This is a genomic window from Sanguibacter sp. Z1732, assembly GCF_051020515.1.
Lineage (GTDB): Bacteria > Actinomycetota > Actinomycetes > Actinomycetales > Beutenbergiaceae > CALKWS01.
Map to the genome: position 1 here is coordinate 3,494,613 of NZ_CP194857.1, position 114,573 is coordinate 3,609,185.

96 protein-coding genes, 1 tRNA gene and 17 pseudogenes (2 of these 114 running past the window's edge) are annotated in these 114,573 nt (G+C 68.4%); 67 read left to right on the top strand and 47 right to left on the bottom strand.

What is annotated here, in order from left to right:
- A protein-coding gene (locus tag ACRRRO_RS18235; protein ID WP_424796246.1) for a sulfate permease crosses the window boundary here: on the bottom strand, window positions 1–112 show its 5' portion. 242 nt of this gene lie to the left of the window's left edge; the window shows 112 of its 354 coding nt (coding positions 1–112); its start codon is at window positions 110–112; its stop codon lies beyond the left edge, outside the window.
- A gap of 157 nt (window positions 113–269) precedes the next feature.
- Window positions 270–3,817, bottom strand: a pseudogene (gene mobF / locus ACRRRO_RS18240) (MobF family relaxase).
- A gap of 74 nt (window positions 3,818–3,891) precedes the next feature.
- Here mobF and ACRRRO_RS18245 point away from each other — a divergent pair.
- Window positions 3,892–4,773, top strand: a complete 882-nt coding sequence (locus ACRRRO_RS18245; RefSeq protein ID WP_424796248.1) for a hypothetical protein — start codon at window positions 3,892–3,894, stop codon at window positions 4,771–4,773.
- A 184-nt stretch (window positions 4,774–4,957) separates the two neighbouring features.
- Here ACRRRO_RS18245 and ACRRRO_RS18250 read toward each other — a convergent pair whose 3' ends face one another.
- Window positions 4,958–5,806: a hypothetical protein gene (locus tag ACRRRO_RS18250; protein ID WP_424796249.1), complete on the bottom strand. Its 849-nt coding sequence runs from the start codon at window positions 5,804–5,806 to the stop codon at window positions 4,958–4,960.
- A 225-nt stretch (window positions 5,807–6,031) separates the two neighbouring features.
- Between ACRRRO_RS18250 and ACRRRO_RS18255 the strand changes: the two are divergent.
- The 4 genes and pseudogenes from ACRRRO_RS18255 to ACRRRO_RS18270 all read left to right on the top strand — a co-directional run.
- Window positions 6,032–6,172 (top strand): annotated as a pseudogene (locus tag ACRRRO_RS18255) (DNA cytosine methyltransferase); the annotation flags it as partial.
- A gap of 127 nt (window positions 6,173–6,299) precedes the next feature.
- A pseudogene (locus ACRRRO_RS18260) lies at window positions 6,300–6,359 on the top strand (hypothetical protein); the annotation flags it as partial.
- Between the two features lie 91 nt (window positions 6,360–6,450).
- On the top strand, window positions 6,451–6,906 hold the full coding sequence (locus tag ACRRRO_RS18265; RefSeq protein WP_434081626.1) for a hypothetical protein: 456 nt from the start codon (window positions 6,451–6,453) through the stop codon (window positions 6,904–6,906).
- 698 nt (window positions 6,907–7,604) lie between these two features.
- The gene (locus ACRRRO_RS18270) at window positions 7,605–8,150 is read left to right on the top strand and encodes a DUF6611 family protein (protein ID WP_424796251.1); all 546 of its coding nucleotides are present in this window, start codon (window positions 7,605–7,607) and stop codon (window positions 8,148–8,150) included.
- A gap of 27 nt (window positions 8,151–8,177) precedes the next feature.
- On the opposite strand, the gene ACRRRO_RS18275 is transcribed toward ACRRRO_RS18270, so the two are convergent.
- Window positions 8,178–8,531 carry a hypothetical protein gene (locus ACRRRO_RS18275; protein WP_329864301.1) on the bottom strand — a complete coding sequence of 118 codons (354 nt, stop codon included), beginning with the start codon at window positions 8,529–8,531 and terminating at the stop codon, window positions 8,178–8,180.
- Between the two features lie 777 nt (window positions 8,532–9,308).
- Complete coding sequence (locus tag ACRRRO_RS18280; RefSeq protein ID WP_424796252.1) at window positions 9,309–9,869, bottom strand: hypothetical protein; 561 nt, start codon at window positions 9,867–9,869, stop codon at window positions 9,309–9,311.
- A 370-nt stretch (window positions 9,870–10,239) separates the two neighbouring features.
- Here ACRRRO_RS18280 and ACRRRO_RS18285 point away from each other — a divergent pair, with 370 nt between their 5' ends.
- The 16 genes and pseudogenes from ACRRRO_RS18285 (at window position 10,240) to ACRRRO_RS18360 (ending at window position 26,571) form a co-directional block, all read left to right on the top strand.
- Window positions 10,240–10,329, top strand: a complete 90-nt coding sequence (locus ACRRRO_RS18285) for a potassium-transporting ATPase subunit F (RefSeq protein WP_425714132.1) — start codon at window positions 10,240–10,242, stop codon at window positions 10,327–10,329.
- Window positions 10,329–11,999 (top strand): potassium-transporting ATPase subunit KdpA, encoded by a 1,671-nt coding sequence (gene kdpA, locus ACRRRO_RS18290; RefSeq protein WP_329864183.1) that lies wholly within the window; start codon window positions 10,329–10,331, stop codon window positions 11,997–11,999. The genes ACRRRO_RS18285 and kdpA overlap by 1 nt, the downstream gene beginning before the upstream one ends.
- Window positions 12,000–12,001: 2 nt before the next feature.
- Window positions 12,002–14,158: a potassium-transporting ATPase subunit KdpB gene (gene kdpB / locus ACRRRO_RS18295; RefSeq protein ID WP_424796253.1), complete on the top strand. Its 2,157-nt coding sequence runs from the start codon at window positions 12,002–12,004 to the stop codon at window positions 14,156–14,158.
- Window positions 14,159–14,250: 92 nt separating this feature from the next.
- Window positions 14,251–14,805, top strand: a complete 555-nt coding sequence (gene kdpC, locus ACRRRO_RS18300) for a potassium-transporting ATPase subunit KdpC (RefSeq protein ID WP_434080688.1) — start codon at window positions 14,251–14,253, stop codon at window positions 14,803–14,805.
- A gap of 2 nt (window positions 14,806–14,807) precedes the next feature.
- Window positions 14,808–17,319: pseudogene (locus tag ACRRRO_RS18305) on the top strand (ATP-binding protein).
- Window positions 17,316–18,008 (top strand): response regulator transcription factor, encoded by a 693-nt coding sequence (locus ACRRRO_RS18310; protein WP_424796255.1) that lies wholly within the window; start codon window positions 17,316–17,318, stop codon window positions 18,006–18,008. Before ACRRRO_RS18305 ends, ACRRRO_RS18310 begins: the two are co-directional and overlap by 4 nt.
- Window positions 18,009–18,062: 54 nt before the next feature.
- Window positions 18,063–18,971, top strand: coding sequence for a helix-turn-helix transcriptional regulator (locus tag ACRRRO_RS18315; protein WP_424796256.1), 909 nt, complete (start codon window positions 18,063–18,065; stop codon window positions 18,969–18,971).
- A gap of 262 nt (window positions 18,972–19,233) precedes the next feature.
- Window positions 19,234–20,322: an ArdC-like ssDNA-binding domain-containing protein gene (locus ACRRRO_RS18320; protein ID WP_424796339.1), complete on the top strand. Its 1,089-nt coding sequence runs from the start codon at window positions 19,234–19,236 to the stop codon at window positions 20,320–20,322.
- Window positions 20,322–21,215 carry a bifunctional DNA primase/polymerase gene (locus tag ACRRRO_RS18325; RefSeq protein WP_424796257.1) on the top strand — a complete coding sequence of 298 codons (894 nt, stop codon included), beginning with the start codon at window positions 20,322–20,324 and terminating at the stop codon, window positions 21,213–21,215. Before ACRRRO_RS18320 ends, ACRRRO_RS18325 begins: the two co-directional genes overlap by 1 nt.
- A 35-nt stretch (window positions 21,216–21,250) precedes the next feature.
- Window positions 21,251–21,860, top strand: a pseudogene (locus ACRRRO_RS18330) (DUF2637 domain-containing protein).
- Window positions 21,857–22,309, top strand: coding sequence for a hypothetical protein (locus tag ACRRRO_RS18335; protein WP_329863762.1), 453 nt, complete (start codon window positions 21,857–21,859; stop codon window positions 22,307–22,309). The pseudogene ACRRRO_RS18330 and the gene ACRRRO_RS18335 overlap by 4 nt, the downstream one beginning before the upstream one ends.
- 83 nt (window positions 22,310–22,392) lie before the next feature.
- Complete coding sequence (locus ACRRRO_RS18340; RefSeq protein ID WP_424796258.1) at window positions 22,393–23,262, top strand: hypothetical protein; 870 nt, start codon at window positions 22,393–22,395, stop codon at window positions 23,260–23,262.
- A complete protein-coding gene (locus ACRRRO_RS18345; RefSeq protein ID WP_329863766.1) occupies window positions 23,259–24,347 on the top strand; it encodes a ParB N-terminal domain-containing protein in 1,089 nt (362 codons plus the stop codon). The genes ACRRRO_RS18340 and ACRRRO_RS18345 overlap by 4 nt, the downstream gene beginning before the upstream one ends.
- A gap of 71 nt (window positions 24,348–24,418) precedes the next feature.
- Window positions 24,419–25,117 carry a hypothetical protein gene (locus tag ACRRRO_RS18350; RefSeq protein ID WP_329863768.1) on the top strand — a complete coding sequence of 233 codons (699 nt, stop codon included), beginning with the start codon at window positions 24,419–24,421 and terminating at the stop codon, window positions 25,115–25,117.
- A 15-nt stretch (window positions 25,118–25,132) separates the two neighbouring features.
- Window positions 25,133–26,305 (top strand): M23 family metallopeptidase, encoded by a 1,173-nt coding sequence (locus ACRRRO_RS18355; RefSeq protein WP_424796259.1) that lies wholly within the window; start codon window positions 25,133–25,135, stop codon window positions 26,303–26,305.
- Window positions 26,305–26,571, top strand: coding sequence for a DUF6112 family protein (locus tag ACRRRO_RS18360; RefSeq protein ID WP_329863771.1), 267 nt, complete (start codon window positions 26,305–26,307; stop codon window positions 26,569–26,571). Before ACRRRO_RS18355 ends, ACRRRO_RS18360 begins: the two co-directional genes overlap by 1 nt.
- Window positions 26,572–26,581: 10 nt before the next feature.
- Here ACRRRO_RS18360 and ACRRRO_RS18365 read toward each other — a convergent pair whose 3' ends face one another.
- Window positions 26,582–26,977, bottom strand: a complete 396-nt coding sequence (locus ACRRRO_RS18365; protein WP_329863773.1) for an NUDIX domain-containing protein — start codon at window positions 26,975–26,977, stop codon at window positions 26,582–26,584.
- Between the two features lie 85 nt (window positions 26,978–27,062).
- Here ACRRRO_RS18365 and ACRRRO_RS18370 point away from each other — a divergent pair.
- From ACRRRO_RS18370 to ACRRRO_RS18420, 11 genes and pseudogenes are all read left to right on the top strand, one after another.
- Window positions 27,063–27,331: pseudogene (locus tag ACRRRO_RS18370) on the top strand (DUF6112 family protein).
- A 40-nt stretch (window positions 27,332–27,371) separates the two neighbouring features.
- Window positions 27,372–28,814, top strand: a complete 1,443-nt coding sequence (locus ACRRRO_RS18375; RefSeq protein ID WP_424796260.1) for a conjugal transfer protein TrbL — start codon at window positions 27,372–27,374, stop codon at window positions 28,812–28,814.
- 4 nt (window positions 28,815–28,818) lie between these two features.
- Window positions 28,819–30,276 (top strand): SCO6880 family protein, encoded by a 1,458-nt coding sequence (locus tag ACRRRO_RS18380; protein ID WP_424796261.1) that lies wholly within the window; start codon window positions 28,819–28,821, stop codon window positions 30,274–30,276.
- Between the two features lie 42 nt (window positions 30,277–30,318).
- The gene (locus tag ACRRRO_RS18385; RefSeq protein ID WP_424796262.1) at window positions 30,319–31,488 is read left to right on the top strand and encodes a hypothetical protein; all 1,170 of its coding nucleotides are present in this window, start codon (window positions 30,319–30,321) and stop codon (window positions 31,486–31,488) included.
- The gene (locus tag ACRRRO_RS18390; protein WP_424796263.1) at window positions 31,485–33,032 is read left to right on the top strand and encodes an ATP-binding protein; all 1,548 of its coding nucleotides are present in this window, start codon (window positions 31,485–31,487) and stop codon (window positions 33,030–33,032) included. The genes ACRRRO_RS18385 and ACRRRO_RS18390 overlap by 4 nt, the downstream gene beginning before the upstream one ends.
- A complete protein-coding gene (locus ACRRRO_RS18395) occupies window positions 33,032–33,574 on the top strand; it encodes a hypothetical protein (protein ID WP_329863782.1) in 543 nt (180 codons plus the stop codon). The genes ACRRRO_RS18390 and ACRRRO_RS18395 overlap by 1 nt, the downstream gene beginning before the upstream one ends.
- Window positions 33,571–35,367 carry a type IV secretory system conjugative DNA transfer family protein gene (locus ACRRRO_RS18400; protein WP_424796264.1) on the top strand — a complete coding sequence of 599 codons (1,797 nt, stop codon included), beginning with the start codon at window positions 33,571–33,573 and terminating at the stop codon, window positions 35,365–35,367. The genes ACRRRO_RS18395 and ACRRRO_RS18400 overlap by 4 nt, the downstream gene beginning before the upstream one ends.
- A gap of 51 nt (window positions 35,368–35,418) precedes the next feature.
- The gene (locus ACRRRO_RS18405; protein WP_329863786.1) at window positions 35,419–35,892 is read left to right on the top strand and encodes a single-stranded DNA-binding protein; all 474 of its coding nucleotides are present in this window, start codon (window positions 35,419–35,421) and stop codon (window positions 35,890–35,892) included.
- Between the two features lie 14 nt (window positions 35,893–35,906).
- Window positions 35,907–36,527 (top strand): hypothetical protein, encoded by a 621-nt coding sequence (locus ACRRRO_RS18410; RefSeq protein ID WP_424796265.1) that lies wholly within the window; start codon window positions 35,907–35,909, stop codon window positions 36,525–36,527.
- Window positions 36,508–36,723, top strand: a complete 216-nt coding sequence (locus ACRRRO_RS18415; protein ID WP_329863790.1) for a helix-turn-helix domain-containing protein — start codon at window positions 36,508–36,510, stop codon at window positions 36,721–36,723. Before ACRRRO_RS18410 ends, ACRRRO_RS18415 begins: the two co-directional genes overlap by 20 nt.
- Before the next feature lie 29 nt (window positions 36,724–36,752).
- Complete coding sequence (locus ACRRRO_RS18420) at window positions 36,753–38,078, top strand: tyrosine-type recombinase/integrase (RefSeq protein WP_434080689.1); 1,326 nt, start codon at window positions 36,753–36,755, stop codon at window positions 38,076–38,078.
- A gap of 56 nt (window positions 38,079–38,134) precedes the next feature.
- Here the strand turns inward: ACRRRO_RS18420 and ACRRRO_RS18425 are convergent.
- Window positions 38,135–38,208 (bottom strand) — tRNA-Pro (locus ACRRRO_RS18425).
- 217 nt (window positions 38,209–38,425) lie between these two features.
- A complete protein-coding gene (locus tag ACRRRO_RS18430) occupies window positions 38,426–39,034 on the bottom strand; it encodes a C40 family peptidase (RefSeq protein WP_424796267.1) in 609 nt (202 codons plus the stop codon).
- A 118-nt stretch (window positions 39,035–39,152) separates the two neighbouring features.
- On the opposite strand from ACRRRO_RS18430, the gene ACRRRO_RS18435 reads away from it, so the two are divergent.
- The 4 genes from ACRRRO_RS18435 (at window position 39,153) to ACRRRO_RS18450 (ending at window position 42,605) form a co-directional block, all read left to right on the top strand.
- Window positions 39,153–40,064, top strand: a complete 912-nt coding sequence (locus tag ACRRRO_RS18435; protein ID WP_424796268.1) for an oxygenase MpaB family protein — start codon at window positions 39,153–39,155, stop codon at window positions 40,062–40,064.
- Between the two features lie 53 nt (window positions 40,065–40,117).
- Window positions 40,118–40,951 carry a lysostaphin resistance A-like protein gene (locus ACRRRO_RS18440; RefSeq protein ID WP_424796269.1) on the top strand — a complete coding sequence of 278 codons (834 nt, stop codon included), beginning with the start codon at window positions 40,118–40,120 and terminating at the stop codon, window positions 40,949–40,951.
- A 245-nt stretch (window positions 40,952–41,196) separates the two neighbouring features.
- Window positions 41,197–42,297: a Na/Pi cotransporter family protein gene (locus ACRRRO_RS18445; protein WP_424796270.1), complete on the top strand. Its 1,101-nt coding sequence runs from the start codon at window positions 41,197–41,199 to the stop codon at window positions 42,295–42,297.
- Window positions 42,297–42,605 (top strand): hypothetical protein, encoded by a 309-nt coding sequence (locus ACRRRO_RS18450; RefSeq protein ID WP_424796271.1) that lies wholly within the window; start codon window positions 42,297–42,299, stop codon window positions 42,603–42,605. The genes ACRRRO_RS18445 and ACRRRO_RS18450 overlap by 1 nt, the downstream gene beginning before the upstream one ends.
- Window positions 42,606–42,739: 134 nt before the next feature.
- Here the strand turns inward: ACRRRO_RS18450 and der are convergent.
- The 9 genes and pseudogenes from der to ACRRRO_RS18495 all read right to left on the bottom strand — a co-directional run bounded on the left by der (window position 42,740) and on the right by ACRRRO_RS18495 (window position 50,133).
- A pseudogene (gene der / locus ACRRRO_RS18455) lies at window positions 42,740–44,238 on the bottom strand (ribosome biogenesis GTPase Der).
- An 83-nt stretch (window positions 44,239–44,321) separates the two neighbouring features.
- Window positions 44,322–44,723 (bottom strand): lysophospholipid acyltransferase family protein, encoded by a 402-nt coding sequence (locus tag ACRRRO_RS18460; protein ID WP_434080690.1) that lies wholly within the window; start codon window positions 44,721–44,723, stop codon window positions 44,322–44,324.
- Entirely contained in the window at window positions 44,681–45,070 is a 390-nt protein-coding gene (locus ACRRRO_RS18465) for a lysophospholipid acyltransferase family protein (RefSeq protein WP_434080691.1), read from the bottom strand. The genes ACRRRO_RS18460 and ACRRRO_RS18465 overlap by 43 nt, the downstream gene beginning before the upstream one ends.
- Window positions 45,067–45,771, bottom strand: coding sequence for a (d)CMP kinase (cmk, locus tag ACRRRO_RS18470; RefSeq protein ID WP_424796273.1), 705 nt, complete (start codon window positions 45,769–45,771; stop codon window positions 45,067–45,069). The genes ACRRRO_RS18465 and cmk overlap by 4 nt, the downstream gene beginning before the upstream one ends.
- Window positions 45,768–46,892: a prephenate dehydrogenase gene (locus ACRRRO_RS18475; protein ID WP_424796274.1), complete on the bottom strand. Its 1,125-nt coding sequence runs from the start codon at window positions 46,890–46,892 to the stop codon at window positions 45,768–45,770. Before ACRRRO_RS18475 ends, cmk begins: the two co-directional genes overlap by 4 nt.
- A gap of 36 nt (window positions 46,893–46,928) precedes the next feature.
- Window positions 46,929–47,675 (bottom strand): pseudouridine synthase, encoded by a 747-nt coding sequence (locus tag ACRRRO_RS18480; protein WP_424796275.1) that lies wholly within the window; start codon window positions 47,673–47,675, stop codon window positions 46,929–46,931.
- A 16-nt stretch (window positions 47,676–47,691) separates the two neighbouring features.
- Window positions 47,692–48,378, bottom strand: coding sequence for an SMC-Scp complex subunit ScpB (scpB, locus tag ACRRRO_RS18485; RefSeq protein WP_424785870.1), 687 nt, complete (start codon window positions 48,376–48,378; stop codon window positions 47,692–47,694).
- Complete coding sequence (locus tag ACRRRO_RS18490) at window positions 48,375–49,307, bottom strand: segregation and condensation protein A (protein WP_424796276.1); 933 nt, start codon at window positions 49,305–49,307, stop codon at window positions 48,375–48,377. Before ACRRRO_RS18490 ends, scpB begins: the two co-directional genes overlap by 4 nt.
- Complete coding sequence (locus ACRRRO_RS18495; RefSeq protein WP_424785868.1) at window positions 49,291–50,133, bottom strand: ParA family protein; 843 nt, start codon at window positions 50,131–50,133, stop codon at window positions 49,291–49,293. Before ACRRRO_RS18495 ends, ACRRRO_RS18490 begins: the two co-directional genes overlap by 17 nt.
- 96 nt (window positions 50,134–50,229) lie before the next feature.
- Between ACRRRO_RS18495 and ACRRRO_RS18500 the strand changes: the two genes are divergently transcribed.
- Both ACRRRO_RS18500 and ACRRRO_RS18505 read left to right on the top strand, forming a co-directional pair.
- Window positions 50,230–50,778, top strand: a complete 549-nt coding sequence (locus ACRRRO_RS18500) for a GNAT family N-acetyltransferase (protein ID WP_434080692.1) — start codon at window positions 50,230–50,232, stop codon at window positions 50,776–50,778.
- A 26-nt stretch (window positions 50,779–50,804) separates the two neighbouring features.
- Window positions 50,805–51,437: a hypothetical protein gene (locus ACRRRO_RS18505; RefSeq protein ID WP_434080693.1), complete on the top strand. Its 633-nt coding sequence runs from the start codon at window positions 50,805–50,807 to the stop codon at window positions 51,435–51,437.
- 128 nt (window positions 51,438–51,565) lie between these two features.
- On the opposite strand, the gene ACRRRO_RS18510 is transcribed toward ACRRRO_RS18505, so the two are convergent.
- A complete protein-coding gene (locus ACRRRO_RS18510) occupies window positions 51,566–52,543 on the bottom strand; it encodes a site-specific tyrosine recombinase XerD (RefSeq protein WP_424796278.1) in 978 nt (325 codons plus the stop codon).
- A 4-nt stretch (window positions 52,544–52,547) separates the two neighbouring features.
- Window positions 52,548–53,543, bottom strand: a complete 996-nt coding sequence (locus tag ACRRRO_RS18515) for a heme o synthase (RefSeq protein ID WP_434080694.1) — start codon at window positions 53,541–53,543, stop codon at window positions 52,548–52,550.
- A 376-nt stretch (window positions 53,544–53,919) separates the two neighbouring features.
- Between ACRRRO_RS18515 and tkt the strand changes: the two genes are divergently transcribed.
- The 6 genes from tkt to ACRRRO_RS18545 are packed head-to-tail and all read left to right on the top strand — an operon-like array spanning window position 53,920 to window position 60,314.
- Complete coding sequence (tkt, locus tag ACRRRO_RS18520; protein ID WP_424796280.1) at window positions 53,920–56,031, top strand: transketolase; 2,112 nt, start codon at window positions 53,920–53,922, stop codon at window positions 56,029–56,031.
- A gap of 16 nt (window positions 56,032–56,047) precedes the next feature.
- Window positions 56,048–56,701, top strand: coding sequence for a transaldolase (gene tal / locus ACRRRO_RS18525; RefSeq protein ID WP_434080695.1), 654 nt, complete (start codon window positions 56,048–56,050; stop codon window positions 56,699–56,701).
- Window positions 56,655–57,188 carry a transaldolase family protein gene (locus ACRRRO_RS18530; RefSeq protein ID WP_434080696.1) on the top strand — a complete coding sequence of 178 codons (534 nt, stop codon included), beginning with the start codon at window positions 56,655–56,657 and terminating at the stop codon, window positions 57,186–57,188. Before tal ends, ACRRRO_RS18530 begins: the two co-directional genes overlap by 47 nt.
- Window positions 57,185–58,729 (top strand): glucose-6-phosphate dehydrogenase, encoded by a 1,545-nt coding sequence (zwf, locus tag ACRRRO_RS18535; protein WP_424796282.1) that lies wholly within the window; start codon window positions 57,185–57,187, stop codon window positions 58,727–58,729. The genes ACRRRO_RS18530 and zwf overlap by 4 nt, the downstream gene beginning before the upstream one ends.
- On the top strand, window positions 58,726–59,649 hold the full coding sequence (locus ACRRRO_RS18540) for a glucose-6-phosphate dehydrogenase assembly protein OpcA (protein WP_424796283.1): 924 nt from the start codon (window positions 58,726–58,728) through the stop codon (window positions 59,647–59,649). The genes zwf and ACRRRO_RS18540 overlap by 4 nt, the downstream gene beginning before the upstream one ends.
- Window positions 59,646–60,314, top strand: a complete 669-nt coding sequence (locus ACRRRO_RS18545) for an O-methyltransferase (protein ID WP_424796284.1) — start codon at window positions 59,646–59,648, stop codon at window positions 60,312–60,314. Before ACRRRO_RS18540 ends, ACRRRO_RS18545 begins: the two co-directional genes overlap by 4 nt.
- Before the next feature lie 82 nt (window positions 60,315–60,396).
- Here ACRRRO_RS18545 and ACRRRO_RS18550 read toward each other — a convergent pair whose 3' ends face one another.
- From ACRRRO_RS18550 to uvrA, 10 genes and pseudogenes are all read right to left on the bottom strand, one after another.
- Window positions 60,397–60,744: an RNA polymerase-binding protein RbpA gene (locus ACRRRO_RS18550; protein ID WP_424796285.1), complete on the bottom strand. Its 348-nt coding sequence runs from the start codon at window positions 60,742–60,744 to the stop codon at window positions 60,397–60,399.
- 10 nt (window positions 60,745–60,754) lie between these two features.
- The gene (gene secG, locus ACRRRO_RS18555) at window positions 60,755–61,000 is read right to left on the bottom strand and encodes a preprotein translocase subunit SecG (protein WP_424796286.1); all 246 of its coding nucleotides are present in this window, start codon (window positions 60,998–61,000) and stop codon (window positions 60,755–60,757) included.
- A 101-nt stretch (window positions 61,001–61,101) separates the two neighbouring features.
- Window positions 61,102–61,899, bottom strand: a complete 798-nt coding sequence (tpiA, locus tag ACRRRO_RS18560; protein ID WP_424796287.1) for a triose-phosphate isomerase — start codon at window positions 61,897–61,899, stop codon at window positions 61,102–61,104.
- A gap of 83 nt (window positions 61,900–61,982) precedes the next feature.
- Window positions 61,983–63,182 carry a phosphoglycerate kinase gene (locus tag ACRRRO_RS18565; RefSeq protein ID WP_424796288.1) on the bottom strand — a complete coding sequence of 400 codons (1,200 nt, stop codon included), beginning with the start codon at window positions 63,180–63,182 and terminating at the stop codon, window positions 61,983–61,985.
- A 111-nt stretch (window positions 63,183–63,293) separates the two neighbouring features.
- Window positions 63,294–64,302 (bottom strand): annotated as a pseudogene (gene gap / locus ACRRRO_RS18570) (type I glyceraldehyde-3-phosphate dehydrogenase).
- Window positions 64,303–64,473: 171 nt separating this feature from the next.
- Window positions 64,474–65,454 (bottom strand): DNA-binding protein WhiA, encoded by a 981-nt coding sequence (gene whiA / locus ACRRRO_RS18575; RefSeq protein WP_424785855.1) that lies wholly within the window; start codon window positions 65,452–65,454, stop codon window positions 64,474–64,476.
- Between the two features lie 17 nt (window positions 65,455–65,471).
- A complete protein-coding gene (locus ACRRRO_RS18580; protein WP_424785854.1) occupies window positions 65,472–66,467 on the bottom strand; it encodes a gluconeogenesis factor YvcK family protein in 996 nt (331 codons plus the stop codon).
- Entirely contained in the window at window positions 66,464–67,414 is a 951-nt protein-coding gene (gene rapZ, locus ACRRRO_RS18585) for an RNase adapter RapZ (protein ID WP_424796290.1), read from the bottom strand. Before rapZ ends, ACRRRO_RS18580 begins: the two co-directional genes overlap by 4 nt.
- Before the next feature lie 4 nt (window positions 67,415–67,418).
- Window positions 67,419–69,622, bottom strand: a pseudogene (gene uvrC / locus ACRRRO_RS18590) (excinuclease ABC subunit UvrC).
- Window positions 69,623–69,673: 51 nt separating this feature from the next.
- Window positions 69,674–72,655 (bottom strand): annotated as a pseudogene (gene uvrA / locus ACRRRO_RS18595) (excinuclease ABC subunit UvrA).
- An 86-nt stretch (window positions 72,656–72,741) separates the two neighbouring features.
- On the opposite strand from uvrA, the gene ACRRRO_RS18600 reads away from it, so the two are divergent.
- Both ACRRRO_RS18600 and ACRRRO_RS18605 read left to right on the top strand, forming a co-directional pair.
- Window positions 72,742–73,425: an MBL fold metallo-hydrolase gene (locus tag ACRRRO_RS18600; RefSeq protein ID WP_424796293.1), complete on the top strand. Its 684-nt coding sequence runs from the start codon at window positions 72,742–72,744 to the stop codon at window positions 73,423–73,425.
- A 23-nt stretch (window positions 73,426–73,448) separates the two neighbouring features.
- Complete coding sequence (locus tag ACRRRO_RS18605; protein ID WP_424796294.1) at window positions 73,449–73,742, top strand: YciI family protein; 294 nt, start codon at window positions 73,449–73,451, stop codon at window positions 73,740–73,742.
- 7 nt (window positions 73,743–73,749) lie between these two features.
- Here ACRRRO_RS18605 and ACRRRO_RS18610 read toward each other — a convergent pair whose 3' ends face one another.
- Entirely contained in the window at window positions 73,750–74,763 is a 1,014-nt protein-coding gene (locus tag ACRRRO_RS18610) for a TerC family protein (protein ID WP_424785848.1), read from the bottom strand.
- A gap of 304 nt (window positions 74,764–75,067) precedes the next feature.
- Between ACRRRO_RS18610 and ACRRRO_RS18615 the strand changes: the two genes are divergently transcribed.
- Both ACRRRO_RS18615 and ACRRRO_RS18620 read left to right on the top strand, forming a co-directional pair.
- Window positions 75,068–75,943, top strand: coding sequence for a MurR/RpiR family transcriptional regulator (locus ACRRRO_RS18615; protein WP_424785847.1), 876 nt, complete (start codon window positions 75,068–75,070; stop codon window positions 75,941–75,943).
- Window positions 75,943–77,073 (top strand): serine hydrolase domain-containing protein, encoded by a 1,131-nt coding sequence (locus ACRRRO_RS18620; RefSeq protein WP_434080697.1) that lies wholly within the window; start codon window positions 75,943–75,945, stop codon window positions 77,071–77,073. Before ACRRRO_RS18615 ends, ACRRRO_RS18620 begins: the two co-directional genes overlap by 1 nt.
- On the opposite strand, the gene murQ is transcribed toward ACRRRO_RS18620, so the two are convergent.
- From murQ to uvrB, 6 genes and pseudogenes are all read right to left on the bottom strand, one after another.
- Window positions 77,074–78,027 (bottom strand): N-acetylmuramic acid 6-phosphate etherase, encoded by a 954-nt coding sequence (murQ, locus tag ACRRRO_RS18625; protein WP_434080698.1) that lies wholly within the window; start codon window positions 78,025–78,027, stop codon window positions 77,074–77,076. It abuts the gene before it with no gap.
- A 95-nt stretch (window positions 78,028–78,122) separates the two neighbouring features.
- Entirely contained in the window at window positions 78,123–79,019 is an 897-nt protein-coding gene (locus ACRRRO_RS18630; RefSeq protein WP_424796297.1) for a carbohydrate ABC transporter permease, read from the bottom strand.
- Window positions 79,019–80,044, bottom strand: coding sequence for a carbohydrate ABC transporter permease (locus ACRRRO_RS18635; RefSeq protein ID WP_424796298.1), 1,026 nt, complete (start codon window positions 80,042–80,044; stop codon window positions 79,019–79,021). Before ACRRRO_RS18635 ends, ACRRRO_RS18630 begins: the two co-directional genes overlap by 1 nt.
- Before the next feature lie 130 nt (window positions 80,045–80,174).
- Window positions 80,175–81,464: an N-acetylglucosamine/diacetylchitobiose ABC transporter substrate-binding protein gene (ngcE, locus tag ACRRRO_RS18640; protein WP_434080699.1), complete on the bottom strand. Its 1,290-nt coding sequence runs from the start codon at window positions 81,462–81,464 to the stop codon at window positions 80,175–80,177.
- Between the two features lie 103 nt (window positions 81,465–81,567).
- Window positions 81,568–82,485 carry a MurR/RpiR family transcriptional regulator gene (locus tag ACRRRO_RS18645; protein WP_434080700.1) on the bottom strand — a complete coding sequence of 306 codons (918 nt, stop codon included), beginning with the start codon at window positions 82,483–82,485 and terminating at the stop codon, window positions 81,568–81,570.
- 230 nt (window positions 82,486–82,715) lie between these two features.
- Window positions 82,716–84,810, bottom strand: a pseudogene (gene uvrB, locus ACRRRO_RS18650) (excinuclease ABC subunit UvrB).
- 166 nt (window positions 84,811–84,976) lie between these two features.
- On the opposite strand from uvrB, the gene ACRRRO_RS18655 reads away from it, so the two are divergent.
- The 6 genes and pseudogenes from ACRRRO_RS18655 to ACRRRO_RS18680 all read left to right on the top strand — a co-directional run bounded on the left by ACRRRO_RS18655 (window position 84,977) and on the right by ACRRRO_RS18680 (window position 89,605).
- On the top strand, window positions 84,977–85,669 hold the full coding sequence (locus tag ACRRRO_RS18655; protein ID WP_434080701.1) for an alpha/beta hydrolase: 693 nt from the start codon (window positions 84,977–84,979) through the stop codon (window positions 85,667–85,669).
- Window positions 85,670–85,756: 87 nt separating this feature from the next.
- Entirely contained in the window at window positions 85,757–86,437 is a 681-nt protein-coding gene (locus ACRRRO_RS18660; RefSeq protein WP_424796303.1) for a TetR/AcrR family transcriptional regulator, read from the top strand.
- Entirely contained in the window at window positions 86,434–87,357 is a 924-nt protein-coding gene (locus tag ACRRRO_RS18665; protein ID WP_424796304.1) for an ATP-binding cassette domain-containing protein, read from the top strand. Before ACRRRO_RS18660 ends, ACRRRO_RS18665 begins: the two co-directional genes overlap by 4 nt.
- Window positions 87,354–88,361 (top strand): ABC transporter permease, encoded by a 1,008-nt coding sequence (locus ACRRRO_RS18670; RefSeq protein ID WP_434080702.1) that lies wholly within the window; start codon window positions 87,354–87,356, stop codon window positions 88,359–88,361. Before ACRRRO_RS18665 ends, ACRRRO_RS18670 begins: the two co-directional genes overlap by 4 nt.
- The gene (locus ACRRRO_RS18675; protein WP_434080703.1) at window positions 88,361–89,005 is read left to right on the top strand and encodes a hypothetical protein; all 645 of its coding nucleotides are present in this window, start codon (window positions 88,361–88,363) and stop codon (window positions 89,003–89,005) included. Before ACRRRO_RS18670 ends, ACRRRO_RS18675 begins: the two co-directional genes overlap by 1 nt.
- A 173-nt stretch (window positions 89,006–89,178) precedes the next feature.
- Window positions 89,179–89,605: pseudogene (locus ACRRRO_RS18680) on the top strand (OsmC family peroxiredoxin).
- A gap of 20 nt (window positions 89,606–89,625) precedes the next feature.
- Here ACRRRO_RS18680 and ACRRRO_RS18685 read toward each other — a convergent pair.
- The 4 genes and pseudogenes from ACRRRO_RS18685 to rpsA all read right to left on the bottom strand — a co-directional run bounded on the left by ACRRRO_RS18685 (window position 89,626) and on the right by rpsA (window position 93,154).
- Window positions 89,626–90,228, bottom strand: coding sequence for a GrpB family protein (locus ACRRRO_RS18685; RefSeq protein WP_434080704.1), 603 nt, complete (start codon window positions 90,226–90,228; stop codon window positions 89,626–89,628).
- Between the two features lie 55 nt (window positions 90,229–90,283).
- Window positions 90,284–90,922: pseudogene (gene coaE, locus ACRRRO_RS18690) on the bottom strand (dephospho-CoA kinase); the annotation flags it as partial.
- An 11-nt stretch (window positions 90,923–90,933) separates the two neighbouring features.
- Complete coding sequence (locus tag ACRRRO_RS18695) at window positions 90,934–91,563, bottom strand: pyroglutamyl-peptidase I (RefSeq protein WP_424796307.1); 630 nt, start codon at window positions 91,561–91,563, stop codon at window positions 90,934–90,936.
- 98 nt (window positions 91,564–91,661) lie between these two features.
- A pseudogene (gene rpsA / locus ACRRRO_RS18700) lies at window positions 91,662–93,154 on the bottom strand (30S ribosomal protein S1).
- Window positions 93,155–93,427: 273 nt separating this feature from the next.
- On the opposite strand from rpsA, the gene ACRRRO_RS18705 reads away from it, so the two are divergent.
- From ACRRRO_RS18705 to moaA, 3 genes are read left to right on the top strand one after another with little or no spacing between them, the layout of a single operon-like run.
- Complete coding sequence (locus ACRRRO_RS18705; RefSeq protein ID WP_424796308.1) at window positions 93,428–93,916, top strand: MogA/MoaB family molybdenum cofactor biosynthesis protein; 489 nt, start codon at window positions 93,428–93,430, stop codon at window positions 93,914–93,916.
- Complete coding sequence (locus ACRRRO_RS18710) at window positions 93,916–94,359, top strand: molybdenum cofactor biosynthesis protein MoaE (RefSeq protein ID WP_424796309.1); 444 nt, start codon at window positions 93,916–93,918, stop codon at window positions 94,357–94,359. The genes ACRRRO_RS18705 and ACRRRO_RS18710 overlap by 1 nt, the downstream gene beginning before the upstream one ends.
- The gene (gene moaA / locus ACRRRO_RS18715) at window positions 94,356–95,447 is read left to right on the top strand and encodes a GTP 3',8-cyclase MoaA (protein ID WP_424796310.1); all 1,092 of its coding nucleotides are present in this window, start codon (window positions 94,356–94,358) and stop codon (window positions 95,445–95,447) included. The genes ACRRRO_RS18710 and moaA overlap by 4 nt, the downstream gene beginning before the upstream one ends.
- A gap of 33 nt (window positions 95,448–95,480) precedes the next feature.
- Here moaA and ACRRRO_RS18720 read toward each other — a convergent pair whose 3' ends face one another.
- From ACRRRO_RS18720 to ACRRRO_RS18750, 7 genes and pseudogenes are all read right to left on the bottom strand, one after another.
- Window positions 95,481–95,723 carry a MoaD/ThiS family protein gene (locus ACRRRO_RS18720; RefSeq protein ID WP_424796311.1) on the bottom strand — a complete coding sequence of 81 codons (243 nt, stop codon included), beginning with the start codon at window positions 95,721–95,723 and terminating at the stop codon, window positions 95,481–95,483.
- An 80-nt stretch (window positions 95,724–95,803) separates the two neighbouring features.
- Window positions 95,804–96,271, bottom strand: a pseudogene (moaC, locus tag ACRRRO_RS18725) (cyclic pyranopterin monophosphate synthase MoaC); the annotation flags it as partial.
- Entirely contained in the window at window positions 96,268–97,527 is a 1,260-nt protein-coding gene (locus ACRRRO_RS18730) for a molybdenum cofactor synthesis domain-containing protein (protein ID WP_424796312.1), read from the bottom strand. The gene ACRRRO_RS18730 and the pseudogene moaC, both read right to left, overlap by 4 nt.
- On the bottom strand, window positions 97,524–98,750 hold the full coding sequence (locus tag ACRRRO_RS18735) for a ThiF family adenylyltransferase (RefSeq protein ID WP_424796313.1): 1,227 nt from the start codon (window positions 98,748–98,750) through the stop codon (window positions 97,524–97,526). The genes ACRRRO_RS18730 and ACRRRO_RS18735 overlap by 4 nt, the downstream gene beginning before the upstream one ends.
- 39 nt (window positions 98,751–98,789) lie before the next feature.
- Window positions 98,790–101,567, bottom strand: coding sequence for a multicopper oxidase domain-containing protein (locus ACRRRO_RS18740; protein WP_424796314.1), 2,778 nt, complete (start codon window positions 101,565–101,567; stop codon window positions 98,790–98,792).
- Window positions 101,564–102,601: a hypothetical protein gene (locus ACRRRO_RS18745; RefSeq protein WP_434080705.1), complete on the bottom strand. Its 1,038-nt coding sequence runs from the start codon at window positions 102,599–102,601 to the stop codon at window positions 101,564–101,566. The genes ACRRRO_RS18740 and ACRRRO_RS18745 overlap by 4 nt, the downstream gene beginning before the upstream one ends.
- A 109-nt stretch (window positions 102,602–102,710) precedes the next feature.
- Window positions 102,711–103,007, bottom strand: a complete 297-nt coding sequence (locus tag ACRRRO_RS18750; RefSeq protein WP_424796316.1) for a DUF2249 domain-containing protein — start codon at window positions 103,005–103,007, stop codon at window positions 102,711–102,713.
- 395 nt (window positions 103,008–103,402) lie between these two features.
- On the opposite strand from ACRRRO_RS18750, the gene ACRRRO_RS18755 reads away from it, so the two are divergent.
- The 10 genes and pseudogenes from ACRRRO_RS18755 to cydD form a co-directional block, all read left to right on the top strand.
- Window positions 103,403–104,131 (top strand): helix-turn-helix transcriptional regulator, encoded by a 729-nt coding sequence (locus ACRRRO_RS18755; protein WP_434080706.1) that lies wholly within the window; start codon window positions 103,403–103,405, stop codon window positions 104,129–104,131.
- Window positions 104,128–107,839, top strand: a pseudogene (locus ACRRRO_RS18760) (nitrate reductase subunit alpha). The gene ACRRRO_RS18755 and the pseudogene ACRRRO_RS18760 overlap by 4 nt, the downstream one beginning before the upstream one ends.
- Before the next feature lie 71 nt (window positions 107,840–107,910).
- Window positions 107,911–109,590: a nitrate reductase subunit beta gene (gene narH, locus ACRRRO_RS18765; RefSeq protein ID WP_434080707.1), complete on the top strand. Its 1,680-nt coding sequence runs from the start codon at window positions 107,911–107,913 to the stop codon at window positions 109,588–109,590.
- The gene (narJ, locus tag ACRRRO_RS18770; protein WP_424796320.1) at window positions 109,587–110,351 is read left to right on the top strand and encodes a nitrate reductase molybdenum cofactor assembly chaperone; all 765 of its coding nucleotides are present in this window, start codon (window positions 109,587–109,589) and stop codon (window positions 110,349–110,351) included. Before narH ends, narJ begins: the two co-directional genes overlap by 4 nt.
- Window positions 110,348–111,091, top strand: a complete 744-nt coding sequence (narI, locus tag ACRRRO_RS18775) for a respiratory nitrate reductase subunit gamma (protein ID WP_424790904.1) — start codon at window positions 110,348–110,350, stop codon at window positions 111,089–111,091. The genes narJ and narI overlap by 4 nt, the downstream gene beginning before the upstream one ends.
- Window positions 111,092–111,150: 59 nt before the next feature.
- Window positions 111,151–111,689 (top strand): annotated as a pseudogene (gene mobA / locus ACRRRO_RS18780) (molybdenum cofactor guanylyltransferase).
- Window positions 111,690–111,762: 73 nt separating this feature from the next.
- Window positions 111,763–112,788, top strand: coding sequence for a cytochrome ubiquinol oxidase subunit I (locus ACRRRO_RS18785; RefSeq protein ID WP_434080708.1), 1,026 nt, complete (start codon window positions 111,763–111,765; stop codon window positions 112,786–112,788).
- Window positions 112,785–113,231, top strand: coding sequence for a cytochrome ubiquinol oxidase subunit I (locus tag ACRRRO_RS18790; RefSeq protein ID WP_434080709.1), 447 nt, complete (start codon window positions 112,785–112,787; stop codon window positions 113,229–113,231). The genes ACRRRO_RS18785 and ACRRRO_RS18790 overlap by 4 nt, the downstream gene beginning before the upstream one ends.
- Window positions 113,232–113,257: 26 nt before the next feature.
- Window positions 113,258–114,340 (top strand): cytochrome d ubiquinol oxidase subunit II, encoded by a 1,083-nt coding sequence (gene cydB, locus ACRRRO_RS18795; RefSeq protein WP_424796322.1) that lies wholly within the window; start codon window positions 113,258–113,260, stop codon window positions 114,338–114,340.
- Window positions 114,337–114,573: the 5' end (the start) of a thiol reductant ABC exporter subunit CydD gene (gene cydD / locus ACRRRO_RS18800; RefSeq protein ID WP_424796323.1), read on the top strand. It continues 3,144 nt past the right edge of the window; the window shows 237 of its 3,381 coding nt (coding positions 1–237); its start codon is at window positions 114,337–114,339; the stop codon falls past the right edge of the window. The genes cydB and cydD overlap by 4 nt, the downstream gene beginning before the upstream one ends.

Here is a 114,573-nt window from a genome sequence, read left to right on the forward strand (position 1 = left end):
TGCCCCAGCGCAGGCCGCGGCGAGTGCGGGTCGCGGCGATCAGGAGGTTGGTGGGCGCGTAGCTGAGGATGGTGTGGGTGCGGACGCCGGCCGCCCAGATGAGCCGGAACATGGGCATAGTCCTCTCAGGGGTTCGGCGACAAGAACCTGAAAGGACCGCCCGCTGTTGCGGGTTGGTCATGCTGTAGCGGGGAGCGACAGCGCCAATATAGAGGCCGCCTCGTCATCCATCGTACGACGCGGCCCTGACATCGGGAAGGGCATGCGTGTCATAGCGAGCGGCGCACGGGCTCTTGTCCGGGCCGCCGCTGCGGCTCCTCCCCCGGCCCTCGCGCGAGGTCGCGTGCGCGGTCGAGGGCGGCGCTCGCGCGGGCCGCGTCGATCTTCTGCGCGTCGTTCTCGGCGGGAGCGCCGAGCGGCGTGGGATCGGTGATGCCGTAGCGGTCGCGGTACGCGGCGACCGTACGAGCCAGGCCGCGCCAGGTCGCGGCGGTCTTGGCGTCCTTCGGCGGGGCGCCGAGCGCCTTCGCCCACCCCTTGCCTTCGATGAGCGCGGCGTCGAGAAGGGCGTCGGCGCGGGTCTCGATGAGGTCGCGGCGTTCGGTGAGCGCCTGCCGGAGCTCGCCGCTCATGGTGCCGGTGGCTTCGGGGATGAGGCCGGCGATCAGCCGGGGCGTCTTGCGGGCGCGGCCGGAGCCGGCGGGGCGGGCGGTGGCGCGAGTCACGCGGTAGTGGAGGACGGCGGCGATGTCGTCGACATCGGAGAAGCCCCGTGCCCGCACGAGCCGTGGCAGCAGGGCCTCGATGTCGTGGTGGTTGGCTTCGGCACGGCGAAGCTCGGCAGTCAATGCGCCGAACGCTGGGGAGCTGATCGCGGCGCCCGCATCGTCGTCGGTGAGTCCGGATGCGCGCACGAGGTTCGCCCACCTGTCGCGTTGGGCGGCGGCGGCGATCGTCTCGTACTCCGCAGCGAGCTGACCGATGTTCCTCCAAGCGTCCTGCTCGGCGGCGATGGTCTCGTGGGCGGAGAGCTCGGCGCCGACGTGCTGGAGCACCCCGAACAGCACGCTCTTGGCGGTGGCGTCGGTGTTGTCGCCGGGGTGAGGTCCCTGGTGGGAGTCGTCGGGCTTGTCGATGGTGACGTAGGCGAGGTTCGCGTCTCGGCCGCGGGTGAGCGCGACGTACAGGTTCTCCCTCGTCATGGATGAGTCGACAAGGACGTGCGAGGTGTCCACGGTGATGCCCTGTGCCCGGTAGGAGGTCACCGCGTAGCCGAGGTCCAGGTGCTCGGCCGCATAGTCCGCCGGGAGCACAACCGATCCGCCCCGTCTGTGCTCGACGCGGCGGAGGGTGACTGAGCCGTCGTTGCGGATGTCGGTGACGGTCCACCGGTCGCCGTTGCGAACCCAGGACCGGCCGGCACGCAGGCGGCGGTCGTTGCGGCGGGTGATGACCGTGTCCCCGGCTGCGGCGCGGGTGCCATCGTGCAACTCGGCCTCGCGGGTGCCGTGGACGGTGCCGTCGAGGATCAGGTCCGTACGGGCGCGTTGGTTGAGCGCGAGGACGGATTCGTTGGAGTCGGTGACCAGCACCGTCGCACGGCCCGCTTGCCGGTCGGCTCGCCATGCGGTGTAGGCGGCGTCGATCATCGCCTCCGTCTCCCCGCCCTGGATGCGGTCGTGGTCGAGGTAGGTGTCGATGACCTCAGTGCGCCCGTGCCGAAGGCCGAGGGAGGCGGTCTTCTCCCACGAGTTCGTGAACCTGTGGATATCGGCCAACTCGGGCGCATCGTACCGATCGTGGACCAGCAGAGAGAATGCGCCACCGGCGTCGACGGACTGGAGCTGCGCATAGTCCCCGACCAGCAGCACCTTCGCCCCCGCCCCGGCCGCCAGCGCGGTGATCCGGTCCAGGGACAGCGTGCCGGCGAGGGACGCTTCGTCCACGATCACGAGCTGACCCGTGCGGAACGACTGGCCGGTGCGTTGATGGATCTCCCACCACTTCGCAGTGTTCTCCGTCGCGATCCCGAGGTCGTCGGCGAGGACCTGCGCGGCGACCGCAGACGGCGCAAGCCCGACCACGCTGCCGGGTCCGTGCTCGGCCTCCCATGCCCGCCGCGACGCGGACATCGCCGTGGTCTTGCCCGCTCCGGCCGGGCCGACCAGGACATCGACAACGCGGCCGGACACGGCGACCGACACCAACGCGGCGGCTTGATCGTCGCCGAGCACCCGCCCTTCCCGGTCGGGCCTGGTAGCGATCCGCTCCACCGTGGAAAGTGGCACGGTCGGGCCGGTCGTCATGCGGGCGCGCTTGAGGAGGCGGTCTTCGGCTGCCAGCAGGAGCTCGGAGGAGAACACCGTCGAGTGCTTCGGCCGGAACACCGAAGTGCCATCCGGCCGGCGGAACGCCACCGGGCTCGTCGCGAGCTCGGGCGGGGTGAGCCGCAGCGACGCGGCCTCGGCGGCATCCACGACCAGTCCGACGACCGCTTCCCGATCCACGGTGGAGGCGAACCGGTAACCCATCGTCTGCCGGGCCGCCTCGGCGGTGAGATTCCACCGACGCCAGGTGGAGCGCTTCTCGCCCACCACCTCCACGACCGACTGGCCATGGGACGCGATCACGTCCAAGGGGATGTCGTCGGCGCGAAGCAGCAGCGGTGCGTCGTTCGCTGCGACTATCCGCGCCCATGAGGTCGCATCCGTGCCGAGGATACGGCCGGCGCGGTGCCGCCATTCGGCGGTCAGGTCAGCCAGCGACCGGACCTGCTTCTCTGGGCGGGTGGTGAGGGTGGCTTGGGCGCGGAGCTTGATGATCGTTGCAGTCGAGGGCTGACGGCCGTGCTTGTCGACGTACTCGGCGATGAGCCGGTTCTTCTCGGCCTCAATGTGCCGGGATCGGGAGGAGAACTCGGCCACCAGCTCCTCCGGCACGGCCGCCACCGCCCACGCCGGATTGCGGTCCCGGCCCATCTCGCGGGACTCCCAGAAGACGCCAAACGACCTCGTGAGGTGGTCGGCGAACACGGCCTCGTGCAGCTCGGAGAGCGCGACCGTCGCGGCGTGCATGGGCCGGCCGTCGAGGGAGCGCCACTTGCCGTCCAGGACGGTCTGCACCTTGTTCGAGATGACGACATGAGTGTGCAGGTGCGGATCTCCAGCCCGGGAGTCGTAGTGGTCAAACGCCGTGGCGATCAGGCCACGGACATCTACCTGTGCAACGGCTCCACCGCGTGCGGTTGCGCCGGTGCGGGTGGCTGCAACCTCCCGCTCCATGAACGCAACCACCTCCGCAACCGCCGCATGATGCGCCTCGGCAATGAGCGCCTGCGTGCCCGCGTCCGCGACTGCCCACAGCACTGATGCGGACTTCGGGATTGAGAACGTGAAGTCGTACCCAGCGACCGCGCGCCGCGTCCCCCGCCCCGCTTCTTCGGCTTCGATCTGCGCACCCGCCTCGGCACGCGAGGCCGGCCCGAGGCCGGGATCGAGCGCCGCGGCGCGCTCCTCGATGCGATCCGCCGCGGTCTTGTACGCGGGATACGCCAGTCCGAGCGGGTCGCCGGTGACAGGGTGCCGGCCCATCCCGACAAGAAGCTGGAGTTGGGATTCGGAGACCTGATCGCCTTCCACGATCACCCCGCCCAGCGCTGCGACGCCCGCGCCGAGCCAGCGACCCGGCGGGCTGCCCGCCTCGGCGTAGTACCTCGTCAGCGGGGTCGAGAGTGAGCGGTCACCTCGCCTGCGGCGACGGTGCGGAGCAGGTACTTGTAGCCGTCGCCGGCGCTCATCACGCGCATCGAAACGGTCATACACGTAGGTGTTCGCGGTACAACTGACGTAAGCATCACAGTGGCCGCAGGTCGCCGCCGATAAAGTTGGGAAGGTGAAGAACCCGGCCGCACGCATCGTCTTGTCGGTTGCTGCTGTTGTAGTGGTTGCGTTCGGGCTGTTCTCTGCCAGCGTCGCGATATGGGGCTCGTGGTGGCGGTTCCCCAACATGCCGACCGCCGAAGAATGGTCTGCCATATTCGGAGCGTCAGCTCTGGTTGCGTTGGGGTTCGCTTGGTATCAGATTCGTCAGGTGGATCAGTCGAACAAGGCGCTGATCGCATCGAACGAACTGGCGCGCCAGGTCAACGTCGAAGCCGTCCGACCGAGGGTCCAGGTCGCCCTGGAACCCACTCGTTTCGTTCGAAAGAACCGCGGTGCACCGGCAGAGGGCACGCTTCATATCGCCGTACGAAACATCGGGGTGAGTCCGGCCCACGAGGTGCGGTTGCGCGTGAGCCCGCCGTTCACTTCCCTGGAGAAATTCTTCAAACCTGGAATGATGAACGCACATTTCGCTGAGGTCAACGAGACGTTCAGCGGCAACGTGAGCTTTCGTACGCTCAATCCGGGCAACACATACATCTGGTTCCTGGGTCAAGTACCTGAGTTGTTTGACGACGCGTCGGGAATCCCGCGCCGCTGGGAAGTCGAAGCCGAGTACACCGGAACGGCATCTCCAGAACCGTTCCACGAAACGTTTGTACTCGACCTCGACGTCGAGAAGCGCATCGAGTTGCCTATCGATCCACTCGTGCGTATTGGCAAGGACATCGAGGCCGTCGGAAGCAAGCTCGAAGCAATCAAGGGCGTTGTTCCGAAGAAGCTCACGCTCAGCGACGATTCCTTCGAGGCACTTGGGAGGCGCAGCCGCGGGATACGATCTTCGGCGGTCGGTGCACGGCGAGCGCCATCTTGGCTGCGAAGACCCCGTTGACATCGAGGTGGTTGCGCGCGTAGCTCCTCAGGGACCTGTTCGGGTTGCAGACACAGGCTGAGGGTAGCGCCAAATGAGCCTCCAGTTGCGGCGGCAATCCGCGAGGTATTGCGCCCGCGGCCGCGTCCGGCTCCAAGTCGCTGGTCAACACGATCACCCTCCACGCCTTCGGTGGCCGAGCCGCTCAGCTACGGGTATGCGTTACGCGCCGGAGGTCATACAGCCGGAATGCTTCGCTCAGGGTCATGGTCGCCGCTGCGATAGCAGGGCCGACATCGTTGTCGAGGTCTCCGCGTAGCCGCACGATCGAACCGCCCGACTCCTCGCGTACGACCTCATTTCGGTCGAGTCGCATGACGCCGAAATGATATTGCGCGTGGGCAGCCGCGCTGCCTGATCGCCAGATTGCCTGCGTCGCACCGATGAGCAGGTCGTCATCGACGCCGTGCATGTGCTGTGCGACCCAGTCGATCGCCCCGGTCTGATGGAACCGAATCTTCGTGACGTCCTCTCGCAGGCCGAGCGCAGTCGCGACCTTCTGCAAGCTGGCTTGCCGCTCGCGCAGTTGCTCCAGGAGGCCCGTACGAACCTCCTCAGGTTTGCCTTCCGGGATCTGCATATCGCGGCAGGATGTGACCTGAACACGAAGGTCGTCGGCGCGGAGCCTGAGCGCCCGCTCGCGACGTTCTTGCCGCGTTGGCGGTGCGAGGACCCACACCGCGTTCACCGCCGCGACGAACGCGGTCCGCGCAACGGTCATGTAGGCCGTCGGGTACATCGTGCTTGTTGCCCGCATGGCATCGATCGCGAAATCCAAGTGCTCGGAGGAGATGCACATCGAGTACCAGACGGGGTTCTCGACACTCAATCCGTCGACGGAGTCAGCTGCGAGCGAGCTTCCAGGCTCGGGCGACATCGGATTCTCTGCACGCTTACGCCAGGCATCGACCGCTTCCGAGATGCGGTCCAGACGCCTAAGCCACTCATTGTTCTCGGGCGGTGGAGGCTGCCGCCCGGGTCGCCGCTTCGTCATAGCCGCACCATATCTCCGTTCCCACGCGCACCTTCGCGACCCGCTCTACCGCGACCTGCAAGACGCGTGGTAACTCCGAGGGGCGGTCGGAACGACCTGCATGAGCGGTGACGGTTCGACCGGCTCAGGATGGTCGATGGGGGGCGAGCACCTGGCAGGTGACCAGCCTGGTGTCGAGTTCGCGAGTGGACCACGGCCAGGGATCACGAACCTGTCGGAGTCCTGATGCGCCAGCCGAACAACGATCACCGTCTGCGGGTCGGGTCACTGTTCTCCGGGTATGGCGGTCTCGACCTCGCCGTCGAGGAAGTCTTCGACGCCCGCACGATCTGGTTCTCCGAAATCAACGAACCTGTTGCCCGTGTCTTCGCCCACCATTGGCCCGACGCTCCGAACCTCGGCGACATCACCACGATCGACTGGCAGACCGTCGAGCCTCGTCGATGTGCTCTGCGGCGGGTTCCCTTGTCAGGACGTCTCCACGGTTGGCAAGATGGCCGGCCTTGCCCCCGGTACCCGATCCGGTCTCTGGGCACACATGGCGACCGCGATCGAGAAGCTGCAACCAGAGTGGGTCGTCATCGAGAACGTACGCGGCCTGCTTACCGCAACCGCGTCCCGCCCGGCCCCGGAAGGAGACGACGATGGACGACGCAACCCCGAACCTGAAACCCCCGCAGGTGCAACCCTTCGCGGTGTGGAGCCCGACCCGTGGGGTCTGGGAGACCAGCCAGCCCGACCTCTACGGGCACTTGGCGCCGTACTCGGAGACCTGGCCGACCTCCGGTATGATGCGAGATGGATCGGCCTACCCGCGTCCGCAATCGGCGCACCACACCCCCGGTTCCGCATCTTCATCCTCGCGAACCGTACTGTTCCGAACGCCGCTCGCCTCCGACTCCGCCAGGGGCGGGGAGACTCTGGATCTGGTGAAGGCCAGGCGTGGCACGATCGCCCTAAGCCATCAGGTGATAGACCTCGCGACCAGGCGCAGTCGTCGGTCGTCGGAGGCAACCTTCGCGCTGATCGCCGAGTTTTTCGGCAGTGGGGACGATACGGCCCAGCCATCTTCCGATGGGAACGAATCATGGGACGAGTAGCGCCGGCGCCGACAGTACTGAACGACAGAACCGGACCACGCCCCGCCCCAGCGTTTGTGGAGTGGATCATGGGCCTGGACGCTGGTTGGGTGACCGACCCCGCGCTTGCGCTCACGCAATCGCAGCAACTTGCGGCGTTAGGTAATGGCGTCTTGCCAAAGCAGGCCGAAGCTGCCCTCCGAGCGCTGATCGGATGACAGCAGGGCGAATTGTCAAAGCAGCATGTATGCCTTGGTCGGAAATGGCGCGACGATGGGTCGGCGGTAGGTGGCGACGATCACAGTCTGGGACCATACAACGACAAGTTCCGAGCGGTGGTGGGCGGGCCTCGACTGCGGTCATTCGGAGCGCGTGGTGGCCTGTCGTCGCAGCAGTGACCCACACGGCAATCGGTGGGGTTGTTTCGCGATTCGTCGTGGCGATCGTCGTTACCGCCATCGTTGCGGCGTTGCTCGTTGCGCTTCGCGCGCAAGCCTCCGACACTGCCTCTCAAGTAGCCGAGAAGTGGGCTGAGTTGTGCTCCATTGACCGACTCGCGGATCTGTGAAGCGAGACTTGATCGACGACTGCCATCAGCGCCACAGAGACACCTAATGGTGTCAGCAGCGCGTGTGGAAAACCGCCGATCAGGCGGGAGGCTTGTATGAGTTCCGTTTGGAGTGCTATACCGCGGCGAAAGCCTCAGCGACGATCACCGTGTGACTCCTGCAGATTCCTCCGCTCCTCCTCGTCCCTTTCATACCTCAAGGGCCGTTGACAAGGTTCCTCGCTGGGGATATGTGTCGCACGCGGTCGGCCGGTACGGTGCATCGTACTCGCGGCTGGTGGTTTATCCACCGAATGCGGACGAACGAACGCGACGGTTCGCGGAGGCTTGTCGTCTTTTCGTGCCGATTGCCGCTGGCGGCGGCCTGGTGGTGGGGCTTCTGCTGGCAGGAGTAGGCGCCCCCTTGGGGGCTAGTGCGTTGCTAATCGCAGGTGTCCTGCTCCCAGTGGGCGGCTATCTCGCTCTTCGTTCAGCTCCGGTGCGCCGATGCTCCGTCATGCTCTGGTCCTCGTGCTTTGCTTTTCACCCTGACGCGCGGGACGCGGAACGAGAAGAGGGTCTGTTGCTTTTTTCGCGGGTGCTCGAGGGCGCATCGCGATCGTTACGCCGTGGCGAGATGTCATCGGCGTCTTTCTACCGCGTATGGCAGGCGATCTACGATGAAGTAGCCGAGATGAACGCTTCCCGGATCGAGTAGGCCGAAGAAGCACGCGCATGGATACGTTTAGCTGAGAGCTTCGGATACGACGTCGCGGATCGAGCTTTGCACGATCTCTGACCACTTCAGAAGGAAGCTTCCCTCGATTGGGTTGTCGCGGAGTCTTTCGCAGATGCGATCTCGCAGCACAGTGGGGTCTGCTGTCCTATCGAGGACGATCGCGGTGACGCACACTGACCGGCCCGCGGTCATCTCGATGTCTGCGTGGATGCGGGTGATCGCAGATGACGCCAGCCTGGCCAGGCGTTGGGTGTGCTGGGGTGCGCCCGTGTCGAGGACGAAGAGCAGGTGGCTCAGACGGGGGAGCTGCTCGCCGAGGATGCGCGCGAGGTTCCGCTCATCCTTGAGCCGGCTGCGCATCTTCGCTGGAGATGCCGTGTCCGCCGTGGGGAGGTGGATGCATCCGACTACACCGCGTATCCGTTCGGGTACGAAGTTCGCTTGCGATGCGGGTGGGTGATTGAGCGTGCCGGTGGTCGCGATGAGGTCGTGCAGAGCAGGGTGCTCGTCGCCGCGGACGAGTATCGTCGGTACCGATCGAGCACTCTCAGCCGTGTTGGCGTCGGCCTCGTGTGCCTGTCACATGGGGGCCGTGTTATTTCATGCACCGCGCGCCCCATGTGGTGTCGTCGACATCTCCGGTTCGGGCCGTCGAGGTGTGCGGTCGCACTTGACTCAAAGCGACTGTCGACGCGCATCGGAACGCGATCACGGCCCCGGGTTCCGTGCCGGCTGGGATCCGAACATCAATGGATACCTGGTCTGCGCCGGTGACAGTGACGGTTCGCGTCTTCTTCGGTGGACGGGCGCCCACGATGTGGGTCTGCGTGATCACGGAGGCGATCTCCTGGAGGCTCGCGTCGATGGTGATCTCCCGGCGATGTCCGTGTGGTTCGCCGGAAACGGCCGTGACGCGCGTGAGTACCCATGTGAAGTGAGTATCGCGCTGTCTGATGTCCACGGCGGACGTGACGAGCACGCTGGGGGTTCCACGCGATGACGCCAGTTGTGCCAACGACCGGCCGGTGACCACCACATCATCTGCAGTGACGACGGCTCTCCTGTCTCGGCGGTGGATGTCTCGCGCTTGCGCTGCGTGGCGAAGTGCGCGAGCACTCAGGATGCTGTGAAGGAGGCTCATGAAAGCTCTTCTCCAGTCTCCGAGACGGTGCCGCTGCTTCGAAGCTCTGTTGCGTGGCTGGGGCGGAGCTGGGCGAGGGAGATCGAGCTGCGGGATGGGACGGCGAGGAGGTCACCGGCATGGAGGTCGCTCGGCAGTGCAGCAACCGGGTAGGGCAACGCCGGCGCGCCGAGCTCTCCCGGGATGAGTTCGAACGATTGCAGACGTGCGATGGATACCCGCCCGATCAGACGGCACTCGCTCCAGCAGGCGTCAAGGTTAGTGCCCCAGGAATCCGTCAGCGCGATCGCGCGATGCTCCGGCGTGTCGACGATGACCGTGATCTTCATGGCCACCACAGTCCTGGTTCCCGTCAACTCCGGGTGACGCGAGTCCAGGATGGGATCGTCGCCAGTGAGCACGCACGGCGTTCCGCAGAGGTCGACGTACTGGCGCAGCGAGATTCCACTCACAGTGACATCGTCGGTGGTTGCTTCGGTGTGCGCGGGCCACTCGGCAAGAGCTATCGGGGTGGGAAGGCTTCGCCGGAGGGTGGGGAGTATCTCAGTCAGGGTCACTCTTCCGTCTTAGGACGCGTAGGGGGTTGTGCGGAAGGAGCGTAAACGGAACCCATACGGCGATCGCCCAAATCCTTACGGTCACCGCCGCCGGCCCGGGTACACAACGGTGACGGCCCTGCTTCTGGACGCCCTGGTGTAAGGGGAGCGTTAGGTTCCCGTGCCTTCCTGTATGGGTTCCGTTAGGGCCCCGTTTTTGCGGTGTCAGGAGGTGTTTGATCGGGAGTTGCGCTTGGAATTGGGCGTGCGGCTGCGGTCTTGCTGTCGCTGTTCTCCGAATGGAGTTTGTTGTGCTTGACATTGTCTACGTGCTGGGCGTGATCGTCCTGTTCGTAGTCGTTGGCTTGGTCGGGAAGGCGGTGGAGAAGCTGTGATCGTGTTCGAGTTTCTTGCTGCTGCTCTCGGGGTCGCGGCTGTGTTCTATCTCGTGTTCGCTCTCGTGAAGCCGGAGCGTTTCTGATGGAGTGGGGTTTGCTTATCGCGAGCGTCGCCACGCTCGTCCTCGCCCTGGGGTTGCTGTACCGGCCTGTGGGCGACTATATGGCTTGGGTGTTCACGACCCGGAAGGACTGGAAAGTCGAACGGGGAATCTACAAAGTCATCGGGGTCGATCCGTCTCAGGAGCAGTCCTGGCAGGCGTATCTGCGTTCTGTCCTGTACTTCTCGATCGTCGGCGTTCTGCTGCTGTTCTTGATGCAGCGCACGCAGCAGTGGCTGCCGTACTCCCTCGGTAACGAGAACGTCGAGCCGGGTGTTGCGTTCAACACCGCGATCTCCTTCGTGACGAACACGAACTGGCAGGCGTATTCGGGTGAGGACCTCGCCTACACGGTTCAGTTCGCTGGCCTTGCCGTACAGAACTTCGTCTCCGCTGCGACGGGTATCGCTGTCGCCGTGGCGCTCGTTCGCGGGTTCGCGTACCGCAGATCGGGAACGATCGGGAACTTCTGGGTCGACCTCATCCGCGGCACGTTCCGCATCCTCCTGCCGATCTCGATCGTCGGCGCGATCGTACTAATCGCGGGCGGCGTCGTGCAGAACTTCAACGGCTACGTCGATGTGACCACCATCACCGGTGGAACGCAGACCATCCCGGGTGGCCCCGTTGCCTCTCAGGAGGTCATCAAGGAGCTCGGCACGAACGGTGGCGGTTTCTACAACGCGAACGCTTCGCATCCGTTCGAGAACCCGACGGGGTGGACGAGCCTGTTCCAGGCGTTCCTGATCCTGCTGATCCCGTTCTCGCTTCCGCGCACGTTCGGGAAGATGGTTGGCGACAATCGTCAGGGATACGCGATCCTCGCCGCGATGGGCACCCTGTATCTGGTCTCGGTGAGCGCGCTGGCAGCATTCGAGTTCGCCGGACAGGGTACTGCGCCGGAACTGGCCGGGGCCGCGATGGAAGGGAAGGAAGCCCGATTCGGACTCGTGCAATCTGTTCTCTATGCGGCGACGACCACGTTGACCTCGACCGGGTCGGTGAACTCGATGCACGACTCGTACACCGGGCTGGGCGGGATGATCCCGATGGTCAACATGCTGCTGGGCGAGATCGCTCCCGGTGGTGTCGGAGCCGGCCTGTACGGGATGCTGATCATCGCGGTGATCGCCGTGTTCGTTGCGGGGCTGCTCGTTGGCCGCACCCCTGAATACCTCGGGAAGAAGATCGGGCCGCGGGAGATGAAGCTTGCGAGCATGTACATCCTCGTCATGCCGATCCTCGTCCTCGGTGGTGTCGCATTGAGCTTCGCCATCCCGGCCCTTCGAGACAGCATCGTGAACGAATCGCTCACGAACACCGGCTCGCACGGCCTGTCCGAGGTGATCTACGCCTTCGCATCGGGCGCGAACAACAACGGCTCCGCATTCGCAGGGTTGACCGCCAGCACCCCGTGGCTGACCGCCGCGATCGGTGTCGCGATGCTGTTCGGCCGGTTCATCCCGATCGCTCTCGTCCTCGCGCTGGCCGGTTCCCTCGCCGCACAGGACAAGGTTCCCGCAACGGCCGGAACCTTGCCTACACACCGTCCGTTGTTCGTCGGTCTGACCGTCGGTACCGCGGTTCTGGTGACTGCTCTCGTTTTCTTCCCCGTTCTCACGCTGGGTCCCCTGGCGGAAGGGCTGCTGTAAACATGTCCACCATTACCCCAACCCCTCTGGCCGAAGCGCCGCACGCGACCACTCGCGCGCCACGCAAGACGCTCACCTGGGCACAGATCCGCACCGCCCTCCCGGGAGCGCTCCGCAAGCTCAATCCGCGCGCGCAGTGGCGAAACCCCGTGATGTTTATCGTGTGGGTGGGCGCCGCCCTCACCACCCTCCTCGCTGTCGCCGAACCTTTCCTGGGCGGACCCGCCGAGTCGGGCGGGACGAGTGTTCCTTGGTCGTTCACCTGGATCATCGCCGTATGGCTCTGGCTCACGGTCCTGTTCGCGAATCTCGCCGAGTCGATCGCCGAAGGTCGCGGTAAGGCCCAGGCCGACACATTACGCAAAACCCGCACCAGCACCACCGCACACCATGTCGCCGACTACCAACCTGGTGCAGATCCAGCCGCCGAGCGAGCCGCCATAAAGGACCTATCCTCGGCAGACCTGCGATTGGGCGACACGGTTGTTGTGTCCGCTGGTGAGCTGATCCCCGGCGATGGCGACATCGTGTGGGGCATCGCAAGCGTGGACGAATCGGCCATCACCGGTGAATCCGCACCCGTTATTCGCGAGTCCGGTGGCGACCGATCCGCCGTCACCGGCGGTACCCGCGTGCTGTCCGACCGTATCGTCGTGCGAATCACTTCCAAGCCGGGCGAAACGTTCGTAGACCGGATGATCGCGCTCGTCGAAGGCGCCGCCCGTCAGCGCACCCCGAACGAGATCGCGCTGAACATCCTGCTCGCGTCGTTGTCGATCGTCTTCGTCGTCGTCGCGCTCACGCTCAACCCGATCGCGTCCTATCCGGCGAGCCCCGCCAGCATCACCGTCCTCGTCGCCCTTCTGGTGTGCCTCATTCCGACGACGATCGGCGCGTTGCTGTCCGCGATCGGTATCGCGGGGATGGACCGGCTCGTTCAGCGCAATGTGCTGGCCATGTCTGGACGTGCGGTGGAAGCTGCCGGTGACGTGACCACGCTATTGCTGGATAAGACAGGAACCATCACCTACGGCAACCGTCGAGCGACAGCCTTCGTTCGCCTGGACGGTGTCCGCGAGCAGGAACTCATCGAAACGGCCGCGCTGTCTTCGCTCGCCGACCCGACTCCAGAAGGGAAGTCGATCGTTGACCTTGCCCGCGCGGAGGGCGTCGACGTGGGTGCTGCACCGCGCGGAGAGATCGTCCCGTTCACCGCTCAAACGCGGATGTCCGGGCTCGACGTGCCCGACGGCACCCAGATCCGCAAGGGAGCCGGTTCCGCGATCACCGCGTGGCTGGAAGAAGACGGGACGCGGCTTCCCAGCAGCGAACTGGCAGAGCTCGATGAGCATGTCGAACACATCTCCCGATCCGGCGGCACCCCCCTCGTTGTCGCCGTCAAAGCGGCGACTGGCGAACGTCGAGTCCTCGGCGTGATCCACCTCAAGGACATCGTCAAGGAGGGCCTGACCGAGCGGTTCGCCGAGTTGCGTGCAATGGGCATCCGGACCGTGATGGTCACCGGGGACAACCCGTTGACCGCGGCGGCGATCGCGAAGGAAGCCGGCGTCGACGACTTCCTTGCCGAAGCGACACCGGAACAGAAGCTCGCCTTTATCCGCAAGGAGCAGGAGGGCGGCAACCTCGTCGCGATGACCGGTGACGGCACCAACGACGCCCCCGCGCTCGCGCAGGCTGACGTCGGTGTCGCGATGAATACGGGGACCTCGGCAGCCAAAGAGGCCGGCAACATGGTCGATCTCGACTCCGACCCGACCAAGCTCATCGACATCGTCGCCATCGGCAAGCAGCTGCTCATCACCCGGGGCGCGTTGACCACGTTCTCGATCGCGAACGACATCGCGAAGTACTTCGCGATCATCCCCGCAATCTTCATGGGTGTGTTCCCCGGCCTTGCGGTGTTGAACATCATGGGTCTGCACTCACCTGCATCTGCAGTGCTGTCCGCAGTGATCTTCAACGCGATCGTGATCGTGTTCCTCGTGCCCCTCGCGCTGCGCGGAGTCAAATACCGGCCGATGAACGCATCGAAGATCCTCGGCCGCAACCTCGCCATCTATGGGCTCGGCGGCATCATCGCCCCCTTTATCGGGATCTGGCTCATCGACCTGTTCGTGCGCCTCATCCCCGGCTTCTGACACTCTCAACCAAAGGAATGAAATCATCATGAATGCTGCCACGCGCAGCAGCGGACGGACACTGTGGGTCGCCCACACGTGCGCTGCTCATCATGTTCACCGTCGTCCTCGGGGTCGGCTACACGCTTCTGATCACCGGAATCGGACAACTTGCCTTCCCCTCTCAAGCGAACGGATCACCGCTCAGCAACAGTGACGGCGAGGCCGTTGGTTCATCCCTCATCGGCCAGTCCTTCACAGACGCGGAAGGCGATCCGCTGCCGGAGTATTTCCAGTCGCGACCCTCGGCCGCCGGCGACGGCTACGACGGCACCTCCTCCTCGGGAACGAACTGGGGGCCCGAGAACGAGGAACTGATCGGCGCGATCACCGAACGCAAGGCCGAGATCGCAGCGTTCAACGGTGTCGACCCGGATCAGGTGCCCGCAGACGCGGTCACCGCTTCCAGTTCCGGTCTCGATCCCCACATTAGTCCCGCCTACGCGGCGATCCAGATCCAGCGCGTCGCCGACGCGCGCGGCCTGCCCCTGGGACAAGTTCAGGAACTCGTGGCTGAATGGACAAAGGAACCTGATCTGGGATACCTCGGCGACCGCGTCGTGAACGTGGTGGAGCTGAACCTGGCGCTGGACGAGCTGGAGGACTGACCATGACGACACGGGGGCGGTTACGCGTGCTGCTCGGCGCCGCCCCCGGCGTCGGCAAAACCTACACCATGCTCGAAGAAGGCCGACGGCTCCTGGGCGAAGGACGCGACGTCGTGATCGGGATCGTCGAAACACACGGCCGCGCAGCCACGGCACGCATGACCGACGGTATCCCGTCGACCCCGCGGGCAATGATCGCTCACCGTGGCGTCGAGCTGGAGGAGATGGACCTCGACACAGTCCTGCAACGCGCCCCCGAAATCGTGCTGGTCGACGAACTCGCGCATACGAACGCTCCCGGCTCCCGGAACGAGAAGCGCTGGGAGGACGTGGATGCGCTCTTAAAGGCCGGAATCGACGTCATCTCGACGGTCAATATCCAACACATCGAGTCCCTCAACGATGTCGTCGAGCAGATCACCGGTGTTCCGCAACGAGAGCCGTGCCCGACAGTTTCCTCCGCCAATCAGACCAGATCGAAGTCATCGATCTGGCCCCTCAAGCGCTGCGTGACCGCCTCACCGGCGGCTTCGTCTATCCTGCCGAGCGCATCGACGCGGCATTGTCCAACTACTTCCGACTCGGGAACCTCACCGCACTGCGCGAACTCGCCCTGTTATGGCTCGCAGACGAAGTCGACCAAGCGTTGAAGAGCTACCGTCAAGAACACGACATCGATAGCAAATGGGAAGCCCGCGAACGCGTCGTCGTCGCACTTACAGGTGGCCCCGAAGGAGAGACTCTCCTCCGACGAGGCGCACGAGTTGCCGCACGATCCGCAGGCGGCGAGCTCATCGCCGTGCACGTCACCAGCCAAGACGGCCTCCGTGCAGGGAACCCCGTAGCTCTGGCACAACAACGAGCCCTTGTGGAGAAGCTCGGCGGGACGTACCACCAGGTGGTCGGCGCCGACATCCCTGCCGCTCTGGTCGAATTCGCGCGATCCCTCAACGCCACCCAACTCGTTCTCGGCGTCAGCCGACGCGGACGACTCGCCGCAGCTCTCACCGGCCCCGGCATCGGTGCCACGACTATTCGAGAATCAGGCGACATCGACGTCCACATCGTCACCCACTTCGCTGCTGGCGGACGATTCACCCTGCCCCCTATCGGCGGCGCGCTCACCCTCAAACGCCGTCTTCTCGGATTTCTGCTCGCGTTCCTGGGCGGCCCCGCACTCACCGCCCTTCTCGTCACCCTCCGATCTGATGAGTCGATCACGAGCGACGTCCTCAGCTACCAACTCCTCGTTGTTGTCGTCGCACTCGTCGGCGGCATCTGGCCCGCCCTGTTCGCCGCGGTACTTTCCGGCATCACACTCGACTTCTTCTTCATTGAGCCGTTCCACACCATCACCATCGCCGACCCTCTGCACGCCTTGGCGCTCCTCCTCTACGTCACCATCGCCGCGTTGGTGAGCTTCGTCGTCGACCGGGCAGCCCAGGCGCACCCGAGCTGCCCGCCGCGCCGCCGCAGAATCCGAGCTCATCCAGACCATCGCTGGAAGTGTGCTCCGCGGAGACAACGCAATCCAGGCACTCGTCGACCGCACCCGCGAGGCATTCCACCTCCCCGGCGTCCGCGTCACACTCGCAGACCGCGTCATCGCCACGGCCGGAGAACCTGTCGCCGACGGCAATCACACCGTCATCCTGCTCTCTGAAGGCGGCAGTCTCGAACTCCACGGCGCCGACCTTCCCGCCTCCGAACGTCGACTCCTCACCGTCGTCGCCGCCCAGATCAGCGCCGCTCTCGAACATCAAAGACTCACCGCCACCGCGGAGGAGATCGAGCCGATTGCCGCCTCCGACCGCGTCCGCGGCGCACTCCTATCTGCATTGAGTCACGACCTGCGGCGCCCCCTGGCCGCCGCATCCGCCGCGGTCGGTGGGCTCCGCGCGGCTGGAAAGAAGCTCTCCTCCGAAGACAAGCGCGAAACTCCTGGACACCGCGGACGACAGCCTCACCGCACTTGCCGCGCTCGTCAGCGACCTCCTCGATGTGAGTCGCCTCCAGGCTGGCGCTCTCACCCTCACCACAATGCCCACCGACCCCGCCGAGGCGATCGCGCCCGCTCTCGACGAGTTGAAACTCGGCCCGTCAGACATCCGCCTCGCGCTCGGCCACGAAAACAGCACCGCAGAAGCGGACCCCGTCCTGTTGCAGCGCGTCATCGTCAATCTGCTCGCCAACGCCACCAGGTACTCGCCACCGGACCAGCCGGTAACTGTCACCACCAGCACCTTCGACCAACGGCTGGAGATCCGGATCATCGATCACGGCCCAGGAGTCACACCCGACAGGCACGACGACATCTTCCTGCCCTTCCAACGGCTCGGAGACACTGACAACACCAGTGGCCTCGGCCTCGGCCTCGCCCTCTCCCGAGGATTCATCGAAGCCATGCACGGCACACTCACTCCCGAAGACACACCCGGCGGCGGCCTGACCATGGTGATCTCCATCCCGATCCACCTCACGACATCATCCCCGTCACAGGAGGAACAGGCTTGAAGATCCTCATCGCCGACGACGACCCCCAGATCCTTCGCGCGCTCCGCATCACCCTGAGCGCAAAGGGGTACGAGATCGTGACCGCCACAGACGGCGCTCAAGCCGTCAGAGCGGCCATCGACGAGCACCCCGACGTTTATCTTCTCGACCTTGGCATGCCACAACTCAATGGCATCGAAGTCATCCAGGGCATCCGGGGCTGGTCTCAAGCACCCATTCTCGTCGTCTCCGGCCGTGCGGGAGCATCTGACAAAGTCGAAGCACTCGACGCAGGCGCCGACGACTACGTCACCAAACCTTTCTCCGTGGACGAACTTCTCGCCCGTATTCGCGCGCTCACCCGCCGCGTCCCTCAAGAAGAAGCGCTGCCGTCTGTCCGGCTCGGCAACGTCACCATCGACCTTGCTGCACGAAGCGTCACCAAGGAGTCACCCGCCGGACGACGACAAATCCGCCTCACGCCCACCGAATGGCAAGTGATCGAGATCCTCATCCGAAACACCGGCAAGCTCGTCACGCGACAAACACTCCTCACCAGTATTTGGGGCACCGAGCACGCGGAAGACACCGGCTACCTTCGCCTCTACGTCTCACAACTCCGCAGGAAAATCGAAACAGACCCCTCCAAGCCGAACCACATCATTACTGAACCAGGCATGGGATACCGCCTCGACAACGTGGAAGGCTGAGCCGTGCATGCACGGCTCACACAGTTGCCGCCGGGGTTGGCGAGCAGCATCTAGATGAGAACGGTCGATGCCCGCGCCAGCGGGCAGAGTTCTTGTGCGCTCGGATATCCGATGGCGCGGGTTTCAGTGCGGGATGCGCTCTTCGATGCGCCGACGCGCTTCGGCCCCCTAGAGACTGCGAAGATCATCCTGGTGAAACGCGGCAGCGGATATATTCAAACTTCATCAAAGACGATCACTGTGTGGGCAGGCCAGGCCATCGCGCTCGGCGAGCGCCAGACGTATCTCTTATCTCCACATGTCCCGCTTGCGACCCTGATCGTTCGAATGAGCGAGAGATTTCTTCGAAGCCAGATGTCGTGGCAGCTTCCCGACATCGAGCGCGTCCGGCCAGGAGCGCATCCGTCAAACTGGGACGGTTCAGCGCTAGTACTAGATCTAGGTCAAGGCATAGTCCACGAGACTTCCGTCATCTGGCGAGAAGTTGGACGGTTGTGGGATCATCAGCCTCACTCGGTGGAAGTGGCAGCCGTCCGGACCGTCGCCGGTCTGGCAAGGATCACAGAGCTCACGCTTCCCGCACTCCTAGCCAACTACAAACCCTCTGACTTGGGTGCGCAGAGAATAGCGCTTCCAGGCGCGGCCACCGACCGTGTCATGTCCTTGCTACGGGCGATGGCGGATGCACCGCAAGAACCATGGACATTAGCGGATCTGGCGCGTCGCGCGCACCTCTCACGTTCTCAGTTGTGCCGCCTGTTCTCCGGTGGGGGTCTGGATTCACCCATGCGTACATTGAACCAAATACGTACCGAGAAGTTCGCTCAGTTTTTGCTTCATTCCGAACTCGGCGTTCGCGAGATTGCTCAGCGCTGCGGGTGGAATGATCCACGTGTCGCGGCGCGGTGGTTTCGAGCCAGATACAGCATGAGTCCATCGGAATATCGCGTCGCGCATCGCTGATCACTTCTCGGCGACGCCCAGAATCGACGCTAACGTGCGCTGTTCGTCGCGCAATGGGGGGCTGATCGTTGCAAGAGAAGGCGTGAGGGTCCAGCGGCCACTCGAACCTGGTAGTGAGTAGACCCATACGCAAGGCTCACCGTGGAGCCGTCCTTGTTGACGGGATTTCCCGAAGCTCGGCTGACTCTCATGAAGATCCCGGCGCACCTCATGGTCGCAAGGGTCACCGGCACGCGCCGTGGGCCCCGCCGGGAGGAGATTCATGATGGCGACGGACGAGGAGAGACGGGCCACACGCGACGCGAAGCTCGAACAGCTCCACGAGCGGCTGTCGACTGCGGTCAACCAGCTCGTCTCCGGTGAGGACTGGAAGCGCGCTCTGGAGTTCGCTGCCCGGTTCCGGGCGCGCTCGTTCCGCAACACGCTAATGATCTTCGCCCAGCACCTCGACGCCTTCGAGCAGGGGCGCGTGCAAGCGGCGGAGCCGTCGTATATCGCAGGGTACAAGCAATGGCAGACGCTCGGCAGGCAGGTGGAGAAGGGCCAGCCGGGGTACATGATCTTCGCTCCGGTGATGGGCAGTTTTGCGTCCTCGACTCCGCAGGATGTGTCGTCGTGGCGGCGGCTGGGCCGATTCGAGAAGCCGAAGCCGGGTGAGTTGATGCGCTCCCGGATGGTCGGCGGGAAGTCCGCCTATGTGTGGGATGTCTCCCAGACTGCCGGCGCTCCGGTCCCGGAGCGTCCGTCGCCGGTCCTGCTGGAGGGCGATGCCCCCGCGGGTCTCTGGGACGGGCTGGCGGGCCTGGTGGAGGCGGAGGGGTTCGCGGTGTTGCGGGTCGAGCACGAGAGCGAGATCGGTGGCGCGAACGGCCTGACCGACTACACCAATCGGACGGTCGCGGTGCGGACGAACATGGGTGATGCCGCGCAGGTGAAGACTCTCGTTCACGAGCTCGCGCATGTGAGGCTGCACGGCCCCAATAACCCGGACGCGACAAGGCATCGCGGCGTAGGTGAAGTGGAGGCGGAGTCGGTGGCGTTGATGATCGGTGCCGCACATGGCATGGACACCACCGCCTACACGATCCCCTATGTCTCCGGCTGGGCGGGCACGGTGAAGGACAAGGACCCGGCCGAGGTAGTGCAGGCCACTGGGGAGCGTGTCCGCAAGATCGCCGGGGCGATCCTCGACGCTCTCCCGACGGCCCAGGTCGGTACCGGTGACCCACCCGGCCTCACCCGTGACACTGCCAGAGCCGAACACATCCCGCGAGCAGAACGCACTACGCCGCCACCGGTGGAGCCGTCGCGGGCATCTCGCTCGGCGGATGCCGCGGTGAGGAGTCTGTGATGAGCCCGGCAGAGTTGTTCGCCCAGGTCGCCGGCCTCCCGCCGGCGATTGCTGCGGCACGGTTCGCGGAGGCGGGGGTACCGGTGTTCCCGTGCGTGCCGGGCGGTAAGCGGCCCCGGATCGAGCACGGTTTCCGCGACGCGACTACTGACGCCGGCCGGGTTGCGGGGTGGTGGCGGCGGTGGCCGTCCGCGAACATCGGTGTTCCGACCGGTGCCGTGTCTGGGATGGATGTCGTCGATGTGGATCGGAAGGCAGAGGGGCACGGGTTCGGTGCGTTCGGTCGCGCCCGCCGTGCCGGCCTGGTCGAGGGGTGGGTGGCGTTGGTGCGGACTCCTTCGGGTGGGATGCACGCCTACTATCCGGCCGATCCGGACCGTCCGCAGCCCTCGTGGCAGGCCGCGCGGGCACGAGTCGACTTCCGCGGTGACGGCGGCTATGTCATTGTCCCGCCCTCCGTGATCGCCACCGGTGATCGGCGCGTCTCGTATGCGCTGGTCGGCGGCTCGCAAGAGCTTCCGTGCCCGGTGGACGCGGGAGCGTTGCGGGACTTCCTGGACCCGCGCCCTGATCCACGACACGTCGGGCGCACCGGACCGGCTCCAAGGGATGCCAGCCGGCTGGCGGCCTGGGTCGCGCAACGCGGCGAAGGCGAACGCAACCGGGGCCTGTTCTGGGCATCCTGCCGCCTCGCAGAAGCCGGCATGTCCTTGCCTGAGATGGTCGACGCCCTCGCCCCGGCTGCCGAGCACTCTGGGTTGTCGCCGCGGGAAGTCACGACCACGATTCGCTCCGCCTACCGCGCCACCCACATCCACCCCGCCTCCGCGCCGGCAATACAGCGCGAAGTGCCGCGCCAGACGATGCGGCTCGAGAGTCGGGTGCTCTCGTGAACCCGGCGACGACAACGTGGGGTGGCCGGGTCGCAGTGGCGACCGCGGTGGCCGGGACGGTGCTCATCGCCGCTGGCGCGTTCTGGCTCTCGTTCACCGCTCTCGCTGATCTTGCCCGCCGCTCTGGGGTGGATGCGGGGCAGGCGTGGGCGTGGCCATTCATCGTGGACGGCATCATCGTCGTCTCAACGGTCTCCGTTGTCGCGCTCGCGGGGCAACGTTCCGCCTGGTATCCGTGGGCGCTGCTGGCCGCCGGTGCGGTGGTGTCGGTGACCGCGAACGCGATCCATGCCGTCGTCGCCGCCGACGCCGACGTGCCCGGTGTGCTCGCCGCGTCGGTGGCGGCGGTGCCGCCGCTGGTGCTACTGGCGATCACCCACCTCACCGTGATCCTCACCCGCCCCCTCCCCGCACCCGAGCCCGAGCCGTCGCGCGAGTCAGGCGAGGAGACGTCGACGGTTGCCGCGTCACCGATCCCGATGGGGCCCGCACCGGTGGGTCGTGAGGTGGCGGTGGTGCTGCGGGAGGAGGAAGGGCTGGTCGAACAAGCAGATCGCCCGCCACCTCGGAGTGCACCCGTCCACGGTCGGACGCTGGTTCGCCCGGCCCGTCCTGACCGGCCCCGACACGGAGGAAACGACATGAACGACGACGAACAACGCACCGCCCGGCTCGCAGAGCATCCCGCAAGCCGCCGGGAGGAATCCGAGGCGCCCGACGAGGCACATCCGAGCGGTGACGGGGAGGTGTCTGAACTGGCTCGCCACGGCGACCCGTCCGCGGCGACGCAAAAGATGCCCGATGCGGCGGAGGCGGGGAAGCGTAGGTCGGGGGTGGTGTGGGTGCGCCCGTCCGATCTGCTGGCCTCGCGGATGGGCAGGGTCGCCGGGCAAGGCATCGACTTCCAAGCCGAGCTCGCCCGCCGCACCCGCCGCGCGCCCGGTCAGACATACCGGGGCACCCGCACGATCGCGCGCTCGGGCGTGCGGGTTGTGAGCGAGCGGGCACGGAAGTTGTTGCCGGTGACCGCGTTCGGCCGCGGGGCTGGTGAGCGGCATTCGTGGGTGTCACGGTCCGGGATCGGGTTGGGGTGACCTGAGCCATGCGCGTCCCTCATGCACCGGCGAGCCCCACGGCTGGGGGACGTGTGCGCACCTGCTGTTCAGGAGGTGCCGGAATGACAAAGGCAAGCACCCGCGACCAGGAGCGGGCTTGGTTCGAGGACTCGGAGGCGCTACGCGCGCTCCTCAACAGACTCCATGAGGCCGGCAAGGGCGCGTGGCGGAACGACCCGGAGGCTGCCGCGCTGATGCGGCACGCGGCCGACAAGTACGCCGCCCTGGCTCGCAAGCACGGCCTGGACCCGTGGGAGGCTGCCTCTGCGGCGTTCGAGGCGATGCGGGGAGCTGCGACTCGTCGGGCGGATGACCCGTGGGCGGTGGTGACCCGTGCGGTGCAGGTGACCTGCATCGGTGAGGAGCGCGGCAACGGCCTACTGTGCTCCGTGCACCAGGCGCGCCGGCCCCGCTATTCGGTGTTCCATGACGCGGAGCGGTTCAGCGACCGGGAGAACCCGCTGCCCGACTACCACCCCGCGTTCCACGTCGACCCCTTCACCGACGACGAGGAGGACGTGCTCGGCGAGGACGAGGAGCTGCTGCTGGAGCGGACGATGAACGTGGGCTCGGCGGTGGAGGACACGATCGCGTTCCTCAGCCGCGTCGGTTGGGCGCCGGAGACCGCGCGGGCCGGGGTGGAGTACATCACCGGGCGGCTTGCCGAATCCGTGTCGCGAGCGTCGGCCTTCGAGGTCCTGCGCCGCGACCGGCAAGCCCGCGCCCTCCTGGACCTGCCCGGAACCTCCTGGACGACGCTGCTGCGGGTTGTGCTCGGCAACCCCGACCCCTCCCTTGCACACACCAACGCCGGGCGTGGCCTGGTGGTGCGGCTTCTGATCGGCGAGCCGTTGCGAGCGCTATGGCGTGACAATGACCTCGTGCTGACCGCGGGCCTTGCCGCCCCCGATAGCGGAGCTGATCACCCGTGAGCACTCCGCAGGATGGGCACATCGAGCTGGAGCGGGCTGTGGACTCCATCGGTGTCGGACGCCGGCACCGGCAGGACTACGGCGACCTGACCGCGATGGTCGAGTCGATCCGGCGCAACGGCCTGCTGCAACCGATCACGATCACCCTCGACGGGCACCTCATCTGCGGTGCTCGCCGCCTGGCGGCGATCAAGCTGCTCGGGTGGAAGACCGTCAAGGTGTGGGTCCGCAGTGGTGTCTCGGACCGGCTCGGGCAGCTCCTCGCGGAGCAGGACGACAACCTGCTGCACAAGCCACTGACCCAGTTCGAGGCCGCCGGCCTCTACCGCGAACTCAAGACCCTGCTCGCCGAAGACGCGGCACGCCGCCAGGAGGCCACCCGCTTCCACGCCGCCGACGAGGCCGGAGAAGACGGTCCCGTTAAGTTAACGGCACCGTGGGAAACCACCCCCGGTGAGGCCGCCGTGCAGGCTGCGCAGATGGTCACCGGCCGCGACTCGCACACCACGTTGGAGCGCATCGGCCGACTCGAACACCTCGCCGCCGACGAATCCCAGCCCGAGTCCGTGCGCACTCGCGCGGCGGAGGAGGTCGAGCGGATCAAGGCCGGCGGAGGCGTCTACCCCTCCCACCTGCGCGTCAACGCCGAACTCTCCCTCGCCGAGCTCGACCAGGTCGCCGCCGACCCCACCCTGCCCGCTGATGTGCGCGAGCAGGCCCGCGCCGAGGCCGTCCAGGTGCGGGCGGCGGAGCGTGAGGCGCGGGCGGTGGAGCTGGACGAGTTGGCGCAGGCCGCGCTCGCCCGCGTGAAGGCCGCGAAGAAGACCGGCCGGAAACCCCCGCGCCCCGCGCTGACCGCGGTCGAGGATCAGGGTGAGCCGGTGCCGTTCCCGCTGACCGTGTTCGTCGCGATCTGGGACGACATGGCCGGATGGTGGCTGCACCATGACCCGGACGAGGTTGGCCCGGCGTTGACCGAGGAGCAATGGTCACGGTTCGAGCAGACCGTCACCGGCACGATCGCGTTCGCCGATACCGCCCGCGCTGCCCGCCGGGCGCAGGAACGCAGCGAGCACATCGCCTGACCACCGCTTCGTGGGGGCGTGTGTGCACCTTCCCGGCGACCACCTACCTGTCGCCTCTTGGGAGGACCCGCATGGACCCCGCCACCCTCGCTGATCGCGGCCGTCGTCGTCTGCTGATCGCCACGATCGCGGGCGGGCTCGTGCTGCTCCTGCTGGTCGGTGTCGGCATCTACGGGCTGCTGCGCGGCCCCGCACCCCGCACCGACTCCACTCCCGCCGACACACCGAGTTCCACCGTGACCGCCCCGCCGGCCGGGCCGTCCGGTGAGGGGCCGGTGGCGGTGCCGCAGGTCGGCGGCCCGGAGGCGTTCGCCCGCGCGGTCGCCAGCGCGCTGTTCACCTGGGACACCACTACCGGTGATGGCCCGATGGACTACGCGCAGATGCTTGCGGATGTCGCCGCAGATGAGGAGGCTGCCGCGCTGGCGGGGGATGTGCGGGCGTATCTGCCGAGTGTGGAGGCGTGGGGGCAGCTCCGTCAGTACCAGACCCGCCAATGGCTCATCGTCGATACCGCGGTCATCCCGGAAGCGTGGGAGACCGCGGTCGCGCAGGCCGCACCAGGCCAGATTCCCGCAGGCACCGTCGCGTACACCATTGACGGCACCCGGCACCGGGACGGCACCTGGGACACCGAACCTGTGGAGGCGTCCCGGCCGGTGTCGTTCACGGTGTTCATCGTCTGCACCCCGGCGGTCACAGGCCGCGGCATCACCGGCACGACCTGTGAGCTACTGCGCCTGTCCCAACTCGACAACCCCCTCCGTTGAGAGCAGGTGGTTGTTGTGTGGAAGAAGCTCGCCGCTCTCGCGGTCGCCCTGCTGTTCTTCGCCCCCTCGGTCGTGCTTGTCGGGGTGGCGGCCGTGGTCAATCCTGCGATGACCGCATGCGCACCGGGCTCCCTCGCTGTGGGGCCGATCCCGGAGTCGCTGACCGCGACGACGCGCAACAGGCAGACGGTCACGCTGAACCGGACCCAGCTCACCCACGCCGCGACGATCATCACGGTCGGCGGGCAGACCAGCGGTGTCGGCCGTCCCGGCGTGGTGATCGCGCTCATGGCCGCCCTCACGGAGTCCACGCTGCGGATGCTCGCCAACACCGGCACTTACCCGGAGTCCGGCGACTTCCCGAACGATGGCAACGGGTCCGATCACGACTCCTTGGGCCTGTTCCAGATGCGTCCCGCCGCTGGGTGGGGCACCGTCGCCGAGCTGATGGACTCGACCTATCAGGCCAGAGCGTTCTACGGCGGCGAGACCGGCCCGAACCACCCCTCCCCGCGGGGGCTGCTGGACATTCCCGGCTGGCAGCAGATGGACCCCGGCGAAGCCGCCCAGGCCGTCGAGGTATCCGCCTACCCGGACCGCTACCAGAACTACCAGCCGGTGGCCGAGGCGATCCTCGCCGCCCTAACCCGCCCTGCGCCCACCGGCGGAGGAGGCGGCGGGGCGCCGATCGTGCCGGAGACGACGCGCATCGTGTTCCCGCTTCCCGAAGGGACGTGGGTGGACACCGACAGCTTCGGGTGGCGCACCGACCCGTTCACCGGGGAACGCGCCTTCCACGCAGGGTCCGACCTTGCCGCCGCGGACGGCACCCCGATCCTCGCCATCGCGGACGGGGTGGTCGTGCACGCCGGCTACAGCGGCGGCTTCGGCGGGCTGGTCATCATCGAGCACACCGTCCGGGGCGAGCGGGTCGCGTCGTACTACGCGCATATGTGGGAGACCGGCATCCACGTCACCGAAGGGCAGACCGTGACCGCGGGCCAGCACATCGGAGATGTAGGCTCGTCCGGCCGCTCCACCGGACCCCACCTGCACCTGGAAATCCACCCCGGCGGGCAAGGGCAGCCCGCCGTCGACGCCACCGCCTGGCTCGCCGACCACAATGCGGAAGGCGTCACCGGCGGGGACACCACCCTCGCGACCTGCACCGCGGGCGGTGGGGCCTGATGGACGTGTTTCCCGACTTCGGCGGCGTCGGCGGTGCCGCAGAGCTGCGCTCCATCGTCGGGGCGCTGCTGATGTTCGTCCTCATCATCGCCGCGCTCATGCTCATCGTCTGCGCGATCGTGTGGGCGGTCGCCTCATCCAGCGGCAACTACCAGGCCGCGACAAAGGCCCGCACCGGCTTGCTCGTCTCGGTCGGCGCCGCCGCGCTCGCCGGCGCCGGCGTGGCCTGGGCGAACTTCCTCCTCGGCGTCGGCGAACAGCTCTGACCAGCCGGAGTCAGGTGAGGATGCCGGCGCCGCGCAGATAGTCGGCAAGGTTCGCCGTCACCGGGAGCTGGTCGAGCTCGGCGGCGGCGACCCAGCGGGCATCGTCCGCGTCGTCGCCCGATGCCAGCTCGCCGCCGGTGACGGTGGCGGCGAAGTCGTGCACCTCGAACACCCGCCCCTCGCCGGCCGGGATCGTCACGCACCACAGCTCACGCCCCACCGACACCCGCAGCCCAGTCTCCTCGAACGCCTCCCGCGCGGCCGCCTCAGCCAGGGTTTCGCCGGGCTCGACGCTGCCGCCGGGGATCGACCAGCGGCCCTTCTCCGGCTCGGTGCCACGCAGCACGAGCAGCACACGTCCCGCGTCGTCGGTGATGACGGCGCTGGCGGCCAGAACGATTTCCACCAGCCCAGGCTATCCGCCTGTCGCTGGGTGGCGGGGTGCACCTGACAGCCGAGAACACGTCTCGCGAACAGTCAGGAGCATCCCCGTGATCGACATCGACCCCAACAGCTCTGGTCTTCCCGGCATCGAGCAGCTACGCATCATCGTCGGCGCCGTCATGACCGTCGGCCTGATCCTCTCGGTCCTTGCCCTCATCATCTCGGCGATCGTATGGGGGTTCGGCGCGAACTCCTCCAACCCGCACCTCGCCAGCCGCGGCAAAGTCGGCGTCTCGTGTCCTGCGGTGCGGCGATCATCTGTGGTGCCGCGGTGACGCTCATCAACTTCTTCTGGGGCGTCGGGCAGGCCGTCTGATGACCACCCCGGCAACGCGCCTCCCGTGGGGGTGGGTGCGGTGAGCGTGTGCGATGTCCCGGTCATCTCCGCCGTGTGCGACGCCGTGGGCGAGGGCACGGCGTCGTTGATCGCGGCCCCGTTCGACTGGCTGGGCCAGGCGATGGCCGGCGCGGCTGCCTGGTTGTTCGAGGCGGTCTGGACCGTGTTCGACACCACCACCCTGGTCGACGTCACCAGTCCTGAGTATGTCGGCGTCTACAACGTTCTGTTCGGCGTCGCGGTCTTTGTGATGCTCGTGTTCTTCTGCCTCCAACTCATCACCGGCCTCATCCATCGCGACCCCACCGCCCTGTCCCGCGCCGCCCTGGGACTTGCCAAGTCCGTCCTCGGGTCGTTCCTCGTCATCACCCTGACCGCGCTGCTGCTGGAAGTGACCGATCAGCTCTGCGTGGGGATCGTGCAGGCCACCGGCAACACGATGGAAGGAATGGGGACCCAGATCGGGCTCCTCGCCACGGGACTTGCCGGGATCAACATCGCTGCTCCCGGTGTCGGCGCGATCCTGACCATCTTCCTCGCCGGGCTCGCCATCAGTGCGGCCGCGATCGTCTGGTTCAGCCTCCTCATCCGCAAGGCGCTGCTGCTGGTCGCGATCGTGTTTGGCCCCGTCGCCCTGGCCGGGGCGACATGGGATGCGACCAAGGGCTGGTTCGCCAAGTGGGCGGCGTTCGTGATCGCCCTCATCTTCTCCAAGCTCGTCCTCGTCGTGATCTTCCTCGTCGCGATCGGGCAAGTCTCCGCCCCCATCGAAGCGGGCCTCGCCTCTATCAGCGACCCGATTGCCGGGGTGGTGCTGATGTTCGTCGCCGCGTTCGCGCCGTACATCACCTACAAGTTCCTGTCCTTCGTCGGGTTCGATATGTACCACGCCATGTCCAGCGAGCAGGAGGCGAAGTCCGCATTGAATCGCCCGGTTCCGGTGCCGTCCGCACCCAAGGGTGACAGTGCGAAGAAGGTCCTCGACGGCGGTAGTGATACCGGCGGCAAGCCCAGGGGCGGAAGCGTCGGAGGGGGTGGGCCGATGCCGCCGCCTGCGGGTGGCCCGGCGGCATCGGGCGGTGCCGGGGCGACCGGAACTGCCGGGGGCGCTGCCGCGTCATCCGGCGGAGCAGGCGCCGGAGCCGGAGCGGGGGCGGGGGCGGGGGCCAGCGCGGGTGCTGGTGCGGCCGCGGGGCCTGTCGGTACGGCGGTGGTCGTCGGCGGTGCGGTGGTCAAGGGTGCCGCGACCGCCGGACCGAAGGCCGGTGCCGCTGTCGGCGGTGCCGCGGAGAACCATGCCGGGGCTGCGGCCGAGCAGAGCACTCCGCCGCCGGTCCCGCCCGCGCAAGGCACACCGTCGTCACGTCCGGCACCTTCGACGCCGCCCGCTGCGCCCTCGTCGCCATCGCGGGGGTCGGACCCGCCGCCGCCTCCGTCCTCGAAGCCGTCCAGGAAGGAATGAGCCAATGGCCTCCACGCACACCGAGTACCCGTTATCGCCGGTGCAGTTCTCCCGCCTCACCCGACGGGGCATCCTGTTGGGCTTGTCGTTGCCGCAACTGATCGTCCTCGGCATCGCGATCCTCACCGTCGTCGCCTCCCTCTACACCAGCGGTGGCATGGGTCTGGCCTGGACGTCCCCGGTCTGGGCTGGCGCCGCCCTCCTCGCCGTGATCCCGGCAGGGGGCAGGAAGCTGATCGAGTGGGTGCCGATCCTGACCCGCTGGGCCGCCCGCACCTACCTAGGCCAGCTCATCTACCGGCGCCGCGTCATCAAGCCCCGGCCGGCCGACACCCTCGCCCTGCCCGGGGACGCGGCGCCGCTGCGTGAATGGGAAGACCCGGAGACGGGGGCGGCGATGGTCCACGACCCCCACGCGCAGACCCTCACCGTCATCCTCGGCGTCTCCCACCCGGCGTTCGTGCTCCTGGACCCCGGCGAGCAGCAACGCCGCGTCGCAGGGTGGGGCCGCGTGCTCGCCGCCGCGTGCCGGTCCGGGCGGATCGCGCGGATTCAGGTGTCTGAGCGGACGTTGCCGGATTCGGGGACGGGGTTGGCGGAGTGGTGGCGCACCCACGGCACCGACGACGGCTCCTGGGCCGCGACCACCTACCAGGAGCTCATCGACCGTGCCGGCCCCGCCGGGGAACGCCACGCGACCACGATCAGCCTCGCCCTGGACATGAAGAACAGCGCCCGGCAGATCAGAACCTCCGGCGGCGGCATACGCGGCGCTGCGGCCGTGCTGCGGCAGGAGATGACCACCCTGAGCACGGCGCTCCGCGCGGCAGAGCTCACCTCGACCGGGTGGCTCACCCCTGGCGAGGTCGCCGTCATCCTCCGCGGAGCGTACGACCCGGCGGCAGCCCCCGCCCTGGAACGCCACGGCGACCTCGGCCGCGATCTTGCCACCGCCGGGCCGGTGGCGGTCACCGAGACCTGGGACCGCCTGCGATCCGACAGTGCCTTCCATGCGGTGTTGTGGATCACTGAATGGCCCCGCTCCCAGGTCTACCCAGGGTTCTTTGCCTCGCTCGTGCTGTCCAACGGCATCCTCCGCACCCTCGCCCTGCACTACACCCCGGTACGCGCCGACCAGGCCGCGAGGGACCTGCGGAAGAAGAAGACCGAACTCATCTCCGACGCCGCCCAACGCCGCAAGATCGGACAGATCGAGGATGCCGCCTCCAGCGCGGAGCTCGACGACGTGCTGCAACAGGAGGCGGACCTGACCGCCGGGCACGGCGTCCTCCGTGTCTCCGGCCTCGTCTCCGTCTCCGCACCGACCGTGGACGAGCTCGACGCCGCGGTGGCCGCAGTCGAGCAGGCCGCGATCCAAGCCTCCTGCGAGACCCGCCGCCTCGTCGGCCAGCAAGCCCAGGCGTTCACCGCGACCGCGTTACCGCTGTGCCGCCCGGTCTGACCCATCCCGCCATCAACCGTTCCCTTGTGAGGAGTCCCGATCATGCCGACCTTCGACAACCCCGTGGAGGACGCGATGGAGGCATCCGCTGCGCTCCGCGGCCTCGCCCACGCCACCCGCACCTTCGACGACCCCGCCGAGACGTACCCGGTGCTCGGGGAACTGCTGGCCGGGGTGCGGTCGCTGCGGCAGGTGCTCGACCAGCTCGCCGCCGCCCACATCGAGGCCCGGTCCCGCGCGCACACCGACGCGGGCAGCCAGCCCGCCGGGGCGACGGCGGCGCTTGCGGCGGCGGATGAGCTGCACCAGGCCGGCACCCTGCTGGACACGGTCCATGACCGGGTCGATGCGGCGATGTCGCAGTCCGGGCGAATCGCCTGGCACCCCGCACCCGAACCCCTCGACACGACCGGCGCGACGCGCACCACGGTGCAGGCGGGTGAGCTGAGGTTGACGGTGTGGCCGGACGAACCATTGGGCGAGCATCAGCGGTACGCGTACCGCATCGAGAACCCGGCCACCGGGCAGTCGATCGAGGGACGGGACCTGTTCACCGGCACGGGCGCCCCCGTCTCACCCGAGCGGGCGCTGCGCGAGCTCGCGGTGTTCCTCTCCGCCGCAGGCGACGCACGCCAGTTCGCGATCGACCATCCCGGCCAGCGCACCGACAACGACGGGGCGTTCCCGGACTGGGTGACCGATGCCGCCCGTCAGCACCCCGACACCCTAATCGAGCTGATCGACCGCGACCCGGACCTCCCCGAGAAGCAGGGCGGCAGGCGGTGGGTCAGTGTCGTGTTCCTCCAAGGCGAGGAAGCAGACCCGGTGCTGGACATCATCGAACGAGACGGGACGGACGCGGCGATCGAGCATCTGGCGCAGTGGGATTTCGGGGAGGAGACGACCCAGGCTGCGCTCGAGAACGGGTACGTCTACGACCAGCCCCCGACCGGCGCCCTGGACCGCACCGCCACCGGGGATGTCTACACCCTCACGTACAGTCCCTTCCTCGGCCACGTCTCGCTGCTTCGCATCCACGACGCCGTACGGGACCCAGCGCTACTGAACATCGACACGGCCGCGCCCACTCCGGCTCCGGCACGGCGGACGGTCGAACGGGCGCCGGTGCGGGCGGCGCGTTCGGAGGCGACGGATTGGTTCGCCCGCCGGCCGGGCGCATCCGCCTCGCACGGGCGGGGGTTGGCGCTGTGACCGGAAAGGATGAGGGCCGTCTGCACACGGCGGTGCTGGTCGGCCCGGAAGGTGAGCGGCGACGGAACCGCAAAGCTCGCCAGCAGGCCGCTACCCGGATAGAGACCACCGCCCGCGACACACGGAAGGCGGAGGCGAAAGCCAGATGGGAAGCCGAGCAAGCAGAAAAGCGCGCAACGACGTACCTGCCGGCCGCCGGCGAGTCCGGTCCTGCCGCGTTGCGGACACCGGGGCGGTTGCGGCTTCCGAAGCACCAGGACACCTCCGCGACCCTCGCCGGGCAATATCCATTCCTCGCCGAAGGGGGCCTCGGCTCGGCGGGCGTATTCGTCGGCCAGGACCTCTACTCCGGTGGGTCGTTCGTCTACGACCCGTGGGTGCTCTACCAGCAAGGCCTCATCACCGCCCCCAACGTCGTTCTCGCAGGGATTGTCGGCTCCGGCAAGTCCTCCCTGGCGAAGTCCCTCTACACCCGCTCGCTCCCGTTCGGGCGGCGCGTCTACGTCCCCGGCGACCCCAAGGGCGAGCACACCGCCGTCGCCGAAGCGGTCGGCGGGAAAGCGATCGTTCTCGGCCACGGGCTATCGAACCGGCTCAACCCGCTGGACGAGGGACACCGGCCCTCCGCCGTCTCCGACGCGGAGTGGGCGATGCAGGTTGCCTCCCGCCGCCGCGACCTCATCGGGGCGCTGGCGGAGACGGTGCTGGATCGTGTGCTGTCGCCGTTGGAGCACACCGCGATCGACCTCGCCCTGCGGGATGCGGTGCGGTCGGCGGAGGTGCCGATCCTGCCGATGGTTGTCGACCGTATCCTGGCCCCCAGCCCCGCCGATGATGAGGACCGACGTCTTGCCGAGGACGGCCGCCTGGTCGGCCACGCGCTGCGCCGCCTCGTCGCCGGTGACCTCCAGGGACTGTTCGACGGTCCCTCCACGGTGAGGTTCGATCCGTCGCTGCCGATGGTGTCGTTGGATCTGTCCCGTGTCGCGGAGAACTCCACGCTCATCTCCGTGCTGATGACCTGCTCCAGTGCGTGGATGGAATCGGCGCTGTCGGACCCGAACGGCGGGCAACGGTGGGTGATCTACGACGAAGCGTGGCGCCTGATGGCCTACCCCAGCCTCTTGCGGCGGATGGACGCGCAATGGCGGCTCGCCCGCCATTTCGGCATCGCGAACATGCTCATCTTCCACAAGCTCTCCGACCTCGACAACGTCGGCGATCAAGGTTCCGCGATGAGGGCTCTCGCATCGAGTCTGCTGGCGAACGCGGAGACCCGGATCGTCTACCGGCAGGAAGCCGATCAGCTCGGCTCCACCGCCACCGCCCTCGGCCTGACCGGCACCGAACAGAAGCTCCTACCCGGCCTCGGCACCGGGCAAGGACTCTGGCGGATCAAGGACCGCTCCTTCGTCGTACAGCACCAGCTCCACCCTGCCGAGCTCGCCGCATTCGACACCACCACCCGCATGACCGCAGATTCCCGCGAGTTCACGAATCTCGACGGTTCTTCGGGATTCTCGAACGATCGGCAGGAATCCTGATGACCCGCCCCCGCTACAAGCGCACCACCGGCGAACCCGAACACCGAGACGACGCCGTGCCTGTGGTGTTGCCGCACGTCGTCATGGACATTGCCTCTGACGGAAGGATGACGGTCACCGTCGACGGGGCACCGTATGAGCCGGAGCCGTTCGCACCCGCGTGGCGGCGGGAGGACTTCGCCCGCGTCCTCGATCAACTCACCGACCAGCGCCGGTCGCCAGTGCGGGTCGAGGTGCGTGAGGCGGACGGGACCGTGTTCACCGACATCATCACCCCCAGCACACGCCGCCGCCCCCAACCAGCCCTTGCCCAGGAATCGCCCGCACGACAAGCGATGCCGGAGCTGGTCACGTTGCACGGGGAGGGGTTCGTGCCTGGCGAGGATGTCGCCGTCGCCATCGTCATTGTCCACGGTGACGCAGCCCCAGACGGGACCATGCGTGCCCTGCTCACCGCCGAACAAGCAGCATCGAGTCCGACCCGTGAGGTCATCTTGCTCGGCCGCGTCTCCGGCACCCTCACCATCGGGCACCCCGAATGAGCACTCCGCGCCCGGCCGGGTCGCTCGGAGACGAGCTCAGCAACCTCGGCATTGCCCTCCTCATCGGCGCCGCGCTCCTGGCCGGCATCCTCCGCGGCGCCGGGTCGGTCGCCGCCTGGATCACCGGCACATCCCCACCCGCCGGCGGTGTCGAAGCCGGCCTGGGCGTGCTGCTGAACCCTGGCGACCCGGCGGGCGCTCTCGATGCGCCAGGGCTGAACGTCGTCGCGTACTGGACAACCGCCGCCGTCCTCATCCTGGGAGCCGGGGCGGTGGGTTGGTGGGTGTGGCGGCTGCTGCGCGACCACGGCCGCCAGGTCAAGGCCGACCCGTACCGGATCGCCGGGATCGCCACCCGCAGCGAAGTCGCCAAAGCCGCCTCCGAGACCGCGCTGCTGCGGCGGGGCGGGCACCTGCGGCCCTCGCTCGACAAGCCCTGCGCGGAGGACATCGGTTACCGGATCGGCGCCTCACGCGGCAAAAGCGTCTGGGCCTCGGTCGAGGACTCCATCCTCCTCATCGGGCCGCCGCGCTCTGGGAAGGGCGCCCACATCGTCATCAACGCCATCCTCGACGCGCCCGGCGCGGTCGTCACCACCAGCACCCGGCCGGACAACCTCACCGCGACCCTCCGTGCCCGTGAACGCATCGGCCCGGTTGCGGTGTTCGACCCGCAGCACCTCGCCGAGGGTGTCCCGGCGGGGCTGCGCTGGTCGCCGATCCGGGGGTGCGAGGACCCGCTGACCGCGATGATCCGTGCCACCGGCCTTGCCGCCGGCACCGGCCTGTCCGCCGGCGGTGTCGAAGGCGGCAGGTTCTGGGAAGGCAAAACCCGCACCGCGCTCCAATCGCTCCTGCACGCCGCCGCGCTCGATCACCGACCGCCCGGCGAGCTGTTCCGCTGGACCCTCGACCCGTCCGCTGCCGCGGATGCGGTGGCGATCCTAACCGCCAACCAGAACGCGGCTGTCGGGTGGTCGGAGTCGTTACAGGCGATGATCGACTCCGACCCCCGCACCCGCGACTCCATCTGGCAAGGCGTCTCCCTCGCTCTCGCCGCCCTCGCCGACCCTCGCGTACTCGATGCCGTCTCGCCGCGAGCCGGTGAGAACTTCGACCCCGAAGCATTCCTCCGAGCCAAAGGAACCCTCTACCTGCTGGCGACCGGGGCCGGGGCGAACAACTCCGCAGCATTGGTCGCGGCGTTCGTGGAAGACCTCGTGGAAGCCGCCCGCCGCATCGCCGCCCACAGCCCCGGTGCACGCCTCGACCCGCCGCTGCTACTTGCGCTCGATGAGGTCGGCAATCTCGCACCCCTGCCGTCCTTGCCGACGCTGATGGCTGAGGGAGGCGGCACCGGGATCACGACGATGCCGGTGCTCCAGTCGCTCGCCCAAGCGCGGGAGAAGTGGTCGGAGAACGCGGCCGGCGCGATCTGGGACGCCAGCATCGTCAAGATCATCCTCGGCGGGGCCTCCAACTCGAAAGACCTCCACGACCTGACCACGCTCACCGGCGAACGGGACGAGGTGATCGACTCCACCACGGTCGGCGATCACGGGTCCCGCTCCGCGCAACGCTCGATCCGGCGGGTGCCGGTCATGCCGCCCGACGCGATCCGCACCCTGCCGTTCGGGACCGCGCTCGTGCTGCTGCGCTCCGCGCCGCCCATCGTCACCCGGATGCGGACATGGACCGACCGGCCCGACGCCACCCGGCTCCGCGCCGACCGCACCGGGATCGAGGAACGGCTGCGGCGGCGACCGCAGGAGAGCCCTGACGCACCTGACTGACAAGAGCGGCCCCGCCCTGGGGGCCGCCGATGCCAGGAAGGGACCATCGTCATGACGATTCACACGCAGGAGTCGTTCACGGGATTCATCGCCTCGGACCCCCAGCTCAGCCACACCGGCAAAGGCGAGGCAAGGTTCTACGCCCGTGTCGGGCAGGAGCACTACCGCAAAGAGCCCGACGGCTCTTTCACGGAGCTGGAGACCACGTTCCACGACCTCGTGGCGTATCGGGCGACCGCCGAGCGGGCGCACGAGCGGTTCGCCAAGGGCGACAGCTTCGTCGCCGAGGGCTACACGCACCCGTTCGAGTACGAGCGCGACGGACAGACCGTGCAGGGCGAGGAGTTCGTCGCCAAGAAGATCGGCCACGACCTCGCCCGCACCAACTACGACGTCGACCGCGGCCCGCGCAGCGCTCTTGCCGCCGAGCGAGAAGCGCCGGCGCCCGCCGCAGACAGGGAGCCCGTGCGCAGCGAGGGGCCGCGTCGCCCCTCTCCGTCCGCCGCATCGGCGGTCGGGCTGTGACTGAGGAGACGCTGATGGCCGAGGTCGATGACATCCCTGAGCCCGACGAGCCCGAACCCGCTCCGCTGCACGACGACACCGACCCGGAGGCGTCGGAGGGGGACGCCGAACTGCTCGCAGAGCCGCCGCATCCGGTCAACTGGAACCTCCTCACCGCCGAGGAGGCCGCCGGCGAGTGGGTCGAGCTCGACAAGTGGGTGACCTGGCTGCGCCACACCTACGGGCTCCCCGCCAGCGTGGTCCCGCCGTTCTGGCACCGCCACCCCGAGCTGGTCTGGGAGCTCAGCGCCCTGCACCTCCACTGGCTGTGCGCCTACGACCCGGAGGAGAACGGGTCAGCACCCAACGGCTGGCACCGGGACTTCGCCGACGCCCGCCAGCGCCTTCGCGACTGGGTGGCCGCCTGCGGCACCCGCTTGGACCGCGACCGCGCCACCCGGCAGACCGCCTGGCCCGGCGAGACCCCCACGGAGGCGATCGAGGACATCGTAATCCCTGACCGGACGGCGGACTTCCGGGAGTTCGTCAAGGCCGACGTCGCCCACCGCCAGGCCGCCGAGGACGCCTTCTACGCCAGCCTCGGCGCCGACCCGGAAACCGGCGAGGTGTCCGACGATGACGAGCCTGCCCAGTGACCGCGGCATCGGCACGGTCGAGCCGCTGTGGTGCCCCAAGGAGGCATCGGAGTTCCTGACCGTCTCCCAAGCCACACTGTCCCGGTGGCGTCGGGAAAAGGTCGGCCCGCCGTTCGTGCAGGTCGGCGGCGTCTACCGCTACAACCCCGTCACGGTGCGCATTTGGGTGCGCGAACAGGAGGCGGCACGTGGCTGATCCCCGCAATCGCCGTATGCTCGGTCGGCGTGAAGCTCACCACCGACGTCGAACGCCGCGTCGACGGGTTCCGTGCCCGTGTCCGATGGACCGATCCGGCAACCCATAAACGCGTCGGCCGAGTCAGCCACGTGCGCACCGCCGAGGAGGTCGAGGAGTTCTTCGAGCAGATGCGCGCCGCGACCGAGACCGGCAACGACACCACCGTGACCCTGGCCGACTACGCCGCCTCGATTGGGGACCGTTGGCAACGAGGCCTGGACCCGACCTCCACCGCCGAGCTCTATGACACCGGGCTCCGGCTCCGTGTCTTGCCCGCGCTCGGCCACATCCGCGTCGCGAAGATCACTGCCGGAATGATCGACCGCACCATCGACGCCTGGGAAGCCGAGCACTCCGCCTCCACGATCAAGAACTCCATCGCCCCACTCGTCCGCGTCCTGGACGAAGCCGTCCGCGACGACGTCATCTCCATCAACCCCGCCAAGCACCGCGCCCGCCGGAACCTCGGCAAGCACGTCACCCACACCACCGGAGCACTCCGCCAGTACGCCCTCCCAGACCTTCCGACATTGCAGAAGCTCGCCACCGCGTGCGGGAAGGTCCACCAGTCCTACTCCGATCACGTCATGCTCGCCGCCCTCCTCGCCGCCCGCGGCTCCGAAGTCGCAGGACTGCAGGCCGGGGACGTGGACTGGGACAACCGCATCGTGTGGATCAGACGCCAGCACTACCCCGGCAAAGGCGGCCTCGTCATCAAACAGACCAAAGGCCGCAGAGACCGCCCCGTCCCGATGCTCGACGCGCTCGAACCCATCCTCGAACGCCTCACCGACGGCAAGGAGCCCGACACTCCGCTCCTGCGCGGGCCGCGCGGCGGCGTCCTCACCACCGCCACCGTCCGCGACGCCACCCACTGGGACGACCTCGTGAAGGAGCTCGGCTTCAACAACCTCACCCGCCACGGGCTCCGCCACACCGGAGCGACCTGGATGGCCGACGCCGGCATCGCGCTGGCTCCAGGAGATCCTCGGACACCAATCGATCGAGACCACCAAGGGCTACCTGCATCCCGACCACCGGCACCTCGCCGAAGCCGCCAGACAGGCCAACCAGTTCCTCTCCGCAGCCCCCACCAGAAGGGACACCACCCGCCGCGCCGGACCCCGCCTGTGACCATTGCTGGACCCACGCTCCGACCCCTTCAGAAGGGGGCCGGAGCATCGCCCTGCGCGGATTCTGGTCCACTCGATGGGCACCTTTTGGTGCACTCCACGGGCATCGAGGTCGAACGGGATTGGTCCACTTCAGCAGCGGGCGGCTCGAGTGGATCGAGCAAGTGGACCAGCCGGTGACCACCCCCGGAAACGACGAAGCCCTGGTGAAAGTTGCCTCTCACCAGGGCTTTTTGTCGGGATGACAGGATTTGAACCTGCGACCCCTTGACCCCCAGTCAAGTGCGCTACCAAGCTGCGCCACATCCCGTTGTTTAGTTTTCGGACAGTCCCGCCGCTCGAACTCACCTGACCCCCAGTCAAGTGCGCTACCAAGCTGCGCCACAGCCCGTTGCCCCGCGCCGATCGCCTTCCGGCCGACTGGGACGCGACGATGCTACCCCACTCCCCCAGGATGGACCGAATCGGCACCTACCCGGCCGCGGACCGGTATGATCAGTTCACCCACCCCAAGCGATTGGGCTCGCTCACCCCCCGTGCAGCTCCTCTTCATACACCCGGATGAATGTGGGGTCGGCCATGTAGATCGGGCTCTCGTGCACCAGCGTTCCGGGGCTCCGAGCGGCGATGTGATGACCGTCGCCGGTGTAGATCCCGATATGCCCCGGCCACCACACCAGGTCACCGGCAACGGCCTCCGCTGCCGGGATCCGGTAGCCGGCACCGGCCTGCAAGTCCGCCGTGCGGGGCAGGTCGATGCCCACCTGGACGAAGACATACCGCACGAACCCGGAGCAATCGAAGCCGGCCGGAGTACCCCCGCCCCACACGTACGGCACCCCGTTGTACTGGCGGGCGACGTCGATGACGGGATGCGAGGAGGCCGGCCCCTCCGCGATGCTCGTGGACGCCGGCCCCTCCCCGAGGCTCGTGGGCGTAGGCTCCTCCTGCCCGGGTGAGGGTCCATCGAGCGCCGCCGCACTGGCACCGCTGGCGATCAGGGCAAGAGCCGTTGCCGCGGCCGCGACCAGGCAGCGCGCCAGTACGGGGCCACCGCGCCGACCCCCGTCGCGATATGCACCGCCCGCCCGGCGGCCCGCAACACCAACCGGCTGCTGGGTCCGGACGGTGACCATGGCGTTCCTCTTCCCGCTGGGCCGGTGCGGGGTGTGGCAATGCTAGAGCAACCCGCGCCACCGGACCAGCCCCGCACCCGAGCTGGAACACCTCCCTCGTTACCGGCAGACTGAGAGGATGCCGATCACTTCCGTACGCAACCGGATGAGCCGGGCCCTGCTGGGCATGGTGGCCGGGCCCGACGGCGCCCAGGCCAGGTACCGCATCCACGGCACCGCCGGCCCGCGCTGGTACAGCGCAGGCTCACCCATTCAGATCGTGCACGGGGACGCCTCGATGTACATCGGCGGCGTGCGCGCCCTCCTGCTGCAGTCGCTGCACCCACTGGCCATGGCCGCTGTCGACGACTTCTCCGACTACCGCACGAACGTGTGGGGACGCCTGGCCCGCACCGCTACCTTCATCGCCACCACCACCTTCGGCACGGCCGAGCACGCCAAGGAGGCGGTCGACATCGTCCGCGCGGTCCATCGGCGGGTCAACGGCACGGCGCCCGACGGCAGGCCGTACCAGGCCGACGACCCGCACCTGCTGGCCTGGGTGCACATCGCCGAGATCGACTCCTTTCTCACCGCGCACGAACGCTTCGGCCGTCGCAGCCTCGACGAGTCCGATTACGACACCTACGTCTCCCAGTCCGCGAGGGTGGCCCTAGCCCTGGGGTCATCGGAGGTGCCCACCACGCGGGCCGAGTTGCAGCACGGGCTCCGGGAGTTCCGGCCGGAACTGCAGAGCACCCCGGCTGCCCGTGATGTGGCGACGTTCATCCGCACCGTGCCGGTGCCGGTGGCGGTTCGACCCGGCTACCGCGCCCTGGTGCGAGCGGCGGTGGCCACCTTGCCGCGGTGGGCCCGCGAACCCCTGGGGCTCCCGGACCGGCCGCTCCTGGACCGAACTCTGCACCGCCTCAACGGCACCGCGATGACCTCCGCGATCCGCTGGCTCACCACGGCCGAACCCATGCAACGTCCCGAGCGGCTTCCACCCGGCCCGGCCGCCGGTTCCAGGAGCCGTGCACACCAGGCCTAATCATGACGAATGGCACTGGACGCACCCTGTCCAGTCTTGTCAGGCTGCCTGCGATGCCTACTGAAGCCGCCATCGGCACCACCCGCGCCCCACTCGTCGTACGGATCGGACTGGTTCTCGCCACCGGCGTGGGTATCTGGGCCCTGATGTCCTGGCTCACCGCCAACCTCTATGGCGGGCAGTTGAGCATCCCGGTGCGCCTGGCCAACGCCGCCCTGATCTCAGGTTTGGCGATCCCGATGGTCATCCTCGCCCGTCGCTATCTGGACCGGCGTGCATGGTCCGGGATAGGACTGGGCGTGTCCGCGAGGGCCTGGCGTCCGTTCCTGATCGGCGTGGTCGCCTTTCTGGTGCCCAGTGCCCTGGGACTTGGCATCGCCCTGGGCGCCGGGTGGCTCAGCCTGCAGGCCCACGTGCCGGTGGCGCACATCCTGGCCTGGGCCGTGTTGTTGGTGGTCCTGGTGTTCTTCTTCGAAGCGCTCCCGGAGGAGTTGATCTTCCGCGGTTACCTGCAGCGCAACCTCACCACCGTGATGGCCCCGTGGCTGGCGGCCATCGCCCAAGCGGTGTTGTTCACGGTGTTCGGGACCGCCCTGTGGGTGGCCTCGGAAGGGTGGGGGGTACTGGCCGAGCGCGGCATCATGTTCCTGGCAATGGCCGTGGTGCTGGGTCTGCTGCGGACCCAGACCGGCAGCGTGTGGACGCCGGTCGGTTTCCATCTGGCCTTCCAGGTGGTAGCCCAGACCGTGCTGAGCCAGCGGGTGGGCACCGACAACGAACCGGGCCTGATGATCGCCGCGATTATCAGCGCCTTCGTGCTGGGCACCACGGTGGTCTCACTGCTGCACCGCACCGAGGCGAACTGGTCCCGCCCCGAACCGGAATGAGGGCGCCGATGTGAGGTACCTCATAGCGCGTTCATCTGGCGTTTACCTGGATGTCGTCTGAATCTCGCCTGCGAGTGCTGAAGTGTTGGTGTGCGAGTACTAGTCACCCAGGCCAGGGCCGCGTGAGTACCACCCAGGTCGGTCTCCCCCCGGCAAGCGCAGTGCAGGCACCCGCTGCTCCCCTGCGCAGTCCCTTGCATTTCCTCCCCTTCCACGGGAAGAAGCTGCGGGCCGCGGAATGGGTCATGGTGTCGATCGGGATCTACGTCCTGATCACCGCGGTGGCCCTGATCGGGTCCGGGTTCAAACTGGCTGCCGGCGACGGCGCAGGACAACTGTTCCAGTTCGCCTCCAACCCGTTCATCGGGCTGATGATCGGACTGCTGGCCACCGCGCTGACCCAGTCATCCTCCACCACCACCTCGATCACGGTGGGCATGGTGGCCGGCGGGCTCCCGATCGGGATCGCCATCCCGATCATGATCGGCGCGAACATCGGCACCACGATGACCTCCACCCTGGTGAGCCTGGGCATGTCCCGGGACAAGGAGACCTTTCGCCGGGCCTTCGGGGCCGCCACCGTGCACGACATGTACAACCTGTTGTCGGTGGCCATCTTCCTGCCCCTGGAACTGGTCTTCGGGGTACTGCAACGTTCCTCGGCGTGGCTGACGGCGCAGACCTCCGGATCCGACGGCGGAGTCGTCGCCACCGTGTTCACCGCGGTGGGCGAGGTGGTACGAGCGATCACCTCTCCCGGCTCGGCGTTCCTGACCGGCCTGGTCTCCCCGCTGCCGGCCGTGGCCGGCGGGCTCATCCTGATCGTGCTGGGTGTACTCGGCATCCTGGCCGTGATCAACCTGATCGGGAGACTCCTCAAGGTGCTGATGGTGGGCCGGGCCCAGCGCATTCTGCATGCGGCGATCGGGCGCGGCCCGTTGAGCGGGATAGCCTCGGGCACCCTGATGACCGTGATGGTCCAGTCCTCCACCACCACCACCTCACTCGCGGTGCCGCTGGCCGGGTCCGGAACGTTCTCCCTGAAGCAGATCTACCCCTTCACCATCGGGGCGAACATCGGTACCACCCTCACCGCACTGATCGCGGCGTTCGCCTTCACCGGGGCCGAGGCGGGGCCGGCGCTACAGGCGGCTTACGTTCACTTGCTCTACAACGTCTTCTGCGCCCTGGTGATCTTCGGCCTGCCACTGCTGCGCCCACTGCCGGTGCTCGGCGCGCAATGGCTGGCGAGCCTGGCGGTCAAGTCCAAGGTGTACGTGGCCGCCTGGGTGCTGGGTATGTTCGTGATTGTCCCGATCACGCTGATCGCCGCTACCGTGTGGTGATGGCACCTTCTCCGCTGCCGCAGCCCCGGCACAGCAACGGTGATGAGGCGAGCCTGAACGAACTGCTTGCGGAGGCTGAGCGCACCGTGGAGCGGCTGCGCCAGGAGTTGGCGCAACGGCAGCAGGTGCGCGCCGAGAAGGAACTCACCGCGGCCCAGCACGCCGAGATCGATCGGCTCACCGAGCACCTGGCCAATGCCCAGGTGCACTGGGGCCAGGTGCGCTCATTCTTCGCGGCCGCTATGGCCGAACTCGTCGAGCCCGAGTCCGGAACCCAGGAGCCCGGGCAGCACCAGCCCCGGGCCTGACCACCCCGGGTGGTGGATGAGGTGCCCTCATCCACATCTCATCGAGCTCTCATCCGGGACCGGTTGTCTAGGCGGACGGGCCGGCTGCTGCGCCCCCCTCCCCCGATGGCGCGGTGGCCGGCCGGTTCACACCCTCAACGGCGCCGGCGCTTCTCCCGCACCCGCACGCTGATCTCGATCGGGGTTCCGGTGAATCCGAAGGTTTCCCGTAGCCGTCGTTCGATGAATCGCCGGTAGCCGGGGTCCAGGAATCCGGTGGCGAACACCACGAACGGGGTGGGCGGGTGCCGGCCTGGGTGGCGAACAGGATCCGGGGCTGCTTGCCCCCGCGAACCGGGTGGGGGTTGGCCGCGGTCAGGTCACCCAGGAACGCGTTGAGCTTCCCGGTCGGCACCCGGGTGTCCCAGGACTCCAGGGCGGTCTCCAGTGACCGGACCAACCGGTTCGTGTGCCACCCGGTCAGGGCGGAGATGTTCACCCGGGGCGCCCAACGCACCTGGACCAGGTCCAGTTCGATCTCCCGCTCGAGCAGGTCCCGGCGTTCCTCATCCATCAGGTCCCACTTGTTGAACGCGATCACCAGGGCTCGCCCGGCGTCGATCGCCTGCTGGATCACTCGGGTGTCCTGCTCGGTCAGCCGCTCCGAGGCGTCGATCAGCACCACCGCGACCTCGGCCTTCTCCAGCGCTCCCTGGGTGCGTAGCGAGGCATAGAAGTCCGCCCCGTAGGTCTGGTGCACGCGGCGCCGGATTCCCGCGGTATCGACGAACCACCAGTCCCGCTCGCCCAGCCGGACCAGTTCGTCCACCGGGTCCCGCGTGGTGCCGGCGACCTCGTCCACCACCACCCGGTCGGTGCCGGTCAGGGAGTTCAGCAGAGAGGACTTGCCCACATTAGGGCGTCCGATCAGGGCCACCCGGCGCGGTCCCTCGGCCAGACCCCGCCCGGCAACCTGGGAGGTGGCCGGCAGCAGCTCCATGGCCCGGTCCAGCAGGTCACCTGAGCCGCGCCCGTGCAGCGCCGAAACCGGGTAGGGCTCGCCCAGCCCGAGTGACCACAGCATCGCCGCGTCGGCCTCGGCCCGCTGGCTGTCCACCTTGTTCGCGACCAGGACCGTGGGCCGGCCCGAACGACGCAGCAGCCGCACCACGTGCTCGTCGGTGCTGGTGGGTCCCACCGTGGCATCGACCACGAACATCACCGCATCGGCGACCTCGATCGCGGCCTCGGCCTGTTCGGCCACCCGACCCGGCAACCCCTTCGCGTCATGCTCCCAGCCGCCGGTGTCCACCAGCATGAACCGCCGCCCGGCCCACTCCGCCGGGTAGAGCACCCGGTCCCGGGTCACCCCCGGGGTGTCCTGGACCACGGCCTCGCGCCGGCCCAGGATGCGGTTCACCAGGGTCGACTTGCCCACGTTCGGGCGCCCGATCACCGCCAGCACCGGCAGCGGACCCTCCGGTTCCTCGCCGGTGCCCTCGGTGTCATCGCCGGACAGCAGCGCCAGGTCCGCGTCGGCCAGGTCGTAGGCCTGCAGTCCGGCACGCAGCGCCTCGGCGCGCTGGGCCTGCTCGGGTGATTCGCTCAGATCCGGCGGCTGCTGCTCCCAGGCGGCGGCGGCGTCGTCGGGCATGGCGGGGTACTCGGTGGAATTCACCCCGCCATCATCGCGCACCAGCACGGGTGTGCGCGCCCTCTGGTGCTGTGACAGAGGTTTCAGATCTCGGTCGCCGAGTGCAACGGCACCCCGGTGCTGGTCGAGGCCTGGCGCACGTGCTCGCTCATCTTCTCCTGGATCACCGTCATTGCCTCGGCCACGGCCGCGCGTCCGGTGCCAGCCTCGGGATCGGCCGGCACGAACGGCGCCCCGTAGACCACGTGCAGTTTGGCGCGTGGGCCGGGTACGTGTCCGGCCTTCTCCCCCGGCGGCCGGGTGCCCAGGATCGCCACCGGCACCACCGGGGCGCCCGAGCGCACCGCGAGCCATGCGATGCCGGCCTTGGTCGACTTGACGTCGCCACTCCCGCGGCTGCCCTCGGGGAAGACCCCGACCAGGCGGTCCTCGTTCAGCATCGTCAGCGCGGTGAGCAGCGCCGCCCGGCCGTTCCGGCGGTCCACCGGGATCTGACCGGCCCAGCGCGCATCAGGAAGCCGATGACGAAGACCTTGAAGATCTCCTCCTTGATGATGATGAACGACGAGCGCGGGATCACCCCGTGCAGCAACGGACCGTCGATGATGCCGGTGTGGTTCGCCGCGATCAGGACCCTGCCGGTCCTGGGCACGTGGTGGGCGCCGATCACCTTGGTGTTCCACAGCACCTTCGCCAGCACCCAGCCCACGCGGCGCGACCAGATCGGGCCCCACCGGCGGATGTGCTCAGGCTTGATCGCCTGCCCAGGGCTGGACGGGTCGGGCTTCGCCGTCCGTTTTGGCTTCGGGTCGCCGGGTCGTGCGTCACTCATCGCGTTGCCTCCACCAGATCCCGGACCGCCGCGACCGCCTCATCCAGGCTCATCTGGGAGGTGTCCACCGGGATCACGCCCGGCGCGGCGGTGCTGAAGTTGGACACGGTGCCGTCCTCGGCGTCACGGCGCAGCACCTGGTCACGGGTCGCCTCGATCGCCTCGGCATCGACACGTCCGTGAAGTTCGTTGCTGCGCCGAGCCAGGCGCGCGTGCTCATCGGCGAGCAGCAGGATCCGCACCTGAGCCTGCGGGGCCACCACGGTGGTGATGTCGCGGCCCTCGGCGACGATGCCACGGCCTTGGCTGAACCCGCCGGGACGGCCCTCGGCGGCGATCTCGGCACGCTGACGCTCTTGCAGTTCGGCCCGTACCGCCAGGTTCGTGGCCACGGCTGAGACCCGGGTGGAGATATCCGAGGTGCGGATCCGGGTGGTCACGTCGTGTTCGCCGACGGCGAAACTCGGGCGGGCCGGGTCGGTGCCGATCCGGAGCGGCATGGCGCGTGCCTGCGCGGCCACCGCGTCGGTGTCGGTCAGGTCGATGCCCTGGTGCAGGCACCACCAGGTCAGAGCCCGGTACATGGCCCCGGTGTCGAGGTAGGCCAGGCCGAGGTCGGCCGCGACGCGCTTGGAGATGGTGGACTTGCCGGTGCCGGAGGGGCCGTCGATGGCCACCACCAGGCCGGATGGGCTGGTCATGGCGCCACCACCCGCCAGCCCCGGTCGCCCAGGTCCCGCTCGAGCCGGCCGGCGGCATCGGGCAGTACCGACACGATCGCCATCCCTACCTTCTGTTTCGGGGAATGTTCCATCGCGAAGTCCTCGATGTTCACACCGATCTGGCCGATCTCGGTGAACAGCCGGCCCAGCTCGCCGGGTTCGTCGGGAACCAGCACCGTCACCTCGACATAGTGGCGCCGAGCACCGCCATGCTTGCCCGGTATCCGCCCGGCGCCCTCGTTACCGGCACCGATCAGTGCCGAGACCGCACCCGCGGCACCTTCCGCGAGGGGTCCCTCGGTGGCGGCCCGCTCCAGGGCGGTGATCACCTCGTCCAGGTCCGCCCGGACCGCTCGCAGGCCGTCGTGTACCGCCGCAGCATTGCCGGTGATGATCGCCGCCCACAGGCGTGCGTCGCTGGCCGCGATCCGGGTGACGTCGCGCAGGCCCTGACCCGACAGGGCCAGTGCCTCCGGCGCGGCACCCACGAGCCGGCCGGCCACCAGGGACGCCATCATCTGGGGCAGGTGGGAGACCAGCGCCACGGCCTCGTCGTGCTCAACCGGCTCCAGGTGCACCGGGCTGGCGTCCAGGTCGGCGGCCAGGTGCCGCACCGTGCGCACCGCAGCAGGATCCACCTCGGGGTGGGCGGCGATCACCCAGGGACGTCCGGCGAACAACTCAGAGGTGGCGGCGGCCGCACCGGAACGCTCCCGGCCCGCCATCGGGTGCGAGCCCACGTACCGGCGCAGGTCCAGCCCCTCGACCTCGCGCAACTCCTCCAGCAGGACCCCCTTGACGCTGGCCACGTCGGTGACCACGGCCCCGGAGAACTCCCGCAGCGCCGCAGTGATCAGGTCGGCGGTGACGTCGGGCGGGGCGGCGATGATCACCAGGGCGGGGTCGGTGTGCTCGGGTCCCCGGATCTGGCCGGCACCGACGTCACGCGCCAGGGCGACAGCGGTCGGTGAGGCGTCCTGCAGCCACACCGGCACATCGAGGCTGCGCAGCCCGAGACCGATGCTGGCGCCGAGGAGACCGGTGCCCACGATCAGGACCGGACCGGTGGTCGAGGCCAGCGAATTCACGTCCCGCACCATACCTCGCATTCGCGAGCCGGTCCCACCACCCCTGCCTCAGAGGCCGACGTCAGCCATCAGCCGGCCCAGTTCGGGTCCGTCGATGACGCGGGTGCGTCCCGGTTTGAGCCGGTCGAGTCGGATCGGGCCCATCCGGGTGCGCGTCAGTCGCGTCACCGGGTAGCCCACCTGCGCCAGCAGCCGGCGCACGATGTGGTTGCGGCCCTCGTGCAGGGTGATCTCCACCAGGCTGGCCTCCGGGGAACTGTCCAGCACGGTGAAGGCGTCGACGTGGACCGGTCCGTCCTCCAGGACCACCCCGGCCTTGAGGGTGCGGCCCAGGCCGCGCGGGACCTGTCCCTGCACCTGGGCCACATAGGTCTTGAGCACCGCGTAGGAGGGATGGGCCAGGCGGTGGGCGAGTTCGCCGTCGTTGGTCAGCAGCAGCAGGCCGGCGGTGTCGGCGTCCAGGCGTCCGACGTGGAAGAGGCGCTCGGGCCGGTCCGCCACGTAGGTGCTCAGGTCCGGGCGGCCCTGCTCGTCCGCCATCGTGGAGTACACGCCCAGCGGCTTGTTCAGGGCCAGGGTGGTGACCTTCTCATCGAGTTGCACCCGCAGCCCGTCCACGTGAATCACCGCGGTGCGCGGATCCACTCGGACCCCGAGTTGGCGCACCACCTGCCCGTCCACGCTGACCCGGCCGGCGCTGATGATCGCCTCGCACTTGCGCCGGGACCCCAGGCCCGCCCCGGCCAGCACCTTCTGCAGCCGTACCCCCGAGGGGGTGTGCACCTGTTCGCTCATCGTTCGTGCGCTCCCATCAGCCCAGTCCGTCCACATCTGCCAGGGAGTCCAGGTCCGGGAGATAGGGCGCCAGGGGCGGAAGATCCTCGATGGTGCGCAAGCCCAGTCGTTCCAGGAAGTAGGCCGTGGTGCGGTAGCGCATCGCCCCACCTTCCTCGTCCTGCCCGGCCTCCTCGATCAGACCACGGGTCAGCAACGTGCGCACCACCGAGTCCACGTTCACCCCGCGGATGGCGGCGATCCGGCCACGCGAGACCGGCTGGCGGTAGGCGATCACGGCCAGCGTCTCCAGGGAAGCCTGCGTGAGCCGGGCGGTCTGGCCCTCGAGCACGAAGGCCTCGACGGCGTCGGCGAATGCGGGCGCGGAGTACACGCGCCACCCTCCCCCCGCCTCGCGCAGTTCGAAGCCGCGAGGGCGCGGGCCCTCGGCGTAGTCGCGGACCAGGTCGGCCAGGGCGGTGCGGATCCGCTCGGTGGGGACCTTCAGCACGCTGGCCAGGTGCTCGGTGGCGACGGGGGCGTCGGTGACCATCAGGATCGCCTCCAGCGCCCCGTGCAATCCACCGGGCTCACCCAGCACCGGCAACGGCCCCTCGGTGTCCGCACCGCCGGCTTCGGACGGCGCGGAACCGTCGTGGCCCGCGGGAGTTGCGTCGTCGTCGGTCATAGCCGCACCGGGATCGCCGGGGTGCTCCTGGTTCATCGTTCCTCCGTTGCATGACCGGCATCGGCGTGCCGGCCCGGACCTGCGGGCGCGGCGACATCGTCATAGTCATCGGTCACGTCGACGTCGCCGTCGTCGCCGCCGGTCCACCTGATGGTCAGTTCGGACAGCGCGTCGGCCTGGTCGAAGGCCACCACGTCCTCACGATAGAGCTCCAGCAGCGCCAGGAAGCGAGCGACCACCACGTTCAGTGCCGAGGCGTCCCGGGCGAGAGAGCGGAAGGTCACGCTGCGCTGGCGGCGCAGCCGCTGCACGATCATCGCGGCCTGCTCTCGCACGCTCACCACCGGGTTGTGCAGGTGGGACAGGTCGACCCCGGCCGGTTCGTCCTTGGGCGCCAACGTGGCCGCGGCCAGCGCCGCGAACTGCTCAGGTGTGATTCGCAGGATCAGTTCGGGCAGCAGCTCGGCGAACCGGGGCTCCAGGCTCACGCTTCGGGCGTGGGAACGTCCCAGCCGGTACCACTCGCGCTGGAGGTGGGCGGCGACCTCCTTGAACGCCCGGTACTGCAGCAGCCGGGCGAACAGCAGGTCCCGGGCCTCGAGCAGTTCCAGGTCCTCGGCCTCATCAGCGCTGCCCCGCGGCAGCAGCCGTGCGGCCTTCAGGTCCAGCAGCGTGGCGGCGATCACCAGGAACTCACTGGCCTGGGACAGGTCCCACTCGCTCTGGGCGCGCAGGTGGGCGATGAAGTCGTCGGTGACCACCGCCAGGGCCACCTCGGTGACGTCCATCTTGTGCTTGGCGATCAGGGAGAGCAGGAGGTCGAAGGGCCCGGAGAAGTTCTCCAGCTGCACCTCGAAGCCCGGTCGGGAGGCCAACTGCACCGACCCGGCGGACTGGTCGCCCGCGTCGCCCGGCTCTTCCTCGGCGCCGCCCGTCTGGTCGCCGACGTCAGGCGACGTCGCCACGGTTGATCAGCTCGCGGGCGAGTTTGCGGTAGTTGTAGGCGCCGGCGTGGTTCGGGGCGTAAGAGGTGATCGGTTCGGTCGCCACCGAGGCGTCGGGGAACTTCACCGTCCGGGTGATGACCGTTTCGAACACCTGCTCCCCGAAGGCCTCCTGCACCCGGGCCAGCACCTCGCGGGAGTGCAGGGTCCGCGCGTCGTACATGGTGGCCAGGATGCCGTCCACGTGCAGGCGCGGGTTGAGCCGGTCGCGGACCTTCTCGATCGTCTCCACCAGCAACGCCACCCCGCGCAGGGCGAAGAATTCGGTCTCCAGCGGGATGATCACCCCGTGTGCGGCGGTCAGGGCGTTCACGGTGAGCAACCCCAGGGAAGGCTGGCAGTCGATCAGGATGACGTCATAGTTCTCCGTGGCCGGGCGCAGCACCCGGGCCAGCGCCTGCTCACGCGCCACCTCGTTGACCAGTTGCACCTCGGCGGCGGACAGGTCGATGTTGGCCGGCACCAGGTCCAGGCCCTCCACCGAGGTGGGATGGGTCACCGCCGTGATGTCGGGTCGTTGCGCCATCAACTCGGTGTAGATCGTCCGGTCCAGCTCCAGCGCGTTCACGCCCAGCCCGGCCGAGGCGGCACCCTGCGGGTCCAGATCCACCAGCAGCACCTTACGCCCGTACTCGGCCAGGGCCGCGCCGAGGTTGATCGTGGTGGTGGTCTTGCCGACCCCGCCCTTCTGGTTGCACATCGCGATGATCCGCGCCGGCCCGTGCGCGCCCAGCGGCTCGGGGACGGGAAAGTCGCGCGCGGTCTGCGCCGGGTTGTCGGTGCTCACGCCGCCAACTTACTGCCCGGAACAGTCAGGACAAACTATGCGCGCCGGGCAGCCCTCCGGTACACGCGGCGTTTCCACGTCCTCTAGGCTCCGGGAATGCCCTTTCAGATCAGGCAACTCGGCGCTGCCGACAAGACCGAGGCGATCACGCTGGGCCGGGAGGCCTTCGGGTTTCCCGTGGGCCCCCAGCACGGGGACGCCCAGCGCCGTCCGTGGCCTCCCCCGGGCGCCACCGAGTGGGGCACCTTCGACGGTGCCACCCTGGCAGCCAAGGCGGCGCGCCATGCCTACCGGTCCCACTTCGGTGGCGCGCTCGTGCCCACCTGTGGTCTCGCCGGGGTCACGGTCGCGGCCGAGTACCGGGGCCGCGGTCTGCTCGCCCCGCTGCTGGCGCAGATGCTGGAGCACGCCCACGGCGAGGGTGACGTGATCTCAACCCTGTTCGCCTCCGCCCCCGGGATCTACCGCAGGTTCGGTTTCGAGCTCATCGCGAGTCAGGACACCGTCGAGATCGCCAGCACGGTCGCGGCCGAGGTGCGGCCCGGCACCCCCCTGGTGCGCACCAGGCGTGCCACCGCCGCGGACTTCGACGCGGTGTTCGAGGTCTACACACCCAGTGGGCGAGCAAGCAGAACGGGCCGCTGACCCGCACCGGGCCCTGCTTCCCGGCGGTGGACCTCACCGAGGAGTTCACCGGGGTGACCCTCGCCGTGGGCCCGGACGGCCAGGTTCTGGGCTACGCCTCCTGGGATCGCGGGAGCGGGGACGGTGCGGACGCCGTGCTGAACGTCGTGGAGATCCTCGCCCTGGCCCCCGAGGCCTATCGGGCGCTCTGGCGGACCCTGGGCTCCTTCAGCGCGGTGGTGGGGCGGATCAGGTTGCGCACCTCCGGGACGGACGTGGCCCGGTTGTTCCTCCCGCCGCGGCAGTGGCGCACCACCTCGGTCAACCCGTACATGCTGCGCGTGGACGACGTCGCGGCCGCCTTCTCGGTGCGCGAGGTCCCGGTACGCCGGGAGATCATCTTCGCCGTCGCCGGGGACGGCCTGGGCAGCATGGACGGCACCTACCGGCTGCGCCCGCCGGGCGAGGCCGACGACGACGCCCCGGTGCTCGCGCATCGGCGCCGTGGGGGATGCTCCTCCGGACGCGCCGGTGTACACCCCCGGCGGGCTGGCGCTGGCGTGGTCCGGGGTCCAGTCGAGCGCGAACATCCGTATGGCCGGTGGACTCAGTCGCGGGAACGCGGCCACCGATGCCGTGCTCGACCAGGCCCTCGGCGGGTGGGCGGTCCACATTCGTGACGACTTCTGAGCCGGCACCGCCCGGTGCACGCGCCTGCGGCACAGGTCCCGGTCACGCCTCCCGGTCGGGCGAGCATGCGTCGGCACACACCTGCCCGCGCGGGCCTGCCGGGCACCGGCGGGCCGGCTCACCCGAGCGCGCGGGGGTGGGAGGCGGCGTAGACCTCGCGCAGCGTCTCGCGGGTCAGGTGGGTATAGATCTGGGTGGTGGTGACCGAGGCGTGCCCGAGCAGTTCCTGCACCACCCGCACGTCCGCTCCCCCGGCGAGTAAGTGGGTGGCGTAGGAGTGGCGCATGGTGTGCGGGGACAGGTGCGCCTGCACTCCGCCACGTTCCGCGGCCTGCTGCAGCACCGCCCAGGCGCTCTGCCGGCTGAGCGGGTTGCCCCGCTGGTTCAGGAACAACGCAGCGTTGCCCTTGCCCTTCGAGGCCAGTACCGGACGCCCCCGCACCAGATAGGCCTCCAGTGCCTGCACCGCGAACCGACCCATCGGCACCACCCGCTCGCGCCGGCCCTTGCCGAACAGGCGCACGCTGGCCGCGGACCGGTCCAGCACCACGTCGTCCACGCTGAGTCCCACCGTCTCGCTGATCCGCGCGCCGGTGCCGTAGAGGACCTCCAGTAAGGCCCGGTCGCGCAGTCCCAGCACACCCGGGGCAGCCGAGGCACCCTCGAGCACCTGCTCGATCACCTCGACCGGGATGGCCTTGGGCAACCGCTTGGTGGCTCCGGGAGGCTTGACGTTGGCGGCCGGATTATGCGTGGTGCGGCCCTCCAGCGCCTCGAACTTGTGCCATCCCCGCACCGCGACAACCGTGCGGGAAGCGGAGGACGCCGAGAGTGCGGTCCCCCCGTCGGCACCGGAACGAATCGCCTCCACGAACGCCCCGACATCGGTCTCGGTCACGTGCTCCAGGTCCGTGCGCGGCAGGGCGGCCAGGAACCGGGCGTAGCGGCTCAGGTCCCGTCGGTAGGCACTCAGGGTGTGCTCGGACAGGCCCCGCTCGATGCCCAGGTGCGCCAGGTACTGGCGCAACACATCCGTGAAGGTGCCCGCGCCGTCGTCGTCGGCCCGCGCCGGGTCGGCCTTCGCTGGGCTGGCCACCGGCTCAGAAGGGCAGGAACGGATCGACTGCAATCGCCACGAACAACACGGTCAGGTACGTGATCGAGGCGTGGAAGACCTTCATCGCGCGCAACTTCCTGCCATCGCCATCGCGGGCCCGCCGGAACAGTGACAGGCACAACCACAGGAACCAACCCCCCGAGCCCGCAGCGGCCACGAGGTACAACCAGCCCATACCCGCTACCGGCACCAACGCCAGCGAGCAGGCGATCATCGCCACGGTGTAACCGATCATCTGCCGGGCCACCCGGGTGTCGGCGGAGACCACCGGCAGCATCGGGACGTTCGCGGCGGCGTAATCAGCCTTGAACTTCATCGACAGCGGCCAGTAGTGCGGCGGGGTCCAGAAGAAGATGATGCCGAACAGCAGCACCGGCGCCCAGGACAGGGACCCGGTCACCGCCGACCACCCGATCAGCACCGGCATACAACCGGCAGCGCCGCCCCAGACGATGTTCTGGGTGGTGTGGCGCTTGAGCAGCATGGTGTAACCCACCGCGTACATCACGATCGCAGCCAGGCACAGCACTGCGGCCACCCAGTTGACCACCAGCCCGAGCCAGGCCACCGAGAAGACGCCGAGAGCGAAGGCGAAGACCATCGCCTGGCGCACCGTCACCTCTCCGGTGACCAGCGGGCGGTTCTTGGTCCGATTCATCACCGCGTCGATGTCGATGTCGCGGTCGTAGATCATGTTGAACACGTTGGCCGAGCCGGCCGCGGCCGCACCGCCGATCAGGGTGACCACCACCAGCCACCAGCCCGGGAAGCCGCCCTGGGCCAGGAACATCGTCGGCACCGTGGTGATCAGCAGCAGTTCGATGATCCGCGGCTTGGTCAGGGCGACATAGGCCTTGAGGGTGGATCTCCAGGTCCGCTCGGGGTCAGCGCCTCGCCGTGCGGGTGCCTTCGGACCGACCGCCGCGGACGCGGGCGGCGTCCCGGGTACCGCCGGACTGGTTGCCTCGGTGTGCGACACGACCTCACCATCTCCATGCAGCACAACCGAATCCGACCTGCCGGGGACCCAGACCTGTGCTCACTCGTCTGCCTGCCAGTCTAGGGGCCCTCGGCCCTGGATCGCGCACAGGCCGTGCCACTGCGCGACGTCCACAAGGTGGGAAGGTGCTGTTCCCCCGAGACGGAAAGCGCTATCCTCGAATCAGATACGTTGGCGTGGGCCCATCGCACCCGCTCCGGCGCACCAGGTGTGCGGGCGGGGGAAGTCGGTAGGCTCGCACCAGCAGAACCAACTCCGAGCCCTGCGCGATCCGCGCACCAGGCTGGTGCAGCCCACCAGCATCCCAGAACTGCACGTCCACCGGCCCCGCCGCGGGGTCATCGAAGGGAAGCCCGTGAACGCCAAAGCCCCCAAGGCCACCACCACCGGATGGACCGACCTTGATCTGCGCGCAGTCGATACCGCTCGCGTGCTCGCCGCCGACGCGGTGGAGAAGGCCGGCAACGGCCACCCCGGCACCGCGATCAGCCTCGCGCCCCTGGCGTACCTGCTGTACCAGAACACCATGGCTTCGGACCCGGCCGATCCGCACTGGCTCGGCCGGGACCGGTTCGTGCTGTCCGCCGGGCACTCCAGCCTGACCCAGTACATCCAGTTGTTCCTGGGCGGGTTCGGCCTGGAGGTTGCCGACCTCGCGGCACTGCGCACCTTCAACTCCAGGACACCCGGCCACCCCGAGTACGGCCACACCGACGGTGTGGAGACCACCACCGGTCCGTTGGGACAGGGGCTGGCCACCTCGGTGGGGATGGCCTACGCCCAGCGCCGGGTACGCGGTCTCCTCGACCCCGACGCCGCGCCCGGTGAGTCGCTGTTCGACCACCACGTCTATGTGATCGCCTCCGACGGCGACCTGCAGGAGGGCGTCAGCGCCGAAGCCTCGGCCCTGGCCGGAACCCAGGAACTGGGCAACCTGGTGGTGATCTGGGACGACAACCAGATCTCCATCGAGGGCGACACCGACATCGCCTTCACCGAGGATGTGACGGCCCGCTACGCCGCTTACGGCTGGCACACCCAGCACGTGGACTGGACCAACAACGGCACCGAGTACCGCGAGGACGTCGACGCCCTGGCTGCTGCCCTGCAGCAGGCCAAGGAGATCACCGACCAGCCAAGTTTCATCCGGTTGTCCACGATCATCGCCTGGCCGGCACCCACGGCCCAGAACACCCACGGCGCCCACGGCGCCAAACTGGGCACCGAGGAGGTCGCGGGGCTGAAGAAGGCGCTCGGATTCGACCCGGAGCGCGACTTCGAGGTGGCCCCCGAGGTGCTCACCCATGCCCGGGGCCTGGTGGACCGGGGCGCCAAGGCACACGCGGACTGGAACACCAGGTTCGACCAGTGGGCGCAGGACAACCCCGAGCGCGCCGCGCTGCTCGAGCGCCTGCGCGGGCGTGAACTCCCGCCGGGCTGGGCCGATGAGCTCCCGGTCTTCGAGGCCGGGAAGGACGTGGCCACCCGCGCTGCCTCCGGTGCCGTGCTGGCCGCCCTGGCCGACCCGCTGCCCGAACTGTGGGGCGGCTCGGCCGACCTGGCCGGTTCGAACAACACCACCATGAAGGGTGAACCGTCGTTCCTGCCGGCGCACCGCTCCACCGAGCAGTTCGAGGGCAACCCCTACGGGCGTACCCTGCACTTCGGAATCCGCGAGCACGCGATGGCGGCGATCGTGAACGGGATCGCGCTGAACGGGCTCACCCGACCCTACGGCGGCACCTTCTTCACCTTCAGCGATTACATGCGTCCGGCCGTGCGGCTCGCCGCCCTGATGGGTGCTCCCTCCACGTTCGTGTGGACCCACGACTCGATCGGACTGGGTGAGGACGGTCCCACCCACCAGCCGGTGGAGCACCTGGCCGCGGTCCGGGCCATCCCGGGGCTGGCCCTGGTGCGCCCGGCTGATGCCAACGAGACGGCCCGGGCATGGCGGACGATCCTGGAGCGTGACCAACCAGCTGGCCTGGTCCTGACCCGACAGGGTGTGCCGACCTTCCCTCGCGGCACCGACGGGTTCGCTGAAGCCGACGGTCTGTCCAAGGGTGCCTACATCCTGCAGGAAGCCTCTACCGGGGAACCGCAGTTGCTCCTGATCGCCACCGGCTCGGAGGTGCAGCTGGCCGTCGAGGCCCGGACCGCGCTGGAGGCCAAGGGTGTGCCGACGCGGGTGATCTCGGCCCCCTGCCTGGAGTGGTTCGAGGAGCAGGACGACGCCTACCGCGAAGAGGTGCTCCCGGCCGCCGTGCGTGCCCGGGTCAGCATCGAGGCTGGTGTCGCCCTGTCCTGGCACCGTTACCTCGGCGAGGCAGGGCGCGCGGTCTCCCTGGAGCACTTCGGTGGGTCCGCCGACTACAAGACGTTGTACCGCGAGTTCGGCATTACCGCCGAGGCCGCCGTCGCCGCAGCCGAGGAGTCCCTGGCCGCAGCCGGCGGGCCAGCCTGAGCGAAGGAGAACTGCCATGACCGACTCCGCCCTGACCCGGATCAGCCGCGCCGGCGTTTCGGTGTGGCTCGACGACCTGTCCCGCACTGCGCTGCGCGACGGCAGTTTGGCCAATCTGATCGATACCCGGAACGTGGTGGGGGTGACCACCAATCCCACCATCTTCGCCGGCGCGGTCAGCAAGGGGACCGCCTATGTCGCCCAACTCGCCGAACTCGCCGCGGCCGGGTCCGACGCCGAGGCGGCGGTACTGACATTGACCACCGACGACGTACGCGCCGCCTGCGACTTGTTCGCCGACGTGTACGACCGAAGCGGCGGCCAGGACGGGCGGGTCTCGATCGAGGTCGACCCCCGGTTGGCGCACGACACCGACGGGACCGTGCAGGCCGCGCAGATGCTGTGGGAGACGGTGGACCGGCCTAACGTGATGATCAAGATCCCGGCCACCCCCGAGGGCTTGCCGGCGATCACCGCTGCGATCGGCGCCGGAATCAGTGTCAACGTGACCCTGATCTTCTCCCTGGACCGCTACCGGGCCGTGGCCCAGGCCTACCTGGACGGGTTGGAGCGGGCACACGCGCGCGGGGCTCGACCTGTCCACGATCCGATCGGTTGCCTCGGTGTTCCTGTCCCGGATCGACTCCAAGGTCGATGCCGCCCTCGATGAGATCGGTACCGATCAGGCCGCGTCCCTGCGCGGACGCAGCGCGATCGCCGGGGCCCGGCTGTCCTACCAGGTGTTCGAGGAAGTCTTCTCCTCCCCGGTCTTCACCGAACTCGCCGCGGCCGGTGCCCATCCCCAACGCCTGCTGTGGGCCTCCACCGGGACCAAGGACGACGCCTACCCCGACACCATGTACGTCGACGAACTCGTCACCACCGACGTGGTCAGCACGATGCCGGCCGCAACGCTGGCCGCCGTCGCCGACCACTCCGCCGCCACCGGCGCCGACACCGTTCGGGGCACGTATGAGCAGGCCCAGCACGTGATCGACGAGGTGCAGCGCCTGGGGGTGCACTACGACCAGATCCTCGACGAACTGGAGACCGCCGGCGTCCAGTCGTTCATCGACAGTTGGGACGAGTTGCTGGCCACGGTCGAGACCGGACTGCGCGAGGCCACCGAGGGGTCCACCCCCGGTGTGTCCGCATGAGCCTGGTCCGTCCCGAGGGCGCCAGTGCCAACCCGCTGCGCGACCCCGCGGACCGGCGGCTACCCCGCATCCCCGGACCATGCGGAGTGGTGCTCTTCGGGGTGACCGGTGACTTGGCCAAACGCAAGTTGATCCCGGCGATCTATGACTTGGCCAACCGGGGTCTGCTTCCCCCGGGCTTCGCCCTGACCGGGTTCGCACGGCGCGACTGGGACCGGCAGGACTTCGAGCAGATCGCCTACGAGGCCGTCCGCCAGCACGCCCGGACCCCGTTCGACGAAGACGCGTGGCGCCAACTCCGGCAGGGCATCCGGTTCGTCCAGGGTGAGTTCACCGACCCGGAGGCCTTCGAGAGACTGGCCCGTACCGTCAAGGAACTCGACGTCGAACGCGGCACCGGTGGAAACCATGCGTTCTACCTCTCCATCCCGCCGGCACAGTTCCCGGTGGTGTGTGAGCGGCTGGCCGCCTCGGGTCTGTCCCGGGACGACAACGGCGCCTGGCGCCGGGTTGTCATCGAGAAGCCTTTCGGGCACGACCTGGGCAGCGCCCGCAGTTTGAACGAGGCCGTGGAGCGGGTGTTCCCAGCCGAGTCGGTCTTCCGGATCGACCACTACCTGGGCAAGGAGACCGTCCAGAACCTGCTCGCGATGCGGTTCGCGAACATGATGTTCGAGCCGGTCTGGAACGAGGCGTACGTGGACCACGTCCAGATCACCATGGCCGAGGACATCGGTATCGGCACCCGGGCGGGCTACTACGACGACATCGGTGCCGCCCGGGACGTCATCCAGAACCACCTGCTCCAACTCCTCGCCCTGACTGCGATGGAGGAGCCGGTCTCGTTCGACGCCGACGCCCTACGGGCGGAGAAGGAGAAGATCCTCTCAGCGGTGCGTCTGCCCGCGGACCTCGGCAAGCACACCGCCCGCGGCCAGTACGCGGCCGGTTGGCAGGGTGGTCGACAGGTACAGGGCTACCTGGCCGAGGACGGCATCGACCCGGCTTCGGCCACCGAGACCTACGCCGCGATCCGGCTGGACATCGACACCCGCCGCTGGGCCGGGGTGCCGTTCTACCTGCGCACCGGCAAGCGCCTGGGCCGCCGGGTCACCGAGATCGCGGTGGTCTTCAAGCGTGCCCCGCACCTGCCGTTCGACCTCAACGACACCCAGGTGCTGGGCCAGAACGCCATCGTGATCCGCGTCCAGCCCGATGAGGGCGTCACGCTCCGGTTCGGCTCCAAGGTGCCCGGGACCGCGATGGAGGTTCGGGACGTCACCATGGACTTCGGGTACGGGCACGCCTTCACGGAGGCCTCCCCGGAGGCCTACGAGCGACTCCTGCTTGATGTGATGCTCGGCGACCCCCCGCTGTTCCCCCGTCAACGTGAGGTGGAATTGTCCTGGCAGATCCTGGATCCGATCATCGAGTACTGGGAGGCCAACGGCAGTCCGGATCCGTACCGGCCCGGGAGCTGGGGCCCGGAATCGGCCGAAAAGATGCTGGCCCGTGACGGACGTACTTGGAGGCAGCCGTGATCGTCACGCTGCAAGGCACCACCAGCGCCGAGGTCGGCGCAAAACTAGTCGAACTACGTGAGCAGGGCGGGGCTCGTGCGCTGGGCCGCGTCCTCACCCTGGTGATCGTCTCCTCCGGTGGCGACGTCGAGCCAGCGGTGGAGGCAGCCAACCGGGCCAGCAGGGAACACCCCTGCCGGGTGGTGGTGATCGACCCGGGTGACGTGGATCATCCCGCTCGCCTGGACGCCGAGATCCGGGTGGGCGGTGACGCCGGGGCGAGTGAAGTGGTGATCCTGCGCCCGCTCGGCACCACCCGGGACACTGTGGACACCTTGGTCACCCCACTGCTGCTGCCGGATGCCCCGCTCGTTGCGTGGTGGCCCAAGGAGCCTCCCGCGAACCTGGCGCAGGACCCGTTGGGCCGGATCGCCCAGCGCCGGATCAGTGACGTCGGCGAGGTCTCCCGCGGCGTGCAGCGTCTGCACGAGTTACGGGAGGGCTACTCCCCCGGTGACACCGATCTGTCCTGGGCCCGTACCACGCTGTGGCGGGGACTGAGCGCCGGCGTGGTCGAGAGCGACCCGGGTGCCACCATCACCGGTGTCACTGTGCACGGTGACAGCGGCCGGCCCTCCCTGCACCTGCTGGCCGCATGGTTCGCCAGTGCCCTGGAGTGCTCGGCACTGGTGGTGCACGACGAGGACTCGAGCGTGATCAGCGGCGTGGACCTGCACCGCGAGACCGGCACCATCTCGCTGCACCGCCCCGAAGGCTCGGCGACCGTGACCATCTCGACCGAGCACGAGCCGCAACGTCAGGTAGCGATGGCCAAGCGTCCGCTGGAGGACTGCCTGATGGAGGATCTGCGGCACCTGGACCCCGATGTCACCTACGGCCGGGCGCTGCGCCGGGGCCTGAAGCACGTGGAGGTACGATGAACACCCTCGAACGGTTGTGGTACAAGGTGGATGGCTACTTCGCCGACCACCTGCGACCCCCGGACCCGATCCTGACAGCGGCGATGCGCGACGGTGCCGCGCTGCCGCAGATCCAGGTCTCCGAATTGCTCGGCGGGTTCCTCAGCGTGCTGGCCCGCACCGCCGGGGCACGCCGGGTCCTGGAGGTCGGGACTCTGTTCGGCTATTCCACGATCCATCTGGCCCGTGCCGCGGGCGAGGACGGGGTGACGGTTTCCCTGGAGTACTCCCCGGAACACGCAGCGGTGGCCCGCGGGAATATCGAACGCGCCGGATTGAGCGATCGGGTGGAGATCCTCGAGGGCCCGGCGGTCGAGTCGCTGCCGAGCCTCGTCGATGGTGATCCGTTCGACCTGGTGTTCATCGACGCGGACAAGGAGAACAACCCCTCGTACCTGGACTGGGCCCTGCGGCTCACTCGTCCGGGGTCGGTGATCGTCGTGGACAACGTGGTGCGCGCCGGTGCTGTGGCGGACGCCGAAAGTGACCGGCCCGATGTCCAGGGCACCCGCACCATGGTGGAGGCGATCGGGGCAGCGGTGCGCGAGGGCACCCTGGAGGCCACCGCGATGCAGTCCGTGGGCGCCAAGGGCTACGACGGGTTCCTGCTCGCCTACGTCCTCTGACGCGCAGATCCGGCTCTGAGGGCAGCCCCGGGGCGGCTCGGGTCGCTGGCTGTGACGTGACCCGGCGGGCGTCAGCCCATGGTCAGCGACCGCGACGCTTGCGCAGGGCCTCCAGCGCCTCGTCCAACAGCGCCGCGCCGTCGTCGTCGGAACGTCGTTCCTTCACGTACGCAAGGTGCGTCTTGTACGGCTCGTTCCGGGGCGGCTCGGGCGGACTGCTCTGGTTCTGCCCGGCCGGCATCCCGCACCGCGGGCAGTCCCAGGTCTCGGGGATCTCGATGCCCGTCTCCTGGGCGAAACTGGGACGGGTCTCGTGGCCCGCCGCGCACCAGTAGGAGACGTGCACACGCGGCGCGGCGTCGCCACGCTCAGCCTCTCCCATCGGTCCGGCGCCGACTCGGGACCCACGGATCGCACTACCACTTGCCACGAAGCAACTCCTAGATCGTGAACTTCTGGACCAGACCCAGCAGCACGATGACCGTGCCCCAGATCACGGCACACCCGATGGTGATCCGGTTCAGGTTGCGTTCGGCAACCCCGGAGGATCCCAACGATGTGGAGACGCCCCCGCCGAACATGTCCGACAGGCCCCCACCCTTGCCCTTGTGCATCAGGATGGACAGGATCAGCATCGCGCTGGTCAGCACCAGGAGCACCTGGAGGACGATGGTCAATGCGTCCACGTACGAATCCTCATCTATTGAATCAGCGCAGCCGGGATCGCCGGCCGCAGGGCACCGGCATGAGTTTACGCGATCAATGGCCGCGGAGGGAAACCCGCCGGCTACAGTCCGACCTGGTGCGCCTGGTATCGGGCGATGTTCGCGAACTCCTGCGCGTCCAGGCTCGCCCCACCCACCAGGGCGCCGTCGACATCGGGGTGAGCCATGATCGAGGCGACGTTTCCGGACTTGACCGATCCGCCGTAGAGCACGCGCACCGAGGCGGCGACCTGCTCGCCGTGGAGTTCGGCCAGTCGGCCCCGGATCGCACCGCACACTTCCTGGGCGTCCTCGGGCGTGGCCACCTCACCGGTCCCGATCGCCCACACGGGTTCATAGGCGATCACACTGTGGGCGACGGCCTCGGCGGAGAGCCCCTCGAGCGCACCGTCCACCTGGGCCAGCGTGACGGGTACGTGGCGGCCCTCCTGTCGCACCTGCAGACCCTCGCCCACGCAGATGATCGGGATCAGCCCGTTCTTCAGTGCGGCCCGGGCCTTGGCGTTGACCAGGGCGTCGTCCTCGGCGTGGTACTGCCGCCGCTCGGAGTGGCCCACGATCACGTAGTCGACCCCCAGGCGGGCCAGCATCGTGGCGGAGATCTCTCCCGTGTAGGCGCCCTGCTCGTGTGCGGAGACGTCCTGGGCGCCGACCTTGATGCTGAGCTTGTCCGCATCGATCAGGGTCTGCACCGAGCGCAGGTCGGTGAAGGGCGCACACACCGCCACCTCAACCGAGTCGTAGTCGTGCTGGGCGTCCCGGAGCGTCCAGGCCAGTTTCTGCACCAGGTGGGTGGCCTCGTGGTGGTCCAGGTTCATCTTCCAGTTGCCCGCCATCAGCGGGGTGCGTGCTTGCGTCATCTTCTGCCTCTCTTGGCTCTGCGGCGCGGTCGACGGTGGCGCACCTCGCCGGCTCCACCGGCGCCGTCGGATAACTCGGGACCTCAGTCGGTCAGAACGTCGATCCCGGGCAGCGTCCTGCCCTCCAGGAACTCCAGGGAGGCCCCGCCCCCGGTGGAGATGTGCGCGAAGCCCGCCTCATCGAAGCCGAGCAGGCGCACTGCGGCCGCGGAGTCTCCACCGCCGACGATGCTGAAGGCCCCGGCGCCGGTGGCATCGATCATGCCCTGCGCCACCGCCTCGGTCCCCCCGGCGAAGGCGGGGAACTCGAAGACCCCCATCGGGCCGTTCCACACCACCGTGCGGGCCCCACGGATGACCTCGGCGAAGGCCGCCGACGACTCCGGACCGATGTCCAGCCCGATCTGGTCGGCGGGGATGGCGTCGGCCGCCACCACCGTCGGGGCGGCGTCGGCGGAGAACTCCGGGCCCACCAGGATGTCGGTGGGTAGCAGGATCTGCACGCCCCGCTCGGCCGCGGTGGCCAGGTAGCCCTTGACGGTATCGATCTGGTCAGACTCCAGGAGCGACTTGCCCACCTGGTGCCCCTGCGCCGCGAGGAACGTGAACACCATGCCCCCACCGATCAGTAGGGTGTCGGCCTTGGTGAGCAGGTTCTCGATCACGCCGAGTTTGTCGGAGACCTTCGATCCACCCAGCACGACGACGTAGGGTCGGGCCGGGTCCTGCGTGGCCCGTTCCAGTGCGGCGACCTCGCGCTGCACCAGCCCTCCCATCGCGTTCGGCAGCCGCGTGGCCACGTCATAGACGCTGGCCTGCTTGCGGTGCACCACCCCGAAGCCGTCGGAGACGAAGACATCGGCGAGTTTCGCCAGGTCATCGGCCAGCGCTCCGCGCTCGGCGTCATCCTTGGACGTCTCCCGGGCGTCGAACCGGATGTTCTCCAGCAGCACCACCTGCCCTGGGACGGCCGCGTCGACCGCGGCGCGGGCCTCCGGACCGACCACGTCACCGGCCAACGTCACGTCCTGGCCGAGGAGTTCACCCAGCCGCCTGGCGACCGGAGCCAGGGAGTAGTGCGGGTCGACCTTCCCCTTGGGCCGGCCCAGGTGAGCGGTCAGGACCACCACGGCACCGGCCTCGATCAACCGGATGATGGTGGGCAGTGCCGCCCGGATACGGCCGTCGTCGGTGATGGTGTCACCGTCCAACGGAACGTTGAAATCGGCCCGGACCAGCACCCGCTTTCCGTGCAGGTCACCGAGTTCGGCGAGGGTGGGCATCGTGTCTCCTTCTCGTCTCTCACATGATCTGCCGGGCCACGCCGGCGGTGCTGTCTCAGACAACCGCGCCCGCGTGCATCGTGCACGCGGGCGCGGTGACCGTCACTGCCCTCAGAGCTGCTCGCCGATGTAGTTGGTCAACTTCACCAGGCTGGTGGAGTAGCCCCACTCGTTGTCGTACCAGGCCACCACCTTCACCTGGTTGCCGATCACCCGTGTCATCGGAGCATCGAAGATGCTCTGGTGGGGGGGTTGGTGATGATGTCGCTGGACACCAGCGGGTCCTCGGAGTACTGCATCGTGCCGGCCAGGTTGCCCTCGGCTGCGGCCTTGGCGGCGGCGTTGATCTCCTCCACCGTGGTCTCCCGGGACGCGGTGAACGTCAGATCGATGGCCGAACCGGTGATGACCGGTACCCGCAGCGCGAAGCCGTCCAACCGCCCGTCCAGTTCCGGTAGCACCTTTCCGACGGCCTTGGCCGCACCGGTGGTGGTGGGCACGATGTTCTGTGCCGCTGCGCGGGCCCGGCGCAGGTCCTTGTGCGGTCCGTCCTGCAGGTTCTGGTCCCCCCGGTGTAGGCGTGGATGGTGTTCATCAGTCCGCGCTCCAGGCCCACGGCCTCGTGCATCGCCTTGGCCAGCGGCGCGATGCAGTTGGTGGTGCAGGAGGCGTTGGAGATGATGTGGTGGTTCGCCGGGTCATAGGTGGTGTGGTTGACGCCCATGACGAACATGCCGTCGTCGTTCTTGCCGGGGGCGGACAGGATCACCTTCTTCGCACCGCCGTCCAGGTGCGCCTTCGCCTTGGTGCCGTCGGTGAACAGCCCGGTGGACTCGATCACGATGTCGGCACCGAGTTCGCCCCACGGCAGCGCGGCGGGGTCCTTCTCGGCCAGCGCCCGGATCTTCTTGCCGCCGACGATGATGTTCTCGTCGTCGTACCCGACCTCCTGGCCGAACTTGCCCAGCACGGTGTCCCAGGTGAGCAGGTGGGCGAGGGTCTTGTTATCGGTCAGGTCGTTGACACCGACGATCTCGATGTCGGCACCGCTCTCGGCCACGGCGCGGAAGTAACTCCGTCCGATACGACCGAAGCCATTGATTCCGACGCGAATGGTCACTATGTCCTCCTCGTCGCGCGAAAGGCGCGTCCTGTGCGGTAGTCGGCGGGCCTGTCGGCCCGGCCTCGGACGTGGCACACACCCGGCTCGTGCCGGTGTGTGCCCCACGGTTAACGCTACACCCGTGTGTGGCGGGACACCTTGTGACAAAGGTCCCAGCCGCCGGGCGTCCTACATGTCGAGCATCTCCTGGGTCAGGTTCGCCTCGGTGTCCGGCACGCCCAGTTCGTAGGCGCGCTTGTCTGCCATTGCCAGTAGCCGGCGGATCCGCCCGGCTACGGCGTCCTTGGTCAGCGGGGGGTCGGAGAGCTGACCGAGTTCTTCAAGAGAGGCCTGCTTGTGCTCCAGGCGCAGCCGACCGGCCTGGAGCAGGTGCTCGGGCACGTCCTCCCCGAGGATCTCGAAGGCCCGTTCCACCCGTGCTCCGGCGGCCACCGCTGCCTGCGCCGACCGACGCAGGTTCGCGTCGTCGAAGTTCGCCAGCCGGTTGGCGGTGCCGCGGACCTCACGGCGCATCCGTCGTTCCTCCCAGACCAGGACCGCGTCGTGGGCGCCCATCCGGGTCAGGATGGCGCTGATCGCGTCCCCGTCGCGGATCACCACCCGGTCCACCCCTCGCACCTCGCGCGCCTTGGCGATGATGTCCAACCGGCGCGCGGCGCCCACCAGGGCCAGGGCGGCCTCCGGGCCCGGGCAGGTGACCTCCAGCGCCGAGGAACGGCCCGGTTCCGTCAGGGACCCGCGGGCCAGGAACGCTCCCCGCCAGGCGGCGACGGCGTCACCTACGCTCGCTGAGACCACCTGCGGGGGTAGGCCACGCACGGGCCGGCCGCGGGAGTCCAGCAGACCGGTCTGGCGGGCCAGTGCCTCACCTTCGCGGACCACCCGCACCACGTAGCGGTTCCCCCGGCGCAGGGCACCCCCGGAGACCACGATCACCTCAGAGGTATGCCCGTAGATCTCATTGATCGCCTGGCGCAAGCGGCGGGCAGCGATCCCGGCGTCCAGTTCGGCCTCGATCACGATCCGGCCGGAGATGATGTGCAGGCCACCGGCGAACCGGAGGGTGGCGGAAACCTCGGCCTTGCGAGCCGAGACCCGGTCCACCTTCAGCCTGGCCAGTTCATCCTTCACGTCCGTGGTCAAAGACATGAGCGTCATCCTGCCACTCATCCAGACTTCTCCCCTACGTCGCCAAGGAACCGGTCGAACGCATCACGATACGCCGCCGCGAGCCGCAGCGGGTCATGATAAGGACCACCGTCACCCTGTCCGACCTGCCGTAGCAGCAGCCGGGCCCCATGGGTTCTGGCGTGGCTCTGCAATTCGTCCAGGTCCTCGATCGATGCGGGGTCGGCGATCACAGTGTCCAGTTTCAACCCGGGTGCGTAAGACTGCAACGAGTGCAGGTGGTCCACTGCGGTGTAGCCGGTGGTTTCGCCCTGCTGCGCGGAGAGGTTGAGCGTCAGGGTGAGGCGTGCCTCGTGCAGCGCTTCGGCGATCTCGGGCACCATCAGATGCGGCATGACCGAGGTGAACCACGAGCCCGGTCCGAGCACCACCACATCGGCCTGCCGGATCGCCTGCACAGCCTCAGGGCAGGCCGGCGGGTCCGCGGGGATCAGCCGGACCCGCTGCACCGCCCCGGAGGTCACCGCCACCCTGGACTGGCCGCGCACCAGCGCCTCCTGCCCGTTGGGCAACTTCACGTCCGCCTCGATCTCCAGGGGCACCGCCGCCATCGGCAGTACCCGGCCGTCGGCACCGAGGAGTTTGGCCACCCAATCGAGACCGGAGACCTCATCGCCGAGCAACTCCCAGAGCGAGACGATCAGCAGGTTCCCCAGCGCGTGCCCGTCCAACGGCCCGGAGGAGGTGAATCGGTGCTGCAGAACGTCGCTCCAGGTGTGCCCCCAGTCGGACTCGTCGCACAGTGCCGACAGCGCCATCCGCAGGTCCCCGGGGGGCAGCACGCCCAGTTCCTGGCGCAGCCGGCCCGAGGATCCGCCGTCATCTGCCACCGTCACCACCGCGGTGACGTCGCTGGTCACGTGCCTCAGTGCGCGCAGGCTCGCGGCGAGGCCGTGCCCCCCGCCCAAGGCAGCGACCTTCAGCGGGCCCGGTCTGCGGGCCGGGCCCCGTGGTGACGTCGGTGCCGCCGTCATTCCCGGCCCAGGTCGCGGTGGACGACACCGGCGCGTTGACCGCGGGATCGCAACTCCGCGGCCATCGCCTCACTCAGCGCGACGGACCGGTGCTTACCGCCGGTACATCCGATCGCGATGGTCACGTACGGTTTCTGCTCGCGCAGGTACCCGTCCAGCACCGGCTCGATGGCATCGATGTACCGGGTGATGAAGTCGGAGGCCCCGGGCAGGGACAGGACGTAGTCCCGGACCGGCTCGTCCTTGCCGGTGAGGTGGCGCAACTCGGTGACCCAATAGGGGTTGGACAGGAATCGCACGTCCACCACATGGTCGGCGTCCAGCGGGAGCCCGTACTTGAAACCGAACGAGACCACGGTGATCTTCAGGCTCTGGTCGCTCTCCTCGGCAAGCAGTTCACGTACTGCTCGGGCCAGGTCGTGCACCGAGGTGTTGGAGGTGTCGATCAGCACGTCGGAGCGTCTGCGCAGGTTGTCCAGCAGCCCGCGCTCCTCCTTGATCCCATCCAGGAGCCTGCCCTCCCCTTGCAACGGGTGCGGGCGGCGGACCTGCTCGAACCGGCGCACCAGGACCTCGTCACCGGCGTCGAGGAAGATGAGCCGGTACTCCACACCGCGCCGGCGAAGGTCGTTGAGCACCTCGATCAGGTCGGCGAAGAACTCCCGGGAACGCACATCCACCACCGCGGCCAGGCGGCGTACCCCGCCCTCGTTCGAGGTCATCATCCCGGCCAGGGCCAGCAGCATCCGGGGTGGCATGTTGTCCACCACGTACCAGTCCATGTCCTCCAGCACCGCAGCGGCGCGGGAGCGCCCGGCTCCGGACATGCCGGTGATGATGATGATCTCCGGCCGGGTGTCCTCCGGAGGCGGCGTCTGCTCTTCCAGCAGTGGGATTCCCCGGGGGAACGTGGAGGGCGCCTGATCCCCCGGCTCTTCGGTGCTCATGCCACTAGGTTCTCACGCCATCGCCACCAGGTGGCGGGTTCGGGACGCCGCCCGTGCCCGGCGTTGCCGCCGAGGGGGGTGCCGTCCCGGCTGCGACGGAGCCCCCGGGCCCGCCAGGGTCCGTGGTGTCCTCGTCGGAGTCAGGATTGAGCACGGCATGGACGGTTCGGGCGAGCCCGGGACCGATCCCGGGCACGGCCAGGATCTGGTCCACCGACGCGGCGCGCAGCTTCTTCACCGACCCGAACTCGGTCAGCAGCGCCTGCTGACGGGCCGGCCCCAGTCCGGGGATGGCATCGAGCACCGAGCGGGTCATCGCCTTGCTGCGCCGCTTTCGGTGGTGGGCGATCGCGAAGCGATGTGCTTCGTCCCGGATGCGCTGGAGCAGGAAGAGAGCGTCGGAGGTGCGGGGCAGCACCAGCGGGTAGTCCTCGCCCGGTAGCCACACCTCCTCCAACCGTTTGGCCAGGCCCACCACGGAGACATCCCCGATGCCCAGGTCGTCCAACGCTCGAACGGCAGCAGCCACCTGGGGGGCGCCGCCGTCGACCACCACCAGTTGCGGCGGGTAGGCGAACCGTTTCTGGGGCCGTGCCGCTGGGGCGGCCGAGGACGCCTCCCCCGGTGTGAGGGCCCGGGGTGGTGCCTGGTCGGGCGCCGAGGCCGCCCGTGCCGTGCTTCCGGGGTCGGCGTGCGGCTGGGTGAGCAGGTCCGGTCGCGGAACGGACGGATCCGGCCCGGGTGCACCGTCCTCCACTGCGGCAGCGACGTCGTCGTCCTCGGTTCCCGACCCCCGCACCCCGGCCAGGTAGCGCCGGAAGCGGCGGCTGAGCACCTCATACATCGCCTCGGTGTCATCGCGGGCACCGTCGCCGTGGGCGCCGCGGACCACGAAGTGGCGGTACTCGCTCTTGCGGGCCAGGCCGTCCTCGAACACCACCATCGAGGCCACCTGCTCACTGCCGGCGGTGTGGGAGATGTCGTAGCACTCGATCCGGAGCGGTGAGGTCGGCAGATCCAGGTGCTCCTGGAGTTGGGCCAGCGCGTGGGATCGGGCCGTCAGGTCACCGGCGCGGCGGGTCTTGTGCAACGCCAGAGCCTGCTGGGCGTTGGCCTCCACCGTCTCGGCCAGCCGCCGCTTGTCCCCGCGCCGCGCCACCCGCACACTCACGTTCGCCCCGCGCAGGCTCCGCAGCCACTGCTGTACCTGGGCGAGGTTGTCCGGCTCGGCCGGAACGATCACCTCCCGGGGTACCGCCTGCGGATCGGTGGTGCCCCCGTAGACCTGCTGGAGCAGCCGTTCGACCAACTCACCCTCGGACAGGTCCTCCACTCGCGCTCGGTGACCCACCCACGCTGGCCGCGGATCCGCCCGCCCCGGACGTGGAACACCTGGACCGAGGCCTCCAGTTCGTCGGCGGCCATCGCGAACACGTCGGCGTCGGTGCCATCGGGCAGCACCACAGCGTTCTTCTCCACCACCTTGCGCAAGGCGCCCAGGTCATCGCGCAGCCGTGCGGCACGCTCGTAGTCCTGCTCGGCCGCCGCCGCGCGCATCTGCGCCTCGAGGCGGCGCTCGAACTGCGCGGTGTTCCCCGCCATGAAGTCACAGAAGTCCTCGGCCAGATCCCGGTGCTCCTCCGGCGAGATCCAGCCCACGCACGGGGCCGCGCACTTGCCGATATAGCCCAGCAGGCACGGGCGCCCGGCGGCCTTGGCCCGTTTGAACACCCCCGCCGAACATGAGCGGATCGGGAACACCCGCAGGAGCAGATCGACCGTCTCCCGGATCGCCCAGGCGTGGGAATAGGGACCGAAGTAGCGGGTGCCGGGCCGCTTCGCGCCGCGCATCACCTGCACTCTGGGGAACTCCTCACCCATGGTCACGGCAAGGAACGGGTAGGACTTGTCGTCGCGGTACTTGACGTTGAACCTGGGGTCGAACTCCTTGATCCAGGCGTACTCCAGCGCCAGGGACTCCACCTCGGTGCTCACCACGGTCCAGTCCACGGAGGCGGCGGTGGTCACCATCTGCTGGGTGCGCTGGTGCAGGCCGGCGAGGTTGCCGAAGTAACTCGACAGGCGCGAACGCAGGTTCTTCGCCTTGCCCACGTACACGACCCGCCCGTGGGAGTCCAGGAAGCGGTACACCCCCGGTGACTCGGGAATCTCCCCGGGACGGGGACGGTAGGTCGAGGGATCAGCCACGGTTCCACCCTAGTTCGACCCGCGCGCGGACAGCGCCGGGGTAAGGGCGGCTCAGGCGCTCTTCTTGGACCGTGCCTTGGTGGCCCGCCGGACCGAGCGTGCCTTCGGCCGCGACGGGGTGGCCACCAGCGTGATCGGCTTCGTCCGGACGACCGCGTCGGGGCCGACGATCTCGGCGATGAACCTGCCGGTGTGGCTCGCCCCGACCTGGGCCACCTGCTCGGGTGTGCCGCTGGCCACCACGGTGCCACCACCGATGCCGCCCTCGGGACCCATGTCGATCACCCAGTCGGCGTTCTTGATCACATCGAGGTTGTGCTCGATCACCACCACGGTGTTGCCCTTGTCGACCAGGCCCTGCAGGACACCCATGAGTTTGCGGATGTCCTCGAAGTGCAGCCCGGTGGTCGGCTCGTCCAGCACGTAGACCGTGCGGCCGGAGGAGCGCTTCTGCAACTCCGAGGCGAGTTTGACGCGCTGAGCCTCACCGCCGGACAGCGTGGGTGCGGGCTGACCCAACCGCACGTACCCCAGGCCCACATCGACAAGGGTCTTCAGGTGCCGGGCCACGGCGGGCACGGCAGCGAAGAAGTCCGCGGCCTCGGTGATCGGCATGTCCAGCACCTCGGCCACCGTGCGGCCCTTGTAGTGCACCTCCAGGGTCTCGCGGTTGTACCGCGCCCCGTGGCACACCTCGCATGGCACGTAGACATCGGGCAGGAAGTTCATCTCGATCTTCAGCGTGCCGTCACCCGAGCACGCCTCACAGCGACCACCCTTGACGTTGAAGGAGAACCGGCCCGGGGTGTACCCGCGCACCTTCGCCTCCTGGGTCTCGGCGAAGAGCCTGCGCACGTGGTCCCACACCCCGGTGTAGGTGGCCGGGTTGGAGCGTGGGGTCCGCCCGATCGGGCTCTGGTCCACGTGCACGACCTTGTCCAGGGTCTCCAGTCCGGTGACGCGCTTGTGCCGGCCCGGAACGGTGCGTGCCCCGTTGAGTTCGTTCGCCAGCACCTTGTACAGGATGGAGTCCACCAACGTGGACTTACCGGAGCCGGAGACCCCGGTGACGGCGATGAAACAGCCCAGCGGGAAGGGCACGGTGACCGACTTGAGGTTGTTCTCCCCCGCCCCCGTGCACCACGATCTGGCGCTCCGGGTCCGGTTCGCGCCGTTGGGCCGGGATCGGGATCTCCCGTCGCCCGGCCAGATACGCCGCGGTCACCGAGTCCTCCTGGGTGAGCAGGTCGGCGTAACTACCCGAGTGCACGATCCGTCCGCCCAGCTCCCCCGCTCCCGGCCCGATGTCCACGACCCAGTCGGCTGTCCGGATGGTGTCCTCATCGTGCTCGACCACGATCAGGGTGTTGCCCAGGTCACGCAGCCGGCTGAGGGTGTCGATCAGACGCCTGTTGTCACGCTGGTGCAGCCCGATGCTCGGCTCGTCCAGCACGTACAGCACCCCGACCAGGCCCGAGCCGATCTGGGTGGCCAGCCTGATCCGCTGGGCCTCCCCACCGGAGAGGGTCCCCGCGGCCCGGGACATCGACAGGTAGTCGAGCCCGACGTCGAGCAAGAAGCCCATCCGGGCGTGGATCTCCTTGAGCACCTGGCCGGCGATCGCCGCCTCGCGGGGGGGGCTCAGTTCGAGCGCGTCCAGGAACTCCTTGGCCTGGTCGATCGGCAGACCGCACACCTCGGCGATGGACTTGCCGCCGACGCGCACCGCGAGCACCTCGGGTTTCAACCGCGCCCCATGGCAGGCCGGGCACGGTACCTCCCGCATGTAGCCTTCGTAGCGTTCGCGGGACCAGTCCGAATCGGTCTCGGAGTGGCGCCGTTCGATGAAGGAGATCACCCCTTCGAAGCCGGTGGAGTAGGACCGCTCCCGGCCCCACCGGTTGCGGTAGCGCACGTGCACCTTGTGGTCCTTGCCGTGCAGGATCGCTTCCCTGGCGCGCTTCGGCAGGGCCCGCCACGGCACGTCCATGGAGAACTCGAGTTCCTCGCCCAGGGCGCCCAGCACCCGCTCGAAGTAGGCCGCCGACCCGGTGGTCCACGGCGCCACGGCGCCCTCGGCCAACGTCAGGTCCTCATCGGGGATGACCAGATCCGGGTCCACCTCCAGTCGCGTCCCGATCCCGGTGCACTCGGGGCAGGCGCCGTAGGGTGCGTTGAAGGAGAAGGTGCGCGGCTCGATCTCATCGAGTGTCAGTGGGTGGTCGTTCGGGCAGGCCCGGCGCTCGGAGAACCGGCGCACCCGCTCCGGGTCCTCCGGGTCGGCGTCGACCAGGTCCACCAGGAGCAGTCCCTCCGCGAGCCGCAACGCGGTCTCCACCGAATCGGTCAGTCGCTGGCGGATGTTCTCCCGGACCACCAGCCGGTCCACCACCACCTCGATGGTGTGCTTGAGGTTCTTCTCCAGCGTGGGCGGTTCTGCCAGCGGAACGGTCTCACCATCGACCCGAGCCCGGGCGAATCCTTGTGCGCCCAGGTCACGGAACAGGTCGGCGTACTCCCCCTTGCGGCCACGGACCACCGGCGCGAGCACCTGGAACCGGGTCCCCTCGGGCATCTGCCGCAACTGATCCACGATCTGCTGCGGGGTCTGGGCGATGATCCTCTCGTCACACACACCGGGCAGTGCTGGGTACCGGCTCGGGCGTACAGCAACCGCAGGTAGTCATACACCTCGGTGATCGTGCCCACCGTGGAGCGCGGGTTGCGGTTGGTGGATTTCTGGTCGATCGAGACTGCGGGTGACAACCCCTCGATGAAGTCGACATCCGGCTTGTCCATCTGCCCCAGGAACTGGCGGGCGTAGGCGGACAGGGATTCCACGTACCGGCGCTGCCCCTCGGCGAAGATCGTGTCGAAGGCCAGCGACGACTTCCCCGAACCCGACAGCCCGGTGAAGACGATCAACTGGTTCCGGGGAAGGTCGAGGTTGATGTTGCGCAGGTTGTGTTCCCGCGCGCCGCGGATCAGGAGGTGGTCACTCACGTCGCCAATGGTAAACGCTGGCACCGACATCGTACAACTGTTCGACGGCGTGCGTTCGGCCACACCGCGCGCGCCGGGCATCTGCGGTGCACCGGCCGCACCGGCACAATGGGTCGATGAACACCTCCGCAGACTTCGTCCCCGGCCACGCCGAGCCCGGGGGTCCCAGCATCGCGTGGGACCTGGGCGTCGTGCAGATCCGCAAGGCCTCGGTATCGGAGCAGGACAACAACGCCTACCTGCTCACCGAGACTTCCTCCGGAGCGCACCTTCTCATCGACGCCGCCGATGATGCCCACCGACTGTGCGCGCTGCTCGCCGAGCCCGGCCCCGCCGGCGAGGTCGCCGCGATCGTGACCACGCACCAGCACTGGGACCACCACCGGGCCCTCCCGGCCCTGGTCGAGCACACCGGTGCGCCCGCCCTGGCGGGAGCCGACGACGCCGCTGCGCTGCCCGTGCCCGTGCACCGTCACCTCCAGCACGGGGACCACGTGCGGCTGGGCACGCAGCATCTGGACGTGATCGGACTGCGCGGCCACACCCCCGGGTCGGTTGCGCTGGCCTGGACCGACACCAGCAGCGGGGTGGTGCACCTCTTCACCGGCGACAGCCTGTTCCCCGGGGGGGTGGGCCGAACCACGAGCGAGGAGGACTTCGACTCACTGCTCACCGATGTGCAGACCAGGATCTTCGACGTCTACGGCGACGATGCCGTGGTCCACCCCGGGCACGGCGACAACACCACCCTGGGCGCCGAACGTCCTCAACTGGACCACTGGCGCGAACGCCGGTGGTGAGCCTCGCGTACTAAGGTCGGCGCATGACGATCTTCGCCGTCGAGTACATCTATGACGTCCAGCGCACCGAGGACCTGAACGAACTGCGGCCCTCGCACCGGGAGTTCCTCGGGAGGCTGCACGACGAGGGCACGCTCCTGGCCTCCGGACCATGGCTGGACAATGCGGCCCCGGGTGCCCTGCTGATCCTGCGCGGCGAGTCCGACGCCGAGGTGTCCCGGCTACTCGACGACGACCCGTTCCAGCGGGCCAAGTTGATCACGCACCGTACCTTGCGTGCCTGGAAGCCGGTTTTCGGGCCGTTCGAGGACGACTGAGCAATTCTCAGTTCCCCAGTGCCCGCGGTGGTTTCACCGGCTTGGGCTTACCCTTCCGCCGGCGTCCGATGGTCAACGAGGCCACCGTGGTGACGATCAGGATGCTCAGGACCGCCAGCAGGGAGACATTCGTCGGGATCTCCGGCACCACCTCGATCGGCTCACCGCTGTTGAGGAAGGGCAGGTCGTTCTCGTGCAGAGCGTGGATGATGGCCTTCACCCCGATCAGCGTCAGGATCGCGGCGAGTCCGTAATGCAGGTAGACGAGCTTGTCGAGGAGCCCGTCGATCAGGAAGTAGAGCTGGCGCAGGCCCAGCAGTGCGAACGCGTTCGCGGTGAGGACCAGGTAGGTCTCCTGGGTGACGGTGAAGATCGCGGGGATGGAGTCCACCGCGAACAGGACGTCGGCAGACCCGATCGCGATCATCACGATCAACATCGGGGTGACGTACAGGAGGCCGTCCTGCCGGACGAAGAGTTTGTCGTCGGCGTAGTCGTCGGTGGTCCGGAACAGCCGGCGCACCAGACGCAGCATGGCGTTCTCCTGGTACTCCCCCTCCTGTTCCGAATCCTGGCGCAACTGACCGATCGCCACCCAGATCAGGAATGCGCCGAAGATGTAGAAGATCCAGGCGAACTCGTTGACCGCGGCGGCGCCGACGAAGATGAAGATCGTGCGCAGCACCAGCGCGATGACGATGCCGATCAACAGCACCTTCTGCTGGTACTGCCGCGGCACCCGGAAACTCGACAGGATCAGCACGAACACGAACAGGTTGTCCACACTCAGTGACTTCTCCAGCACGTAGCCGCTGAAGTACTGCTGGCCGTACTCCGAGCCCCAGGTGACCCACACCACGACGCCGAAGATCAGCGCGATGAGCACGTAAGCGGCAGACCAGAGGCCCGCTTCCCTCAGCTGGGGCTCATGCGCCTTGCGCACGTGACCGAGGAAGTCGACCAAGAGCATGGCCAGGATGACCCCGACCGTGACACCCCACACCCACAGGGGCACATCCATACCTAACCTCCGGCGACACTCACGATGGGCACCGGAGGTCTCTCCCACCCACACTCGTGGGCTGGCGGCACCGGATGGGCACCTACGCTCATCGTGATGACGACGCCGCCATGGTCGGGATACTCCCCTCCAACGGGCTCACGCTAACAGGTGCCCGCGCAGTTCGGCACCCGCAAGCCCCTGTCACCTCCATCACAGCGGGACCGACGCGGTTGGTCAACGAGCTCCGAAGCGAGCCGACCGAAGGTAACCTTCGTACATCCCGCGGCTCGCTACCTCGAACCCACCACCCGGAGGCCTCCACGTGAGCATCCAGTCACAGATCCAGGCCAAACGCGGCTTCCTGGCCCCTTCGATGCAGCGAGTGGCCGATGTCATCCTGACCGACCCCCACGTGGTCCTGGAAGGCACGATCTCCGAACTCGCGCGCCGCTCGTCGACGTCGGAGACCACAATCGTGCGGTTCTGTCGGACCCTCGGGCTGCACGGCTATGTGCAGTTGCGCCTGGCCCTGGCCACCGAGATGGGCCGCGAGGATGCACGCCGCCTGGACACCTCCTTCCACGGGGCGGACCTGACCGGGGGCGCGGAGGCCGACGACACGTCCCTGGGGTCGATGATCGCCACCATCGGTTTCACCGAGAGCCTGGGCATCGAGGAGACCATCGCGAAACTGGACCTCGGGGTCCTGGAACAGGTGGTCTCGGCCATCGACCGAGCGGACCGCATCTCCGTCTACGGCGTCAGCGCGTCCGGCTGGTCGGCGGCAGACCTGCACCGCAAGCTCTTCCGGATCGGGCGCCACTCGTCCCACTTCGTCGACGGCCACGAGGCGGTCCTGTCCACCGCGTTGATGCGGCCCGGCGACGTGGCGATCGGCCTCTCCCACCGTGGCACGACCACGGAGGTGATCGGCTTTCTCGCCGCAGCCAAGAGCCGGGGGGCCACCACGGTCGGGATCACCAACGTGGCCGGGTCTCCGGTCGCCACAACCTCCGACCTCACCCTGTTCACCAGCGTGCGCGAATCCCAGTTCCGGGCCGGTCCGATGGCCTCCCGGACCGCGCAACTCGTGCTGGTGGACTGCGTCTTCGTGGGTGTGGCCCAGCGCCGGCTGGATGACTCGGTTGCGGCCCTCCGGGACACCTACGACACGGTTGCCAAGTACCGGCAGACGTGATGGACGGCCTGGAGGCGACCCTGCAACGGGCTCTGGACTCGGCAACGCTGGCCGCGCGCGTCCCGGTCACGCCACCGGGTCGCCACGGCGAGCCGGGTGCGGAACCACGAAGGGGTACACCGGCTGCGCACGCGGTGATCGCACACCGGGGTCATGTCGTGGCGACGGCGCACGCCGGTGCCGCTGAACTCTTCACGCCCGACGGCGGCCTGCTCGCCGACCCACGCCCGCTGGGTCCCGGCGATGTCTTCGACCTCGCCTCGCTGACCAAGGTGCTCGTCGCGGCGACCGCGCTGACCCAGGTGCGCTCCGGCGTCATCGGCTTGGAGGATCCGGTAGTGCGGCACCTGCCGGCGTTCACCGGCGACGGGCGCGAGGACGTGCTGGTGCGCCACCTGCTCCTCCACACCTCCGGCCTGCCCGCGATGTTCGAGCACTGGGACACTCCGGCGCACCGGGGCGAGCGGGTCGCGGTGGTGCTCAGCCAGCGCCTGCGGCACCGGGCCGGCCGCGTGCACACCTACTCGTGCGTGGGCTACCAGGTACTCGGCCTCCTGCTCGAGCAGGCCACGGGGCGCCCGCTGCCGGAGTTGCTGGCGCGGGAGGTCACCGGGCCCCTGGGCATGGCCGATACCGGCTACCACCCCGCCGAACCCGACCGGGTGGTGCCCACCGAGTACCAGCACGACCCGGCCCGGGGGCTGGTACGCGGCCAGGTGCACGACGAGGCCGCGTGGGTGCTGGGCGGCGCCGGGAACGCCGGGGTCTTCGCCACCGCTGCCGATGTCCTGACCTTCGCCGAGGCGATCCGTACCCCGACCGGCCCGATCGATGACGCCGTGCGCAACCTCCTCAGCACCGATCTGCTCGATGCCCGCGGGCGCGTCGCCGCCGGGTTCGGCCAGGCCGTCGGTCTACGGGTGGGCGACGCCTCGTTCATGGGCGTCGACGCCGACGGGCTTCTCGGGCACACCGGATTCACCGGCACCTCGCTGGTCATCGACCCGGCCCGGGAACTGTCGGTGGTCCTGCTGACGAACCGGGTGCACCCCTACCGCTCGGCGTTCACGGTGATGGGGTTGCGTCGAGCCGTGGTGGAGTTGGCCCAGGCATGGGTGGATCGGGCCTGATCAGCCCTGTTCCAACGCCACCCGCAGCACGCCCCCGGCCTGGTCCAGCGCCTGCTCGGCGCCGGTCCGGTCCAGTCCGTGCCGGATCATCAGCGCCGCCACCGGAACGCGCAGATCCGATTCATCCAACGCGCGGCTCGCCTGCGCCCTCTCCACACCGGTGACCGCCATCACCAGCCGCTCGGCCCGGTCCCGTAACTTCGCGTTCGTCACCGAGACGTCCACCATGAGGTTGCGGTAGGTCTTGCCGAGCCGGATCATCACCCCGGTGGAGATCATGTTCAGCACCTGTTTGGTGGCCGATCCCGCTTTCAACCTGGTGGAGCCGGCCAGCACCTCCGGTCCCACGGCTACCTCGAGTGCGTGATCGACCACGAGGCCGAGCTCCGATCCGGTGTTACAGGCCAGTCCTACTGTCAGCGCTCCGGCCTCGCGGGCAGCACGGAGCGCACCCAGCACATAGGGCGTGCGCCCGCTGGCTGCGATCCCCACCACCGCATCACCGGCTCGCACCGAGGCGGCGGTAACGTCCTGGGCGCCTTGGTCCGGGGAGTCCTCGGCCCCCTCGACGGCGTCGAACATGGCGGTGCGGCCACCGGCGATGATGCCCTGGACCAGGGAGGGATCGGTGTGGAAGGTGGGTGGGCACTCGGCCGCGTCCAGCACTCCGAGCCGCCCGGACGTCCCGGCCCCGATATAGAACAGGCGGCCACCGGCCCGCAGGCAATCCGCGACGGCGTCGACCACCGCCGCGATCGCCGGCAGCACCGCGGCCACCGCTGCCGGGACCTGCCGCTCCGCCTCGTTCATCGCCGCCATCACCTCAAGGGTGGGAGCCAGGTCGAGTCCCTGGTGGCGGGGATCGACCTGTTCGGTGGCCAGTGCGTCGATCGTTCGATCAGGTGGGGTGGGGGCGTGGTGACTTGTCATGTTCGGCACAACGCTGGTGCGCAACCAGCCGACTCCTCGGGATCGCCGGCGAGGCAGACTCGCCGCTGCGTGGGGTGGGCCCGTCCTCCCGCGGGCCGCGGGAGAACGGGGTGGGCGGACTATTTCATGGTTCCCTGGGCGACCGACCCCTGGAGGCGACGCTGGAATATGACGTAGATGACCAGCACCGGGATGACCGTGATGACCACGGCGGCGAACATGGCGCCGTAGTCGGTGCGGTAGCCGGCCGAGCTGACGAAGGAGGCGATGCCCTGGGACAGTACCCAGTTGTCCCGGTTGGTGTTCAGCGCCACCGGGAGCAGGTACTGGTTCCAGAGCCCGAGGAAGTTGAAGATCGCCACCGAGGCCATCCCCGGTACCGCCATCGGCAGCATGACCGAGAAGAAGGTCCGCCAATGCCCGGCGCCGTCGACCTGCGCTGCTTCGCTCATCTCCACCGGCAGACTGCGGAAGAAGGCGTACAGGAAGAACACCGTGAACGGAAGTGCGAAGGCCACGTACACAACGATCAGCCCGGGCAGGGTGTTGCGGATGCCCAGGTTCTCCATGACGAAGAACAACGGCACGATGGCCAGGAAGACCGGGAAGGTCAGCCCTGCGAGCATCATGTAGTAGATGCCCCTGCGCCCGGGAAACTCATACCGGGCCAGGATGTAGGAACACATCGCCCCCAGCAGCATCACGAGGAACAGTGCTCCGCCCACCACCAGGACGGTGTTGACGAAGTACCCGCCGATTCCGTGCTGGGTCCACGCCGTGACGTAGTTGTCCAGGTTCACCCCCGTCGGCAATGCGAACGGGGACGAAAAGATGGCCGTGTTCGTCTTGAACGAGGACATCAACGTCCACAGCATCGGGAGGATCACGACGACGGCCCAGATCGCCAGCACGACGTGGGCGCTGCCCATCACCACCCGGTCCCGGCCGTCCTCGCGACGGTGGCGCACCTTCACCGCCCCCGCAGCCGGGGGCCTGGCTTCCGTTTGCAGGCTCATCAGGATGTTCCCTTCTCATCGCGCCCGCCGAGGAGACGGTTGACGCTGAAGACGATCGCCGCGAAGAGCAATGTCACCAGGGCCAGCACCACGCCCATCGCGCTGGCGATCCCGAAGCGCCCATCGGTGAAGGCCGTGCGGAACAGGTACTGCGACATCACCAGGGTGTCGTTGGCCGGACCACCACTGGGGTTGAGGGCTTGGACGTAGACGAAGCCGTCCAGGGCGATGATGCCCAGGTAGATCCAGGCCGTCTGCACGTTGTTGCGGATCAACGGCAAGATGATCGAGCGGATGGTCCGGAAGCGACCGGCCCCATCCAGGCGGGCGGCCTCAAACGTTTCGGCCGGCACCCCCTTGATCGCTGCGATGAACAACAGCATGTAGAACCCGACCATGCCCCAGATGATCACGAACATCGTCACCGGCATCGCGGTGGCGACCCGCCCCAACCAGGGATAGGACTCGAACTGGTCCAATCCGAAGGCGGTGAGGATCCCGTTGACCAGACCGATATTCGGGTCGAAGATCAACCGCCACATCAGTGCGATCACGATCGCCGGTATCGCGTACGGGAAGAAGGACACCACCCGGTAGAAGTCCGAACCGGCCAGGCCACGCACATTGCCCCTACCGGCACCACCGACGGTGATCAGGCTGGCGAAGATCAGCGCAATCGTGATCGTGACGAACGGTACAACCAGGGCCAGCCGGGTGCTGTTCCACACGGCGGTACGGAACAGATCGTCGTTGAACAACCGGACGTAGTTGGACATACCGATCACGTCGAACTCGGCGGTGAAGCCGGTCCAGTTGGTTACCGAGTAGTAGGCCGCTTGCGCGAACGGCCAGATCACAAAGACGAGGAACAGGCCCAGGGGCAGGCCGAGGAACATCACGAAGAAACTGATGTAATCCAAAGTCAACGGGTGGCGCCGACGACGCCGGGGGGTCTTGACACCCCCCGGCGTCGGCCCAGCCGTGACGGCCAGGGCACGCCCTGGGTCCTGGCTGGTGGCAGTCACGTCACCTCGATGATCTCGATCGAGTCGTCCTCACGGATCTGGTCGCTCTGCGACTGCAGCGCCTCAGTGAGTTCATCCACGCTGGTCTGGCCATCCAGGAACGAGTTCCAGTGCACCAACATCTCCTGGTTCATCCCATAACGACTGACGAAGTCGTGGGTGTAGATCGCTCCGGAGGCCGCTTCCAGCATGTCCGTCTGAGAGACCAGCGCGGTGAACCGAAACCATCCTCGGGGACGGTTCCGGCGACGATGGTCGGAGCCAGTTTCTCCCGAGCGAAGTACTCCGCCGCCTCACGAGAGAGCATCGTGCGCAGCAGTTCCTTACCGGCCGCGACGTTCGCGGCGTCGGCGGGAACGATGAACGGCTCACCAGCGGTGGAGTGGAGCGCGGTTGCACCCAGTGCCGGACTGTCGGTCAACGACATCGCGGGGAATCCGCGCATCTCGAAGCCGTCGGCGGTCTGGTCGGACATTTCGTTCTCGATCCAGGAGCCCGAGGGGTACAGGATGGCCTGCTGCTCCTGCGACCACTGTGCCTGCGCAGCAGTGAACTGAGTGCCGGAACCACCGGGCAGGAAGTAGCCGGCGTCCACGATGTCCTTCATGTGCTGGAAGACGTCCTGGAGCGCATCGTGCCTCCAGGCGTCCGGCTCCAGGTTCTCCAGTGCCAGGCGCAGTTCGTCGCCGGCCTCCTTGATCGCCGAGTCGATGGCCAGCGTCTGGTAGTAGGTCGCGGCCTCCTGGCCCCACACGAACAGGTACAGGTCCTCCTCCTGGGCTGCCGCCCCCAGTTCCTTGGCCTCATCCCAGGTGGTCGGTGGCTCCCAGCCGTACTCCTCAAACAACGACCCGGAGTACCAGAGGCCGTAGACGGTCAGCACATAGTTGATCGCGACGAACCGGCCACCGAAGGTGCCCGGCTCCAGAACGCCGTCGAACAGGGTGTCCCGGATCGTCTCACCCTCCAGGTTCGGAGCGTCGATGACGTCCTCGAGTTCCTCGAGCTGGTTAAGAATCGTGGTGAACCCGATCTGCAGGGCACCGGCGTTGTCGATCAGGTCCGGTGGGTCACCACCCACGAACCGTGGCTGTAGTTCCGGCGCGATGTTGACGGTGCCGGAAACGTCGAAATTCATGTCGGGGAAGCGTTCCGCCATGATGTCCGCGGCGAACTCGACGTAGTCGATGCCGTAGCCACCGTCGAAGATCACCGCCTCCACCGAGGACGTCTCGTCGACCCCGAACGGGTTCTCCGTGTCGACTTCTTCCGCCTCGCCGTTGCCGTCCTCCGTCGGGTCGTCTGTCGGGTCACCGTCGGAGCCGCCAGTGGCACAGGAGGCGAGGGTCACGCCCAGGGGCGCGCCCATCGCGGCAATCAAAATGCTACGTCGCTTCATCGACGTACCGTCGTTGGTCATCACTGACACCTTTCTTCGGGGTTTCGTGCTGCGGCGGGCTCTGCCGCAGCCGGGTCGGGGTGGAGGCCTGTGTGGTGTGTCGGCCATGGGCCGCTCCGATCGCTCACTGCGGCACCGCCTGCGCCGGACGGTCATGCCGGCCCGGCCTCTCCGGAAGGCGATCGGCCGGGCCTGGCCGGCGGTGGCCGAGCACCGCTGCGGCCGAAGCGGCGATCCGCTCCAGGGTGGCGTCATAGTTGCGCTGCGCCACCAGCAGGTAGAGCAGGTCCAGGACGAACAATTGCGAGTGCTTGGCCGACAGGTCCGCCGGGTGCAGGTACCGCTCCGGCACCGAGGCGATCAGGCAGGCATCAGCCAGCTGGCCCAGAGGCGAGGTGAGCCGGTTGGTGATGGCCACGGTGTAGGCCCCGGATGACTTGGCCTGTCCCAGCATCTCGACCGTCTCGCTGGTCAGCCCGGAGTTGGAGATCCCGATCGCCACGGTGTGCTCATCCTGGATCGAGGCACTGGCCAGACCGGCGTGCACGTCTCCCCAGGAGTGGGCGTTCACCCCGATGCGGTAGAGCCGATTACGCAGTTCCGATGCCATCGCCGCACTGCCGCCGGTCCCATAGATGTCGAGATGACGCGCGCCTGCGATCCGGTCGGCCACCTGTCCGCATAGCTCCAGATCAAGCAGCGCGGCGGTGGCGCGCAGAGAGCGTTCGTGGGCGTTCAGGACATTGCGCAGCACGTCCTGGGCGGAGTCGTCCGGGCGCAGACTGCGGCCGATGTCGGCGCGGCGTTCCTCATCGGAGGTCCGCGCGGAGTCAGCCGCGACGGCCACGCGGAACTGCACGTACCCCGAATACCCCAGGAGCCGGCAGAACCGGGTCACCGTGGCAGCCGAAGTGCCTGCCCGGTCAGCAAGGTCGGTGATCGAGAGTTCCAGCGGCGCCGTGGGCTGGGCCAGCAGGAGTATGCCGATCTTGGACATCGTCTCCGACATCTGCGGCAGCAGCGCTTCGATCCGCTCGATCACCCGGACGGGCGCATCAGCGGAAAGCGACGACTCTGGCCTCAATGAAAATTCCTCTCACGCATCTGTGCGTATACGTGAAAGATATTCTCACCACCGCGCAGGGTCAAGGACCCCTTGGTCACAGATTGATTACAGGTGCTCGTGAAGTCGCGGAAAGCGTCATCCGTGAGCATGGCCGGTCGGTCGCGGGCGTCGCACTTGCGCCCACGCCTCCCGGGACTGAGCGGGGCTCAGGCGGTCGCTTCGCTCATCTGCCGCAGTTCCTTCTTCAGGTCGGCGATCTCATCGCGTAACCGTGCGGCCAGTTCGAACTGCAGTTCCTCGGCCGCGGTGTGCATCTGATCGGAGAGTTCCTGGATCAGCCCCGCCAGGTCAGATGCGGCCGCGCCGGCCAGTGCCTGCCGTCCGGTGGTCTGGCTACGCGGAGTCGGTGCCTGCCCGCGGCCCTTGCCCTGCTGACGGTAGCCACCGGCCAGGAGCTCGGCGGTGTCGATGTCCTCACGCGCGAGCATGTCGGTGATGTCTCCGATGCGCTTGCGCAACGGCTGCGGGTCCACGCCGTGCGTCTCGTTGTAGGCGACCTGTTTCTCCCGACGCCGGGAGGTCTCCTCGATCGCGGCACGCATCGAGTCGGTGATCCCATCGGCGTACATGTGCACCTGGCCGGACACGTTCCTGGCCGCCCGCCCGATCGTCTGGATCAAGGATGTCCCCGAACGCAGGAACCCCTCCTTGTCCGCATCGAGGATGGACACCAGGGACACCTCGGGCAGGTCCAGACCCTCGCGCAACAGGTTGATCCCGACCAGCACGTCGAACACCCCCGAGCGCAGTTCCCGGAGCAGTTCCACCCGGCGCAGGGTGTCCACCTCCGAGTGCAGGTACCGCACCCGCACCTGTTTCTCCAGGAAGTAGTCGGTCAGGTCCTCGGCCATCTTCTTCGTCAGGGTGGTGACCAGCACCCGCTCATCGCGCTCGGCGCGCGCGTTGATCTCGGCGAGGAGGTCATCGATCTGGCCCTGGGTCGGCTTGACCACCACCTCGGGGTCCACCAGGCCGGTGGGCCGGATGATCTGCTCGACCACCCCGTCGGACTGGGACAGTTCATACGGTCCCGGGGTCGCCGAGAGGTAGACCGTCTGGCCGATCCGGTCCAGGAACTCCTCCCAGCGCAGCGGCCGGTTGTCCATCGCGCTGGGCAGGCGGAACCCGTGCTCGACCAGGGTGCGCTTGCGGGACATATCCCCCTCGAACATCGCCCCGATCTGGGGCACCGTGACGTGCGACTCGTCGATGACGAGCAGAAAGTCCTCCGGGAAGTAGTCCAGCAATGTGTGCGGTGCCGATCCGGCGGGCCGGCCGTCGATGTGCCTGGAGTAGTTCTCGATGCCGGAGCAACTGCCGATCTGGCGCATCATCTCGATGTCGTAACTGGTGCGCATCCGGAGCCGCTGCGCCTCCAGCAGTTTGTTCTGCGACTCCAGCACCTGCAGGTGCTCGGTCAGTTCCTCCTCGATGGTGGTGATCGCCTTCTCCATCCGCTCCGGCCCGGCCACGTAGTGGGAAGCGGGGAACAGGAAGCTCTGCGTCTCATTGCGCAGCACCTCCCCCGTGAGCGGGTGCAGCGTGTAGAGCGCCTCGATCTCATCGCCGAACATCTCGATCCGCAGCGCCAGTTCCTCATACACCGGGATGATCTCGATGGTGTCACCGCGCACCCGGAACGTGCCCCGGGTGAACGCCATGTCGTTGCGGGTGTACTGCATCTGCACGAACTGGCGCAGCAGGTCATCACGCTCGATCTGCTGGCCCACCTGCAGCGGCACCATCCGGTCCACGTACTCCTGCGGAGTGCCGAGTCCGTAGATGCAGGAGACCGAAGCCACCACCACCACGTCGCGGCGGGTCAGCAGGGAGTTGGTGGCCGAGTGCCGCAGCCGTTCCACCTCGTCGTTGATCGATGAGTCCTTCTCGATATAGGTGTCCGACTGCGGTACGTAGGCCTCGGGCTGGTAATAGTCGTAGTAGGAGACGAAGTACTCCACCGCGTTGTTCGGCAGCAGGTCACGGAACTCGTTCGCCAACTGCGCCGCGAGCGTCTTGTTCGGGGCCATCACCAGCGTGGGGCGTTGCACCTGTTCGATCAGCCAGGCCGTGGTCGCCGATTTCCCGGTACCGGTGGCACCCAGGAGCACCACATCCTTCTCCCCGGCGTTCAGCCGCTCGGTGAGTTCGGCGATAGCGGTCGGCTGGTCCCCGGAAGGGGTGAAGTCCGATCACCTCGAAGGGCGCTACCGTCCGCTGCAAATCGGTCACAGGTCGCATGCGACCACAGTACGACCTCCTACCGACATCGGCCCGGGCCATTTCTCTCCCGACGTAGCCGCACGAACCCCGAGGCCCTGCGTGCGCACCGCGCGCCGGTCCGCAGCGACTTCGCAACGTCCGCCACCCGGCCTACCGTGCCCGGCGGACTCCTAGACTGGCGCCCATGACCGCTCCCCCCACCCACCTGCCCGTGGACGATCGAGCGGTCATCTGGTCCCTGCCCGAGCCAGAACGACAGCAAGCCCTGGCCGATCGGCCACTTCTGGTGATGCTGCACGGGTTCGGCTCGAACGAACGAGACCTGGCGGGCCTGTTCCAGGCCCTGGGTCCGCAGTACCTGATGGCGAGTCTGCGCGCGCCGCTGCCCCTGCCAGGGATGAGTGGTTCCTACGCATGGTTCCCTCTCGACCCCGAGCGACTGGCCGCCCCGGACGCTGCCCTGCCGACCGACGCTGCCACCCGGGGGGTGTTGCGCTGGTTGGAGCACACCCATGCCCAGGTGCGCTCCGCCGGCCCGGTCGGCCTGCTCGGATTCAGTCAGGGTGCGGCGATGTGCCTGCAGATGCTGCGTCACCAACCGGAGGCCTTTGCCTGTGCTGCGTTGCTCTCGGGCTTCGTGGTGCCCGGCCCGCACGGCGGCGATGAGGCGCTGGCCCAGGTCCGCCCCCCGGTGTTCACCGGGGTCGATCCGGCCGACCCGATCATCCCGCCGGCGGCGCGGGAACGGCTGGAAGCGTTCGCCCGGGAGCACACCACCCTGTCCGCCCGGACCTACCCCGGCGTCGGGCACGGAATCTCCTCGGCAGGACTGCACGACGTCGTCTCGTTCCTCGAGGAGCACCTGCCTCGAATTTGAGGCGCTCCGGCACGGCCTCTCCACCGCGAACGTATTTCTATTCTATATCTCCTGCGCTGACTGAACATTCAGTCATATCGTAACGGCATGCCGACCACACCGCATCCACCTCCACCCGACCCCGCCGAGGATCCGCAGACCAGCGCCGGCAAGTCACGAATCCTGCAGGCTGCCACCGAGCTCTTCGGAGAGCGGGGCAGCAGCGCCACGAGTTTCAAGCGGATCGCCGAGCGCGCCGGGGTCGCCCCCGCCCTGATCGTGCACCACTACGGTTCGAAGGAAGGGCTGCAACTCGCCTGCGATCAATACGTCGTGGACACGGTGCACCGGGTCAAGACCGAGGCCGCTCCCGGCGGCTCCCTCGATCCCCTCGGCCCGCTCTGGGCCTTCAAGCAGTACGGACCCGTGATGCGCTACCTCGCTCGCCGCCTCGGTGAGGACAGCGAGCACGTCAACGACCTGGTGGACAGCATGGTTGATGACGCCACGCAGCGAACCGGCGAGGCCGAGCAGATGGGCCTGATCCGGCACAGCGACGACCCCCGCACCATGATCGCCGTGCTGACGGTGTGGTCGTTGGGTGCGCTGGTGATGCACGGCCACCTGGAGCGGCTCATCGGTGAGGATCTGCTCGGCGGCTCCGGACCGCCGCTCTACTACCTGCGCGCCGCCACCGAGATCCTCGGCGAAGGGATCCTCACCCCCGATGCCTACCAGGCGCTCCGCGCCGACATCGCCAACACCCCCACCGAAAGGGAGAGCAGATGAATCCCGTGATAGAGACAACCGACCTGGTCAAGACCTTCGGCTCCACGCGCGCCCTGGACGGCCTCGACCTGCGCGTGGAGGCCGGGGAGGTGCACGGTTTCCTCGGACCCAACGGTGCCGGGAAATCGACCACCATCCGGGTGCTGCTGGGCCTGCTCCGGGCCGACGGTGGCACAGCCAGGCTGTTCGGCTCCGACCCGTGGGCGCAGTCGGTCTCGCTGCACCGGCGCCTGGCCTACGTCCCTGGTGACGTCGAACTCTGGCCCAAGCTCACCGGAGGCGAAGCGATCGACGTGTTCGCGCGCCTGCGTGGCGGAGTGGACCAGCGTCGCCGCGACCGGCTGGTCGAGCGGTTCGACCTGGACCCCACCAAGAAGACCCGCACCTACTCCAAGGGCAACCGGCAGAAGGTGGCACTGATCGCGGCGCTGGCCTCTGATGTGGAGCTGCTGCTCCTGGACGAGCCCACCGCGGGCCTGGACCCGCTGATGGAGGTCGTCTTCCAGGAGACCATCCGAGAAGCACGCCAGCAGGGCACCACCGTGCTGCTCTCCAGCCACATCCTGGCCCAGGTGGAGGTCCTGGCCGACCGGATCTCGATCATCCGGCAGGGTCGGATCGTCGAGAGCGGCTCACTGCGTGACCTGCGGCACATGACCCGCACCACGTTCATCACCGAGACAAAGGCCTCGCCGGAGGCACTGGGCGAACTACACGGGGTGCACGACGTGGCCCGGCAGGACGGCCAATGGCGCTTCGACGTCGACGGTGACCGGGTCGACGAAGTGGTGCGCGCCCTCAGCACACTGGGAGTGCAGTCCATCGTGGCCCAGCCCCCGACGCTGGAGCAGTTGCTCATGCGCCACTACGGGGACGACGTCGCGGCGCGGGTAGAGCAGACGCCGGGCGAGCGGTCATGAGCACCACGACCACGCGACCCGCGGAACACGCGGAGCGGGCCGAGCAACGCAACAGCCCGGGTACCGGTACCGCCGCACTGGTGCGCCTGGCACTTCGACGCGATCGGATCAGGATCCCCGCATGGGTGGCCGGCTTGGGGCTGTACGTCCTGTACGTCTCGACCGCACTGCCCGTGATCGCCGGCACTGATGAAGAGCTCGGCGCCCTGGCGCCGCTGTTGGAACAGCCCGTGGGACGGATGTTCACCGGACCCGCCTACGGCATGGACGCGCTGACCCATGAGCGATTCTTCGCCAGCGGCTACGTGCTGTACCTCTTCGTCCTCGCCGCACTGATGTCCATCCTGCTCGTCACCCGGCACACCCGGGCCGAGGAGGAGTCCGGCCGGGCCGAACTGGTCCGTGCCAGCGTGGTCGGGCGGCACGCGCATCTGACCGCGGCTCTCATCGTGGCCGCACTGGCCAACCTCGGCGTACTGGTGGTCATCACGGCGATGTCGGTGGCCGGAGGCTATGGCGCTATGGGCTCGCTGCTGATCGGAACGGGCACCGCCCTGGTCGGCATGGCCTTCGCCGGGATCGCCGCAGTCACCGCGCAACTCAGCGAGAACAGCCGTCCTACCTCCGGAATGGCCGGCGCCGTACTCGGGGCGGCGTTCGCGTTGCGCGCCCTGGGCGACATGGCGGCGGTAGGTGGCACGGCGCTTTCGTGGGCCTCGCCCCTGGGCTGGGCCTCCCAGACCGCGCCGTTCGTGCACGACCGGTGGTGGCCGCTCGCCCTGCTGGTCGCCCTGGCCATCGCGGCCGTCGCGGCTGGTTTTGCCCTACAGCACCGACGGGACCTGGGCGCAGGCCTGCTGGCGTCATCGAAGGGCCCGGCGCGGGCACGCCACGTCCTCGGACTCCCCTGGGCCTGGCCGCGCGGCTGCAACTCGCCGCCGTCGTCGCCTGGGGGCTGTCGATCACCGCCCTGGGCGTCCTCAACGGTGCCTTCACCCAGTTGATGGTCGAGGCCGCCGACGACATGCCCGAGGCATTCCGGGACGTGTTCGGTTCCCAAGCACTGATGGAGGGCTACCTGGCGTTCATCGCCGCGTTCAACGCCTACATCATCGTGGCCTACATCGTCTTCGCCGTCCAAGGGCTGCGAGCCGAGGAGACCGGCGGGCGCGCCGAGGCGGTGCTGGCCACCCCCACCAGCCGGGCCGCGTGGGCAGGATCGCACCTGCTCGCCATCGCACTCGGTGCGACGATGATCATGGTCGTGGCCGGTGCGGGAACCGGGCTGGGTGCGGCCATCTCCACCGGGGACTGGTCGCTGGTCGGCACCCTCCTGGGCGTGCATCTCAACCTGCTCCCCGGGCTGCTGTTGGTGCTCGGACTGTGCGGGTTGCTGTTCGGCTGGCTTCCCACGCTGATGGCCCCACTCGGATGGACAGTGGTGGGTCTCGTCGTGGTGGCCGGCGTCTTCAGCGACCTTCTCGACCTGCCCGACTGGGTGCAGCAGTTGTCACCGCTGAGCCACCCGGCGCAACTACCGGTGGAGGACTTCGCCGGGACGCCGTTGGTGTGGCTGGGCGGGCTGACGGTGCTCGGTGTGGGGCTGGGGCTGGTGGGCCTGAGCCGGCGCCAGATCTACGTGCGGTGAGACCTGCGGACGCGCCGGCGCGACTGCGGTGAGACCTGCGGACGCGTCGGCCCGACTGCGGTGAGGTGCCCACCACGTGGGACGCCATGCCCTGAGCGCCGACTCCGGCTGCGCCTGGCGCGGGGAACAGGCAGGATGGCCACGTCACTGAATCCACGGATGAGGAGTACACCATGGCTGTTGTCAGCAAGGCCAGCACCGCTTGGAAGGGCGACCTGTTCAACGGCTCCGGAGCCACCAGTCTGCAGACCTCCCCAGGTGGGCACCTTCGACGTCTCCTGGAAGGCACGGGCCGAACCGGGCGCGGGCACCACGAACCCGGAGGAACTGATCGCGGCGGCGCACGCCTCCTGCTTCTCCATGGCCTTCTCCAAGGAGTTGGCCGACAACGAGACACCCCCCACGGCACTGGAGACCAGGGCCGAGGTCACCTTCGAACCGGGCACCGGCATCACCGGGATCACGCTGCGCGTGACCGGCACGGTCGAGGGCATCAGCGCCGCGGACTTCGAGCGGCTCGCCGAGGGCGCCAAGGACGGGTGCCCGGTCTCCCAGGCGCTGGCCGGGGTCGAGATCCAACTGCAGGCCACCCTCGCCTGAGCAGGGCGCGGGGCCGCGGTTCACCCGTGGCCTGGATGCCAGCCGGTCTTCCCGATCCAGGCCTGCAGGCGAGGCCAGGCGGCGGTGAACCACGGCTCCTTGGCCTGTGCGTACTCACCGGTCGTGGCCGTGCCGGCGACGGTGCGTCGCTTCAGGTCGGCATACTCGGCCCGCGCTTCCCCGTCCGCGCGCAGCCAGTCCCGGAACGCGAGCGCGTAGCGCCAGCCGGGGCCACCCACGTGCCGCACGTGCAGGTTCACCGGCCTTCCCGGGTCGGCGTTGGTGTAGAGGCGTTTGCGCCACTGCGCCGGTTCGGGTGCGTGGGGTTTGGGTACATCGCGCTCGATCGCGGTGTGCCGGATGAAACCCGCGGTGCGTAACGGCTCATCGAGGTCCACCGCGGCGTCGAGGTCGACGACGCCCAACTGCAGGTCGATGACGTCCTTGGCCACCAGACCGGGGACCGCGGTTGAACCGATGTGGTCGGCCGTCTCGACCTGCTCCCCCACGGCGCGCCGGATCCGGGCGAGCAGGTGCTCGGCCTGCACGTCCCAGGGACGATCCAGCCCGGTCGGACCGGCACCGGTCGCGGCACGCGCGCCCCCGGGAGGCTCCATCAGCATTGCGGGGCCCGGCCCACGCTCGGCCCGCCCGGTTCTGCGCGATGTTGTGCGCGAACGGCGCCAACCGGGTGTGCCACAGGTCCTCGATCTCCTCGCGCACCTGCGCCTTGGGTCGCTCGGTTTCCAGCCACACGTCCGCCACGGCTCGGCGGCGCTGATCGTCGGTCTGTGCCCGTATCCGCGACCAGGCATCTGCCTCGGAGAGTCCGCGCCCGGACACCAGGCGGCGATGACGCTCGATCTCGCCCGCTCCTGCCACCAGGACCAGGTGATACCGGTCGGCCAGGTCATTCTCCACGATCAGCGGTACGTCGTGCACCACGATCTGCCCTGGTGGCATCCGGCTCAGGAGCGCCCGGGATCGGTCGGTGACCAGCGGGTGAACCACCGCCCCCAGGCGCGCGCGGGCCTCCTCGTCGTTGAACACGATCCGGCCCAGGGCCGGCCGGTCCAGGGAGCCGTCGGGTTGCAGCACCTCGGGCCCGAAGGCCCGCACCACCTGGGCCAGGCCGTCGGTACCCACCTCGACCACCTCCCGGGCGAGGACGTCGGCGTCGATCAGGCGTGCGCCGAGGTCGGTCAGCACCGCCGCCACGGTGGACTTACCGGCTGCGATCCCGCCGGTGAGGCCGATGTTGAGCACGCTCCGACAGTAGTGGTTCGGGCGGCCGTCGTGGTCCGCCCGGCTCCGCACCGTGCTCGTGCTCAGTCCACCGCGCCGTCAGGCACGACGTCGTCGGTCTCGGTGGCCAGGGCACACTCCACCGCCGCGACCACCGCCCGGGTGGCCCCGGCCACGCCGAGCACCTCGACCGGCGGTAGGTGGGCGAACCCGGCCCGCGTCGTCGTCGGCCCTTCCACCCGCCCTCCCACTCCTGCGGCGGCATGCAGCCCGGCGTACATGACTGCGTTGCACCCGTAGGTGCCCGCGCTCAGGGAGAGTTCTGCCTCGATGCCGACCTCATGGATCGCCCGCCGCATCGCCTTCACCGGCAAGGTGGTGAAGTAGGCGCTCGGGCCCGCGGGGATCACCGGTACGTCCACGGGCTGCTCGCCGGCGTTGTCCGGGATCCGCGCGTCGATGAGGTTGACCGCCACGCGTTCCAGGCCAAGGCGTTCCCGGCCCGGCGCGAGCCCCAGGCTGAGGACCACCTGCGGGCGGTGTCGCCTCACCAGGTCGCTGATGAGCCGCACGCAGCGCGAGAAGTCCACGGGGAGGATCTCGGTCTCCCAGCCGGGGTGATCCTGCAACGCGGTGGCCACCTCGAGCGAGGGGTTGCTGGCGTGGCCACCGAAGGGTTCGAAACCGGTGATCAGCACTGTGGTCGTGGACATCGCGCTCACTCTAGCCACCCGGACACAGCAAGGCCCCTCACCCGAACCCGGGTGAGGGGCCTTGCGCGGGCCGATCAGTGTTGATCAGCGTGAACGGCTCAGTTGCCGGTCAGCTTCTCCCGCAGGGCAGCCAGTGCCTCATCGGAGGCGAGGGTGCCGCCGGTGTCGGCCGGCGCAGCGGTGTAGCTGCTGCTGGAGACGACGAGGACGGGGAAGCGGACGAACCGCTGTCCTCCTCGCCGACCGGAACCTCGGAGTCGGCCTCGATAGCGGCGGCCACCTGCTTCTTGTGGGCCTCCCACCGGGACTGTGCCTCGGCGTACTGGGACTCCCACGCCTCGCGCTGGGCCTCGAAGCCCTCGAGCCACTCGTTGGTCTCCGGGTCGAAGCCCTCGGGGTACTTGTAGGTGCCCGCCTCGTCGTACTCGGCGGCCATGCCGTACAGCGACGGGTCGAACTCGTCGCTGTTCGGGTCCACCCCCTCGTTGGCCTGCTTCAGGGACAGCGAGATGCGGCGACGCTCCAGGTCGATGTCGATGACCTTGACGAACACCTCATCGTCCACGGTCGCGACCTGCTCGGGCAGTTCGACGTGACGCTGGGCGAGTTCGGAGATGTGCACCAGGCCCTCGATGCCGTCCTCCACGCGCACGAACGCACCGAAGGGCACCAGTTTGGTGACCTTGCCCGGCACCACCTGACCGATCGCGTGGGTACGGGCGAAGGCCTGCCACGGGTCCTCCTGGGTGGCCTTGAGCGAGAGCGAGACACGCTCGCGCTCGAAGTCGACGTCGAGCACCTCGACGGTGACCTCCTTGCCGACCTCCACGATCTCGCTGGGGTGGTCGATGTGCTTCCAGGACAGTTCCGACACGTGCACCAGACCGTCCACGCCACCCAGGTCCACGAACGCACCGAAGTTGACGATCGAGGAGACGACACCAGGGCGGACCTGGCCCTTGGCCAGGGTCTGCAGGAAGGTGGAGCGCACCTCGGACTGGGTCTGCTCCAGCCAGGCGCGGCGGGACAGCACCACGTTGTTGCGGTTCTTGTCCAGTTCGATGATCTTGGCTTCGATCTCCTGGCCGATGTAGGGCTGCAGGTCACGCACCCGGCGCATCTCCACCAGGGAGGCGGGCAGGAAGCCGCGCAGCCCGATGTCCAGGATCAGGCCACCCTTGACGACCTCGATCACGGTGCGGGTGACGACGCCGTCCTCTTCCTTGATCTTCTCGATCGTGCCCCAGGCACGTTCGTACTGGGCGCGCTTCTTGGACAGCAGCAGCCGGCCTTCCTTGTCCTCCTTCTGCAGGACAAGTGCTTCCACGTGCTCGCCCACCTCGACGACCTCATCGGGGTCGACGTCGTGCTTGATGGACAACTCGCGGGACAGGATGACGCCCTCGGTCTTGTACCCGATGTCGAGGAGGACCTCGTCGCGGTCGACCTTGACGACAGTGCCCTCGACGATGTCACCGTCATTGAAGTACTTAATGGTCGCGTCAACGGCTGCGAGGAAGTCTTCTTCCGAGCCGATGTCATTGACTGCGACCGACGGGACGCTGGTCGAGGCGGGGGTAGTGATAGTCATTGAGTAGTGGACTCCGTTGCGGACAGGGATTGTTGGGATATCTGACGTGGCACGCCGCACCCGGATTGACCGGGACGGGCCGAGTCTGATCACAATGACCGGACAACAGGCCCGCGTTCGACCGCGACACCACGTGGATGACAAGCCATCCGGGCATGCGGGCACGAGGCACCGACAACGCAGTCTAGTGCCTGCGGGCAACCGTGAGCAACGTGATCTGCACAGCCGGGTTCCGGCCCGTCCCGAGCCGCTTATGCGGGTTAGGCTCGGAGGATGCCAACCGAGCAGCGCACGCCCCGGGCCTTCGTGATCACCGTGTCCGATCGGAGCGCGGCCGGAGAACGTGAGGACCGCTCCGGTCCGCTGGTCGAACAGCACCTCACCGACCACGGTTTCGCGGTGACCCGTCGGATCGTGCCCGACGGCGTGGAAACGGTGCGTACCGCCCTCACCCGGGCGCTGGACAGCGGCGCCGACGTCGTGCTCACCCTGGGTGGCACCGGCGTTAGTCCGCGGGACCGCACCCCGGAGGCGATCGCGCCCATGCTGGAACTGGAACTGATCGGGGTGGCCGAGGCGATCCGCGCACACGGGCTGAGGAACACGCCGACGGCCGCGCTGTCCCGCGGGCCGTGCGGTGTGATCGGAACCACCGTGGTGATCGCTCTGCCCGGCTCCTCGGGTGGCGTACGCGACGGACTCGAGGTGGTGGTTCCGCTCTTGCCCCACCTGCTGGACCAATTGCGCGGAGGTGACCACTGATGACGGTGACGCACGAGGATGAACGCCTGAACATGATCCAGGTGACCGAGCAGACCCTGGACGTCGCGGCACACATGGCAGCAGTGGACGATCCCCGGTGCGGAGCGGTGACCACCTTCGTGGGGCAGGTGCGCGATCACGACCCGGGCGTGACCGGCACGGTCACGTCGATCAGCTACTCCGCCCATCCGGACGCCCAGTCGGTGCTCGAGCGGATCGTGGCCGAGGTCTCCGGCGGAGCCGATCGGCTGCGGATCGCGGTGAGCCACCGGGTGGGTGACCTGGTTGTGGGCGACCTGGCCCTGGTGGTGAGCGTGGCCAGCGCGCACCGCGCACAGAGTTATGCGGCATCGCGTGAGGTCGTGGAACGGATCAAGGTCGAGTTGCCGGTCTGGAAGAAGCAGCACACCGCCGATGGCGCCGGCCACTGGAGCGGCATATGAGTTCCCAGCCGGTACCGGTGACGATCGGCTCCGCTCCTCCCCCTCCCCGGACGGTTCCGGACCCGGACCCGCGGCGCGGCAGCCCACTGGTGGACACCTTCGGACGGGTGCACCGGGACCTGCGCATCTCCCTGACCGACCGCTGTTCGCTGCGCTGCACCTACTGCATGCCCGAACAGGGCATGGAGTGGCTGGCACGTTCCTCGATCCTCTCGGTGGATGAGATCGTCCGGGTCGCCCGGATCTGCGCCGAGGCGGGCATCTCCACGTTCCGCCTCACCGGCGGTGAACCGCTGCTCCGGCGCGACATCGTCCAGGTGGTCTCCGAACTGGCGGCGCTCCGCACCCCGGACCGCAAGCCGGTGCAGGTCGCCATGACCACCAACGGCATCGGCCTGGACAAGGTGATCACCGCCCTGGCCGATGCCGGCCTGGCCCGGTTGAACATCAGCTTGGACACCGTTCAACCCGAACGCTTCGCCGAACTGACCCGGCGCAACCGGTTCAAGGACGTGATGGCCGGTATCGAGGCCGCTTCCCGCTCCGGGCTGCGCCCGTTGAAACTCAACGCCGTGGCGATGCGCGGGGTCAACGACGACGAACTGGTCGACCTGGTCGAGTTCGCCCTGTCGATGCAGGCACAGATGCGGTTCATCGAGCAGATGCCGTTGGACGCCGGCCACACCTGGGACCGGAAGCAGATGGTGACTCGCGAGGAGATCCTGGCGGCCCTGGGCAAGCGCTGGGAACTCCACCCGGTGCCGGGGCGTGGCGGTGCTCCCGCGGAGAAGTTCCGACTCGATGACACCGACAGCCACGTCGGGGTGATCGCCTCGGTCACCGCCCCGTTCTGCGGGGCGTGCGACCGGCTGCGCCTGACCGCCGACGGCCAGTTGCGCAACTGCCTGTTCTCCACCGACGAGTACGACCTCATCCCGGTGGTGCGGGCCGAGGACCCGGAACTGAACACCGATGAGCGCATCGACGCGGTGCTGCGGGCCTGCATCGACGCCAAGAAAGCCGGGCACGGCATCAACGATCCGGGCTTCCTGCAACCTGCACGTGGGATGAACGCCATCGGCGGCTGAAACCCCGGGCGCCAGCCCGGCGCAGCGCGGGCGTCAGCCCCCGGCGAAGGGCGGCAGCACGTCCACGGTGGCGCCGGCGGGCACCGGATCCTGGGCCGAGGACGACCGGCGCCCGTTGACCAGGATCGAGCACCGGTCCAGCACGGCGCCGGTGCCCGGACCACCGTGTGCGGTCAGGTCCCGGAGCAGGTCACCGACCGTGCCTGCGGCGGACTGCACCTCGGTCCGTCCGATCATCTCGGCAGCGACGGCGAACAGCCGCACCCGCACACTCATGCCGTCCTCCGCGATCCATCCGCGGGCGCCGCGCCGCCCGCCGCGCCCACCGCCGGCGCCGGTGGCCCGTCGCCTGCCTCCTCACGGCGCCAGGACCCGGACCGGCCGCCGTCCTTGGCCTCGAGGCGTACGTCGGAGATCCAGGTGGCCCGGTCGATGCCCTTGACCATGTCCACGACCGCCAGGCCCGCTACCGACGCCGCGGTGAGGGCTTCCATCTCCACCCCGGTGCGGTCCGCGGTGCGAACCGTGGCGACGATGCGCACCCCGCCCTCGGCCGGCTCGACGTCAACGTTCGCCCCGTGCACCCCGATCACATGGGCCAGCGGCAACAGATCCGCACACTTCTTGGCGGCGTTGATTCCCGCGATCCTGGCCACGGCGAACACATCGCCCTTCGGTGCGGTGCCGTCGTGCAGATGGCCCATCACCTCAGCGTTGCAGTGCACGAACGCACTGGCCGTTGCCGACCGGATCGTGGGTGACTTCTCGGTGACATCGACCATTCGGGCGTGGCCCGCGTGGTCCAGGTGGGTGAAGGCGGTCATAGGTGTCCTCCCGGTTCGACGACGGCCTCGACGATGTCGCCGGGCTCGACATGATCGACGTGCCCGGGCACGATGGCGTACCCGTTGGCCCGTGCGAGGCTGGCCACCAGGTGCGACTGGGACCCGTGCCTGGCGGTCGGGCTGATCTCGGCGTGCCCATCGGCGCCGTGCCGCACCCGGGCGGGCAGGTACTGGTCACGCACCGGTGGGGTGCGCCATCCCTGGGTGACACGGGCCGGCACTGTGGCGGGCAACACGACGTCCGGCGGTGCACCGTGCAGCAACTGCAGCGCCGGCCGGACGAACACGTGGAAGGACACCCATGCGCTGACCGGGTTCCCGGGCAGGCCGAACAGCCACGCGCCGCCGTACCGGCCGAACGCCTGGGGCTTGCCCGGCTGCATCGCGACCTTGCTGAAGGTGACCTCCTCGGAGCCGGCGAACACGCGAGTCAACGGGTCGTAGGCGCCGGCGCTGACTCCCCCGGTCAGCACGATCACATCCGCCTGCGGCTCAACCTGGGCCAGGTGGTCGGCCAGTTCGGCGGGGTCGTCCCCGACCGGTGCGGCGCTCACCACCTCGGCACCTGCCTGGCGGGCCAGCGCACTGATGAGTAACGAGTTGGAGTCCGGGATCTGGCCCCGGGCCAGGTCCGCGCCCGGTGGCAGCAGTTCGCTGCCGGTGGCGATGACGGCGACCTTCGCCCGAGGGTGCACGCCGACCCTGCCCTGGCCGGTGGAGGCCAGCGAGGCCAAAGCCGTCGCGTTGAGGTACGTGCCGGCCGGGGCGACGAGGTCCCCTGGCATCATGTCCCCGCCGGCGGATCGCACGTGCCGGCCGTGCGTCTGGGGCTGGTTGACGGTCACGGTCGCGGCGAGTGCGCCGTGCGGGTCGGTGCGGTCGGTGTGCTCCAGTTGCACCACGGTGTCGGCGTCGGTGGGCAGCACCGCCCCGGTCATGATCCGGGCCGCCTGCCCCTGCCCCAGCGCAGGGTCCAGGCCGCTGCCCGCGGGCAGGTCGGCGACGACGTCGAGCGTGACCGGAGTGTCTGCGGCTGCACCGGCCACGTCGGCGAACCGGACGGCGTAACCGTCCATGGCCGAGTTGTCCCATGGCGGAACCGGGAAGCGCGCGTGCACAGCTTCGACGAGGCGTAGGCCGTGGGCCTCGGTGAGCGGGAGGTGCTGGGCCGTCAGCGGCCGCATCCCGGACAGGATCCGCTCGCGCTGGTCGGACACCGCGATCAGGTCACTCATACCAGCTTCGGTTCCTGGCGTAGGTGGTCCACCGTTCCGGGGGCCAGCACCGCACTGGTCCAGCCCGCCCGGATGAGCAAGCGGGTGGCCCGTGCAGCTCGGACACCTGCGGAGCAGTAGGTGACCACATCCTGCTCATCGTCCAGTCCGGCCCGGCGCAGCAGGTCCGTGACCGCCTGCGTCTGGTCTGCCCCCCGGGCTGCCTGCAGCAGCGCGCTGATCGGCACGTTCACTGCTCCGGGCAACGCGTCATGGGCGGCCTCATCGGGCTCGCGCACGTCGAGCAGCACCGTCGCGGCTTTGTCGGTCCGGTCCCGGCGCTGCTGGAATGCACTCAGGTCCAGGGTGGTGACCCCATCCGGTGGCCGGACCGCCCCCAGGGGGTCCCCGACTGCGGCGCCGGGCGCGGACGCAGTTGCGCCCATCGCCGGCACGGCCTCATCGTCGCCCCGGCCGGTGTGCAACGGAACCTCGTGAACTCGCATCGTGAGCGCGTCGATGACGGCGACCCGGCCCAGCAGCACCTGGCCCATCCCGGTGATGAGTTTGATCGCCTCGGTGGCCATCATCGAGCCGGCGATGCCGCACAGGGACCCGATCACCCCGGCCTCAGCACACGAGGGCACCGTGCCCGGCGCCGGCGGCCGGGGGAACAGGTCACGCATCGTGACCGGCGCGGCGGGTGAGGGTGGCGTGGACCAGAACACCGACACCTGGGCGTCGAAACGCAGCACCGAACCCCACACCAGCGGGATCGCCAACTCCGCGCAGGTGTCTGCCACCAGATAGCGGGTGGCGAAGGTGTCGGTCCCGTCCAGTACCAGATCGTGCCCGGTGAGGATCCGGGCCGCGTTGTCATCGGTAAGCCGCTCTTCGTGCAGTCGCACCTGTGCACCGGGGTTGAGCCCGAGCACCCGCCGCCGGGCGTTCTGCGCCTTGGAGGATCCGAGGTCTTCATGGGCGTGGATCACCTGCCGGTGCAGGTTCGAGGCCTCGACCGCGTCGTCGTCGATGATCGTCAGGCTGCCGACCCCGGCAGCGGCCAGGTACTGCAGCACGGGTGCACCGAGTCCTCCGGCTCCCACCACCAGCACGCGGGCGGCTGCGAGACGGCGCTGGCCGATCTCACCGAACTCCGGCAACAGCGTCTGACGCGCGGTGCGGGCCGCTTCCGTCGCGGACAGAGCCGGCACCGGTTCGACCAGGGGCGGCAGGGACGTCATCGCTTCAGTCTAGGTCTGAAAAACTCCACGTGCCCTCGCCTACTCGGTCACCGTGACGATCCCCGAGGCACCTCGTTCGGCATCAGCCATCACGTGGTTGACCATCGGGTAGTTCCCGGCCTCGCCGAAGACGGTCTCGACGAACCCGCCCTGAGCCACCGCGACCGAGAGCGCCTGACTGCCGCCGCCGGTGTTGCCGAAGGCGTCCACCCCGCGGTTCAGGTGGTAGCCGCCCTCGTGGAAGACGGTGTCGAACTGCGAACCGACGATGTGGAAACTGCTGCCCCGGTTGGGGCCGGCGTTGAGCACCCAGAACCGCACCCGCTCCCCCACCCGTGCCGGGAGCGGCTGCTGACGGTACTGGAAGGCGATGCCGTTGAACGCGACCGCATCGGCGGAGCCGGCCCGGGCGCGGTCGGCGTCCACCTCGGCAGCGTTGCCCCGCCCGTGCCCGCTCGCCCGGAGGTAGGCCTCGGACTGGACCAGCACGTAGTTGCGGTCCACCGGCTCCAGGTCGTCGGGTTCGATGATGACCGCCCCGAACATGCCGGCCCCGATGTGGCTGGTCATCGGGTCGGTGCCGCAGTGATAGAGCCAGATCCCGGCCATCCCGGCAGTGAAGCGGTAGACCAGCGACTCCCCCGGGGCGATCGTGCGCATCGGCTCGTCGGGGGCCAGCGACCCCGCGTGGAAGTCGATCGAGTGCCCGATCGTGCCGTCGTTGACCAGGGTGATCTCGAAGACGTCCCCGACCCGCCCGTGCACCGTGGGACCGGGTACCTGACCGTTGAAGGTCCATCGGCGCTGCCATACTCCCGGGGCCACCTCCAGCTCCACCTCCTGGGCCGTCAGGGTGAGCTCGTGGACGGTGCCCGCGTCGGTGTCCAGCGGCGGCAGCTCGGGATCGACGAAGCCGGTGACTTCTGCCGCGTCGGGCAGGATCGACGGTCGTGGCCCGTCGGCATCGCCCTGCCCGCCTCCGTGCCTGGCGTGGCCGTGCCCGCCCGCCGCGGCGACGTCGTCATCGTCCCCTTCCGGCCCGGCCTGGTCGGCCGGCACCGGCGTACCGTCGGCGCCGACCGCGCTGACGGTGAGCACCATTCCCATCTGCCGGTGCCCCACGATGGTGCACCAGCCCTCCAACGACCCGGAGATGACACCGGCCTCCAACGTGGCCGACTCCCCGGTGGCCAGCCGCGGCGTCTGCTCACCGCCCAGGATCAGGTCGTGTACGTCGGAGGTGTCCTCATTGATCAGTTCGATCACGAGGCTGTTCCCCGCGGGGACCTCGATGTGGTCGGGGCTGAACCGCATGTCGTCGGCCACCACCTGCACGGTCGTGGTCCGCCCGGTCGGGACGACGTCCTCGGCCGCGCCGGTCCCCGCAGTACCGGCGGGAGTGCCCAGACCGGCGGCGGCCGGATCCATACCCACCCCCACGGCGGTCGCCACCGCCAGCGCGGTGATCGCCCCCACGAACTGCCCGCCCCGCCAGAACGGGCCCCGAGCATGCTCCCGGGACACCGCCACGGTGCTCTCAGTGCGCTCGGCGCTCCCGGCATCGGCAGCCGCTGCCTCCTGTTCCTCGCGCAGTGCCCGGCGGGCCCGGATCGCCCCGAGCATCAACGGGATGAACCAGGCCAGACCGGCCAGCGTCACCACCGAGGTGGTCACCCGCACGGCACTGGGCACCGGGAGCAGGAAGATGACCAGGCCGAGGTTGATGAGGACCAGGCGGGCGGCACCGGCCCGGTTGAACCACCATTGGGTGGTCCGCACCGCCACCGGGCCCCCACCCAGCACCACCGGGATCAGGTAGGACATCGCGCCGGTGAGGAGCTGCGCGGCGAAGCCCGCCACGATCACCGCCACGACGGGGCCGAACCCGGCGGTCAGTTCCCCCCAGGTCGAACTCATCATGGTGTTCAGCGTCAGCCACCCCAGACCGACCACCGCCCAGATCATCGCGGCGGCCACCGAGGCCGGGGCGAACTCGCGCGGCGGACGGGTGCGCGCGGGCCGCACCAGCGCCCGGCCCCACCAGACCAGCGCCAGAACGTAGGCCGACAATCCCGCGCCGACCACGGCCAGCACACCGGCCAGCGCCCCGGTCAGGACCACCACCAGGGCCGCGCCGAACACCGGGAGAGCCCGCTTGGCCAGGCGCTCGGCCCGCTCGTCCATCCGGGTGCGCAGCATCGTGGGCCACAGCGTGATCAGCGTGCCGGTCACGGTGAGTCCCACCCAGCCGAGCACATTCAGCATCGAGTGCGCCAGGAGCAGTTGGCCGTGCAGGGGGTCGGGGTACCCGCGCGCCAGCAGCACCCCGAACAGTGCGCCGACCGGGAGGAAGGCGGCCGCGGCCAGGTAGTAGTGCACGGTGATCCGCATCCGGCCCGGCAGCGCGTGCCGCAGCCGGCGCCACAGCGCCAGGAAGTGCGCCACCACAGCGGTGACCACCAGGACCGCGCCGGCCACCGTGAGGGGCCAGATCGTGGTGGGCACCCCGACCATCACCGTTGTGACACCCACCAGCAGGGTGGCCAACCGCCGGGACTGACGACGGCGGTCATCCAGTTCTGTGGGAGTCTTCAGCAGGGCCTGGGCGAAGTAGACGCTCCAGACCATGATCGAGTGGGTGGCGGCGCCCAGCAGCACCAGGTGCACCATCAGCCAGCGGGACTCGGGCACGAACGGGTGGGCGATGGCCATGATCACCGCCATAGCGAGCCACAGCAGGGCGGGCCGGTCCCGCATCGCCCAGACGCCCCGTGTGGTGGACGCACCCGCCTGCGGCGGGGAGGTGGTTGTTCTCATGCCCGGGCCGCCGGTGTCGTTCGGCTCCTGCCGGCCCAGACCGCCACGCCCACCGCGCTGAGTGCCAGCAGCAGCAATGCCGCGATCGTCAACAGGCCCCCGACCTGCCACACCGTGTTCACTTCCGTCACCATTCCCAACGTGCGAACCACCATCCCGGCGTGCAGCACCGCCAGTGGCGCCCACAACACCGGGTGGTAGGGCAGCGAGATCCTCAGTACCGCCGGCAGGATCACCGGGGCGTGCGCCAACACCATCGACATGCCGAAGCCCAGAAAGATCCCGTGCACCACCAGGTCATACCAGTGCGGCACCCAGGCCGGTCCACCGATCATCCAGACCAGGCCCGCCAGGGCCAGCCACGCGTACCCGGCGAGCATCGCGGCCGCGGCAAACCTGGGCAAGCCCTTGGCCCGAACCATCCGGCGGGCCACATCATGCCACCCGAGGTAAGCGGCCAGGAGGAGCAGCGTGAGACCGAAGCCCGCCGCTCCCGCACGGGAGAAGACCATGGTCGCCAACGACGCGAGAACCAGCGCACCGGCCAGCGTCAGGACGATCGGCTCGGCCCAGCGGGACAGGGAGATCCGGGCCAGTTCCACCCGTTCGGCGACGATGGTGAGCACGATGAATCCGGACAACAGCGCGACCAGGTCCACGATCTCAACCCGGATCCAGAACGCGGCCGCGAACAGGGCCAGCAACGCACCGAGCAGTTGCACCAGCACGGTGTTGTCCCAGGACCGCCGCCAGAGTTGCACGTAGACCGCGCACAGCACGGCCGCCCCGTTGACCAGTAGCAACTGGCCCAGCACCGCCGGTGCCGGGCTGAGCAGCGCCAGCCCGCCGCCACCGAGCAACGTCGGTGCGAGGAAGCCCCAGGCGCTCCGCAGCGCCACCGCGCGCTCAAGTGAGATCAGGGCGCCCAGGAAGCCCAGCACCATCAGCATGCCGTGCAGCACGGGCAGGCCCGCCGAGGTCGCCGGGGCGGGCAGGCCCAGCAGCAGCAGGGCGGCATTCAGCCCGGCGAGCATGCTCACGCCGGCGGCTGACAGCAGTACCAGCCGGCCCGCTCTCGTGCTACGGCCGGTTCCGGTCGCCGGTCGGACCGGTGGCGCCGTCGTCGTCAATGACCTCTCCGTGCTAGTCGCGCTGCAGCCGCAGCCGCCAAGCCTCCGGGCCCTCCTCCAGGTAGGTCACCGAGATGCTGCCGGCCTCCCGTTCGGCGATCTGGGCCAGCAACGGCTTGGGGTCGTGCGGGGCTACCAGCACCATCGCCTCACCGGAACCGATCGCTGACAGCGCACCGAACACGCTCCCATGCCGGATCCGGTGCGGGATGGGGCGTACATCCAGTTCGGGCAGGTCACCATCGTGCTCACCGCAGGCGCACCCGGCGGGCTCCTGGATCACGTTCAGCATCGGGCGGACGTCGGTCATCGCTGGCTCCTCGGGTGAGCGTCGGGCTGGGACGCCCAATTATTACATATCCGAGTTGTGCAAATCCCCGCGCCGCCACGACACCCCTCACGCGCCCCGGGCGCACCGCGCTGGAGACCTGTCGCGCTGCCGGGCCGGAGCCGCGATGCGTCCTGGAAATCCGGTCGGGAATACGCACGCGACGCAGCCGGCAAATGCCCGAACGGTCATCCCGGTGCATTCTCCGCGACTGTTGGAATAGAGCGCTCAAGCCGCATTTTCCCAAGGCCGGCGTTGCCGAATTCAATGGTCAATTGATTCGGCAGGAACGCTTGCGGGGGCCCCGGGATCGGCCTAGATTGCTCGTGAGGGCAGTTCCTTCAAATTGCGAGGATCCAATGATGGACCGGCAACCGGTGGATGGTTTGGGAGTACTGGAATCGCCGGTGCGCAAGGAACTCCTGGAACACCTGGTCGAGTTGTTCCACAGCCGTGACCTGGATTCCGCGACACCGCCCGGACGCACGGCCAGGGAATTGGCCGAACTCACCGGCTTGCACGTGACCACGGTGCGGTTCCACCTCGAGCGACTTGTCGGCGCCGGCTTCCTACACGCCCACTTCGAGCCGCCCACCGGGGTGGGCCGTCCGCGCAAGATCTACACCTCGCACCTGAGTCGCTGGCCGGAGCCCACCACGAGCCGGCACCACGAGGCGCTGGCCGGACTGCACGCCGAACTCGAGGCCGGCGAGGACGGGCCCGCGCGGGCCGAAGAGGCCGGGCTGGCGTGGGCCCGGGCTCGGGTGCAGGCCGGACCCGGGCTCTCACCGGCCCCGGCCCGCACACCCGGCACCTGGCTGGCCAAGATCGGCCGGCTGATCGATGAACTGACCGATTGGGGCTACGGGCCGAACGTGCGCACCACCGGTGCGTCGGTGGAACTGACGTTGCACTACTGCCCCTTCCTGGCCATGGCCACCGAGGATCCCGATGTGGTCTGCGCGGCCCACCGCGGTCTGCTGCGCGGCACGCTGGAGGCCATCGGGGAACCCGAGGTGCGGGTCAGTCTGCAACCCAAGGTGGGACCGCACGCCTGCCGCGCCCACCTACGAACGATGACACCGCTCACCGGAGGCCCAGCATGACCACCACCAAGCCCCCCACGATTGAAGGTCCCCTCAGCGGCGCCCTGGTGGGCACCCGGCGCTTCTTCGGTAGCGCCGAGGTCAGCGAGGACAAACGCAGCCTGCACCTGTCCGGAGGGCGCGCCGGGGCCGGGGACTCCTTCTACCGGGACCGGTGGAGCCACGACAAGGTGGTGCGCTCCACCCACGGGGTCAACTGCACCGGTTCGTGCTCCTGGAAGGTCTACGTCAAGGACGGGATCATCACCTGGGAGGCCCAGCAGACCGACTACCCATCCGCGGGGCCGGACCGGCCCGAGTACGAGCCCCGCGGCTGCCCACGGGGCGCGGCCTTCTCCTGGTACACCTACTCCCCCACCCGGGTGCGCTACCCCTACGTGCGGGGGGTGCTGCTGGACATGTTCCGCGCCGCGAAAGCCAAGTACACCGACCCGGTGGTGGCTTGGGGCTCGATCGTGCAGGACCCCGAGTCGGCGCGCACCTACAAGAGCGCCCGCGGCAAGGGTGGCATGGTCCGGGCCACGTGGGCCGAGGTGGTGGACATGCTCGCGGCCGCGCACGTCTACACGATCAAACGCTGGGGCCCGGACCGGATCGCCGGCTTCTCCCCGATCCCGGCGATGTCACCGGTCAGTTACTCCTCCGGCTCCCGGTTCCATGAACTCATCGGTGCGCCGATGCTGAGTTTCTACGACTGGTACGCCGACCTGCCCAATGCCTCTCCGCAGATGTTCGGGGACCAGACCGACGTGCCCGAGTCCGGGGACTGGTGGGACGCCGGATACCTGATCATGTGGGGCTCCAACGTCCCGGTCACCCGCACCCCGGACGCGCACTGGATGATCGAGGCACGCTACCGCGGGCAGAAGGTGATCTCGGTGGCTCCCGACTACGCCGAGAGCGTCAAGTTCGCCGACGAGTGGGTCGCCTCGGCTCCGGGCACCGACGGTGCGCTGGCGATGGGGATGGGTCACGTCCTGCTGAAGGAGTACTTCGCGGACCGGCAGGTGGACTTCTTCACCGACTACAACCGCCGCTTCACCGACCTGCCCTACCTGGTCACCCTCGAAGAGGTCGAAGGCGCCGACGGCACCTACCGGCCGGGGAAGTTCTTGGTCGCCGGGGACTTCGACAACCCCCAGTGCGACAGTGAGAACGCGATGTGGAAGCCGGTGGTGCTGGATGAGACCAACGGCGAGGTCGCGGTCCCGAACGGTTCGATCGGGCACCGGTTCGGCCCGGAGGGGGCCGGGAAGTGGAACCTGGACCTGGGCGACATCGAACCGGCGCTGAGCCTGTACGGCCATGACGACGGCGGTTCGGCCGCCCTGGTGCAACTGCCGCGGTTCGACAATCCCGAGGGCGCGCTGAACCTGGACGTCCGGGGCGTGCCGGTTCGCCGCATCGGTGGGCACGTGGTCACCACGGTGCTGGATCTGCTGCTGGCCCAGTACGGAGTGGCCCGCCCGGGTCTACCCGGAGCCTGGCCGGTCGACTACGCCGACCCGTCGGTTCCCGGCACCCCGGCGTGGGCCTCCGACATCACCGGGGTCCCGCCGGAGCAGATCATCCGGCTGAGCCGGGAGTGGGCCCAGAACGCGATCGACACCCAGGGTCGCGGGATGATCCTGATGGGCGCCGGGACGAACCACTGGTACCACTCCGACCAGATCTACCGGGCGATGCTCCTGCTCACCACGATCACCGGCTGCCAGGGCCGCAACGGTGGCGGGTGGGCGCACTACGTGGGCCAGGAGAAGATCCGGCCGATCATGGGGTTCCAGCACCTGGCCTTCGCGCTGGACTGGATCCGCCCGCCCCGGCACATGAACCAGACCGCCTACTGGTACGTCAACACCAGCCAGTACCGGTACGACACCTTCGGTGCCGAGAACCTGAACGGTTCCACCGGGGTGTTCAACGGCAAGAGCACCATGGACCTGCTCGCCCAGTCCGCCAGGTTGGGATGGACCCCCAGTTACCCGCAGTTCGACCGGAGCAGCCTGGAGGTCGCCGACGAGGCCGCGAGGGCCGGGCAGGACGTAGGCCAGTACGTGACCCGGGCCCTCCAGAGCGGGGACCTGAGATTCGCCGTCGAGGATCCCGAGGCGCCGCAGAACCACCCGCGGATCCTGTCGCTGTGGCGAGCCAACCTGTTCGGGTCCAGCGCCAAGGGCAACGAGTACTTCCTCAAGCACCTGCTGGGCACCGACAACGCCGTCAAGGCCACCGAGGCGCCGCCGGAGCATCGTCCGGAGGGCATCGCGTGGCCCGAACAGGCACCGGAGGGCAAGCTTGACCTGCTGCTCAGTCTCGACTTCCGGATGACCTCCTCCACCCTGCTCTCCGACGTGGTGCTACCGGCGGCGACGTGGTACGAGAAGCACGATCTGAACACCACCGACATGCACCCCTACGTCAACTCCTTCAACCCGGCGATCGACCCGCCGTGGCAGTCCAAGACCGACTGGGATACGTGGAAGGCGATCGCCAAGCGGTTCTCCGAGCTGGCCGTCGACCACCTCGGTGTGCGCAAGGACGTGGTCACCAAGCCGTTGTGGCACGACACCCCGGAGGCGATGGCCACGGTGCACGGGCGGGTCAAGGACTGGAAGACCGGTGAGGTCGAACCGGTTCCGGGGCAAGACGCTACCGGTCCTGGCCGAGGTGGTGCGGGACTACCCGGCCACCTACGAGCGGATGACGGCGGTCGGCCCGTTGCTGGAGAAGGTTGGCATGCTCACCAAGGGAGTGGCCTACGACGTCAAGCGGGAGGTGGATCTCCTCCGCCACCGCAACGGCACCGTGCGTTCCGGTTCGGCCAAGGGCATGCCACGCCTGGAGACCGACATCCAGTTCGCCGAGTCCATCATGCACCTGTCGGCCACCTGTAACGGGCACCTGTCCACGCTGGGGTTCAGGAACCTGGAGCAACGCACAGGTACCCGACTGCACGACCTGGCCGCCGAGCACGAGGGCAAGCAAATCACCTTCGCCGACACCCAGAACGCCCCGGTGCCGGTGATCACCTCCCCGGAGTGGTCCGGGTCGGAGAGCGGCGGGCGGCGCTACAGCCCGTTCACCATCAACATCGAGCGGCTCAAACCGTTCCACACCCTCACCGGGCGCCAACAGTTCTATGTCGATCACGACTGGATGCTCGGGATGGGCGAGGGTCTGCCGGTGTACCGGCCACCACTGAACATGACCGACCTGTTCGGTGAATCCCCGATCGGGAGCCAGAACGAACTCGGGGTCTCGGTGCGCTACCTGACCCCGCACAACAAGTGGTCGATCCACTCCGAGTACCAGGACAACCTGTTCATGCTCAGCCTGTCCCGGGGTGGGCAGACGATCTGGATGTCCGACGTCGACGCGGCCAAGATCGGGGTGGCTGACAACGACTGGATCGAGGCCGTCAACCGCAACGGCGTCGTGGCCGCCCGCGCCATCGTCAGCCACCGCATGCCCGAGGGAACGGTGTACATGCACCACGCCCAGGACCGGCTGATCGACGTACCGCTGACCGAGACCGACAACAAGCGCGGAGGGATCCACAACAGCCTCACCCGGATCCTGATGAAACCGAGTCACATGATCGGCGGATACGCCCAACTGTCCTACTTCTTCAACTACATCGGCCCCACCGGCAACAACCGTGACGAGGTGACGATGATCCGCAGACGCACCGCCCCGGTGCAGTACTGACCTTCCCCGAGGCGCTGCCCACGTCCCCCCGCCCGGCCGGGCGCTGTCCCGGCCCCCGAGAAGGAGATCACATGCGCATCATGGCCCAGATGGCGATGGTGATGAACCTCGACAAGTGCATCGGGTGTCACACCTGCTCGGTCACCTGCAAACAGGCCTGGACGAACCGATCCGGCACCGAGTACGTCTGGTTCAACAACGTCGAGACCCGGCCCGGCCTCGGGTACCCGCGTGGCTATGAGGACCAGGAGGAGTGGAAGGGCGGCTGGGAACTCAACTCCCGCGGACGCTTGAAACTCAAGGCTGGCGGCCGGATGAGGAAACTGGCCACGATCTTCTCCAACCCCAAGATGCCCTCCATCCAGGACTACTACGAACCCTGGACCTACGACTACGAGACGTTGCTGAACGCCCCCGCTCAGCAGACCTTCCCGGTGGCTACCCCGCAGTCGCTGATCACCGGGGAGCGCATGAACATCACCTGGTCGGCGAACTGGGACGATGACCTGGGCGGCTCCGGCGAGCACGCGGCCAAGGACCCGATGCTCGCGGGCCTCGAGGACAAGGTGAAACTGGCCTTCGATGACACCTTCATGTTCTACCTGCCCCGGATCTGTGAGCACTGCCTGAACCCCAGCTGCGCGGCCTCGTGCCCATCGGGCGCGATCTACAAGCGCAGCGAGGACGGGATCGTGCTGGTGGATCAGGACAAGTGCCGCGGGTGGCGGATGTGCATCACCGGCTGCCCGTACAAGAAGGTCTACTTCAACCACAAGACCGGCAAGGCGGAGAAGTGCACCTTCTGCTACCCCCGGATCGAGGTGGGCATCCCGACGGTGTGCGCCGAGACCTGCGTGGGCCGGCTCCGTTACATCGGCCTGGTGCTCTACGACGCCGACCGGGTGCTGGAGGCGGCTTCGGTGAAGGACGAGCACGCCCTCCTGGATGCGCAGCGCTCGGTGTTCCTGGATCCTCATGACCCGCAGGTCCAGGCCGAGGCCGAACGGGCCGGCATTCCGCTGGACTGGATAGAGGCGGCCCAGCGGTCCCCGATCTACACCCTGATCAACACCTACGAGGTGGCGCTGCCGCTGCATCCGGAGTACCGCACCATGCCGATGGTGTGGTACATCCCGCCGCTGTCCCCGGTGGTGGACGTGATCCGGGACACCGGCCACGATGCGGAGGACCAGGACAACCTGTTCGCCGCGATCGACGCGCTACGGATCCCGGTGGAGTACCTGGCGAACCTGTTCACCGCCGGAGACACCGCCCCGGTGACCAAGGTGCTCCAGCGGCTGGCCGCGATGCGTTCCTACATGCGCGACATCAACCTGGGCCGGGAGGCACAGGCGATCATCCCGGAGTCGGTGGGGATGAGCGAGGAGGAGATGTATGAGATGTACCGCCTGCTCGCCCTGGCCAAGTACGGGGACCGCTACGTGATCCCCTCGGCTCATGGCGAGGACGCCCACGCCCTGGAGGAGATCGCCACCGACTGCCCGGTGAGCGGCTTCGACGAGGACCTGATGACCGGTTCGGGACCCTTCGGAGAGGGGTCCGGGCACGGCCAGGGCACCAGGGTGGCCGCGGAGAATTTCGCGGTGCTGCAGGAGCGCCAGACCTCCGACACGCTGGTGGGCGGGCAGCCCAAGTCCGGTCGGGTCAACCTGTTGAACTGGGACGGCAAGGGTGTGCCGGAGGGGATGTTCCCACCGGCGCCGGAGTCCGAGGAGTCGGGGTCCCGATGAAACGTTGGCTGCGACACCGCCGCTCCCGGCCCACGCTGAGCCCCCGGGAGCAGGCCGACACCTGGCAGATCGTGTCCTTGCTGCTCGGTTACCCCGAACCGCGGCTCCTGGCCCTGTTACCCACCCTGGCCGAGGTTGCCACGAGCCTGCCGGAGCGGGTCGCCGGACCACTGAACGACTTCCTCGAGCATGCCCGGCGCAGTGACCCCGCGGAACTGCAGACCCAGTACGTGGACACCTTCGACGTCACCCGGAAGTGCTGTCTGCACCTGACCTACTTCCTGCACGGGGACACCCGCAACCGTGGCGCGGCCCTGGTGCAGTTCAAGCAGGCTTATCGCAAGGCCGGGGTGGTGCTCCACGATGAGCGTGCCGAGCTGCCCGATCACCTGTGCGTGGTGCTGGAGTTCGGTGCCACGGTGGACGCCGACGCCGCCTGGACGCTGCTGAACCATCACCGGGTCGGTATCGAACTGCTGCACCAGGGCTTGCTCCGCCGGTCCTCCCCCTGGATCGACGTGGTGCGGGCATTGCGAGCCACGTTGCCGGATCTGGATGAGGACGACAATCTGGCCCTGGCCCGTCTGATCGCCGAGGGACCCCCGCACGAGGACGTCGGTATCGACAACGCGCCCTACGCGCTGGATCCGGCGCTGGACCAGTTGCGCACACCCCCCGGGTCCGATGGGTGTGGCACACCCACGGGCGCCCAGGAGCCCAAGTTCCTGGGCTCCACCATCGACGTTGGAGTTCCGCGATGACCACGTTCCTGTGGGTGATCTTCCCCTACATCTGCCTGACGATCTTCGTGGGCGGTCATATCTGGCGCTATCGCTACGACAAGTTCGGATGGACCACCCGCTCCTCGCAGTTGTATGAGTCACGGCTGCTCCGGATCGGCAGCCCGTTGTTCCATTTCGGGATGCTGTGGGTGGTGATGGGCCACTTCCTCGGACTGGTGATCCCCAAGACCTGGACGCAGACCGTCATCAACGATGAGGCGTATCACGTGGTCGCCGTGACCGGCGGCATGCTGGCCGGCGCCGCAGCCCTGTCCGGCCTGGTGATCCTGATCTACCGGCGCCGGATGACCGGTCCGGTGTTCTCGGCCACCACGGCCAACGACAAGTTCATGTACCTCGTGCTGGCGGTGGTGATCCTGCTGGGCTGCCTGAACACCATCCAGTCCTCCGGGATGATCGCGGTGGCGGGCACCGAGCACTACGACTACCGCGAGGGGGTGTCGGTGTGGTTCCGTTCCATCTTCTGGTTCCAGCCCCAGCCCGAACTCATGACCGGCGCCCCGTGGAGTTTCCAGGCGCACTCCCTGACGGCGTTCTTCCTGTTCGCGATCTGGCCGTTCACCCGCCTGGTGCACGTCTTCTCCGCCCCGTTGGGCTACGTGGTTCGGCCCTACATCGTCTACCGCAGCCGGGATGAGCGCCCCGTCGCCGCGGTGGGCAGCCGGGCCCCGAAGCGGGGCTGGGAACAGAACCGTTGAGCCCCGGGGCTACCCCCTCCTTCGACGTCGTGATCCTCGCCGGTGGCCGTGGACGCCGCATGGGAGGGCAGGACAAGGCCGCCCTGCCGGTAGCCGGGCGGCCGATGCTGGCTCGGGTGCTGGAGGCTGCGCAAGGGGCCCGCGACGTCGTCGTGGTCGGGCAGGCGCACACGCCCGACGGCGTACGGCAGGTCAGGTCAGTGAGGAACCTCCCGGTGGCGGACCGGTCGCCGGGATCAACGCCGGTGTGGCCGCCCTCGGCGAGCCGGCACCGTGGACGTGTGTGCTCGCGGTGGACCAGCCGGGCGCCGGGGCTGCGCTGAGCGCGATCATCGGCGCTCTACCGGCCATCGACCCCCTGGTGGAGGTGGTGTGCCACCTCGATGCCACGTCTCACGCGCAGTGGCTCCTGGCCGCCTATCGCCACGACGCACTCGTCCAGGCTCTCGCCCCGCACGGAACCGGCCACGGCGTCCCTGTCGGGCGCCTGGTCTCGGGCCTGCGGTTCCAGTACCTGCGGGCCGGGGCCGAGCACGTCGGCGACATCGACACCTGGGCCGACCACGCCCGCTGGGAACAACGCCTCGGCGGGCTCTGAACCGCACCGCAGGCGCGCGGGTGTAGGCTAACTACCGCTTGTAGTACTACACCCCTCGTTCTGCGGGAGCGTCATGGAAGCGTTGGAACTGGCCCGGTGGCAGTTCGGCATCACCACGGTCTACCACTACTTCTTCGTGCCGATCACGATCGGGCTGTCCCTGCTGGTGGCCATCATGCAGACCTGCTGGTTGCGCACCCGCGATACGCAGTGGCTGCGGCTGACCAAATTCTTCGGCAAACTCTTCACGATCAACTTCATCCTCGGACTGGTCACCGGCATCGTGCAGGAGTTCCAGTTCGGGATGAACTGGTCGGACTACTCCCGGTTCGTCGGCGACATCTTCGGCGCACCCCTGGCGATCGAGGCCCTGCTGGCGTTCTTCCTGGAGTCGACCTTCCTGGGCCTGTGGATCTTCGGCTGGGGCCGGATCCCGGAGAAGCTCCACGCGGCCAGTATGTGGATCATCCATATCGGCACCATGCTGTCGGCCTACTTCATCCTGTCCGCGAACTCCTTCATGCAGAACCCGGTCGGGTACCACATCAACGAAGAGAACGGCCGAGCCGAACTCACCGACTTCCTCGCCGTGCTCACCAACAAGGTGCAACTGGCGGCCTTCCCGCACGTGCTCACCGCGGCCTGGATGACCGGCGGGGCGTTCGTGCTGGCCTTCACGCTGTGGCACCTATGGCGCAGCACCGACCAGACGCCCGCGGCGGACAAGCCGATGTATCGCAAGGGCGCCAAACTGGGCGCCTGGGCGCTGCTGATCTCCGGGGCGCTGGTGATCGTCACCGGTGACGTGCAGGGCAAGGTCATGTACGACGTGCAGCCGATGAAGATGGCCGCCGCCGAGGGCCAGTACCACGACGTCCCGGAGGGAGTGGGCGCCCCCTTCTCCATCATCACCGTGGGCACCCTGGACGGTCGGGAGGAGATCTGGGCGTTGACCGTCCCCAAGTTGCAGTCCTACCTGGCCACCGGGTCACTGACCGGTGCCGTGGAGGGTATCAACCACATTCAACAGCGCTACGAGATGACCTACTCCGGCCACGAACTGACCGAGGCGGATGACTACCGCCGATCATCCCGGTGACGTACTGGAGCTTCCGCCTCATGATGGGACTCGGCTTCGCCGGAATGGCGGTGGCCGCGGCGGTGCTCTGGCGGTTGCGGGGCCGGGGCTCGGAGCACGATGAGGACCGGGTCAGCCACCGGTACTGGCTCTGGGCGGCGGCGACGGTGCTGTTCATGCCGTTACTGGCCAACAGTTTCGGGTGGATCTTCACCGAGATGGGCCGCCAGCCCTGGTTGGTGATGGGCCTGATGACCACTCGCACCGGCGTCTCCCCGGGTGTGACCACCTTCGAGGTGGCCACCTCCCTGGCGGTCTTCACCCTGCTCTACGGGGCCCTGGCGGTGGTGATGGTGAAGCTGAGCCTGCGCTACGGCCGGGCCGGCGCCGAACACGTACCCGAGGACGCCTCCTTCGACCCGGGCGAGCGGTCCGACGACGACGAATTCGTCTTCACCTACTGAGCGGCGCGGAAGGACTACGACTGATCATGGAACTGACCACCATCTGGTTCGTCCTCATCGCGGTGCTGTGGGTGGGCTACTTCGTGCTCGAGGGGTTCGACTTCGGCGTCGGCATGCTCCTGCCGGTGCTCGGCCGGGACGATGTCCGCACCGACAGCCTCGACGTGAAGCCCGAGAGCGGCGAGACCCGGCGGCGTCAGATGCTCTCCTCGATCGGCCCGGTATGGGACGGCAACGAGGTGTGGCTGCTGACCGCCGGCGGGGCGACCTTCGCGGCGTTCCCGCACTGGTACGCCACCTTGTTCTCCGGTTTCTACCTGCCACTGCTGTTGATCCTGGTGGCGCTGATCGTCCGCGGTGTGGGGCTGGAGTACCGCGGCAAGGTTGACTCGGCGCTGTGGCGGGCCCGGATGGATGTGATGATCGTCGTCGGCTCGCTGCTTCCCGCGGTGTTGTGGGGGGTGGCGTTCACCAACATCGTCCGGGGGGTTCCCATCGATGCCGACATGGAGTACGTCGGCGGGTTCTGGGCCCTGCTGAATCCGGTGGCCCTGCTCGGCGGGTTGGTCACGCTGGCGCTGTTCCTGGTCCACGGCGCCTTCTTCATCGCGTTGAAGACCGATGGGCGGCTACGTCACGACGCGCGCGCCCTCGGCCTCAGACTCGGGGGTGGTGCCGCGGCGTTGGCCGTGGTCTGGTTGGTTCTCATGCAGTCCGGGACCGGCACGGCGTTGTCCTGGGCGATGGCGATGGCTGCGGCCGTGGTCTTCCTCGGCGGCCTCGTGATGGCCCGGCGGGGCCGGGAGGGGTGGGCCTTCACCGGCACGTTCGTGACGCTCGGGCTGGCAGTGGCCTCCCTGTTCGTCGCGCTCTTCCCCGACGTGATGCCCTCCACGCTTGATCCCGCGAACTCCTTGACGGTGCACAACGCGGCATCCTCGGAGAAGACCCTGGGCATCATGACCTGGGTCGCGGTGATCTTCATGCCGATCGTGCTGGCCTATCAGGCATGGTCCTACTGGATCTTCCGCAAACGGGTCTCCGGGCACCACATCCCCACCGGTGTGCATATCGCCGCGGTGACCGAGGAGAGCACCACGCAGCGATGAAACCGTTCGACCCTGGTCTGCTGCGTGACCTGCCGGCTATCCGAGGGCCGGTCGGGTTGCTCGGCGTACTCGGCGTCGTCTCCGGGGTCGCTGCGATCGCACAGGCGGTGCTGGTGGCCGTCGCGGTGGCCAGGGTGGTCACCGGCACGCCCTGGGGCTGGGTGCTGGGGGCGGTGGTGGGCCTGATCGTCCTGCGCGGACTGCTCACTGCCGCGGCCGAGTACGTCGCCCGG

What these genes read in the sequence shown, in the direction of transcription:
- ACRRRO_RS18250 (WP_424796249.1), bottom strand. Translation starts at nt 5,806, where the DNA reads ATGACGAAGCGGCGACCCGGGCGGCAGCCTCCACCGCCCGAGAACAAT.
- ACRRRO_RS18265 (WP_434081626.1), top strand. Translation starts at nt 6,451, where the DNA reads ATGGACGACGCAACCCCGAACCTGAAACCCCCGCAGGTGCAACCCTTC.
- ACRRRO_RS18275 (WP_329864301.1), bottom strand. Translation starts at nt 8,531, where the DNA reads ATGCGCAGCCGGCTCAAGGATGAGCGGAACCTCGCGCGCATCCTCGGC.
- kdpA (WP_329864183.1), top strand. Translation starts at nt 10,329, where the DNA reads ATGGAGTGGGGTTTGCTTATCGCGAGCGTCGCCACGCTCGTCCTCGCC.
- kdpB (WP_424796253.1), top strand. Translation starts at nt 12,002, where the DNA reads ATGTCCACCATTACCCCAACCCCTCTGGCCGAAGCGCCGCACGCGACC.
- kdpC (WP_434080688.1), top strand. Translation starts at nt 14,251, where the DNA reads ATGTTCACCGTCGTCCTCGGGGTCGGCTACACGCTTCTGATCACCGGA.
- ACRRRO_RS18315 (WP_424796256.1), top strand. Translation starts at nt 18,063, where the DNA reads ATGAGAACGGTCGATGCCCGCGCCAGCGGGCAGAGTTCTTGTGCGCTC.
- ACRRRO_RS18320 (WP_424796339.1), top strand. Translation starts at nt 19,234, where the DNA reads ATGATGGCGACGGACGAGGAGAGACGGGCCACACGCGACGCGAAGCTC.
- ACRRRO_RS18325 (WP_424796257.1), top strand. Translation starts at nt 20,322, where the DNA reads ATGAGCCCGGCAGAGTTGTTCGCCCAGGTCGCCGGCCTCCCGCCGGCG.
- ACRRRO_RS18335 (WP_329863762.1), top strand. Translation starts at nt 21,857, where the DNA reads ATGAACGACGACGAACAACGCACCGCCCGGCTCGCAGAGCATCCCGCA.
- ACRRRO_RS18340 (WP_424796258.1), top strand. Translation starts at nt 22,393, where the DNA reads ATGACAAAGGCAAGCACCCGCGACCAGGAGCGGGCTTGGTTCGAGGAC.
- ACRRRO_RS18350 (WP_329863768.1), top strand. Translation starts at nt 24,419, where the DNA reads ATGGACCCCGCCACCCTCGCTGATCGCGGCCGTCGTCGTCTGCTGATC.
- ACRRRO_RS18360 (WP_329863771.1), top strand. Translation starts at nt 26,305, where the DNA reads ATGGACGTGTTTCCCGACTTCGGCGGCGTCGGCGGTGCCGCAGAGCTG.
- ACRRRO_RS18380 (WP_424796261.1), top strand. Translation starts at nt 28,819, where the DNA reads ATGGCCTCCACGCACACCGAGTACCCGTTATCGCCGGTGCAGTTCTCC.
- ACRRRO_RS18385 (WP_424796262.1), top strand. Translation starts at nt 30,319, where the DNA reads ATGCCGACCTTCGACAACCCCGTGGAGGACGCGATGGAGGCATCCGCT.
- ACRRRO_RS18395 (WP_329863782.1), top strand. Translation starts at nt 33,032, where the DNA reads ATGACCCGCCCCCGCTACAAGCGCACCACCGGCGAACCCGAACACCGA.
- ACRRRO_RS18400 (WP_424796264.1), top strand. Translation starts at nt 33,571, where the DNA reads ATGAGCACTCCGCGCCCGGCCGGGTCGCTCGGAGACGAGCTCAGCAAC.
- ACRRRO_RS18405 (WP_329863786.1), top strand. Translation starts at nt 35,419, where the DNA reads ATGACGATTCACACGCAGGAGTCGTTCACGGGATTCATCGCCTCGGAC.
- ACRRRO_RS18410 (WP_424796265.1), top strand. Translation starts at nt 35,907, where the DNA reads ATGGCCGAGGTCGATGACATCCCTGAGCCCGACGAGCCCGAACCCGCT.
- ACRRRO_RS18415 (WP_329863790.1), top strand. Translation starts at nt 36,508, where the DNA reads ATGACGAGCCTGCCCAGTGACCGCGGCATCGGCACGGTCGAGCCGCTG.
- ACRRRO_RS18430 (WP_424796267.1), bottom strand. Translation starts at nt 39,034, where the DNA reads ATGGTCACCGTCCGGACCCAGCAGCCGGTTGGTGTTGCGGGCCGCCGG.
- ACRRRO_RS18435 (WP_424796268.1), top strand. Translation starts at nt 39,153, where the DNA reads ATGCCGATCACTTCCGTACGCAACCGGATGAGCCGGGCCCTGCTGGGC.
- ACRRRO_RS18440 (WP_424796269.1), top strand. Translation starts at nt 40,118, where the DNA reads ATGCCTACTGAAGCCGCCATCGGCACCACCCGCGCCCCACTCGTCGTA.
- ACRRRO_RS18445 (WP_424796270.1), top strand. Translation starts at nt 41,197, where the DNA reads ATGGTGTCGATCGGGATCTACGTCCTGATCACCGCGGTGGCCCTGATC.
- ACRRRO_RS18450 (WP_424796271.1), top strand. Translation starts at nt 42,297, where the DNA reads ATGGCACCTTCTCCGCTGCCGCAGCCCCGGCACAGCAACGGTGATGAG.
- ACRRRO_RS18465 (WP_434080691.1), bottom strand. Translation starts at nt 45,070, where the DNA reads ATGAGTGACGCACGACCCGGCGACCCGAAGCCAAAACGGACGGCGAAG.
- cmk (WP_424796273.1), bottom strand. Translation starts at nt 45,771, where the DNA reads ATGACCAGCCCATCCGGCCTGGTGGTGGCCATCGACGGCCCCTCCGGC.
- ACRRRO_RS18475 (WP_424796274.1), bottom strand. Translation starts at nt 46,892, where the DNA reads ATGGTGCGGGACGTGAATTCGCTGGCCTCGACCACCGGTCCGGTCCTG.
- ACRRRO_RS18480 (WP_424796275.1), bottom strand. Translation starts at nt 47,675, where the DNA reads ATGAGCGAACAGGTGCACACCCCCTCGGGGGTACGGCTGCAGAAGGTG.
- scpB (WP_424785870.1), bottom strand. Translation starts at nt 48,378, where the DNA reads ATGAACCAGGAGCACCCCGGCGATCCCGGTGCGGCTATGACCGACGAC.
- ACRRRO_RS18500 (WP_434080692.1), top strand. Translation starts at nt 50,230, where the DNA reads ATGCCCTTTCAGATCAGGCAACTCGGCGCTGCCGACAAGACCGAGGCG.
- tal (WP_434080695.1), top strand. Translation starts at nt 56,048, where the DNA reads ATGACCGACTCCGCCCTGACCCGGATCAGCCGCGCCGGCGTTTCGGTG.
- zwf (WP_424796282.1), top strand. Translation starts at nt 57,185, where the DNA reads ATGAGCCTGGTCCGTCCCGAGGGCGCCAGTGCCAACCCGCTGCGCGAC.
- ACRRRO_RS18545 (WP_424796284.1), top strand. Translation starts at nt 59,646, where the DNA reads ATGAACACCCTCGAACGGTTGTGGTACAAGGTGGATGGCTACTTCGCC.
- tpiA (WP_424796287.1), bottom strand. Translation starts at nt 61,899, where the DNA reads ATGACGCAAGCACGCACCCCGCTGATGGCGGGCAACTGGAAGATGAAC.
- ACRRRO_RS18565 (WP_424796288.1), bottom strand. Translation starts at nt 63,182, where the DNA reads ATGCCCACCCTCGCCGAACTCGGTGACCTGCACGGAAAGCGGGTGCTG.
- whiA (WP_424785855.1), bottom strand. Translation starts at nt 65,454, where the DNA reads ATGTCTTTGACCACGGACGTGAAGGATGAACTGGCCAGGCTGAAGGTG.
- ACRRRO_RS18580 (WP_424785854.1), bottom strand. Translation starts at nt 66,467, where the DNA reads ATGACGGCGGCACCGACGTCACCACGGGGCCCGGCCCGCAGACCGGGC.
- rapZ (WP_424796290.1), bottom strand. Translation starts at nt 67,414, where the DNA reads ATGAGCACCGAAGAGCCGGGGGATCAGGCGCCCTCCACGTTCCCCCGG.
- ACRRRO_RS18600 (WP_424796293.1), top strand. Translation starts at nt 72,742, where the DNA reads ATGAACACCTCCGCAGACTTCGTCCCCGGCCACGCCGAGCCCGGGGGT.
- ACRRRO_RS18605 (WP_424796294.1), top strand. Translation starts at nt 73,449, where the DNA reads ATGACGATCTTCGCCGTCGAGTACATCTATGACGTCCAGCGCACCGAG.
- ACRRRO_RS18610 (WP_424785848.1), bottom strand. Translation starts at nt 74,763, where the DNA reads ATGGATGTGCCCCTGTGGGTGTGGGGTGTCACGGTCGGGGTCATCCTG.
- ACRRRO_RS18620 (WP_434080697.1), top strand. Translation starts at nt 75,943, where the DNA reads ATGGACGGCCTGGAGGCGACCCTGCAACGGGCTCTGGACTCGGCAACG.
- ACRRRO_RS18630 (WP_424796297.1), bottom strand. Translation starts at nt 79,019, where the DNA reads ATGAGCCTGCAAACGGAAGCCAGGCCCCCGGCTGCGGGGGCGGTGAAG.
- ngcE (WP_434080699.1), bottom strand. Translation starts at nt 81,464, where the DNA reads ATGACCAACGACGGTACGTCGATGAAGCGACGTAGCATTTTGATTGCC.
- ACRRRO_RS18655 (WP_434080701.1), top strand. Translation starts at nt 84,977, where the DNA reads ATGACCGCTCCCCCCACCCACCTGCCCGTGGACGATCGAGCGGTCATC.
- ACRRRO_RS18660 (WP_424796303.1), top strand. Translation starts at nt 85,757, where the DNA reads ATGCCGACCACACCGCATCCACCTCCACCCGACCCCGCCGAGGATCCG.
- ACRRRO_RS18665 (WP_424796304.1), top strand. Translation starts at nt 86,434, where the DNA reads ATGAATCCCGTGATAGAGACAACCGACCTGGTCAAGACCTTCGGCTCC.
- ACRRRO_RS18670 (WP_434080702.1), top strand. Translation starts at nt 87,354, where the DNA reads ATGAGCACCACGACCACGCGACCCGCGGAACACGCGGAGCGGGCCGAG.
- ACRRRO_RS18675 (WP_434080703.1), top strand. Translation starts at nt 88,361, where the DNA reads ATGGTCGAGGCCGCCGACGACATGCCCGAGGCATTCCGGGACGTGTTC.
- ACRRRO_RS18685 (WP_434080704.1), bottom strand. Translation starts at nt 90,228, where the DNA reads ATGCTGATGGAGCCTCCCGGGGGCGCGCGTGCCGCGACCGGTGCCGGT.
- ACRRRO_RS18695 (WP_424796307.1), bottom strand. Translation starts at nt 91,563, where the DNA reads ATGTCCACGACCACAGTGCTGATCACCGGTTTCGAACCCTTCGGTGGC.
- ACRRRO_RS18705 (WP_424796308.1), top strand. Translation starts at nt 93,428, where the DNA reads ATGCCAACCGAGCAGCGCACGCCCCGGGCCTTCGTGATCACCGTGTCC.
- ACRRRO_RS18710 (WP_424796309.1), top strand. Translation starts at nt 93,916, where the DNA reads ATGACGGTGACGCACGAGGATGAACGCCTGAACATGATCCAGGTGACC.
- moaA (WP_424796310.1), top strand. Translation starts at nt 94,356, where the DNA reads ATGAGTTCCCAGCCGGTACCGGTGACGATCGGCTCCGCTCCTCCCCCT.
- ACRRRO_RS18720 (WP_424796311.1), bottom strand. Translation starts at nt 95,723, where the DNA reads ATGAGTGTGCGGGTGCGGCTGTTCGCCGTCGCTGCCGAGATGATCGGA.
- ACRRRO_RS18730 (WP_424796312.1), bottom strand. Translation starts at nt 97,527, where the DNA reads ATGAGTGACCTGATCGCGGTGTCCGACCAGCGCGAGCGGATCCTGTCC.
- ACRRRO_RS18735 (WP_424796313.1), bottom strand. Translation starts at nt 98,750, where the DNA reads ATGACGTCCCTGCCGCCCCTGGTCGAACCGGTGCCGGCTCTGTCCGCG.
- ACRRRO_RS18740 (WP_424796314.1), bottom strand. Translation starts at nt 101,567, where the DNA reads ATGAGAACAACCACCTCCCCGCCGCAGGCGGGTGCGTCCACCACACGG.
- ACRRRO_RS18745 (WP_434080705.1), bottom strand. Translation starts at nt 102,601, where the DNA reads ATGCTCGCCGGGCTGAATGCCGCCCTGCTGCTGCTGGGCCTGCCCGCC.
- ACRRRO_RS18750 (WP_424796316.1), bottom strand. Translation starts at nt 103,007, where the DNA reads ATGACCGACGTCCGCCCGATGCTGAACGTGATCCAGGAGCCCGCCGGG.
- narH (WP_434080707.1), top strand. Translation starts at nt 107,911, where the DNA reads ATGCGCATCATGGCCCAGATGGCGATGGTGATGAACCTCGACAAGTGC.
- narJ (WP_424796320.1), top strand. Translation starts at nt 109,587, where the DNA reads ATGAAACGTTGGCTGCGACACCGCCGCTCCCGGCCCACGCTGAGCCCC.
- narI (WP_424790904.1), top strand. Translation starts at nt 110,348, where the DNA reads ATGACCACGTTCCTGTGGGTGATCTTCCCCTACATCTGCCTGACGATC.
- ACRRRO_RS18785 (WP_434080708.1), top strand. Translation starts at nt 111,763, where the DNA reads ATGGAAGCGTTGGAACTGGCCCGGTGGCAGTTCGGCATCACCACGGTC.
- cydB (WP_424796322.1), top strand. Translation starts at nt 113,258, where the DNA reads ATGGAACTGACCACCATCTGGTTCGTCCTCATCGCGGTGCTGTGGGTG.